The organism is Marinobacter sp. (genome assembly GCF_965229985.1).
In the GTDB taxonomy this organism is placed as follows: Bacteria; Pseudomonadota; Gammaproteobacteria; order Pseudomonadales; family Oleiphilaceae; genus Marinobacter.
In genome coordinates, this window is record NZ_OZ245935.1 from 1,891,234 (window position 1) to 2,005,482 (window position 114,249).

At 55.5% G+C, this 114,249-nt stretch carries 112 protein-coding genes (1 of these 112 only partly in view); 46 read left to right on the forward strand and 66 right to left on the reverse strand.

Annotated features, from left to right (window positions below):
* Positions 1-89 precede the first annotated feature (89 nt).
* On the reverse strand, positions 90-467 hold the full coding sequence (locus tag ACO06L_RS08670) for a nuclear transport factor 2 family protein (protein WP_064227762.1): 378 nt from the start codon (positions 465-467) through the stop codon (positions 90-92).
* A 159-nt stretch (positions 468-626) separates the two neighbouring features.
* On the opposite strand from ACO06L_RS08670, the gene ACO06L_RS08675 reads away from it, so the two are divergent.
* The gene (locus ACO06L_RS08675; RefSeq protein WP_202348289.1) at positions 627-911 is read left to right on the forward strand and encodes a DUF3175 domain-containing protein; all 285 of its coding nucleotides are present in this window, start codon (positions 627-629) and stop codon (positions 909-911) included.
* On the opposite strand, the gene ACO06L_RS08680 is transcribed toward ACO06L_RS08675, so the two are convergent.
* The 3 genes from ACO06L_RS08680 to ACO06L_RS08690 all read right to left on the reverse strand — a co-directional run bounded on the left by ACO06L_RS08680 (position 908) and on the right by ACO06L_RS08690 (position 3,158).
* Positions 908-1,210 carry a hypothetical protein gene (locus tag ACO06L_RS08680; protein ID WP_064227760.1) on the reverse strand — a complete coding sequence of 101 codons (303 nt, stop codon included), beginning with the start codon at positions 1,208-1,210 and terminating at the stop codon, positions 908-910. The two genes, ACO06L_RS08675 and ACO06L_RS08680, sit on opposite strands and share 4 nt — an antisense overlap.
* 48 nt (positions 1,211-1,258) lie before the next feature.
* Complete coding sequence (locus ACO06L_RS08685; RefSeq protein ID WP_064227759.1) at positions 1,259-1,723, reverse strand: AtaL-like protein; 465 nt, start codon at positions 1,721-1,723, stop codon at positions 1,259-1,261.
* Positions 1,724-1,853: 130 nt separating this feature from the next.
* On the reverse strand, positions 1,854-3,158 hold the full coding sequence (locus tag ACO06L_RS08690) for a ferric reductase-like transmembrane domain-containing protein (RefSeq protein WP_421845559.1): 1,305 nt from the start codon (positions 3,156-3,158) through the stop codon (positions 1,854-1,856).
* Between the two features lie 95 nt (positions 3,159-3,253).
* Between ACO06L_RS08690 and ACO06L_RS08695 the strand changes: the two genes are divergently transcribed.
* A complete protein-coding gene (locus ACO06L_RS08695) occupies positions 3,254-3,847 on the forward strand; it encodes an NUDIX hydrolase (RefSeq protein WP_421845561.1) in 594 nt (197 codons plus the stop codon).
* Here ACO06L_RS08695 and ACO06L_RS08700 read toward each other — a convergent pair.
* From ACO06L_RS08700 to ACO06L_RS08725, 6 genes are all read right to left on the reverse strand, one after another.
* Positions 3,830-4,315 (reverse strand): hypothetical protein, encoded by a 486-nt coding sequence (locus ACO06L_RS08700; protein ID WP_064227756.1) that lies wholly within the window; start codon positions 4,313-4,315, stop codon positions 3,830-3,832. The two genes, ACO06L_RS08695 and ACO06L_RS08700, sit on opposite strands and share 18 nt — an antisense overlap.
* Positions 4,316-4,323: 8 nt before the next feature.
* On the reverse strand, positions 4,324-4,704 hold the full coding sequence (locus tag ACO06L_RS08705; RefSeq protein ID WP_064227755.1) for a DUF6152 family protein: 381 nt from the start codon (positions 4,702-4,704) through the stop codon (positions 4,324-4,326).
* Between the two features lie 135 nt (positions 4,705-4,839).
* A complete protein-coding gene (locus ACO06L_RS08710; RefSeq protein ID WP_202348352.1) occupies positions 4,840-5,751 on the reverse strand; it encodes a DUF4124 domain-containing protein in 912 nt (303 codons plus the stop codon).
* Between the two features lie 196 nt (positions 5,752-5,947).
* Positions 5,948-6,937 carry an aldo/keto reductase gene (locus ACO06L_RS08715; protein ID WP_202348286.1) on the reverse strand — a complete coding sequence of 330 codons (990 nt, stop codon included), beginning with the start codon at positions 6,935-6,937 and terminating at the stop codon, positions 5,948-5,950.
* A 172-nt stretch (positions 6,938-7,109) separates the two neighbouring features.
* Entirely contained in the window at positions 7,110-7,592 is a 483-nt protein-coding gene (locus tag ACO06L_RS08720) for an FKBP-type peptidyl-prolyl cis-trans isomerase (protein ID WP_202348285.1), read from the reverse strand.
* Between the two features lie 73 nt (positions 7,593-7,665).
* The gene (locus ACO06L_RS08725) at positions 7,666-8,448 is read right to left on the reverse strand and encodes a helix-turn-helix domain-containing protein (RefSeq protein ID WP_202348284.1); all 783 of its coding nucleotides are present in this window, start codon (positions 8,446-8,448) and stop codon (positions 7,666-7,668) included.
* A 150-nt stretch (positions 8,449-8,598) separates the two neighbouring features.
* On the opposite strand from ACO06L_RS08725, the gene ACO06L_RS08730 reads away from it, so the two are divergent.
* On the forward strand, positions 8,599-9,006 hold the full coding sequence (locus tag ACO06L_RS08730; RefSeq protein ID WP_064227749.1) for a hypothetical protein: 408 nt from the start codon (positions 8,599-8,601) through the stop codon (positions 9,004-9,006).
* A 106-nt stretch (positions 9,007-9,112) separates the two neighbouring features.
* Here the strand turns inward: ACO06L_RS08730 and ACO06L_RS08735 are convergent, their stop codons facing one another.
* From ACO06L_RS08735 to ACO06L_RS08745, 3 genes are all read right to left on the reverse strand, one after another.
* Positions 9,113-10,876 carry a DEAD/DEAH box helicase family protein gene (locus tag ACO06L_RS08735; protein WP_421845564.1) on the reverse strand — a complete coding sequence of 588 codons (1,764 nt, stop codon included), beginning with the start codon at positions 10,874-10,876 and terminating at the stop codon, positions 9,113-9,115.
* A gap of 226 nt (positions 10,877-11,102) precedes the next feature.
* Positions 11,103-12,230: an HlyD family secretion protein gene (locus tag ACO06L_RS08740; protein WP_064227747.1), complete on the reverse strand. Its 1,128-nt coding sequence runs from the start codon at positions 12,228-12,230 to the stop codon at positions 11,103-11,105.
* 3 nt (positions 12,231-12,233) lie between these two features.
* Entirely contained in the window at positions 12,234-12,578 is a 345-nt protein-coding gene (locus tag ACO06L_RS08745; protein ID WP_064227746.1) for a DUF3302 domain-containing protein, read from the reverse strand.
* A gap of 280 nt (positions 12,579-12,858) precedes the next feature.
* Between ACO06L_RS08745 and ltaE the strand changes: the two genes are divergently transcribed.
* From ltaE to ACO06L_RS08760, 3 genes are all read left to right on the forward strand, one after another.
* The gene (gene ltaE, locus ACO06L_RS08750; protein WP_202348351.1) at positions 12,859-13,869 is read left to right on the forward strand and encodes a low-specificity L-threonine aldolase; all 1,011 of its coding nucleotides are present in this window, start codon (positions 12,859-12,861) and stop codon (positions 13,867-13,869) included.
* Positions 13,870-13,878: 9 nt separating this feature from the next.
* Positions 13,879-14,424: a nucleoside 2-deoxyribosyltransferase gene (locus ACO06L_RS08755; RefSeq protein WP_202348282.1), complete on the forward strand. Its 546-nt coding sequence runs from the start codon at positions 13,879-13,881 to the stop codon at positions 14,422-14,424.
* A 288-nt stretch (positions 14,425-14,712) separates the two neighbouring features.
* Positions 14,713-14,919 carry a cold-shock protein gene (locus tag ACO06L_RS08760; RefSeq protein WP_008172483.1) on the forward strand — a complete coding sequence of 69 codons (207 nt, stop codon included), beginning with the start codon at positions 14,713-14,715 and terminating at the stop codon, positions 14,917-14,919.
* A 194-nt stretch (positions 14,920-15,113) separates the two neighbouring features.
* Here the strand turns inward: ACO06L_RS08760 and ACO06L_RS08765 are convergent, their stop codons facing one another.
* On the reverse strand, positions 15,114-15,413 hold the full coding sequence (locus tag ACO06L_RS08765; RefSeq protein ID WP_202348281.1) for a hypothetical protein: 300 nt from the start codon (positions 15,411-15,413) through the stop codon (positions 15,114-15,116).
* Positions 15,414-15,682: 269 nt separating this feature from the next.
* Here ACO06L_RS08765 and ACO06L_RS08770 point away from each other — a divergent pair, with 269 nt between their 5' ends.
* From ACO06L_RS08770 to ACO06L_RS08790, 5 genes are all read left to right on the forward strand, one after another.
* Positions 15,683-16,126 (forward strand): YHS domain-containing (seleno)protein, encoded by a 444-nt coding sequence (locus tag ACO06L_RS08770; protein WP_202348280.1) that lies wholly within the window; start codon positions 15,683-15,685, stop codon positions 16,124-16,126.
* 27 nt (positions 16,127-16,153) lie between these two features.
* The gene (locus tag ACO06L_RS08775) at positions 16,154-16,321 is read left to right on the forward strand and encodes a hypothetical protein (protein ID WP_162841248.1); all 168 of its coding nucleotides are present in this window, start codon (positions 16,154-16,156) and stop codon (positions 16,319-16,321) included.
* A gap of 331 nt (positions 16,322-16,652) precedes the next feature.
* A complete protein-coding gene (locus ACO06L_RS08780) occupies positions 16,653-17,204 on the forward strand; it encodes a hypothetical protein (RefSeq protein WP_320407648.1) in 552 nt (183 codons plus the stop codon).
* A 36-nt stretch (positions 17,205-17,240) separates the two neighbouring features.
* Positions 17,241-17,855, forward strand: a complete 615-nt coding sequence (locus ACO06L_RS08785; protein ID WP_202348279.1) for a PEGA domain-containing protein — start codon at positions 17,241-17,243, stop codon at positions 17,853-17,855.
* A 145-nt stretch (positions 17,856-18,000) separates the two neighbouring features.
* A complete protein-coding gene (locus ACO06L_RS08790; protein WP_202348278.1) occupies positions 18,001-18,747 on the forward strand; it encodes an NYN domain-containing protein in 747 nt (248 codons plus the stop codon).
* 31 nt (positions 18,748-18,778) lie between these two features.
* On the opposite strand, the gene ACO06L_RS08795 is transcribed toward ACO06L_RS08790, so the two are convergent.
* Both ACO06L_RS08795 and ACO06L_RS08800 read right to left on the reverse strand, forming a co-directional pair.
* The gene (locus tag ACO06L_RS08795) at positions 18,779-19,108 is read right to left on the reverse strand and encodes a rhodanese-like domain-containing protein (protein WP_202348277.1); all 330 of its coding nucleotides are present in this window, start codon (positions 19,106-19,108) and stop codon (positions 18,779-18,781) included.
* Positions 19,109-19,234: 126 nt separating this feature from the next.
* Entirely contained in the window at positions 19,235-19,669 is a 435-nt protein-coding gene (locus ACO06L_RS08800) for an SRPBCC family protein (protein ID WP_202348276.1), read from the reverse strand.
* A 139-nt stretch (positions 19,670-19,808) separates the two neighbouring features.
* Here ACO06L_RS08800 and ACO06L_RS08805 point away from each other — a divergent pair, with 139 nt between their 5' ends.
* On the forward strand, positions 19,809-20,300 hold the full coding sequence (locus ACO06L_RS08805; RefSeq protein ID WP_202348275.1) for an MOSC domain-containing protein: 492 nt from the start codon (positions 19,809-19,811) through the stop codon (positions 20,298-20,300).
* A gap of 492 nt (positions 20,301-20,792) precedes the next feature.
* Here the strand turns inward: ACO06L_RS08805 and ACO06L_RS08810 are convergent, their stop codons facing one another.
* From ACO06L_RS08810 to pqqA, 3 genes are all read right to left on the reverse strand, one after another.
* The gene (locus ACO06L_RS08810; protein WP_202348274.1) at positions 20,793-22,925 is read right to left on the reverse strand and encodes a PQQ-dependent dehydrogenase, methanol/ethanol family; all 2,133 of its coding nucleotides are present in this window, start codon (positions 22,923-22,925) and stop codon (positions 20,793-20,795) included.
* A gap of 456 nt (positions 22,926-23,381) precedes the next feature.
* Positions 23,382-24,158, reverse strand: a complete 777-nt coding sequence (locus ACO06L_RS08815) for a response regulator (protein WP_413816181.1) — start codon at positions 24,156-24,158, stop codon at positions 23,382-23,384.
* A gap of 317 nt (positions 24,159-24,475) precedes the next feature.
* On the reverse strand, positions 24,476-24,550 hold the full coding sequence (pqqA, locus tag ACO06L_RS08820) for a pyrroloquinoline quinone precursor peptide PqqA (protein ID WP_202348348.1): 75 nt from the start codon (positions 24,548-24,550) through the stop codon (positions 24,476-24,478).
* A gap of 703 nt (positions 24,551-25,253) precedes the next feature.
* Here pqqA and ACO06L_RS08825 point away from each other — a divergent pair.
* Positions 25,254-27,197, forward strand: a complete 1,944-nt coding sequence (locus ACO06L_RS08825; RefSeq protein ID WP_202348273.1) for a sigma-54-dependent Fis family transcriptional regulator — start codon at positions 25,254-25,256, stop codon at positions 27,195-27,197.
* Positions 27,198-27,281: 84 nt separating this feature from the next.
* On the opposite strand, the gene ACO06L_RS08830 is transcribed toward ACO06L_RS08825, so the two are convergent.
* From ACO06L_RS08830 to ACO06L_RS08880, 11 genes are all read right to left on the reverse strand, one after another.
* Positions 27,282-28,535 carry a hypothetical protein gene (locus ACO06L_RS08830; protein WP_202348272.1) on the reverse strand — a complete coding sequence of 418 codons (1,254 nt, stop codon included), beginning with the start codon at positions 28,533-28,535 and terminating at the stop codon, positions 27,282-27,284.
* Positions 28,536-28,807: 272 nt separating this feature from the next.
* On the reverse strand, positions 28,808-30,385 hold the full coding sequence (locus ACO06L_RS08835; protein WP_202348271.1) for a GMC family oxidoreductase: 1,578 nt from the start codon (positions 30,383-30,385) through the stop codon (positions 28,808-28,810).
* Positions 30,386-30,396: 11 nt separating this feature from the next.
* Complete coding sequence (locus ACO06L_RS08840) at positions 30,397-30,957, reverse strand: gluconate 2-dehydrogenase subunit 3 family protein (protein WP_202348270.1); 561 nt, start codon at positions 30,955-30,957, stop codon at positions 30,397-30,399.
* Between the two features lie 39 nt (positions 30,958-30,996).
* Positions 30,997-31,764, reverse strand: coding sequence for a lipoate--protein ligase family protein (locus ACO06L_RS08845; RefSeq protein WP_413816198.1), 768 nt, complete (start codon positions 31,762-31,764; stop codon positions 30,997-30,999).
* Positions 31,765-31,777: 13 nt separating this feature from the next.
* Complete coding sequence (locus ACO06L_RS08850; RefSeq protein ID WP_202348268.1) at positions 31,778-32,464, reverse strand: 2-oxo acid dehydrogenase subunit E2; 687 nt, start codon at positions 32,462-32,464, stop codon at positions 31,778-31,780.
* Between the two features lie 18 nt (positions 32,465-32,482).
* Positions 32,483-32,716, reverse strand: a complete 234-nt coding sequence (locus tag ACO06L_RS08855; RefSeq protein ID WP_202348267.1) for a lipoyl domain-containing protein — start codon at positions 32,714-32,716, stop codon at positions 32,483-32,485.
* On the reverse strand, positions 32,713-33,741 hold the full coding sequence (locus ACO06L_RS08860; RefSeq protein WP_202348266.1) for an alpha-ketoacid dehydrogenase subunit beta: 1,029 nt from the start codon (positions 33,739-33,741) through the stop codon (positions 32,713-32,715). The genes ACO06L_RS08855 and ACO06L_RS08860 overlap by 4 nt, the downstream gene beginning before the upstream one ends.
* 30 nt (positions 33,742-33,771) lie before the next feature.
* Positions 33,772-34,758: a thiamine pyrophosphate-dependent dehydrogenase E1 component subunit alpha gene (locus ACO06L_RS08865; RefSeq protein WP_202348265.1), complete on the reverse strand. Its 987-nt coding sequence runs from the start codon at positions 34,756-34,758 to the stop codon at positions 33,772-33,774.
* Positions 34,759-35,174: 416 nt separating this feature from the next.
* Positions 35,175-35,564 carry a c-type cytochrome gene (locus ACO06L_RS08870; protein WP_202348264.1) on the reverse strand — a complete coding sequence of 130 codons (390 nt, stop codon included), beginning with the start codon at positions 35,562-35,564 and terminating at the stop codon, positions 35,175-35,177.
* Positions 35,565-35,627: 63 nt separating this feature from the next.
* A complete protein-coding gene (locus ACO06L_RS08875) occupies positions 35,628-37,610 on the reverse strand; it encodes a pyrroloquinoline quinone-dependent dehydrogenase (protein ID WP_202348263.1) in 1,983 nt (660 codons plus the stop codon).
* Positions 37,611-38,019: 409 nt separating this feature from the next.
* Entirely contained in the window at positions 38,020-38,451 is a 432-nt protein-coding gene (locus tag ACO06L_RS08880) for a GFA family protein (RefSeq protein WP_202348262.1), read from the reverse strand.
* Positions 38,452-38,711: 260 nt separating this feature from the next.
* On the opposite strand from ACO06L_RS08880, the gene ACO06L_RS08885 reads away from it, so the two are divergent.
* Complete coding sequence (locus tag ACO06L_RS08885; protein ID WP_202348261.1) at positions 38,712-39,056, forward strand: PBPRA1643 family SWIM/SEC-C metal-binding motif protein; 345 nt, start codon at positions 38,712-38,714, stop codon at positions 39,054-39,056.
* Positions 39,057-39,085: 29 nt separating this feature from the next.
* Positions 39,086-39,520, forward strand: coding sequence for a DUF3010 family protein (locus ACO06L_RS08890; RefSeq protein WP_202348347.1), 435 nt, complete (start codon positions 39,086-39,088; stop codon positions 39,518-39,520).
* Between the two features lie 57 nt (positions 39,521-39,577).
* Here the strand turns inward: ACO06L_RS08890 and ACO06L_RS08895 are convergent, their stop codons facing one another.
* The 6 genes from ACO06L_RS08895 to ACO06L_RS08920 form a co-directional block, all read right to left on the reverse strand.
* Positions 39,578-40,228 carry an ankyrin repeat domain-containing protein gene (locus ACO06L_RS08895; protein WP_202348260.1) on the reverse strand — a complete coding sequence of 217 codons (651 nt, stop codon included), beginning with the start codon at positions 40,226-40,228 and terminating at the stop codon, positions 39,578-39,580.
* A gap of 45 nt (positions 40,229-40,273) precedes the next feature.
* Complete coding sequence (locus ACO06L_RS08900; RefSeq protein ID WP_202348259.1) at positions 40,274-40,684, reverse strand: hypothetical protein; 411 nt, start codon at positions 40,682-40,684, stop codon at positions 40,274-40,276.
* Positions 40,681-41,079 (reverse strand): hypothetical protein, encoded by a 399-nt coding sequence (locus ACO06L_RS08905; RefSeq protein ID WP_202348258.1) that lies wholly within the window; start codon positions 41,077-41,079, stop codon positions 40,681-40,683. The genes ACO06L_RS08900 and ACO06L_RS08905 overlap by 4 nt, the downstream gene beginning before the upstream one ends.
* Positions 41,072-42,556, reverse strand: a complete 1,485-nt coding sequence (locus ACO06L_RS08910) for a type VI secretion system PAAR protein (RefSeq protein ID WP_202348257.1) — start codon at positions 42,554-42,556, stop codon at positions 41,072-41,074. Before ACO06L_RS08910 ends, ACO06L_RS08905 begins: the two co-directional genes overlap by 8 nt.
* A gap of 105 nt (positions 42,557-42,661) precedes the next feature.
* A complete protein-coding gene (locus ACO06L_RS08915) occupies positions 42,662-42,859 on the reverse strand; it encodes a 5'-nucleotidase (protein ID WP_413816197.1) in 198 nt (65 codons plus the stop codon).
* Positions 42,816-43,271 (reverse strand): metallophosphoesterase family protein, encoded by a 456-nt coding sequence (locus tag ACO06L_RS08920; protein WP_202348256.1) that lies wholly within the window; start codon positions 43,269-43,271, stop codon positions 42,816-42,818. The genes ACO06L_RS08915 and ACO06L_RS08920 overlap by 44 nt, the downstream gene beginning before the upstream one ends.
* A 160-nt stretch (positions 43,272-43,431) precedes the next feature.
* Here ACO06L_RS08920 and ACO06L_RS08925 point away from each other — a divergent pair, with 160 nt between their 5' ends.
* Entirely contained in the window at positions 43,432-43,863 is a 432-nt protein-coding gene (locus ACO06L_RS08925) for a tautomerase family protein (RefSeq protein WP_202348255.1), read from the forward strand.
* A gap of 85 nt (positions 43,864-43,948) precedes the next feature.
* On the opposite strand, the gene ACO06L_RS08930 is transcribed toward ACO06L_RS08925, so the two are convergent.
* Together ACO06L_RS08930 and ACO06L_RS08935 are read right to left on the reverse strand one after the other, a co-directional pair.
* The gene (locus ACO06L_RS08930) at positions 43,949-44,557 is read right to left on the reverse strand and encodes a DUF3592 domain-containing protein (protein WP_202348254.1); all 609 of its coding nucleotides are present in this window, start codon (positions 44,555-44,557) and stop codon (positions 43,949-43,951) included.
* 174 nt (positions 44,558-44,731) lie between these two features.
* Complete coding sequence (locus tag ACO06L_RS08935; protein ID WP_202348253.1) at positions 44,732-45,526, reverse strand: substrate-binding periplasmic protein; 795 nt, start codon at positions 45,524-45,526, stop codon at positions 44,732-44,734.
* 314 nt (positions 45,527-45,840) lie between these two features.
* Between ACO06L_RS08935 and ACO06L_RS08940 the strand changes: the two genes are divergently transcribed.
* Positions 45,841-46,416, forward strand: a complete 576-nt coding sequence (locus tag ACO06L_RS08940) for a hypothetical protein (RefSeq protein ID WP_138103063.1) — start codon at positions 45,841-45,843, stop codon at positions 46,414-46,416.
* A gap of 31 nt (positions 46,417-46,447) precedes the next feature.
* Positions 46,448-46,753 carry a hypothetical protein gene (locus ACO06L_RS08945; protein WP_202348252.1) on the forward strand — a complete coding sequence of 102 codons (306 nt, stop codon included), beginning with the start codon at positions 46,448-46,450 and terminating at the stop codon, positions 46,751-46,753.
* An 89-nt stretch (positions 46,754-46,842) separates the two neighbouring features.
* Here the strand turns inward: ACO06L_RS08945 and ACO06L_RS08950 are convergent, their stop codons facing one another.
* The 3 genes from ACO06L_RS08950 to ACO06L_RS08960 form a co-directional block, all read right to left on the reverse strand.
* Positions 46,843-48,189 (reverse strand): S41 family peptidase, encoded by a 1,347-nt coding sequence (locus ACO06L_RS08950; protein WP_202348251.1) that lies wholly within the window; start codon positions 48,187-48,189, stop codon positions 46,843-46,845.
* 471 nt (positions 48,190-48,660) lie between these two features.
* The gene (locus ACO06L_RS08955) at positions 48,661-49,290 is read right to left on the reverse strand and encodes an alpha/beta hydrolase (RefSeq protein ID WP_202348250.1); all 630 of its coding nucleotides are present in this window, start codon (positions 49,288-49,290) and stop codon (positions 48,661-48,663) included.
* Positions 49,291-49,470: 180 nt separating this feature from the next.
* Complete coding sequence (locus ACO06L_RS08960) at positions 49,471-49,929, reverse strand: thiol-disulfide oxidoreductase DCC family protein (RefSeq protein WP_227716105.1); 459 nt, start codon at positions 49,927-49,929, stop codon at positions 49,471-49,473.
* 415 nt (positions 49,930-50,344) lie between these two features.
* On the opposite strand from ACO06L_RS08960, the gene ACO06L_RS08965 reads away from it, so the two are divergent.
* Entirely contained in the window at positions 50,345-50,632 is a 288-nt protein-coding gene (locus ACO06L_RS08965; RefSeq protein WP_202348249.1) for a type II toxin-antitoxin system ParD family antitoxin, read from the forward strand.
* Positions 50,633-50,637: 5 nt separating this feature from the next.
* Entirely contained in the window at positions 50,638-50,973 is a 336-nt protein-coding gene (locus tag ACO06L_RS08970; RefSeq protein ID WP_202348248.1) for a type II toxin-antitoxin system RelE/ParE family toxin, read from the forward strand.
* 67 nt (positions 50,974-51,040) lie between these two features.
* On the opposite strand, the gene ACO06L_RS08975 is transcribed toward ACO06L_RS08970, so the two are convergent.
* The 7 genes from ACO06L_RS08975 to urtA form a co-directional block, all read right to left on the reverse strand.
* A complete protein-coding gene (locus tag ACO06L_RS08975; protein WP_336144590.1) occupies positions 51,041-54,058 on the reverse strand; it encodes a metallophosphoesterase in 3,018 nt (1,005 codons plus the stop codon).
* Between the two features lie 148 nt (positions 54,059-54,206).
* Positions 54,207-54,833 carry a hypothetical protein gene (locus tag ACO06L_RS08980; protein WP_202347806.1) on the reverse strand — a complete coding sequence of 209 codons (627 nt, stop codon included), beginning with the start codon at positions 54,831-54,833 and terminating at the stop codon, positions 54,207-54,209.
* Between the two features lie 1,106 nt (positions 54,834-55,939).
* The gene (gene urtE / locus ACO06L_RS08985; RefSeq protein WP_202347807.1) at positions 55,940-56,638 is read right to left on the reverse strand and encodes an urea ABC transporter ATP-binding subunit UrtE; all 699 of its coding nucleotides are present in this window, start codon (positions 56,636-56,638) and stop codon (positions 55,940-55,942) included.
* Positions 56,638-57,462, reverse strand: coding sequence for an urea ABC transporter ATP-binding protein UrtD (gene urtD, locus ACO06L_RS08990; RefSeq protein ID WP_336144589.1), 825 nt, complete (start codon positions 57,460-57,462; stop codon positions 56,638-56,640). Before urtD ends, urtE begins: the two co-directional genes overlap by 1 nt.
* Positions 57,459-58,583 (reverse strand): urea ABC transporter permease subunit UrtC, encoded by a 1,125-nt coding sequence (urtC, locus tag ACO06L_RS08995; protein WP_202347809.1) that lies wholly within the window; start codon positions 58,581-58,583, stop codon positions 57,459-57,461. The genes urtD and urtC overlap by 4 nt, the downstream gene beginning before the upstream one ends.
* A gap of 3 nt (positions 58,584-58,586) precedes the next feature.
* On the reverse strand, positions 58,587-60,185 hold the full coding sequence (gene urtB, locus ACO06L_RS09000) for an urea ABC transporter permease subunit UrtB (protein WP_202347810.1): 1,599 nt from the start codon (positions 60,183-60,185) through the stop codon (positions 58,587-58,589).
* Between the two features lie 98 nt (positions 60,186-60,283).
* Complete coding sequence (gene urtA / locus ACO06L_RS09005) at positions 60,284-61,591, reverse strand: urea ABC transporter substrate-binding protein (RefSeq protein ID WP_202347811.1); 1,308 nt, start codon at positions 61,589-61,591, stop codon at positions 60,284-60,286.
* Between the two features lie 359 nt (positions 61,592-61,950).
* On the opposite strand from urtA, the gene atzF reads away from it, so the two are divergent.
* The 4 genes from atzF (at position 61,951) to ACO06L_RS09025 (ending at position 69,104) form a co-directional block, all read left to right on the forward strand.
* Positions 61,951-63,786: an allophanate hydrolase gene (gene atzF / locus ACO06L_RS09010; RefSeq protein ID WP_202347812.1), complete on the forward strand. Its 1,836-nt coding sequence runs from the start codon at positions 61,951-61,953 to the stop codon at positions 63,784-63,786.
* A gap of 14 nt (positions 63,787-63,800) precedes the next feature.
* Positions 63,801-67,433, forward strand: a complete 3,633-nt coding sequence (uca, locus tag ACO06L_RS09015; RefSeq protein WP_202347813.1) for an urea carboxylase — start codon at positions 63,801-63,803, stop codon at positions 67,431-67,433.
* A gap of 276 nt (positions 67,434-67,709) precedes the next feature.
* Entirely contained in the window at positions 67,710-68,372 is a 663-nt protein-coding gene (locus ACO06L_RS09020; RefSeq protein WP_227716029.1) for a GntR family transcriptional regulator, read from the forward strand.
* Positions 68,373-68,834: 462 nt separating this feature from the next.
* Entirely contained in the window at positions 68,835-69,104 is a 270-nt protein-coding gene (locus tag ACO06L_RS09025; protein ID WP_202347815.1) for a ComEA family DNA-binding protein, read from the forward strand.
* A 41-nt stretch (positions 69,105-69,145) separates the two neighbouring features.
* Here ACO06L_RS09025 and ACO06L_RS09030 read toward each other — a convergent pair whose 3' ends face one another.
* Positions 69,146-69,961: a helix-turn-helix domain-containing protein gene (locus ACO06L_RS09030; protein WP_202347816.1), complete on the reverse strand. Its 816-nt coding sequence runs from the start codon at positions 69,959-69,961 to the stop codon at positions 69,146-69,148.
* A 177-nt stretch (positions 69,962-70,138) separates the two neighbouring features.
* Between ACO06L_RS09030 and ACO06L_RS09035 the strand changes: the two genes are divergently transcribed.
* The 7 genes from ACO06L_RS09035 (at position 70,139) to ACO06L_RS09065 (ending at position 78,029) form a co-directional block, all read left to right on the forward strand.
* The gene (locus ACO06L_RS09035; RefSeq protein WP_202347817.1) at positions 70,139-71,614 is read left to right on the forward strand and encodes an alanine/glycine:cation symporter family protein; all 1,476 of its coding nucleotides are present in this window, start codon (positions 70,139-70,141) and stop codon (positions 71,612-71,614) included.
* A gap of 76 nt (positions 71,615-71,690) precedes the next feature.
* On the forward strand, positions 71,691-73,094 hold the full coding sequence (locus ACO06L_RS09040; RefSeq protein WP_202347818.1) for an aspartate ammonia-lyase: 1,404 nt from the start codon (positions 71,691-71,693) through the stop codon (positions 73,092-73,094).
* Positions 73,091-74,110, forward strand: coding sequence for a type I asparaginase (locus tag ACO06L_RS09045; protein WP_202347819.1), 1,020 nt, complete (start codon positions 73,091-73,093; stop codon positions 74,108-74,110). The genes ACO06L_RS09040 and ACO06L_RS09045 overlap by 4 nt, the downstream gene beginning before the upstream one ends.
* Before the next feature lie 103 nt (positions 74,111-74,213).
* Positions 74,214-74,987, forward strand: a complete 774-nt coding sequence (locus ACO06L_RS09050; RefSeq protein WP_202347820.1) for a (Fe-S)-binding protein — start codon at positions 74,214-74,216, stop codon at positions 74,985-74,987.
* Positions 74,988-74,989: 2 nt separating this feature from the next.
* Positions 74,990-76,429, forward strand: coding sequence for a LutB/LldF family L-lactate oxidation iron-sulfur protein (locus ACO06L_RS09055; RefSeq protein ID WP_202347821.1), 1,440 nt, complete (start codon positions 74,990-74,992; stop codon positions 76,427-76,429).
* Complete coding sequence (locus ACO06L_RS09060; protein ID WP_202347822.1) at positions 76,426-77,079, forward strand: LutC/YkgG family protein; 654 nt, start codon at positions 76,426-76,428, stop codon at positions 77,077-77,079. Before ACO06L_RS09055 ends, ACO06L_RS09060 begins: the two co-directional genes overlap by 4 nt.
* Positions 77,076-78,029, forward strand: a complete 954-nt coding sequence (locus tag ACO06L_RS09065) for a DMT family transporter (protein WP_202347823.1) — start codon at positions 77,076-77,078, stop codon at positions 78,027-78,029. The genes ACO06L_RS09060 and ACO06L_RS09065 overlap by 4 nt, the downstream gene beginning before the upstream one ends.
* A gap of 6 nt (positions 78,030-78,035) precedes the next feature.
* Here ACO06L_RS09065 and gloA read toward each other — a convergent pair whose 3' ends face one another.
* Both gloA and ACO06L_RS09075 read right to left on the reverse strand, forming a co-directional pair.
* Positions 78,036-78,584: a lactoylglutathione lyase gene (gene gloA, locus ACO06L_RS09070; protein WP_064227686.1), complete on the reverse strand. Its 549-nt coding sequence runs from the start codon at positions 78,582-78,584 to the stop codon at positions 78,036-78,038.
* A 331-nt stretch (positions 78,585-78,915) separates the two neighbouring features.
* A complete protein-coding gene (locus tag ACO06L_RS09075) occupies positions 78,916-80,052 on the reverse strand; it encodes an alkane 1-monooxygenase (RefSeq protein ID WP_202347824.1) in 1,137 nt (378 codons plus the stop codon).
* 251 nt (positions 80,053-80,303) lie between these two features.
* Here ACO06L_RS09075 and ACO06L_RS09080 point away from each other — a divergent pair, with 251 nt between their 5' ends.
* The 5 genes from ACO06L_RS09080 (at position 80,304) to ACO06L_RS09100 (ending at position 86,805) form a co-directional block, all read left to right on the forward strand.
* A complete protein-coding gene (locus ACO06L_RS09080) occupies positions 80,304-80,963 on the forward strand; it encodes a GntR family transcriptional regulator (RefSeq protein ID WP_064227684.1) in 660 nt (219 codons plus the stop codon).
* A gap of 404 nt (positions 80,964-81,367) precedes the next feature.
* On the forward strand, positions 81,368-82,390 hold the full coding sequence (locus tag ACO06L_RS09085; RefSeq protein ID WP_202347825.1) for a DUF6160 family protein: 1,023 nt from the start codon (positions 81,368-81,370) through the stop codon (positions 82,388-82,390).
* Between the two features lie 65 nt (positions 82,391-82,455).
* On the forward strand, positions 82,456-83,514 hold the full coding sequence (locus tag ACO06L_RS09090) for a lysylphosphatidylglycerol synthase transmembrane domain-containing protein (protein WP_202347826.1): 1,059 nt from the start codon (positions 82,456-82,458) through the stop codon (positions 83,512-83,514).
* Complete coding sequence (locus tag ACO06L_RS09095; protein WP_202347827.1) at positions 83,511-85,754, forward strand: glycosyltransferase; 2,244 nt, start codon at positions 83,511-83,513, stop codon at positions 85,752-85,754. The genes ACO06L_RS09090 and ACO06L_RS09095 overlap by 4 nt, the downstream gene beginning before the upstream one ends.
* Before the next feature lie 103 nt (positions 85,755-85,857).
* The gene (locus ACO06L_RS09100) at positions 85,858-86,805 is read left to right on the forward strand and encodes a YbgA family protein (protein WP_202347828.1); all 948 of its coding nucleotides are present in this window, start codon (positions 85,858-85,860) and stop codon (positions 86,803-86,805) included.
* A gap of 81 nt (positions 86,806-86,886) precedes the next feature.
* Here the strand turns inward: ACO06L_RS09100 and ACO06L_RS09105 are convergent, their stop codons facing one another.
* The 3 genes from ACO06L_RS09105 to ACO06L_RS09115 all read right to left on the reverse strand — a co-directional run bounded on the left by ACO06L_RS09105 (position 86,887) and on the right by ACO06L_RS09115 (position 89,526).
* Positions 86,887-87,618, reverse strand: coding sequence for a DUF481 domain-containing protein (locus tag ACO06L_RS09105; protein ID WP_064227679.1), 732 nt, complete (start codon positions 87,616-87,618; stop codon positions 86,887-86,889).
* Between the two features lie 21 nt (positions 87,619-87,639).
* The gene (locus tag ACO06L_RS09110) at positions 87,640-88,659 is read right to left on the reverse strand and encodes a rhodanese-related sulfurtransferase (RefSeq protein ID WP_202347914.1); all 1,020 of its coding nucleotides are present in this window, start codon (positions 88,657-88,659) and stop codon (positions 87,640-87,642) included.
* A 135-nt stretch (positions 88,660-88,794) separates the two neighbouring features.
* Positions 88,795-89,526, reverse strand: coding sequence for a DsbA family protein (locus ACO06L_RS09115; protein ID WP_202347829.1), 732 nt, complete (start codon positions 89,524-89,526; stop codon positions 88,795-88,797).
* Between the two features lie 126 nt (positions 89,527-89,652).
* On the opposite strand from ACO06L_RS09115, the gene ACO06L_RS09120 reads away from it, so the two are divergent.
* Positions 89,653-90,627: an NAD(P)H-dependent flavin oxidoreductase gene (locus tag ACO06L_RS09120; protein WP_202347830.1), complete on the forward strand. Its 975-nt coding sequence runs from the start codon at positions 89,653-89,655 to the stop codon at positions 90,625-90,627.
* On the opposite strand, the gene ACO06L_RS09125 is transcribed toward ACO06L_RS09120, so the two are convergent.
* The 5 genes from ACO06L_RS09125 to ACO06L_RS09145 all read right to left on the reverse strand — a co-directional run bounded on the left by ACO06L_RS09125 (position 90,624) and on the right by ACO06L_RS09145 (position 97,036).
* Positions 90,624-92,564 carry a methyl-accepting chemotaxis protein gene (locus ACO06L_RS09125; protein WP_202347831.1) on the reverse strand — a complete coding sequence of 647 codons (1,941 nt, stop codon included), beginning with the start codon at positions 92,562-92,564 and terminating at the stop codon, positions 90,624-90,626. The two genes, ACO06L_RS09120 and ACO06L_RS09125, sit on opposite strands and share 4 nt — an antisense overlap.
* A gap of 127 nt (positions 92,565-92,691) precedes the next feature.
* A complete protein-coding gene (locus tag ACO06L_RS09130; RefSeq protein ID WP_421845582.1) occupies positions 92,692-94,257 on the reverse strand; it encodes a DUF5666 domain-containing protein in 1,566 nt (521 codons plus the stop codon).
* Complete coding sequence (locus tag ACO06L_RS09135) at positions 94,214-94,615, reverse strand: hypothetical protein (RefSeq protein WP_064227674.1); 402 nt, start codon at positions 94,613-94,615, stop codon at positions 94,214-94,216. The genes ACO06L_RS09130 and ACO06L_RS09135 overlap by 44 nt, the downstream gene beginning before the upstream one ends.
* A gap of 5 nt (positions 94,616-94,620) precedes the next feature.
* On the reverse strand, positions 94,621-95,469 hold the full coding sequence (locus tag ACO06L_RS09140; protein ID WP_202347832.1) for a DUF6502 family protein: 849 nt from the start codon (positions 95,467-95,469) through the stop codon (positions 94,621-94,623).
* 82 nt (positions 95,470-95,551) lie between these two features.
* On the reverse strand, positions 95,552-97,036 hold the full coding sequence (locus ACO06L_RS09145) for a DUF5666 domain-containing protein (RefSeq protein ID WP_202347833.1): 1,485 nt from the start codon (positions 97,034-97,036) through the stop codon (positions 95,552-95,554).
* 205 nt (positions 97,037-97,241) lie between these two features.
* On the opposite strand from ACO06L_RS09145, the gene ACO06L_RS09150 reads away from it, so the two are divergent.
* A complete protein-coding gene (locus tag ACO06L_RS09150) occupies positions 97,242-97,415 on the forward strand; it encodes a DUF6435 family protein (RefSeq protein WP_202347834.1) in 174 nt (57 codons plus the stop codon).
* A 12-nt stretch (positions 97,416-97,427) separates the two neighbouring features.
* On the opposite strand, the gene ACO06L_RS09155 is transcribed toward ACO06L_RS09150, so the two are convergent.
* A complete protein-coding gene (locus tag ACO06L_RS09155) occupies positions 97,428-97,772 on the reverse strand; it encodes a chaperone modulator CbpM (protein ID WP_064227671.1) in 345 nt (114 codons plus the stop codon).
* Between the two features lie 13 nt (positions 97,773-97,785).
* Positions 97,786-98,757, reverse strand: coding sequence for a DnaJ C-terminal domain-containing protein (locus tag ACO06L_RS09160; RefSeq protein WP_202347835.1), 972 nt, complete (start codon positions 98,755-98,757; stop codon positions 97,786-97,788).
* A 225-nt stretch (positions 98,758-98,982) separates the two neighbouring features.
* Here ACO06L_RS09160 and ACO06L_RS09165 point away from each other — a divergent pair, with 225 nt between their 5' ends.
* Entirely contained in the window at positions 98,983-100,191 is a 1,209-nt protein-coding gene (locus ACO06L_RS09165) for an MFS transporter (protein ID WP_227716027.1), read from the forward strand.
* A 2-nt stretch (positions 100,192-100,193) separates the two neighbouring features.
* Here the strand turns inward: ACO06L_RS09165 and fba are convergent, their stop codons facing one another.
* The 4 genes from fba to tkt form a co-directional block, all read right to left on the reverse strand.
* The gene (gene fba, locus ACO06L_RS09170) at positions 100,194-101,258 is read right to left on the reverse strand and encodes a class II fructose-bisphosphate aldolase (protein ID WP_048496096.1); all 1,065 of its coding nucleotides are present in this window, start codon (positions 101,256-101,258) and stop codon (positions 100,194-100,196) included.
* A gap of 240 nt (positions 101,259-101,498) precedes the next feature.
* Positions 101,499-102,659, reverse strand: coding sequence for a phosphoglycerate kinase (locus tag ACO06L_RS09175; protein ID WP_202347836.1), 1,161 nt, complete (start codon positions 102,657-102,659; stop codon positions 101,499-101,501).
* Positions 102,660-102,688: 29 nt separating this feature from the next.
* Positions 102,689-103,720, reverse strand: coding sequence for a type I glyceraldehyde-3-phosphate dehydrogenase (gap, locus tag ACO06L_RS09180; RefSeq protein WP_202347837.1), 1,032 nt, complete (start codon positions 103,718-103,720; stop codon positions 102,689-102,691).
* Positions 103,720-105,720 carry a transketolase gene (gene tkt / locus ACO06L_RS09185; protein WP_202347838.1) on the reverse strand — a complete coding sequence of 667 codons (2,001 nt, stop codon included), beginning with the start codon at positions 105,718-105,720 and terminating at the stop codon, positions 103,720-103,722. Before tkt ends, gap begins: the two co-directional genes overlap by 1 nt.
* 237 nt (positions 105,721-105,957) lie before the next feature.
* On the opposite strand from tkt, the gene ACO06L_RS09190 reads away from it, so the two are divergent.
* From ACO06L_RS09190 to ACO06L_RS09220, 7 genes are all read left to right on the forward strand, one after another.
* Positions 105,958-106,959, forward strand: coding sequence for an ArsR/SmtB family transcription factor (locus ACO06L_RS09190; protein WP_064227664.1), 1,002 nt, complete (start codon positions 105,958-105,960; stop codon positions 106,957-106,959).
* Positions 106,960-107,108: 149 nt separating this feature from the next.
* Positions 107,109-108,299: a methionine adenosyltransferase gene (metK, locus tag ACO06L_RS09195; protein WP_053112926.1), complete on the forward strand. Its 1,191-nt coding sequence runs from the start codon at positions 107,109-107,111 to the stop codon at positions 108,297-108,299.
* 68 nt (positions 108,300-108,367) lie between these two features.
* Positions 108,368-109,762, forward strand: a complete 1,395-nt coding sequence (gene ahcY, locus ACO06L_RS09200) for an adenosylhomocysteinase (protein ID WP_064227663.1) — start codon at positions 108,368-108,370, stop codon at positions 109,760-109,762.
* Between the two features lie 12 nt (positions 109,763-109,774).
* Complete coding sequence (gene metF, locus ACO06L_RS09205) at positions 109,775-110,644, forward strand: methylenetetrahydrofolate reductase [NAD(P)H] (RefSeq protein WP_053112927.1); 870 nt, start codon at positions 109,775-109,777, stop codon at positions 110,642-110,644.
* Positions 110,645-110,939: 295 nt separating this feature from the next.
* Complete coding sequence (locus ACO06L_RS09210; RefSeq protein ID WP_053112929.1) at positions 110,940-111,698, forward strand: transporter substrate-binding domain-containing protein; 759 nt, start codon at positions 110,940-110,942, stop codon at positions 111,696-111,698.
* A 91-nt stretch (positions 111,699-111,789) separates the two neighbouring features.
* Positions 111,790-112,461, forward strand: a complete 672-nt coding sequence (locus tag ACO06L_RS09215) for an amino acid ABC transporter permease (protein WP_014578168.1) — start codon at positions 111,790-111,792, stop codon at positions 112,459-112,461.
* Positions 112,462-112,474: 13 nt separating this feature from the next.
* Positions 112,475-113,221, forward strand: coding sequence for an amino acid ABC transporter ATP-binding protein (locus ACO06L_RS09220; RefSeq protein WP_053112931.1), 747 nt, complete (start codon positions 112,475-112,477; stop codon positions 113,219-113,221).
* A gap of 241 nt (positions 113,222-113,462) precedes the next feature.
* Here ACO06L_RS09220 and ACO06L_RS09225 read toward each other — a convergent pair whose 3' ends face one another.
* A protein-coding gene (locus ACO06L_RS09225) for a DUF3037 domain-containing protein (protein WP_075267582.1) crosses the window boundary here: on the reverse strand, positions 113,463-114,249 show its 3' portion. Its footprint extends 68 nt past the window's final position; only the last 787 of its 855 coding nucleotides appear in the window; the start codon falls outside the window, past its right edge — the gene reads right to left on this strand; its stop codon occupies positions 113,463-113,465.

A 114,249-nucleotide genomic window follows, 5' to 3' on the forward strand; every position in this document is an offset into this window, starting at 1 on the left:
CGTCCGCCTGCTGATGGCCGCGGGTTTGGCCTTGCTTCTGGGGCTTGAACGGGACGTCATTGAGGAATGAGCCCGGAGCTTTGAAACGCTTAATCAGCGGCGGGCAGACTCCCGCCCAACATGTTTTCGATTACCGCCGCGTTGTAGAAAGTTTCAACGCACTGGATTTTTTCCTCTCCCACACGAAACCAGATTGCCAGGCGCACATCTCCGATTGGCTCGAAGTAGGTCCGGTAATCCAGGATCGCAAACACGTGCTCACCCTCGGCACTCAGTTGTCGTAGAACAAGGTCTTTCTGAATGGCAAACATACCGAACTGATAGGCCAACATGTCATCCCGGCTGAGGAAACGCATATTTGGTCCCACATATTCAAAGCCCTCGTCGGCAAGCAGGTCCTTGGCTTCATCCAACCGCTGGGCGCGGATGTTTTCGATGAACTGAGCCACAATTTCCTTTGGCTGCATGAACACACTCCAGAATCAGGCAATGACAATGTTGATTGCTCCTACTACCATAAACAGTAGCCTATTCGGCCCCGGCAGCAACAAAGCCTCTAACTAGCCTTGAGCAGAGGGCTGAAGGCTTTTAGAAAACCGCACTCGGGCAACTGGCGGAGGTGGAGCATGGCTAAGGCCGAAAACTGGTCGCAGAAAGTAACTGAATCCAGCGATGCCTTGAAGCTTGAGCAGTGCGTATTCTCCCTAAAAGATCCCAGGGAAATCGCCCTGTCACTTAAAAAGTCTGCTGAAGAGAGCACCCGGCGCAAATCGGACCCTTACCGGTCCGCGATGTCTATGCTGACGTTCTACATCAATCGTGCGGGCAAACAACTGCCAGCAGAACAAAAAGACCGGCTGGAGGCCGCCAAGGATGAGCTACGAGCCCTGTTCGGCAAGCACCACCGCTAGGAAACCCGTGAATACGCAGCCCTAACCCTCTCCATGGCAATCCGTGCATCATCCGGCTCAAGGCCCTGCTTTGCCAACTGCGGCATCACCATTCGACCGATACTCTTGCAGCGGGATCGGGGGATGTTGTGCTTCTCGAAAACGTTGGCGATGAACTGCGGTTCGGCATTCGGATTCGATTTAAGCAACTGACCAATTTCCCTGGCACAGGCCTGTTCTTTCGGATCAATGTTCTTTTTGGCTCGCCAGATCAGAAATCCAACGACAATAACGAAAATGCCGACGATCAGAAATTTCATGGACTTCTCACTTCCTATCTGGGTGATGAAAACCGGATTGACTAGATCTCAGAAAACACCCGTCTCCGCCAATTGCCGTATGATCTGAATGGTTTCTACATCTGTGGCCACATACGCCTCGTGGAGATACTGATCATAGGGCATTGAATCACCGCGATTCTCGATGCTCGCCGTGTGATACCGGAACCGAACAAAAAGCGATTCGGGTTCCGGCTCCTCAATATCCATGACAAGGGTTGCTGCCGGAACGGTCTGAGTTGGCTGGGTTCGATATTCGATCCTCGCCTCATGCCAAAACGTAACTTCGTCAATCACCTGTAGCCCCGGGAGCTGCAGGCAACGCTTCATGTAGGCCGGCTCCTGTTCGAGAATCTCGTAATCGTCAACACCTACCAGGAATTTGTCCGGGCGCCGGGCTCGGAGCACGAGGCCTTCCCATACCTGGAATCGGGTCAGCATCGGTATCTCTGGCTTGGTCACGTCGTTTATCTGAACGATGTGTTCAAAGGTCACTTGGCCTCCTCAAGACTCAATCGACATGAATTAGCGCAATACGAAAACGAGAAGCGTCACGCCTATCGTGATGTTCACAACCCAGATGGTCAAAGAAACCTGCTGTCGCTGGCTCAAGCGTCTGATTGGATTAGTCATACTGGAACCGCTCCGACAGGATGCGATGACCGGGTGTGCCCCGCTTGACCAGCTGATCTTCAACGACATCCATCATGATCGCCGGACCACACATCACGAAAATCCATTCGCGGAACTCTTCCTCCGAAAAAACCCGATTGATCAGCCCTCCATCGATAACGCCCGTCTCTCCTCGCCAGGTTTCTGGTGGTTCTGAGAGCACATAGACGACATCTTCTTCATCCAATTCATCACGACAGGCAATCTGGTCGATCACCCGATTTCCATAGATCACCTTTACCTTGCGCGAATCGCCGGTCAGACGCATTTGTCGGAGGATGCCCAGCAACGGAGAGAGGCCGACACCACCTGCAATGAGAGCGACTCCCGGTTCCGTGCGACCCTCCACCGAAAGATTGCCATAGGGCCCGTCGAGATAGGCCACAGTGCCAGCTTTTATCTGACCTATGGTTCGCGTGAAGTCGCCGAGCTCTTTGATCATGAAGGATAGCTTTGGCCTGGCTGCAGGCGCTGAGGAAATCGAGAATGGGTTTTCTTTCATCGAAAAAGGGCTGTGTCCTACATTCAGCCACACAAACTGGCCGGCTTTGTAATCCAGGCCCCGATGACCTTCTGGCGTCACGGTCAATTCCCATTGCTTTTGCGTTAACTGAACTACCGAATTCACACGCCACGGGTGCGCCTTTTGACGAAGAGGAACCAGCAGGTAAACCATCAGTAGTGATCCGACAGCGATTACCGTCATAACCAGCCACACCCAGCTCATCACAGGCTCCGCCCCGTAGCGCCCGCCAAAGACCGTGTGGTGCAACAGAAGCAGTGCAATCAGGAACGCGCCAACTCCATGCATAAGGCGCCAAGTTTCGTATTTATAGTCGAGCTGGGTACGCCCTATGGCCAGCAGCACAAGGCTTGGGAGAAGCACGAAGGCGCCGATGCCGGATAATAACGCCGAAACATCCGTCGAAAGCGTCAATTGACGGGTAGGATCCCACGGGCGTGGGCCCCCTGAGGGCGTCCCCTGATAGAGAAAGGGATGGACAAGCGCAAAGACCAGCGCGGTGCGGGCCATGATCTGGTGAAACCGCATGGTCACATCCATGCCCACGCCGTTGGAAATGACCTTAAAACGGCCGGACAGAATGAATTCCATGAGGATCATCGAAAAGGCGAGAATGCCAAGTCCGGATGCAAGTTCCTGGTGCCATTCGCGCGGCGGCCCTCCAACCACGGCGGACAAGATCAATGGCAAGGTAACAGCACCGAGGTAAATAATGATCAATAAAAACGGTTTCATTTCCAGAACCTATGGCAGCGAGGTCGCAATGCATACACCCGGCGAATACAGGATGTGTTTAACTATAGTCATCAATCAGCAGAGGACAGTTTTTCGTGCGTCCTAAGTCCTGGGTAAGCCATTTGCGCCCTCACAAAATACCGTTTCGACGCCGATTCGCTCGAGCATCCGTCGCGCTGATCGTCAGAACAACGGAAAGCGGGGGAAAGGAGTTGCTCTTCATTCAGCGGGCCCGACGGGAGGGTGATCCCTGGTCCGGCGACATGGCCTTCCCCGGCGGCCGGCTGCAACCCGAAGATAGGTCTGCCCGGGCTGCCGCCGAGCGGGAAACACTGGAAGAAACCGGCATTGAACTCAACCGCCATGGCCGCTATCTAGCGCGGCTATCCGACCTGATAACCCGCCATCACAGCCGTTGGCGCCCGATGGTTGTCACCCCTTATGTGTTTGAATGGCAGGGGCCCAAGGCCGTGTTGCTCAACCATGAAGTCGAGCGGGTGGTCTGGGTCCCTCTGGACTACCTCGCCGCCGGCGAGAACCAGAGCCAGCTTCCCTGGCCTACGCCCATCGGCACGCTGAACATGCCCTGTTGCCGCTATCAAGGTGCCTGTATCTGGGGGCTGAGCTACAGCATGTTGCAGGAGTTGCTGGCGACGGGCATCAACGCAAGGTCAGAAATACCCCAGTAACCTGCCGAGAATCAGTACGCTGATCCAGACTACCAACGAAAGCAAGCCCCCTGCCCTGAGGTCCAAAGGCATGGGTGACTCCATCGGCAGGCTCCGTATGTCCCGGCGTGTCATTACCCGCCCCAGAGTCAACGCGTTCAACACGCCCAGCAAGACAAGCGCAATTTTAGCCTGGAACAGCGGGGATCTGGCGTAATCCGGGGCCGCGGTGGCGAACAAGAGCGCTCCGCAGATAACCGCCAGCGCCAGACCAACTGCTGCCGTTATGCGCAGCACATCGACAAACACCATCACGGGGTATGTGCGCCAGAAACCAATCAACCGCAAATCCAGAGGCACAATGCCACCAACCAGCAACGAAACCCCGAGAATATGCCCGGCGTTTACCACCGGGTACATCAATGTAGAGTTGCGCAGGGCTGAGACAAAGGCCAGATTTTCGACTGAAACCAGTGCTTGCTCAAACATCCCCGGAATCAGGACTTACGGCCCGGATACAGATCGTAGTCCTTGCCGTCGATCACAACCCGCTCAGCCTTGACCAGGCGCTCGCCTTCTCGGGCAGAGCGATGACCATGCACGGTGATTTCCCTGCCCTGGCTCAACATCTCTTTTGTGAGCCCAACGCGGTCGTTACGCCAGGGCTGGCCGACTTCCACAACCCAATCCTCTCCATCCACGCTGATGGTGACCTCGCCATGGGGATTACCAAGACGCACAGACTGAATGACACCGGTGATTTCAAACTCCTCGTCGGTTGCCCACGCCCAACCGTGATGGGCCTGCGCAGCAGAGGCGGCGAGAAAAGCAGCAAGAACAGCGAAACAAACGAGATAGGCAAAACGAAGCTGAGGCATATCCAATCCTCTTATCGCGATTTATCAGGGCAATTACTCACGCACAATTCAATGTCCAGGAAAATGTACGAGATTGCCATTACACCAGACTAGGACAGGTAAGCCTGCAATTCGTGCCCGAACTGCGGCAGACCGCTACAACCGAACGACACCATCCCCCTGATCATGCAACCACCGCCGCCAGTCCAGAGCCAGCATGGTTACACCACCGATGTAATTATCATCCACCAGATAATACGAGAGGGTGCGATCTCCCCGGTTAAAGTTGTGCATCAGCCGCACCACAAAGTTACGGCTGGTCGGTTTGGAAAGCAGGAAATAAACGAACTGTCCAGACTGGGCCCGCAGGCTGCTTCGCCCCGAAAAGTCGGAGTGTCGCCAGTTATTGCTGGACAGTTTCAACAACTGGTCGATGGCCGTGAGACGACCCTGCTCACGGGCTTGATCAACAACCCACCGGTTCTCGTGGTGGCGTTCAAAGTACAAACCCGATTCATCCCGCTGCAGCATTTCCATCTGCTCGGCCAGCCCCTCATTCAACCAGGCAGGCGAATACGGAACGATGGAATCAACAACCGCATGACTCACTTCGTGCTTGATTGTTTTGAAGGTGAGGCTTCTGTTTTTGCGCACATAGACGACGATCTGGTGTTCGGAGGGTATGTAAACCCCATAGGAAGCAACAGCCATGCCCCCGTCCCGACGAACGAGGTAGTTCCGGTATGTCGCGCTGTCCTTGAGGATCAGAATGTTGACCGGCACCGTCCTGTGCATATCAAAGGACATCACCCGATCAAAAAACTCATAGACGTTGTTAACGCCTTCAACGATTTGCTGGTGTTCCTCGTCACTCAGCTCAACATCAACCGTTTTGATATCGATTTCAAAACGTGACCATTCTGAGGCACCCGGCTTAACGTTGACCACTTCCTGCTCAACCCTGTGGTCCTGTCGGTCACTGAAGTGAACCTTTCCGTCCTCATCCACCCATTTATAGATCTTTGCGTGGCCAGAGCTTGCAACCGTCAGAAGCCACGCAAACAACATAAAGGGATACACGGCTTTCCTTGACCTTTTAAACACTGCGCTTTACCCGACAGATGAAAAAGTGATTGCGGCAGCTAAAAAGGTACAGCGAAAGTCAGGATGTGCCAACACGAATGCTGGCTAAGCGCGAAGTAGCCACCGGGCTCCCAGCAGTCAGTGCACTCACCGCTGCAAAGAACCCGGCCATGGCGGAAGTTTACCGAGTCGGCGGCGCCATGAACTCGGGCCCAACGGGATCAGTTATGCACCGTTCCAGAATGCCATCGATTTCGGCCATCGCATCCTTGTCGAGAGACCAGCCGTCGATCTCGTCCACCGGATCCAGCTGGTCAGGCCGTCTGGCGCCCCAAAGTGCGGTTGTGACGCCTGGCTGGTCCACCAGCCAGCGAAGTGCCAAGGCCAGTACATTTTTCTGATAGCGCTCTTTGGCGAACGCATCCAGCTCAGCCACCGCGTTCAGGTATTGGCGATAGCGCTCACCCTGAAACTTCGGGTCATTCTTGCGCAGATCATCACCGGTGAACTGGGTGTCTTCCCGCATTTTGCCGGTCAGCAAACCGCGACAAAGCCCGCCGTAGGTGATGGTGGCAATACCGTTTTCCCGGCAATACGGAAGAATTTCCTGCTCGATATCGCGCTCAAACAGGTTATACGGGGGCTGCAAACTGTGAAGAGGCACATTTTTTTGCAGCTCATCCATCTGGGACGGCGCAAAATTACTGACGCCAATGGCGCGAATTTTCCCCGCCTGGTACAGCTTTTCCAGCGCCCGGGCAGTTTCCTCCATGGGCGTCTTCGGATCGGGCCAGTGAACCTGATAAATATCGATCCGGTCGGTCTGAAGGCGTTTCAGAGAATCCTCGACCTCCCGCTCGATGCGTGAGGCAGTAGAATCCCGCCAGACTTTGTCGTGATCACCGTTCCAGTTCAGAGCTACTTTGGTGGCCAGGGCAACCTGATCTCGCCGGCCATCGGCTAGGGCCTTGCCCACTATTTCCTCGGAGCGCCCGAAACCGTAAACCGGTGCCGTATCGATCAGACCGATACCTTTATCAATAGCTCGGTGAATAGTCTCAATGGACTGGGCTTCGTCCGTTCCGCCCCACATCCAGCCGCCGATGGCCCAGGTACCAAGCCCGACCGGTGTTACCTGAATGTCGGTGTTTCCGAATCTTCGCGTCTCCATGCCTCCCCCCGTTGCCGTGAAAATCATCTGGAGAAAATGCGGCACTATGAATGCTTCATACCACAGACATGCGTGGGAAGGCGCATGAATTCAACCCCGACAACAACATCGATTCAAGTTCGCTCTGCACCATCAGGCGAAACTGGCGGACTGAATCGATCAAACCGAACGCTTAGTGATGGTGCCCACCGGGGCCATGGGCGTGGCCGTGGGACAGCTCTTCCGAGGTGGCCGCGCGTACGTCAATAATTTCAATATCGAACGTCAGGGTTCTTCCGGCCATCGGATGGTTGGTGTCTACATCGGCAAACTTGTGGCCTACCTTGGCAACAACCACGTGGCGAGGGCCCTGCTCGGTCTGAACCTGGGCGACCATGCCCGCCTTCCAGCGTTTGGCACCCATCAAATGCTTGATCGGAACCCGCTGGATGGCATCTGCCTTGCGCGGCCCGTAGGCCTTATCCGGAGTGACGGTAACACTGAATGTATCGCCAGCATCGCAACCTTCCAGGGCTTCTTCCAGGCCCTTGATAATGCCGCCATGACCATGCAGATAGGCGTTCGGCTCGCCGCCATGGGAGTTTTCAACAACGTTGTCTTGTTCATCGCGTACGCTGTAATGAAACAGGACGACTTGGTTCTTTTCGATTGGCATAAGGCTCTCTTCTAAGTATAAAGATACGCCATTGTAACCGGTAGCGGCTGTGACTTCAGAGCAGAAATTGGCTTCATCCCTTCCAATACGCCTTGCTGGCCTCATCCATCGGAAAGAAATGCTCAATCCGCAAATTCTGAGCAGTCACATCCAGCGGCGTGCCGATAGTTGCGATGGTGGAAAAGATCCTGAGCTGCTGATCCCCCAGATTCAGCGTGAAAGGAATCGCCGGGTAGTCCAGGTGTTCCAGCACGTGGCTTTTCCAGTTCTCAGGAACACCGGGTACGGTCAGAGCCTGCTCCAGCAATCGGTTGGGCTGATCCCGGAAGGGACCGGCAAGATGCTCATGGTAGACGCGTTGCAGCATGTGGCAGGCAATATTCTCCCAATCACCCACGAAGGGTTTCATGCCGTGTTCATCCAGCAGCGACAGCAAGAAGTTCGGCCGGGCCGGAAACTGGGCCCCCAGCTCGATCATCCTCGCCATCATCGCCTGCATGGCCTGGTTGGCCATCACCAGATAATACTCGTGGTCGAACACCACCGCCGGGTAAGGCAGGTGTCCCTGCAACAGGTGCCCAAGCGCCTCCCTGATCATGGCCATGCCAGGCGCGTTCAGATCCTGGTCGGAATAGACCTGGCTGTATCCCGCCGCCGACAAGAGCCGATTGGTGCCGGCCAGGTCTGCCTGTAGCATCTGCGCTAAATGCAGAACCATGCCTTTGCTGGGCTTGCTGCGGCCGGTTTCCATAAAGCTGATGTGTTTCGGCGACACCTCACACGCCAGGGCAAAATCCATCTGGCTCAGGCGCTTGCCCTGCCGCATTTCTCTGAACAGCGTTCCGAAGGCGCTCATTGGGTTTCCCGTAAATTCCGAGTGTTCAGCCATTATCGTAGCTGAGGGTAGGCGGAACCATTACCTCACAGGTAATTGAGACTATCACCGCCCGGGTAGAAGCTTTGCAGTGTAGTTCAACACATTGCGAAACCCGATTGAGGTGATCCCATGAAAAACTTAATCCGTCGATTCAGCGTGAAGCAAATCCTTCTGAGCGATGTCTTCGTCTCCACACCCCTGGCGTTGGCTCTCATTCTGGCCGCTGAGCCGATTGCCCAATGGGCCGGTGGCCCCAGTGCAACTTTCTACCTGGTGGTCGGCATCGTGATGCTACTTTGGTGCGTGGATATGGCCGCCATGGCCATCAATGAACGGTGGCAGGAGAGGTACCTGAACGTGATGATTGCTGCCGATGTTGCCTGGAGCCTGCTGGCCGCCGCCCTGATGGTCTGGTTTGCAGAGAGCTTGCAGCCCCTGGGCTGGGTGCTGTTCGCCCTGAACGTTTTGGTGCCACTGGACATGGCGTGGATGAAGCGGGTTGCTGGCAGTAAGCCTCAGCAGCCTGCGTTCGGATGATGGCCCATCACTCCGGACGCTACCCATATTGGGTGATTTTTTACCCAATATGGGTTTTCACGATATTACTGGCGCACCTCTTGGCGAGTTCCATGAAGCCCTACACTTAATACGCCTTACGGAAACTCCCCTGATAATCAAAAACCCGCTCCTGCACCTGCCAATAATGCTTCTGCTTTCGAGCAATCACGAAATCCGGTGCCGGCAACAGGGTCTGCAATTCAAACACCTCATCCGCTGAGCTGAACACTCTCGGAGCCTGGCTATTGGCAAAACGACGCCCGAACAGCTTGTTAAACACAGTGCGCTGGCCCGGTTTGCTGAAATCAAACGACTCGCTGAGTTCCTCCCCATCCTCACCGTGATAGGTGATCCTCAGTTTGCTTCCATCAGCAACCAGCGATATCCCGGCGCAGCGGATTACCATGGCATCCTTGAGTTTCAACGCATCCCGGAGTTGATCATCCGGGTCGATAATGGCTTTCTGGCACTGATGGCAGTTGCGGGCTGCGATATCATTCTCGGCTCCGCAGTGCGGGCACTCCTTGAAACGGAAACGGTAATCACACTGTTGCGGGCGCCCTTGAAGCTTTGCAGAGTCATCCCCTATCGCTGGCTCCAGCAGCCCCTGACACCGTCGGCCGTAGTGCTCAATCACACGGCCGTCACCATCGGCTTTGCCCCAGAAGATATTGGCAAACCCACAGCCCGGGCAAAACACCTGCACCGGCTCACTGTCGGGATTCGGTTTTGGCTCCCCCACTTCCGGATGATGCAGATTCACATGGTTGCCGGCGTAATCGATCACCAGGCAATCCTGCTTGCCCTCGTTCAAACGAAGCCCGCGCCCCACAATCTGCTGATACAGGCTCACCGACTGGGTGGGCCGAAGAATGGCGATGAAGTCCACATGGGGCGCATCAAAGCCCGTGGTCAACACGGACACATTCACCAGATATTTCAGCTCGCGCTGCTTGAAGCGCTCAATCAACAAGTCCCGATCCTTCAGATCGGTCGCGCCGGTTATCAGGGCGGTCTGGTGATCCGGCAGATATCCGGTGATCTCCCTCGCATGGTCTACCGTCGCCGCAAAGATCATCACGCCCTGACGTTCGGCAGCCAGCTCCATCACCTGCTCAACGATGGCGCGGGTCACACGCTTGTGTTTGCTCAGCAGCTCGTTTACGTCCTTCTCGGCGTATTCGCCAAAGCGGTCCTGGGGCAGCGCTGAGAAATCGTATTGCGCCACCGCCGCGTTCACCAGCTCCGGCCGGGTGAGATACCCCCGGTTGATCATGTAACTCAGCGGCAGCTCGTAAATGCAGTGCTGAAAGGGCTTGTCATCCTCACCCCGGACAAAGCCCCGGTAGTGATAGCGATAGATCCAGCCCATGGCCAAACGGTAGGGGGTGGCGGTTAGCCCGAGCACCTTGAGGGCGTCGTTCTGCTGCCGCAGCAACTCAATGATCCGCTGGTATTGACTGGTTTCCTCTCCGCTCACCCGATGACACTCATCAATAATGACCAGCGAATATTCATCCCGGAACTGGTCCAGATTCGCCGACACCGACTGCACACTGGCAAAGGTTACCTGGTGGCGGCTTTCCTTCCGCTTCAGCCCGGCGGAGAAGATTCCGCCGGTTAACCCGTAACTCTGGTACTTGGCGTGATTCTGCTCCACCAGCTCCTTTACGTGGGTCAGCACCAGGATTTTCCGCTTGGCAAGGCGCGCCAACTCGGCAATAACCAGACTTTTGCCAGCACCGGTTGGCAGCACGATAACAGCGGACTCATCGGACTTTCTGAAATGATTCAGCGTGGCATCAACCGCTTCTTGCTGGTATGGCCGGAGTTTGAAAGGAGCATTCATTCTGGCGGGCTTGGTCGTTCTCAGGATAATAGTGCAGCCATACTAACAAATAACGGTGCTATTACCTGCTGGCGCAGAAAGCGAGAACGGCGCTCGCGTAAGCGCCTCGCCTAACCCTCCAGCACAAGGGCGCCCCTACTTCCCGTACCCGGCACTCCCTATCCTCCATGACCCCATAAACTGCATAAGATACTGATCAGAAGGCGGCGCGTTGAAGGCGTAAGGATCAATGGTCCAGGTAAAGGTAGTGCTGCCAGCTCAACATCCTGAGAAGGATCTTGCGCATGATCGCCACATGGTGCATGTGATCGGAATACACCGCCACTTGGGCGCTGACGCCAAGAGGTAGATCCTCGATCGCGCTGGCATCCTCCATTTCCAGGACAACCAGCGTCTCATTGTCCATTCTCCGGAACGCTTCGCCACCGATTAACTGTTGCCCCGCAGCAAGCTGTGCTTCCGCGACGGCAGGAAGTACCTCAACCACCCGCGCTGGAAAAACCTCGCCGGGCAACGCGGTGAAGGTCAGCTCTGCCTCGTACCCCGGCTTCAGGCGCAACAGTGATTGCTGGCGAAAAGCAGCCACGAAACGGCGCTCCTCTTCATTTACAAAGTTGGCCACTGGCCTGAGCGGGAACGGCACCGCCATCATTCCCGGCCTAACCGCCAACTGAGTCACGAAGCCATCCGTTGGTGCCCGCAGAATGGTGTTCTCGAGATCAAAACGAGCTTCCTCTAGCTGAGCCTCAATGGCCGCCACTGCCGGATCCTGGCCATCCACCGAGCCACTCAGCTGCGCCTCCGCTCTTTCCAATGCCGCCCTGGCCGCATCGAGATCTGCATTGCTGGCCGCCACCCTTTGACGCTGGGTGTCGATCTGCTGTTGACTGAAAGCGGAGGCCGCCCCTTCGTAACGGCGCAGGGTTTGCAACGCCTGGTCCCTTATCGCTGTCACCTGAGCCACTCTGGCACGGGCCTCGGAGACACTGGCAACATTAGAGGCCACACCCTGGCCTGTATCTGCCAGTTGGGCTTCCAGCTGGCGGATACGGGCCATGACCCGAGTGTCGTCCAGGACGATCATGGGCTCCCCCTGCTGAAGGGGTGTGTTTGGCGATACCGGAACATCAACCACCCTGGCTTTAATCTCCGGCACGATAGGAGTCACCACAAAAACCTGCCTTGCCTTGTGGGTAAACGGGTGGTTGTAGTTCATTAACAGCACCAGTGTGCCGACCAGAACCACGCCACCGAGCACGGCGGTAGGCACCGTCCATTTATTGAGAGGAACTCGAAAAACCTTGAAGATAGCGATGCAGATAGCGGCATAGGTCAGAAGTAGAAGGAGGTCCATAAGTTACTCCCCTCCCTGCTTCTGCTCGAGGATTTCCAAACGCCGGGCTTGCTCCGCCAGTTTTTCATTCAGCTCGTTCAACAGGGTTTCATCCGCCCGTTGCGCCTCCTCTGGCCGTCTAATTCCCCACCCACGATCAGGCCGATAAATCGTTGCCCAGATCCACAGGAACGGCCATATAGCATGCAGGGTGAACAAGCTGACCCAGCCTGCCACATGAATAGCATCCTGATGGGGATGATCACGGTGTTTGGCAATTTCGTAGGGAATGTCGTGGATGGCAATGACGCCATAAAACAGCACTAAAACCACGAAAATCAACAGGAACAGAGCGACGTAGCTGAGCATTAGCGAATCCTTTTCACCAATCACAAATCTCTAACATGAGCAGCAGTCATTGTCAGGCCCACGTTCAGATTAGTACATGCTAACCAGTGCTGCATGCCAGATCCGTCCAAAATGAGCCGAGACCGAACAGAAAATAAACCTGTCCCGGTTTTGCACTAAACCCGCACTAAAAAATTGATCTGCTCCGATTTCCCGATAAGCTGGAACCAGATTTTCTCCAGGGCTATAAAAGATGATTGATTCCAAAGCAGCCATCGATGCAGGTGAGCACGATGTAAACATGATCGACTTCCGCAGCGACACAGTAACCCGCCCTACCCCTGAAATGCGTGAAGCCATGGCCAGCGCCGAGGTGGGAGACGACGTATACGGTGATGACCCTACCATTAACAGCCTGCAGGCGTACGCCGCCGAACGGCTGGGCTTCGAATCCGCGCTGTTTACCGCCACTGGCACCCAGGCCAACCTGCTGGCGATCATGAGCCACTGTGGCCGGGGCGAGGAATACCTCTGTGGCCAGTCGGCACATAACTATCGTTACGAAGGTGGTGGTGCCGCTGTGCTTGGCAGCGTTCAACCGCAACCCATCGAGAACGAGCCGGACGGCAGCATCAATCTTGAGAATGCCAAAGCCGCCATAAAACCCGACGATTTCCATTTCGCCCCTACTCGCCTACTCTCCCTGGAAAACACCATCGGTGGCAAAGTGTTGTCGCTGGACTACCAGCGCCAGGCCCGGGCTTTTTGCGACAACCACGGCCTGCTGCTGCATCTGGATGGCGCCCGTGTGTTCAATGCCGCAGTGAAATCCAACTGCGACGTTACCGAAATCACCAGACACTATGATTCGGTCAGCGTGTGCCTCTCAAAAGGGCTGGGCGCGCCTGTCGGTTCGCTTCTGCTGGGTTCCAAAGCCTTTATCGAGCGGGCAACACGGCTTCGTAAAATGGTGGGTGGTGGCATGCGCCAGGCCGGCATACTGGCCGCTGCCGGGCGAATCGCGCTGGAAAAAGGGCCGCAGCGCCTGATTGAAGATCACGAGAACGCCGAGTACCTGAGCGCCGGCCTGGCCGACATCCCGCAGCTGGAGATAAACCCCGCCAGCACCCAGACCAACATCGTCTACGCACGCTGCCGGTCAGACAAAGCGGCGCAACTGCGGGACTACCTGGCTGGCCAGGGCATCCAGATCACAGCGGGAGACCCCATTCGCTTCGTGACGCATCTGGATGTAAACCGCCAGGATGTCGACCGGTTGCTGGATGCTATCCGGCGGTTCTATCAGTTGTAAGTGGTCCCCATGGAAAAGCCAAAACGAATCTATCTCGCCGGCCCGGAAGTCTTCTTCCCGGCTGAAGAACACCAGGCCATCGTGGCCGAGAAAAAGCGTCTGCTACTGGGACATGGTTTGATAGGCATAGACCCGCTGGACACCGAGCTGAGTTCGTCCGACAACGAGTCGAAATTCAGGCGCGGCCATCGGATCTACAGGGCCAATCGCAAACTTATGGACAGCTGCGATGCCATCATCGCCAACCTGACGCCCTTTCGTGGCATCAGTGCCGACCCTGGTACGGTCTTCGAAGTCGGCTATATGATCGGACAGGGCAAGCCCGCCTTCGGGTTTACCCTGAATAACCGGTACTACCGGGAACGGGCAGGCGGCACCGACATGGACAAGCTCGGCCATACCATTGAGGATTTCGAAATGAGCGACAACCTTATGATTGAGGGCGGCATCTACGGTTCTGGTGGCCAGCTCTTCGTCGCGGACCAGCCAGGCGAGCATCACTTCTTCTCAACAGAGCTCTTTCGCCGCTGCGTGCAGGCAGTGGCCCATGCCTGAAAACCCCCACTTCAAATCCCGCGGTATACAAAGGCACGCAGATTAAAGAAAACCTATGGTCTTTTATTAATATTTAAAAACTTTGCTATGCAGGGCCCTTTAATTAGCGTACTGTCTTTCTCGTTGGAAAGATTTAGCAAAGCATTTCACGAATAAGACCTCTTGTGTTGCCACACCTTTTGTCCTGTTTTTGATCCTGCACGTTTTTTTGTTTCCCGCATATCGCTGATTAAAGATCACAACGATCCTTTAGCGGCACCTTATTGATTAATTTCAGGATAATTCTTTATGTCTACAATTACCGGCAACGTTAAGTTCTTCAACGAAGCAAAAGGTTTTGGTTTTATCACTCGTGAAGGCGGCGCAGACGTCTTTGTTCATTACAGCAATATTCAGGGTGGCGGTTTCAAAACTCTGGCCGAAGGCCAGGAAGTTGAGTTCACCGTGACCCAGGGCCAGAAAGGCCCGCAGGCAGAGAACGTTATTGGCCTGTAAATAACAGCCAATACGTGATCAAAAAAGGCAGCCCTCGGGCTGCCTTTTTTATTGGAACAGGGAAGTCATCATCGAGCGAAAGACCAAGACCCAGTCAAGGCGATGGAGGCGCAACCTGCACTAAGATGGCATCCTTGATAGGATTTGCGACATCCTCAGTCTCATAACGTGCTGATTCTATGGAATCGCGTCTACTACATTGACGTTTGATCCCCGTCGGACATTCCATCCTTTTTCATGGTGTCTTTGTCCATATCTTCCTTCTTCATCCCCTCATCCATCATGCTTTCGGTCTTCATGCTTTCGGTCTTCATCCCGTCATCCATGGTGTCGGCCTTCATGGAATCTTTTGCCATGCCGTCATCTTTCATATCGTCATGCATCATCGTCTCGTCCATCCCCTTTTTGTCTTTATCCATGTCGTCCGCATGGGCCGGGGACATCAAGGCCAGGGTGGTGCCAAGAGCCAGAATAGTGGCTGTCAGGGTTTTCATTGTGCATTCTCCTTTGTGGAATATTTTCTATTCGACACTGCCCGGCCCCTGCCTGAAGGCCGTCAGTGTGAGAATGCAGAATAAACAGTACCGCTTACGTGGACGTCACGGCCCGATCAAGAGTCGGTAAAGGAGAGGTCACAAAACCTTCACGGCCGAACGAGCCCTACCGGTTTCAATGCCTTGCCCTGGTCACCACCTCCGGCTTTACCGGTGGCGCTTGAAACAAATCCACCTCGCCCGTGTCTATAGACAAAGGAGAAACCGACATGAAAAGACAACTGCTATTCATCATCTTCGCCCTATTCTTCACTGCCGGCGCCTGGGCTTCCGAGCCTGCCGTGTACACGGGTCTGCTAAGCAATACCGGAGCCGGCGGCTACGACACAGTCAGTTATTTTGAGACCGGAAAACCAACCAAAGGCTTGCGCGACTACACTGCAGACTATCAGGGCGTGACCTGGCGATTTGCGAACGCAGAAAACCAGGCACGTTTTGAAGCCAGCCCTGAACGCTTTGTACCCGCTTATGGCGGCTACTGCGCCTGGGCCGTCGCCCAGGGCTATCTTGCGAAGGGAGATCCACAACACTGGGCCATTCGGGACGGCCGACTGTATTTAAACTACAACCAGTCTGTTCAGGACCGATGGCTGAAGGACACTGACGGTTTCATTCGGCAAGCCAACGCAAACTGGCCGAAAGTTCTGGAATGACGAGAAAAGCCCAGACCGGAGTTTTTTATGAACTACGAACACGCAGTTGTAGAAGTAAAAGGAGACGTTGCCGTACTGCTCTGCAACGGGTGCGGCATCACGATCGCAGAGGGCACGAAACACGAGGACCGTGAGCACTACTGCACCATGTGCATGAGCGGCAATTGCAAAGCAAAATTCAAAAAGGGAGATTAAAGAAATACTACGAAGTCTTCCGGGGAAATAAACCTTCCCGCTCACTTCTCACCCACGGCGCTTTCATCAACGCCCCACGAGTGCTACTTCGAGCAGATTTTTTGTTCCGTTGAATCCTGATTAGCATGCCCGGTTTAATCTCCAACGCCTGCCGCCCAAATTTCGCATCCTGCCAGTCCCCTCAATGCGATTTCACGAGATTTTACTTCGGTTACCCACTCAGTTCATAGCAAGCTCACCAACGCTCAGCTACCATAGCGCGCCGCCGTAGGCTCCGGCTTAACGGCGGGAAATAAACCAAAATAATCAATTAAGTAAGAAGGAATCTACTGTGCGAAATGCAAGGATCCTGGCAGTGCTGGCTGCTCTACTGTACCTCACCGGCTGCGCTTCCGGCGCCAAAATGGGCAACATGGTGTATGAAGGGCCAATGAAGGCCTATGACACAGCCCTGCAGGACAATGTGGATGTCACCGACGTATCAGGCGGTGAAGAAACGAACCCCGCATGGACCTCCGAAATCGACAACGACGCCTTCGCAGGCGCCCTGAAACAAACCCTTCAGAAACAAGGTCTGCTCGCAGGCTCCGGCCGCTATCAGCTCGAAGCGCTCCTGCTGGAAGTTGACCAACCCATGTTCGGGCTGGACTTCGAGGTAACCACCCACGTGAGGTACATCCTCACCGACCGTGAAAACAACGGCACTGTAATCCTGAACGAAACGGTTGTCGCCCCCTACACCGCCACCATCGGCGATGCCTTCGCTGCCATCAAGCGCCTGAGGCTGGCCAACGAAGGCTCCGGAAAAGCCAACATCCAGGGTCTGCTCGACAAACTTTCCGAACTGCAGATCCAACCCGGTGATGTGTCCCTCACGCAATAACCCTGCTGGAACTCAGCTCCATTGAAAGGAAGCACCATGAAATACCCGCTACTAATTATTCTGGCCGCCACCGCGTTTCTGTCTACCGGTTGCGCATCGGTGGTCTCCGGAACCGACCAGAAACTCACATTCAACAGCGAACCTGAAGAAGCCACCGTTACAGTTTCCGGCCGCGTGCTGGGTAAAACGCCGCTGACAGTTCCGGTGGACCGCGGCTCTAACCAGTCTATTACCTTTGAAAAGGAAGGCTACGAGACCTACACCGCTCAGCTTTCCACTACAACCAACCCATGGTTCTTCGGGAACATCGTGATTGGCGGCCTGCTGGGTTCCACCACCGATGGCGTTTCCGGCGCCATTCACGAGTTCTCCCCTGACCAGTACTTCGTCACTCTGAAGCCTGACACCCCGACGGGAATCTCAACCTCCAAACCGCGACAGATCAAGGAAATCATCATCGCGTTCAGCGGAGAGTTTCGCCACCAACTGGCGAGCGGCGGTGGTGAAAAGGTCGACACCATCGTGCAACTACTGGGTGTCGATGCCTCGGAGAAAGCAACAACCGTCCGGGCACTAAACCAGCTTGCTCTGGCCAATGAGAACGACCTGGAGCTGGCCAAGACCATTATTGAGGTTTACGACGTTCAGTAACGGTCCATTGTCGAAACCGGGACGGACCAATTGTTCGATCCGTTCCGGTTCTCCCGGGAATGTCATAAGGTGGAATTCAAATCTGTCCAGCTTTTTACTGCTAACATAGGAACCCGCCATCTGAGACAGGGACAGCTCAAAGACAATGAACAGCAACTACAAAATTGCTCTACTCATCGACTGTGACAACGTCAGCCATCAATCCATCGAGGGCGTACTTCAGGAGCTTGCCAAGTATGGTGCAGTGAACGTGCGCCATGCCCACGGAAACTGGAACGGTCCGCAACTGGGTGGCTGGATTGAAAAGCTCCACGCCAACGCCATCAGGCCCGTTCAGCAGTTTGCCTATACAACCGGCAAGAACGCTACCGATGCCTCAATGATCATTGACGCCATGGATCTGCTCTACAGCGGAAACGTCGATGCCTTTGCCCTCATGACCAGTGATTCCGACTTTACCCCCTTGGTCATGCGAATTCTTGAGGCTGGCCTACCAGTCTTTGGCTTCGGCGAGCGCAAAACTCCCATGCCCTTCGTCAATGCCTGTTCTCAGTTTATCTACACGGAGAACCTGCGAGAAGACACCGAGGAACCCGACAGCGTCAACAACGGCGGCACACCCAAACCAGCTGTGGAAACCAAGTGGGGGCGGAACAAACTGAGGGGCGACACCGTGCTGGTGAGGACTCTGCGCACTGCGGTGGAACAAACGGCTGACGACGACGGTTGGGCCCATCTGGGCAAGGTTGGCCAGTACATTTCCAATAACAGCTCCTTCTCCCCTGTGAACTACGGGTATAAGAAACTGAGCGATCTCATCCGGGCCAGTGAACTCTTCGAGATAAGCGTACGGGATAAAAACGTTTTCTATATCAAGAGCCCCGAAAAATAGACCTGTTCCGAGTTTCGCGGTTTCCCATCAATTAGAGATTACGCGCCTCACGTGCCTCGGCAACGCTGCCAATGTTGTTCACATTGGTGTAGCCCGCACTTTCCAGAGCAGACTTCGCTTTGCCAGCTCTGTTTCCACTTCGGCAGTAAAGGTTAATCTCCATATCTTTGTCCGGAAACCGTTCGCTAACCCGCGCGACAATGTTCTGGTGGGGAATGAGAGGGTCTCCATCAATGTGATTCTGCCTGTGCTCCGCTTCCGTACGAACATCAATCCAAACCGGCTTCGCCTGGGCGAGCATCGGTGTAAGCACCAGTGATAGAAAAAGCAGTACAGCCCTTACCGAAACAAACCTACGCATAAGAAGCTCCTCGCAATGTGCGATTACAACTGATCTTACGATTAAAACTCATAGATAAGTTCACTGCGAGTTTAGTTCCGGACGATTGGCTACATAGACAGCCACCAGCCCCCCATGAAGGGTGATCTAAATCTTCTCAATCGACTTTAGGAGGGAGCTAAAGGCTTTCGAAAAGCTGCGTTCAGCCATCCTATCCATAATCCGACCAAGCAAGGGCACCTGCACAGCTCCCTCAGAAATCCAGGTCACACGCGTCTGTTCACCCTCGGGCGTTAAAACAATCTCCCCCTTCGTGTGCTGAACGGAGAACGGGCTCGATTTTTCAATGTGATAGTGCATCCGGTTTGGCCTCTCAAACCGGGTAATACGTTCAGTCAGCTCAAGCCGGCCGGCTCCGATAACCCGGAGCGCACCGGTCCCATTTTTCTCGTCGTTTCCCTCTTCAATCAGCACAGACCTGCTAACCCCTGGGAACCGATCATAGCTGGCATGGTCTGCGATGGCCTCAAAGACCGTGTCGATATCCTTTCCAACAACTCTCTCGACGTGAATGCGAAACATACCTACTCCTCAAATAAACGCGCTGACCAAAACGATACGCTTACGCCTCATCAAAAGAATGGGTTTTCTTCTATTTTTTGATACCTTCCTGAAAATGGAAAGGCGGAGCTGTTTCGCCTCTGTGCACGAGCGAGCGCCGATGTCTGAACCAACCCCACTTCAAACCCTGCTAAACACCCTCCCGCAATGCGGTCGCGTGGAATGGATTGGAATCCGCCCGGCACGCGGTGAGCCAATGCAGGCACTCGACAGCGTGGCGATAACCCCTGGCAAGGGCCTGGAGGGCGACCGATTCAAGGGTCGCGAAACCAGCAAACGGCAGGTAACCCTGATCCAGCAGGAACACCTGCACGCCATTGCGTCCTGCCTTCAACGTAAGGCCATCGCACCCGAGGTTTTCCGGCGCAACATTGTGGTATCCGGCCTGAACCTGCTGGCCCTGAAGGGTAAGCAATTCCGAATCGGCAATGTGGTGCTGGAATACACTGGCCTTTGCCACCCCTGCAGCAAAATGGAAACGTCACTGGGGCCCGGCGGTTACAACGCCATGCGAGGGCACGGAGGAATCACGACACGGGTGGTTCAAGCGGGTGACATTGCCCTTGGAGACGACGTCCGGGCCTGTCTGTAATCACGTTTCACTGAGAATGGAAATACCGCTGACCTCAGTCACCGTTTTGGCATCCGCCCGCTCAATGATTTTAAGGAGGGTGGACTGAATGGTTTCGTCTTCCCGGGCGTCACCCCCATTCACATGGCCCCAGAGACAAAGTTCGAATAGGCATTTACGCCAACAGACCTGTCCCCCTCGGATCACGCCAGAAAACATGCGGTTTCTCGGCGAAAAAAACACCAACAGGAGCCGGATTTTTCCAACTCTGAGTGGACCAATGCCGGGTCAGGGTCATCCTGCTTAAATGATGCTACTGCTGGTTTTGAGCAGATATGAGTGAATTCAGTTTTTACGAGATCCAAGAAAGCCTGAATCCAAAGTGATTAAAACATTGTTTAGAACATTTGTTTTATTCACTTGGACTCAGGCTTTTTTATTTATCCTAAGCTATTTTGCTTTTCAGTATTATCAATTCGAGTAATTAGTTTGACGTCCTGATGATTTGTTAGCTCAATGCCCGCCTCCAGGCTTCACGCCATCGTGTGCTTGCCGACGTATGTAATGACGAATGCTCTCTAGCTCTTCATCTGTCAAATCAGGGTACTCAGGCATACCGTTGGCCAGCAACGCGCCACCACGCACAATACTGTCGAATGCTTGCTCATTACCTTCGAACAGTATCGGCGATTCTCTCAGATCCGGTGCTTTGATGCCTGCAACCGCTCCAACGCCATGACAAGCGATGCACGCGTTTCCGGCAAAGACACCAGCGCCTGCCTCCGCTTTCTTGGGATCAATCTCAAACGCCTCATCGAAAACCGGCTTGGCGAGCTGGGGTTCCGGCTGTTCGGGGACAACTGCAGTACCGTCAAGAGAAAACGTCATGATACGGCGCTCATGCTCACCATATTTCCACCCATGTCCCTCAAAACCGAGCTCACCTGGTCCACCGAAGTTGGATGCCAATGCACCACCTGGACCAACCAGGAGGGAAATCATCTGCTTACCATCTAACTCGTACGTAATTGGGGGCGCAGAGATTCCAAGACCTACGTCATAAGTCCACAGAACATCGCCAGTGCGAGCATCATAAGCTTTAAACGTGCCGTCAGGCAGACCTTGGAAAACCAAATTACCCGCCGTAGTCAAGGTTCCGCCGCCCCAGGGACTCTTCTGGTTCACTTGCCATACGCGCTTATTTGCAACAGGATCCCAAGCCTGCAGAGAGCCACGGGACTCATGTGGATCTTTGGTTAATTCCCAACCGGTAAGGCCCATATACAGTTTGTGGCTTTCCATTTTATGACCCGGCCTAGTGTTTTTGCCGTCATCCTTAAAAGTGTTGCCTAAATGGTTCGTTGGGATGAAGGCAAGATTAAGGTTGGGGTTATAAGACATCGCATGCCAAGAGTGGGCACCGAATGCTGAGGGATAGATATTCTTCTCACCATCAGGGTACCTCGCACCGTCAGCAACAATATGACGCTGCTCTTCCAGGTCGAACTTGGTTGACCAGTTGGCGTCAGCGAATTTTTCAGCAGACAGGACCCTGCCGTCTGATCGATCAATCGTATAGAAAAAGCCGTTCTTCGGGGCATGCAGTACAGCATCGACATCCCTGCCATCGATCTCCAGGTTGGCCAGTACAAGATCCATGTTCGAGTTATAGTCCCAAGTGTCGCCTGGCGCGGTTTGGACGTGCCATCTATATTCGCCCGTATCCGCATCAACAGCTACGACAGAGGATAGGAACAAATTACTACCACCCTCTGGACTTCGAACTTTAATATTCCATGGCCCACCATTACCTGTACCGAAGATTAGCTGGTTATATTTCGCATCGTAAGTCCAGCCATGCCAAGCGTTACCGCCACCGCCATTCTCCCACCAACGGCCGCTCCAGGTTTTCGCGGCCATTTCCTGAGTTGCATCCTCAAATCCATCAGCGGGATTGCCGGGAACGATGTAAAAACGCCATACCTGTTCACCAGTCTCTGTATCATATGCGGTCACATAGCCACGAGTCGGACCAAGTTCTGTGCCCCCATTCCCGACAAACACTTTGCCATCAAACGCTTTAGGGTGACCTGTAATATTCAGCGGCTGACCATGTTCAAACGTTCTGGTTTGCCAAACCTCCTTGCCATCCTTTCTGGTAATCGCAATTAGACGCCCGTCCCATGTAGCAAGAAACAACTTGTCTCCATATGTCGAAAGGCCACGATTATGCTTCCAAAACACCTTCTTCATATCATTCTCGGCGATCTCTTTGGCAACCTCCGGATCATATTCCCAAAGCATCTTTCCGGTACGAGCATCGAACGCACGCACCCTGTTCATTTCCCCGACATAATACATAACACCATCCACAACCAATGGTGTCCCAACGATGTCGGATTTGTCCGGTAAAGGCGCATACCACTCAGGCTTGAGCTGGCTAACATTGCTTACATTGATATCCGCAAGCGGGCTGAACCTCTGTTCGGAATGCGTTCGCCCATAGGCTAGCCAATCAGATGTGTTTGACTCATCGGACAATTCCTTATCCGTAATATTCCTATCTGAAGCATGCAATGGCGTAATTGAAAGAAACGTAGCTGCCATGAACGCCGTTAGGCTTAGGCTGGACCGTATGAATTTCATTTGTTATCTCCTCAACTTAAGCTCTTTCTCGCTTCAGGCACGCCTCAAGCGAACTCCCACTGGAGAAACTTGTCCGACATATCTCTTGTTTTTGAATCGATTTCCAGTGTTACGCTCGATCAACGCAAGCAACATGCCACACCAACAACTGCATGTTTTTATTGGATTTAAAATTGATTTCTTTCTGCTCTAACCGTTATTTCAGGCCATATCGACGCAGCTGATGCGACAGTCTGTTTCAAGGAAGAGAATGAGGAGAACGACCACAAACCCGTGACCGAGGGAAAACGTAAAGTGGAGCTTAAATCGACTAGGTTTCGACGATACTGCCGAGCGTGATTGATACTTCTCTGGGGCGAATAGCCGCGAACCGATTGCAGGCTCACAAGGCAACCCGAGCTGACACCTTGTGGCGCTTGCCTTAACCTCTCACCTACTGAATTATCAAGAGCTTTACTAATTGCGCATTTGAGAAACGAGGTCCAAACAACTCGCTGCGAGAATCGCTTGCACTCGGTTCTGAACGTTAAGCTTACGCAGGATAGCCGAAACATGAGCCTTAACTGTCGTTTCGGCTATATGCAGGTTGTACGCAATCTGTTTGTTGGATTCGCCATAAGTCATTCGCTCCAAAACCAACAGTTGCCGCCTCGTCAAAGATTGAAACTGGTCTGGATCGACCGCTGCCTCTGGCCCCGAACGATCAGGTGCACGACCTCTTCCACGTTCGATAACGCCAGAACCTACACAGATACAAATCTTGCCAACCAAAACCTGTCGGATGGCGTCGACAATCTCATCTCGTGATGCAGATTTTGCTATGAACCCCATAGCTCCGCGACTGATCGCCTGCGCTGCTATGTGCCTACTTACTCTGACTGACATAACTATAATAGGCATAGAGGGAGCTATCTCATTCAAGCTGACCAGCCCTCCCAACCCTTGCATTTCCGGCATGTCAAGATCGAGGAACGCAAGGTTGAGGCCATCATTTTTTTTCACGATTTCCATGGCATCTTTCAAACTGGATGCCTCGACGACCTGCTGGCAACCCGGAAATTCAAAAATAACATCCCGAATGGCGTCACGAAAAAGCGGCTGATCATCAGCAATCATCGCCCTGGACAGTCTCACCATTTCGATTTCTGCCTGGCCGGTGCCACGAACTGAGAACTCTTGCAGCGTACCCTGACACCTATCCAAACGTCTGAGATTATTGGCTTCTTTTAGCATTAGTCATTCCTCGAACAGCTGCACTGCAGGCGGGTTTCGAACCTTAGCTCATTCACGCTCCAAACAAGCTCTTTCAAAGAGCATTTTAAAACGCGTCGCGTTATGGGAAGCATCAAGATTCATGCCAGTATGAATCACCCTTTGATCCTTTTGGGGCCTTGGGAAGAGCGAAGCTCAAGCACGATTACAGCAAAGGCGATGGTTGCAGGAACTCGCGCGAAATGAAGGAGAAGTGACAACTCAAATGTTTGAGCAATGGCGGTCAGTTTCAGACTTCACGAAAAACGACCAGCCGCAAAACGGCTGGTCGCGCTACTTCAACGGTTTGCGAAGTACATTGTCACTTCAAAACCAACTCGTAAATCAGTATAGGTAGGTGTTTCCCATTTCATCGATAGCGCTCCTGTTGATTGCGTTAATGATCTTACGCCAACTGCCAATAGCAGAGTACGCAAGGTGTCATGAAGCAAAAGTCAGACCACACGTATGCAGCGGTTTTTGCATCGCCATAACATGGCCTTGAAACATAATGGCGCCCTGAAAAGAACATTGTGTCGCAATCTTCACCAAATTCAGCAACAAGAATGGGCTGAGGGGGCAACTGTAGACTGTCTGCATGAAAATTTTTGTGGCACGAGAAATGCTTTGGAAGCTATCGCAACGATGAAGAGTCTTGTCTCCAGTTGGAACGTTGCATCTTCCTGAGGTTTGGTTTGTCGCTGCCCCTCGGGACTTTCGGGCGCGAAGCATCGCGCCCCTTTTTTTGGAGCATCATTAAGATCTCATGCTTCCCGAAAAAATGTGTATATCACTGATCACGTAACGCGCTAGTCAGAGGTGAGCCACGATAGTTGTTTTTTACATCTACTATTCGGTGTGCTCTAATGAATATTGCATTTCCATGGCAAATGGCATTTTGATCCGAGAGGCTAGGCCACGGGAAGCGAACTCCGGTCGGAATGTACGAGGTTAATGTGCATTTTGGTTAGCTGTTTCTGGCATTCGATCGCCCCGGACGACTAGCCAGATTATGAAAATAATAAAGAAAACCATGCTTGAGACTCTCAAGGCCATGGTTCTGATGAGGAAGAGAATATGCATCACTCTCATTTCCCTGATAATTCAAAAAGTCATAACCCTGCCGAAAGCCAATTCTGCGATACAAGTTATATCAAAACGTCGTGGGAACGCTGCAAACACAGATATAAGCTCTCACAAGCAAGCAAGACGGAAATCTTAACTCTTACGGAAAGCGAAATCCGCGAAAAGTGCGAACCCTTGGAACAGTTGATGCACGACTCATCGTCGATAATCGAAAGGGTTCGCCAAGTTGCACGGCAAAGCGGATACAGCGTCCTGATTAGCAATGAAGAAGGCGCCGCGGTCAAGGCATTCACAGATTCAGATCTTTCCGTTGAATTAGAGAACGGAGGCATCCGATTAGGAACGCTGTGGCAGGAGTCAATGGTTGGCACGAACGGATTGGGCACTTGCCTCGAAGAAAATCGCCCTGTCACTGTAAACGCCAAAGAACATTTCGGTAAAAATCTCCAAGCGTTTAGCTGTTCAGCTGCCCCCCTTATTGGTGCAGACGGGAGTATTCTTGGCGCTCTGAATTTGTCGACGTTTGCTAGTGGTAATCTTATTAATCAAGCGCTGGCGTTGAACTTCGTTACTGAAACTGCGGACGAAATCGAAGCCCTCATTTTTCTAAAAGCTTACGCCGGACGTTATATAGTTAGCCTAAGCTCCGAAATGCTCTCAACACACAATACCAATGCATTGATAGCATTCAATGACGACTGCACGATAATCTCGGCTACGACTCCGGCGCTTCGCCAACTGAATTGTCGCAATCGCTACGACCTCGTCGGAAGGAACTTTCAAGATACTTTCGAGCTCAAAGCAGAGGATCTGGCTCAGAGCTCGGCTTTGAACCACCAGTTCCATTTAAATGGGCAAGTATATCGATTTTACCTGGCGCTACTTTCAGCTCAGAACCAAGCCAGCAAACTCAGTCTGCATCGGACAGATTCACCAACAAGGAGCTGGCAATCCACAAACAATACCCAACCATTGCTTGAAACAGCCGGAAGAGATCCCGAATTACTCCAACAGGCGAAGCGATGCATGCGTGTTATTGATAAGGGGCTAAGCATTCTCCTGCAGGGGGAGACAGGTACAGGCAAAGAAGTCTGGGCCAAAGCACTTCACGACTGCAGCGCACGGAAAAACAAACCCTTTGTGGCTGTAAATTGTGCAGCAATCCCAGAATCGCTTATTGAGAGCGAGCTTTTCGGCTACGGCGCGGGCACTTTCACCGGCGGACTTAAATCAGGCAAAGTCGGCAAGATTGAGGCAAGCAATGGAGGCACTCTGTTTCTGGACGAAATCGGAGACATGCCTGCCGAAATGCAGGCCCGACTACTGCGCGTTCTAGCCGAGGGCGAAATAGTTCCGCTCGGCGAGGTAAAACCTGTGGCAGTAGACATAAACGTGATCTGCGCTAGTCACCGAGATTTGGAATATTATGTTAGCCAGGGCGATTTCCGCGAAGACCTTTATTATCGGATAAGCGTATTCAAGGTAAGCTTGCCCGCCTTAAGGGAACGTCAGGATAAAAAACATATAATCCAAAAAGTATTAAACAGCCTGAAAATAGAGGGCGCCGACAGCATTTCTTTGTCCCCGAAAGCGGAGGAGGCTCTGCTCAATTACCACTGGCCAGGCAACATCCGTCAATTAAAGAACGTGCTTCAATACGCGGTCTGCATTTCTGATGGTATCCAGATAAAGACCGACGACCTTCCAAGAGAAGTTTTCAAACCGCAAGTTGAGACTGCTGCACGGAGAGTGCCAAATGCGCAGCTTGCCCATAATGAAGTACACAACCACGCCGAGAAAGAACAATTAATTGCAACTTTGGAGCAAAACCGGTGGATTGTCACTCGTGCCGCGAAGGCTTTAGGAGTCAGCCGATCGACTCTTCACCGAAAAATAAAAATGCATGGTCTCCTGCTGGACGGTCAAGAGCATTAGGCCACAGCGCCTGTCAGACACTTTGTGGGTCATCAAGCAGAGTACCCCGACATCAATTAGCTCCGGGTACTCCACTAGATAAGGTCAGAAAACGAGCGACATCTCAACCGAAACACCGTCCCACTCAGCGCTTCCAGTTCCATCCACGTTCTGGCCTCCAGATAGGGCTTCCTCTTTTTGGTTCGCGTACTCTACCTTCAACAAAGCACTATCAGTGAAATGGTAACCGCCCGCCAGCTGCCACCGATACAGTGAGTTGTCAGTAGAGATGTCACCTGTCTCATTTTCAGAGGCTGTATAACGGGCAGCGAGATACAGGTTGTCCGCTACATCAAACTTGGTTTCCAAACCATAAAAATCCATTTCAGCATCAACTTTTTCAAAGCTGCCACTGATGGGTCGATATTCACCCCCTGCATCCTGCCAGGCATAGTTGTCTTTCGCCTGACCATAAAACCCGTGAATCAGCAGTGGTCCTTTACGATATTGCGCATTCAGTTGCCAGATAAATGCTTCAATACCGGGGATAATCGCGACATGGTTAACCTGACTCGGGCCTCGCGTGGCAAATGCATAATTATCACCATCGCCCAGACCAATCAGAGAATTAACAACGGCACCATCGACTCGACTGCACACGCCACTGCTGCAAACAACATCGCCATTGGTTTTGAAAAGACCAGTTCCAAGGGACAAGCCATTATCGAAATTCACTGTGCCGCGTGCTTGCAAATTAAAGCCGGCGCTCTCGGTGTGATCCCTCAGGAAGCTGGGGCTGGACACACCCAGATCCCAGGTAACGTCAGTGCCTGAACCAATTTCTTCTGCTCCCAGAAGCCACAGGCCTTCCTCGGCGGTGATCATATCTACTGGAGTATTCCCAATAAAAGGATTGCTCTGTACAACCGGTCCATCTGAATAACGCAGGAATGTTTGTGTGGTAGACATGATCGTACCGAGGCGGGCCTTCACCCCATTATTGAAATCCGCCTGGATCCACCCTAGATCCATATGTATACCAAATGGATCAAACCCCGCATCCGTGCTCAGATCGTTCGGTTCTTCTGACAGTTCCGCAAAAGCCGACCACATCTCATCAATTTCAGCGTTAATATGAAGGGCGTACCGAAAGCGCTGAAATCCCGCACTTGCTTCATCATCAGCAGTAGTAACTCGCCCCGCCCCTTCCAACTCAATTGGCGACTGAAATGCCTGCATCACGGCGCCATTTATAGAGAGCTTCCCATCCATGAATTGAGCGGCGTTCGCACTACCAAAAGAAAGCATCGGAACCCCAAAAAACATAACCGTATTAATAAAAACAATTTTTTTATTCATGCTAACCTCTTTAAGAATCGTTGGACACCAAGCGTCAGATATTGGCCAGGCGCTCAACACTAGGTTAGCAATTTAAATGCCACCAAATTTAAGTTATAAGACACTGTTTTTTAAAGCATAAAACAAAACGCAAAAACAATAAAAACAGACTGTCGCAAACATAAGACAGTATGAACGATCCAAACTTAATTCTTATTTAAAAAAAAGCCCTTGAATATAATCAAGGGCAAAAATTCAACAACCTAAATTTGAATAATGAAACCTAAAACACACTATATATTTCTTTTACTCATCTGATCAGCAATATAGTCTGCTTGTCGAATAGCTAAAGCAACAATCGTCAATGTTGGATTCTCAGTTCCACTACTGGTGAACTGGCTACCATCAGAAACAAACAAATTATCAATATCGTGGCTTTGTCCCCAACGATTTACCACACCATCACGTGCATGCTCACTCATTCGGTTCGTGCCCATATTATGACTGGCGGGGTAAGGGGGGAGATCCGTTACCTTTAACGCACCCACTGACTCAAACAGCTCCTTCGAACGCGCATACGCGTGGTTGCGCATCCGGGTATCGTTTATGTGGTCGGTCTTGTAGACCACCGGAACTGGTAGTCCATACTGGTCTTTTTCCGTAGGGTGCAGAGTAATATTGTTAGACTCGACTGCCATGTCTTCACCACAAATCCAGAACCCTGCCATATGGTCATAGTTCTCAAGCGATTCAGCAAGTTCACGCCCCCAACCACTCTTACCTGGATTCATAAAGGCGGACATAAACGGCAGCCCCAAATGCAGGATCTCAAGCTCATAGCCCCCCAAATACCCGCGCGAGGGATCGTTGTTCTGATACTCGGTGACAATCCCGGGCACTACCGTACTTTTATACATATGCACCGGTTTTTCGAACTCAGCGTACACTCCACCCGTGGTGTGGGTCATATAGTTCTGACCAACCTGACCGGAGGAGTTGGCCAGGCCATTGGGAAACATATTTGACGCAGAGTTGAGCAGCATCCTTGGCGATTCGATCGAATTACCCGCGACAGCCACAACCCTAGCCTTCTGCAGGTGTTGATTACCATTCCCATCCGCGTAGAGGACCCCACTCACTCTTCCGCTGGCGTCATGTTCAATTCGCAACACCATAGACTCTGGCCGAACATCCACGTTTCCAGTCGCTTCAGCTTTTGGGATCTCGGTGTACATGGTCGACCACTTGGCGCCAATGCGACAGCCCTGCATGCAGAAACCTGCCACCTGACAAGCTGGACGGCCATCGCGAGGCTGAGTGTTTATTGCCAGGTGTGCCTGCTCACATTGCGCACCTATCCGTTTGGCGCCCTCCGCAACCACCTTATAGTGGCTGCTCTTGCCATGGAACGGCATGCCGGTCGCTTCAGTGCCGCAAACCCCCATCTTCTTCTCGGCTTTTTCGTAGTAGGGTTCCAGCTCCTGGAGGGTAATTGGCCAGTCCAGTACATTCGCTCCGGGAACGGTACCGTTGGTGGTTCTCATTTTGAATTCATGCTCCTGGAACCGCATTGCGACACCAGCCCAGTGCATTGTGGCACCACCGACACCCTTAACGATCCACGCTGGTAGATTCGGGAAATCTTTAGCCAGTCGAGCTGGGCCCTCGACATAGCGTTTATCCAGCCAGGAAATCTTGCCGAACATCTTCCATTCGTCATTCTCGATATCAGACATCTTGAATCGTTTGCCGGCTTCGAGAACAACCGAACGGATTCCCTTCTGGGCCAGTTCGTTGGCCAGGGTGCCACCGCCGGCCCCTGAACCAATAATCACAACCAAACTATCATCATTCAAATCAAACTTAGCCATTGCCTTTCCCCTTAAATCCAATCGATTTCGTCATAGCCGCGATTGATGTAACCGCCGTGCTGCCATGACGAACCACCAAAGCCGAACTTTTCCCAGATTTCGGGATTGTTGTAGATCCCCATCATGAGATCGCCTTTGATTTTTTGGAAAAAGGCGGAGGCCTCTATGGCCTTCAACACCGCCACTCGCTCTTCTTCTGTCTCGATATTGAGATAGGTGGTGCCGTATCTGGCCCTGGATTCCTGATTCAGGGCGTGGATTCCAACGGTGAGCTGATCCATCAGTTTCGGGTCGGTCTCTGCCTGTTTGGCAAGGGGAACCATCACCTGCCGATAGTATTTATCTTCGAGGGTATCGTGAGGGTAGACATCTCGGGCCATCCGAAGAAGCGTCCGGTTGCTTTCCTCGCCAATCTGCTTTGCAGCCTGGCTATCCGCTGCAAACAACCCCGTAGCAGACAAGATCGCCACACTGCCCACCAGAGTGGCTCCTGAACCAGCGAGAAACCCCCGCCGACTCATCCGATGACCTGAAGCTTTGAGGTGTTGACTTAATTTTTTGTCATTGTTCATATTCCCTCCTCGTATCGTTACCTTGCTCAATTCTTTCGATCAAAAGCTCGACGGAACTGGACTTTGATCGACTCTGGAAAACATAGAAATGTGTTGCTGTACGACCCTATCCAGGTCTTTCATTGCTCTTCTTATGAAGGCCTCTCCACGCTGCTGCATGATCTCCGACATACAGATGTGGCGATCACCAATGATGAAAGGAGGGAGTTGACAGGCTTTATAAAATTCGTTGGAAACTTTCCAAATCCGCTCGAGGCCCTCATCACAGAGAATAACGGCATGAAGCAGGATTGCGGTGTCCTCCCCTTGTCCGGTCGACATCGGACTCTTGATGCGTTTGCGCCGCTGAGCAGTCCCTGCGATCTTTTTTCCATTAACCACCAGGTTGAAATCACCATTGCAAAACGCACCATCAACGCTGGAGCAGTACGCATGTATGCCCATAGCTTCAAGCCAATGGAGAAGGGGCTGGCAGATCAGAGAGTAACTTTCACGGATGCCGATTTTCTCTCCTTTCCTGGACACCACCATTGAGAGATTTATGAATCCTGTTGTCTGAGGTGTCATCTCACCACCAGTGCTACGAACAACCACTGGCCACCCTTTCGACTCACAATATTTCGAAGCGAGATCAAATCCCTGTCTATGAGTTGCACTACGAGGTACTACGAGTGCCTGACGACTTCTCCAGATGGAATAACCGAAACGACTCTGGCCCGACGCCACTTGCTCAAGCAGTCGTTGCTCGATTGCCAGCCCCTCTTGAACGGGCATGGGCGTGATGCAACAAAGGGCATTTTGCGACATTACTCCTATTTCTTTAGCGGCCAGCACTTTCGACCTCCTCGCACAAATCGCTGAGAAACTCCGCCGCCGGCCCACCGTCCACTGCTCGATGATCGAAGGTCAGTGACAGCCCCATAAAACGACGACTTGTCCACTGTCCTGCAGAACTCTCTACTGGCCTGGTATAAGTTTCACCGATGCCCAGAATCGCGAGTTGCGGCAAATTGATGATGGGCGTGAAAAAACGGACACGAGATCGCCCAAGATTGCTGAGCGTGAACGTGCCTGCGGTCATTTCAGGCACCGATAAATCCCCGTTCCTTGCCCGCTCAAGCATGCCTTTACGGGCTTCAGCCCTCTCAATCAGGCTTTTTTCGTTTGCATCGAACACCACTGGCGCAATCAGCTTGTTGCCCGGCAAAGCGATAGCGAAACCCAGGTGTACATTCCGGTAATATCGAATTTCTTTATCTTCGATGCGGCCGTTAAGTCCTGGATGTCTGACCAGAGTTTTGACTACGCAGTCTGCCAAGAGGTCTTCAATTGAAACCTTGGTTCCGCTCTCGGCCAGCGCATCCTTGAAACTGAGCAGAGCGTCAATTTCGCATTCCGCGTGATGGGTCAGCTGAGCAGCCTCATCGAGGCTGCGTCTCATGTTGCTGGCGATCATGCCCCGCAATCCCTTCAAAGGGATTGCGTTAGTAATATCGTTGTCTGACATGTCTTGAGCTCCAGGCATCTATGCGATCTCGGCCACGCAATCACCCTTGGCGACCACGTCATCGATCTCTTTCAAAATCGACAAAGAGCCTGAGGCTGGCGCCAGTAATTCGTACTGGATCTTTGCCACCATCAGTTCAGCGATCATGTCGCCCTCGGACACACTGGCACCATCGCTTACCAGCCATGAGGTTATGACTGCTTCGTCGTCTTCTTCCCAAAGGTCGTGCGGAACTAATACCTCGGTGCTCATTTTTCAGCCTCCTTCATTTTGGCGAACGCTTTTACAATCTTGTCTGCGCTTGGCAGGGCCCACTGCTCCATTACAGGGGTGAACGGAATAGGAATATCCGGGTAGGCAACTCGCTGAGGCGCGGATTTCATGGGAACACCGACCTCGGAAACAGATGCGATGATTTCGGCAGTCATGCCATAGCTGTGGTAATCCTCATCCACAACAATCAGCCGACCGGTTTTTTTCACCGATTCAATAACTGTTTCTCTGTCCAGGGGCACCAGCGAACGCAGATCCACGACTTCAGCACTAACGCCCTGCTCTTCGAGTTCGCGGGCAGCTTTCAGGCCATGGTGCACCCCCGAGGTGATGCCGACGATCGTGACATCGGCACCTTCCTTGGTGATCGCGGCTTTACCCAGCGGCACTTCATAAGCCTCCTCAGGCACATCGACAATGGCTTCCTTCTCGGTGCCAAGCCATCCCATCCCCTGCAGAGCCTTGTGGAACATGAAGATCACCGGATTCGGATCGCGAATGGCGGCTGTCATCAGGCCCTTGGCATCATAGGCATTCGATGGCGCCACGACTTTCATGCCAGGGAGGTGCGCAAAGGTAGCGTGCAGGCATTGAGAGTGCTGGCCACCATCGCTGTAGCCGCCGCCAGTGGACGTCATCAGCACCATGGGCACATTGATCTCACCGCCGGCAAAGTAGGTGTTCTTCGCCATCATGTTGTAGATAGCATCGAAACAGACTCCGAAGAAATCCACGAACATCAGCTCCACTACCGGTTTCATGCCGTCTGAGGCAGCGCCAACCGCAGCACCGATAAAGGCGGTTTCGGAGATTGGAGTGTCCTTCACACGCTCTGACCCAAACTCCGTGTATAGCCCGCGGGTATTCCCAAATACACCACCGAGCTCACCAATATCCTCACCCATCAAAAAAACTTTCTCGTCTTCACGCATCTCCATGGCTATGGACTCAGCCATGGCACGAGCAATCGTTAGTTTTCGGTTTTTTCCATTCACCTGCGTCATGCTTCTTCTCCTGTTTACTTGGCCCGAATCTCAAACAAACACTTTTTCCAGCGCCTCTTCAGGCGCGGGGTACTCACTGTCGCGGGCAAACTGGATTGCTGCGTCGACTGTTTCTCGTGCCTGTGATCTCAATGCTTCATCCTGTTCTTCGGTCCACTGATAACGCTCGTTCAGGCGTTTCTTGAACGCGGGGATGGGATCGATCGTTGCAAGATGCTCCTTTTCGCCAGCGGGACGGTATGCCTCGGCGTCGCCCATGAAATGGCCTGCCAGTCGAGATGTCTCGATCTCAATGAGAGTCGGCCCCTCACCGCGACGGGCTCGCTCTATGGCCTCGCCGGCCTTCTCGAAAATCTGAATCGGGTCGTTATTGGGAATGTGAACACCGGGCATCGAATAGGCCACGGCTCGATCAGAGTTGTGCTTCACCGCGGTACTGGCCTGTTTCGAAACCGAGATACCCCAAGCGTTGTCCTCAATCACGAAAACAACGGGCAGTTTCCAGACCGAGGCAAGGTTCAGCGCCTCGTGGAACGCGCCCTGATTGGCCGCACCTTCCCCGAGATAAGCGATCGCCACACCCGACTTGCCCTGCATCTTCCGAGATAGCGCGGCACCAGCGGCAACGCCGACGCTCTCGCCAATGATTCCGGAGCAGGAGAAATTCACATTGGCATCGAAGATGTGCATATGGCCGCCACGACCACCACTCAAACCCGTCTTCTTCCCAAAGATCTCTGCGGTCATCTTCATGAGATCCACACCTTTGGCGATAGCTATATGGTGAGGGCGATGAGTGGAAACGACGATGTCTTCCTTGTTCAGATGTGCACAAACACCCACAGCACAGGGCTCCTGCCCATTGGAGAGATGCATCTCGCCAGGAATAGGCCCTTTAGCCATATTGAAAGCAGGGGTCTTGCCCTCCATGTAAATCTTCTCTATTGACTCCTCAAAGAATCGACTGATCACCATATGTTGGTACATCCAGATTTCTTGTTCTTGGCTTGGCGTCATTTGTATCTCCCGTCTCAAGTAGTCCAATTTCTGCATAATCAATTGACGACAGCGATCGCTGCGCCCTTGTCTTGAGCACAAAAAAGCAATCCTCTTGCCAATTAACAAGCAATTGTTTTAATTAGAATTTTTTTGCCTATCGAGGGCATTCACGTCAGTCTGTTGCAAGCAAAAGGCACACTGTGTAGCACCGCACGAAAACGATGTGACCGTGAGTTGAGATCTCTGGTGCTCAATAAAGCCTGGGATATGGGAAGTGACTTCAAGACACTCAATCAGAGCAAACGATTGGGCTGAGGACTGCGGCAAGACGCCCCCCAGAACAAGTGAGAGCGCGTCTTACCGACAAAGAGCGTGGATTAGAGGTTTGCTTTGTTGTAAGTCAACGAATAGGGGCTCAGATGGTTGCCTAAATATTATTCGGTGGTTCCGAGATACTTAATGTAAGCGACAAGTTCCCAGATTTCGTCATTAGTAAGAATCCCTCCCCAAGGCGGCATGGGAGTGGCTCCTTTTCCGCCTTCATAAATAGTTTTAAAAGCTTGCACCGGGTCAAGATCATCCCTATTGATGAATAAGGCAGGTTCTCTGCCGTGGCAATAGTCTGCACAGGTGGATTGGAAAGTCATCTCCCCAGCGGAAATCCTGTCAGGGTCTTTCAAATCGACGTCCACGCCTTTCTCCCAAGGCGGAGAAGCATCCGTACCCGAAGCACTCTGGGAATCAGGCACGCCACCCGCCCAAACCAATCCTGCCCCCGACAACATCAGCGTAAAAAGCAATACTATCGTTGAACTCTTTTTCATGATCACCTCGTCTGATGAACCGGGCTTACTCAACCGTGAGCAAGCCCGATTGCTTTAAACGAATCAATCGCCGACTTTTACGGCAACCAGTTTCGCGTCTTGTCCTGCACCGCCCACCGGCAGAACCACGTAATGTTTGTCATTGACGCTATAAGACATCGGGGCTCCGAAAACACCGCCAGGAAGTTCAACCTCGCTGATCAATTCTCCGGTGTCCGCGTCATGGGCATAGAGGAAAGGCTCCTCCTCTTTCTCACTCGCATTGGCCACAAGCGCGTTACCCCGAGTGGACAGCCCTACCATGCCGTATGTGCCTTCTGGCGCGACAAAAAGAACCTCGTCGGTCAAAGTAAAATGACTTTGCCTGGGTACACCCAACCGATCTAAATTCAGATGCTTGATTGCCGGGTGGTCCACCGGGCCCTTCCCAGCAGGAATCCGCCAGAGATGCTCTCCGGTGTCCATATCAATAGCGACAATGCTCGAGAAAGGAGGCTTCAACAGTGGCAACCCCATAGGACCGCCTACGCCAGCCCAAGTACCTGTGTACTCGTAAGCTGCAAGTTTTTCCTTCTTAAGCCTGATAGCAAAAGGAATCTTGAAAGGGTTCACGTACATGACGTTCGTGTCCGGATTATGAGCGGCGCCTGTCCAACTTGACCCGCCCAATACGCCAGGAACCTGCAATGTTCCGCCTTTGGTCAGTGATGGAGGGGTGTACAACTCCCCATAGTTGTATCGATTGAGAATTTTTTGTGCGCCAGCCTTCAGCTCAGGCGTCAAGTCGATCAGATCGTCCTCAGACACGCCTTGCTGGGCATACGCGGCTGGCTTGGTTGGGAATGGCTGTGTTGGCGAAAGTTTTTCGCCAGGTACGTCTGATTTAGGTACGGGTCTCTCTTCGATTGGCCAGATGGGCTCTCCAGTCAACCGATCGAAAGCAAACAGAAACCCTTGCTTGGTCGGTAAAACTACGGCTTTAATGCGTTCTCCATCTACATTCAAATCCATGAGATTGGGAGCTGTTGGAGGGTCGTAATCCCAAACACCATGATGGGTGATCTGAAAATGCCAAGCCACTTTTCCGGTATTCACATCAAGAGCCACCAGGGAGTCGCCAAACAGGCCATCCCCAGGGCGCTCACCACCGTAGAAATCGTTGGTTGGCGTCGAAACCGGCAAAAATACCAAACCATTTTCGTCATCACAGGAAGGGCGGGCCCAAACATTCATACCCCCAGTTCGCTTCCAGGCGTCAGTCTCCCAGGAATCATTGCCGAGTTCGCCAGCTTGTGGTGGATTTCGAAACACCCAACTACGCTCGCCAGTCTCAACATCGAATGCTTGCACGTCCCCGGGAGGATGATACTTCATTGGAGCACGGCCAATCGCAAAGGAGTCCAGCACCGCTAAACTGGGAATGACTTTGCCTCCACAAATAATGGGGGGAGATGTCGGTGAGATTAGCGAACGATCAACATCGCGCAGATAGCCTTTCGTCAGGTCGACTTTCCCGTTTTCCCCCCACGAATCAATCGGCTTCCCCGTTTCGGCGTTCAAAGCAATTAGGTAACCGTCGCTCGTGCCAGCAATGATTCGTTTATCTTCGCCCTCTTCCCAATAGCTCAAACCACGGCTGATAAACCCCAGGTTAGGCGGGGTTCCAAGCGTGTAGGCCTTTGGATCATAGGTCCATAGCGTTTCGCCTGTTTCACCATCAATGGCAGAAACAAAGCTCATCGGCGAGCTGGAATAGAGAACGCCATCAATTGCCAAGGGCGTAGACTGGTTCATCCAAGTAATTAGATCAGGGTTATCTTTCCATACCTGATTGTCTGGCATGGACCACTCCCATACCACCTCCATATTTTCGACACTGTCTTTGGTAACCAGCGGCGCTTTAGAGAATTTCGATCCAGTTTTATCGCCGTCATACGCTACCCAGTTCGCCCCCGAACTTGCAGTCGCGCAGCCGGCAAGCCCCAAGCTGGCCAAAGCAACCGCCGACACTAACGCCCTACAACTTGGAATTGGTTTTATGCTCATCGTTTGATCCTTTATTGTTCCGGTTAAAGAGGCTGCTAATGTTATTTTTGGCTCAGCGCCTACATGCCTCTCTCGACTAAAGGCAAAGCCTGTGCCCCGAAGGCAAAGTTGTTAAAATTCATTACGTTGAAGAATTTAGAAGACACTTGAGCTGGCTAAGGGACAACACAATGTCGCAGGCATTCAGAAATGTGCGACAGCATGTCTCAACGGACAGGCCATCAATCGGACCCTTATAGCCGCCTTTTAAGTAACGTCATCCAAAAGAGTGGCTGTAGGAAGCAACAAATAGCATTGGTGGTGGGGTTCTCTGCGGCAGGCTGGGCTCAGCCAACTAAATTGACGGCGGGGCCTGACGGGATATCACACCCGTCAAAAATAGATCTGCCCCGGTTTTCAGACAAACGTTTCACTCCGGCAGCGTCTTACCCGACCCCCCCATCTCAGCGGGGACATCATTCATCTTGGGCAGGCCATCCCGTACCGGCAGCACCGATTCCTGGTAGTGCACATGCAACGCAGGCTCGAACTTGAGGTCCGGAAGATTAGCCACGTAAACATCCACGAGCCCCCAAGCCGGGTGGTTTGTAAACACATGGCCTCCACACTGCTTGCACCATTTCCGGTAGCTCTGCTTCGTGAGATGAAACTCTCCTACCTGGTCGGCGCCAGATAAGATCTCAAGACTAGCGGTTGGCCAGAGTGAAAACGCATTGACCGGGCCCGCAGACCAACGGCGGCAGGAATCGCAATGGCAATAACCCATTGCCTCTGGCGCTCCGTTGACCTGAAATTTTACGGCCCCGCAAAAACATCTACCCTGATATTGGCCCATGGTCATCTCCTCGTTTGTTATTGTTCACCGACTACTGTTTCAGAGCCACTACCCCGCTGCATATCCTACGGAATGAGAGAACGGACATAACTTTGGTAGGAGACAGGAGGCCATCACATCCCGCGGCAGGCAGCCAGAATCGAGACCAGCCGGTCCCGGCTTTCTCGATTCAGGAAATTATATCTCCCTATATCCCCGCTCCCACAACCATGCTAAAAGACTCCACCCGGCAGTAGCCCGGGCATTCTTCCCATCAGGATCTCAGCATGTCAGACAAATTTTTCTTCAAGGGCCGGCAGGACGCACGCCAGCACCACACCGCTTACGGCGGCTTTCAGACCAACGCCAGCCAGAAGAGCGGCAGCAAGAAGTACCCGCTCACGCTGGTGGTTACCAGTGAGGCGCGCAAGCAGGAGGTTGAGGCACAGGTGGCCGGGGCGAAGCTGCATGCGACTATTTCGGTTGATACCCGCGAGGGCGCCGTTGAATCCATCAACGAGCTCACCGCTATCCTGAATAAAGGAGGAACGGTCACCACGGTAAAACCGCCCTCCCGAAACGACGTCTGCAACTGCGGTAGTGGACTCAAATTCAAGAAGTGCTGCGGCTAACGACAGCCGGGGCATAGAGGGCAATGGCTATGATTATTTGCGGGGTTGAGCTGACTGGCAGTGATGCGGTGGTGTGTTTGCTGAATATGGACAGGGGCCAGTTCAACCTGCCGGAGTGCAAGGTGCGCAAACTATCACTGCCGAAAAATCATAGCCGTGAAGATCTGCAGCAGTTCCAGGCGGCCTTTGCAACGTTAATGGCCGAGTACGGGGTCAGCAGTGTGGCGATCAAAGAACGGATGCCCAAAGGCAAATTTGCCGGCGGTGCCATCAGCTTCAAAATGGAAGCGGCCATTCAACTGATCACAGGTGTTGAATTGAATGTGACCCTGCTGCCCCCGGCACTGATCAAGTCCACCCTGTCAGCCAACCCGCTGCCCATTGCGTTTGCCGAGACGGGTTTGAAGGCCTTTCAGGAAACTGCTTTTATCGCTGCTTATGTGGGGCAGCTGCAAGGTCGTTGAAGCTGTCAGCGTAGACGGCTTAGATTTTTCTCCGACAACTGTAACAACTGAGTTTGATCAGTTCGGGACCCCGGATGAGAAATGTGTTTGATGAGCATAGGCTTCAAGCTCTCTCCGGACGTCTCGATAAGCCTCTTGATTCCGCGACTCCAAGAACGCAGCAAACTCGAAAGCGTTAAAACCGTGGAAAGCCTTTTCGGGGCTATCAATCGGTAGTTCCGGATCCGCTCCCAGGCGTAGCAATGCATGTAGGTAGTCATTATTGGCGTACAGTACCGCCTCATGCACCGGTGCAAGCCCTTGGTAATAGCCGTTAACGGGCTCTCCCCTTGCCGCAAAATGTCGAAGCAACGCGTAACCACGTCTCCTCATGATCGAATCAGCATCGTGTGTATCTAACGATGCGCCCACGAAATTGATCAGGGGTTGCGAACAGCCGCTCATCGCTTTTCCACATCGCTCATATGGCCAGTCGGAATGCATTAAAAGCCAATACGCTACTGCAGGCCTGATCGCCAGGCTATCGGAGTCGAAAGGACTCCACGGCATTTCTTCAGGATCAAGAAGCGCGATAACTGTGAGCCCCCAAGCATCCGAGCCGAAAGCCGAGGTGCGATAGATCATCGGAAATAATGTCAGGACAATGGCCAGGATCACTCCGCTAACAGCGAGCGCCTTTTTGTGGCCCCGTACGTATTTGACAGGCATATCGCTCCTCCTTGAGCTTCATGAACGCGACTCCGGACGCCTCCGCTAGTCGTACGCCTCCAAGTACCAACCGGTGAAAAAAAACAAAACCACTGAGACCGCATACACGGAGAAAGGCACAATCACCCACAATTTCAGCGAAAGCGGAAGCGGTTCATTCTCGTCACCCATTCTGGCTTCGATCCGCGGCCCGATTCGCGGCAGGTGCCTGAATAGAAAGAACACGTAAACATGCGAAATTCTCATCCATCGACCAATTGGGCCGTTTCCCCAGATAATGCGAATGCTATCCAGTTGTTTGCCCGGCGTTGCAATTCTCCGTTCAACTTCCTCGGTTTTTCGGAAAAAAAACGTAACCATCAGGAACATCAGAATGATGGCAAGAACGAGCGAAGCAGCGCCGGTGATCGCAAATACCTCCTCCATTTGCGCTAATCGCTGCTCGTATTCATTCATGAGTCAAGCAGCCCGAGGTAACAACCAGACAAGAAAAACGCGAGTACAACAAGTGCATAAGCCGTGAAAGGCAAAATTGCCCAGAGCTTTAGAGAAAGGGGTAAAGGTTCGAGCTCGTCCCCCATGCGCGCCTCTATGCGCTTACCGACACGGGGAATATTCCGATAAACGAAAAACGCGTATATATGAAGCACCCTCATCCAGCGCCCAATCGGACCATTACCCCAGATCTTACGAACACCATCTAATTGTTTACCAGGAGTTGCAATTCTTTGCTCCACCTGCTCAATCTTTCGAAAAAACAGCGTTATCATCAGAAAGAGTAAAACCAAGCTAACCCCGAGAGAGACAACCAAAGTAACCTCAGCCAGAATGATCAATTGTTCATCACTCATGGATCGCCTTCCTCAAAACTTCACCCGCGCCTTCGCCAATCTCACCAACCAATGCGCCGCCTCCAGCTGCACCGAGTCCGCCAACAATCACTGCACAGGCCACACCTCCTACTCCAGCAGAGGTGACCGCGAAAGCTAAGCATCCGATCCCGGCACCCGCACCAAGGGTACCGCCAATCATTGAACCTGTCAGTTTACCCCCCTCCCGATAGGACACCACTTGGCAAGCCTTCTGATCTCCCGCCGTGCAAGCCTCATGAATCTTCAAAGCAGACAGAGCAACGTCCAGTGTGATGCCAAGATAACCGACGTTCCGGGCATATTTTGCACCAATTGCCAGCCGCTCATAATGAGTGGCGTAACCAGGGATCCCATCGACTCCAGCCTTCCTCCAATGATTAACAATGCTTTTCGATGACAGTCCCAACGCCCGTTTCAACTTCGGATCATCATCCAGTGACATGCCTTTGCGTGCCAGGCTCCCGAGAGCAAAGTCCAGTTTTTTGAAAGAAGCTTGCCTCCTCTCAAAAAAATCGGAATGGTTAAGATGACCATGTTTCAGGTAACTTTCTTCATAAAGCTGCTCGATTTCCTTCAAAGTCGTCTCAATCACCCTGATCTGCTTCGAGACCATCACTGCGCCAGCTCCCAAACCCGCCGACCCTGTCGAAGTGACCGCTTCCAGCAGATCGTAGTAATCGACGATAAACTGCGCCTCGCCTGGATCGAGCGCCCGAACCTGAGCATTTACTTGTGCCGCCACCTCCATCAGATCAGCTTCTTCCGTGGTACACGCCTTTCCTTCCGGGTCACCCAGGACAATCATCTCTCCCGGCAGAACCCTGTCGCCGAGGCCCGGGTTCAACCGATCAAAGTGATCCGGCTTTGCGGATGCGTCTCCGTACAATGCAGTCAACAACTGCGTTCTGCTCATAGGGCTCCGGACCACATGGTAGCCAGGTTCGACGATACTTTCCCGTTCAGAAGTAATTGGGAGTGGACCGGACACACTGGGTGCTGCCGCCACGCCAGCCGTCGCGCCATCTGCAATATTCGCTGGACCGTTGGCGGCCGATGATAAGGTGGCGTCCGTGCTGTCACCAGAATGACGAACATAAGATGACTCCTTCCCTGAAGCACGCTTCAACGGCGCCGGCGAGACACCAGAGAAAGGCGCCGGTTTATGCATATCCCCAATCACAACGCTGCCACTGCCGATGGTCACACCCCCGCATGAAATGGAACCGCCAGTCACCGCTGCGGGAATGCCATTGATCAGCACCGTTGCCGATCCTGCGACAATCGCTCTCGGGTGGGGAGGGTGTTTGGGCTTGGAGTGTGGCGCGAGAGGATCGCCAACGCGGGCAACGGGTTTGCCGTCAATCAACACATTGGGGGAGCCGGCGATAACGGGTGTGGGAGGGAAACCCTCATGATCGGTGCCCATATCACCCAACAATACGACTTTCTTGCTCATTCCTTTATTCCTTCCATCCTTGAAGGTTTATCCATTTTATATGGCTGCCGTCACTGGCAACCTGGTCCGCAATAGTAAACAAAGAATCTACAATGCCCAAGTTCTCTATTGTTTCTCAGAATCCTTCAAAGGCGATCCGGACCTGTAAGGCACCTTCCCCGCAGGGCTATATTTTGCAGCAGGCTCCAGATGCACATCCTGATCATCGAAGAAGATGTGCGCCTCGAACGCCTTGATCATTTTCGATTTATCCAACCGATCAAACCGGCAGTTCAATAATCTCACCCACCACACCGTCTTCACTCACCTGCAGCCGCCCCACCGTGATCGGCAGGGTAAATCGCCGGGGCCCGGCGCCACCTGGATTGAAGTAAAGCACATCGCCAACCCACTCGTTACGGGGCTTGTGGGAATGGCCGGCGATGACCGCGCGGTAACGGCCCTGCGGATCCATGTCGAGGGTTTTGACGTCGTGGAGCATGTAGAAGGCGTGGCCGAGGAATTCCAGATCCTCAATATCGGGAAGCGTCGCGGCGCGGCCTGCTTTGTCGATATTGCCACGGATCGCAACCACCGGCGCGATCGCCTCCAGCGCATCCAGAACCTCGTCTCGCCCAACATCACCGGCATGAAGGATCAGGTCCGAGCCTTTCAAAACCTCCAGGGCTTCGGGACGCATTTTGCTGTGGGTGTCTGCGATCACTCCGATTTGCATGCTTACGCCCTCCAGATTCCCCAATTGCGCCCACCCGGCCCGTGCCCATGGCCATGGCCATAGCCATGCCGGTAAGCGTTGCTATAGTGAAACAAGACCACCTGATTCTCAATGTCGGCCAGAACAGGTAAAACCATGTCACTCCCGGTAGGACTTCCCCATGCCCACTTATACCGTCACGGTCGCGAACCTTTCCCTGTCGCAGCAGCAGAAATCACAGATAGCGGAGGCCATAACAACGGCCCATAACACGCAAACCGGCGCGCCCCGTTTCTTTGCCCAGGTTCTGTTTTTTGCTACAAATGAGGGTGAGCACTTTGTGGGTGGCACCGTGAACCAGGAGCCCCAGGTGTATGTTCATGGCCTGGTGCGGCAAGGCCGCAGTACCGAGGTCAAGCAGGCCCTGATGAGCCAGATGCTGGACGAGATAGTGCGAATTGCGGGCATAACGGCTGAGGAGATCTGGATCTATCTGCAGGACATTCCCGCCACTCAGATGATCGAATTTGGCCGGTTTCTGCCAGCGCCGGGAGAGGAAGCCGAGTGGGAACGAGAAATGACGCCAGAAAAGCGGGCCAGGCTACCCAAATAATAGATTTGTACCGACTTTCCAGAATATCGGGACAGGAAATAAACCTGTCCCAGCTTCCCTGTTGCTGCTGCATTTGAAGATTCACTCACGCCAATTGGGTAATCTCGGCGCCAGAGGGAATTTGAGAAGGTTGCTCGGGTTCACGCCCCTTGAGCATGTTGGCGAGCCGCCGCTCCCGGACCTTGTGAACCGAAGGGTCCAGCCGCAACACCTTTAACGGCAATCGATCCCCTTCGCGAAGTTTATCGAACAGATCAGCCTTGTTCAGATAAAAAGCCCCACTGTGGTTGCGTCCGTTGAACTGGAAATCAAATTCAACAAGCAGATTGCAGCTGTAATACTCACCGTTCACCCTGTTGTTATTGTCGAGAACCTGGTGCAACTGGCAATCCGCCTCTTTCCGGGTCAGAACGCCATCCACGTCCCTGCCGTACTGTCTCAGCAGTGCCTGACCGTAGTAGTAACCTATGCTTGAGTGGGCGCTCACAAAGGCATAGACAAACAGAGCCAAACCGATCAGCGCAAAGAATCCACCGAAAACCATGGCCCCTGCTTCACCAAAGCCAAGAAAGAAAATTCCGCCCCCGACAAATCCGAATATCAGCCCTATGATCAGGAGGGTGAAAAAAGCGCCAGCATGATCTTTCACGGCTGACCAGAGCAGCGGCCAGTCTGTTGTGCGTTTCCTTCGCATTGTAGATTCCTTGTCGTTTCCCTACTTTACTTTTTAACCACAGAACCCGCCCTGTGGACTGGCGAATGATACTAACTGAATTGCAGAGCGGCTTGGTAGTGACCCAGATTAGCTCCGAGTCTTCAAAGAAACCCAGAAACTTAATCCGTCGCGGTTTTAACGGTTCTAACCGCGTTACCGATAACTTTCGATCAAAGCGTTCAGTTGTGACTGGAAGTCAGGATCCTGCATGACCGCATCAACCTGATTGATCACGTCCATAGCGGACGGAAGCTGCCTCGAAACGCCAATGTGGAAAGGGATCTGGGAATTTGGAATAAAATCAACCTCTCGAACCTTCAGCTTCTCCGAATAGCCAAGTTGTCGAGCGATGAATCGGGCGTCTTCAGCGGGCTGCACCATAAAATCGCCGGCCTTCCGCAGCATCAGAAGATGCATCATCGCTTTCATGTCCCGGCCCGGCTCGCGCTCCAGATAGCCGGGAATATTGTCCTCTTCCCATTGGGAGCCCCTTTCAACGATCACCGTCAGACTGGACAAGTCAGCAAAGCTGGTAGCCGATTCGATCAGGTCTATGTTGGGGTTGTCAGCCGAGTAAACCAGATGACCAAAGTTCTGCGTGAAGAGCGGCCTGGCTGAAAAGACGGCGTATTCCTCTCGCGCCTCCGAGGGATAAGTGAGAAGGCCATCGGTGAGGCCGAGCCTTACGTTGTACTGCGCCCTGGCCCAGGGCACCACCACATGTTCCGTGCTATAGGCGGGGATGAAACTGAACGTCAGCTGCACCAAATCCGGAAACAACCCGACAACCCTCTCGTCGAGCGAGGAACTATAAGGCGGTGACTTTTCGCCGAACGCGAATTTCAAACTGTTGCTTCCCATCGAGACACCAGGCAAAGCAAGGAATACAACCAGAAGCGCGTGGCAAAATGACGCCGAAAATCCTTCCAAAAGATGCTTATTCGCCAAGTTTACCTCTGAGGAGCTGTGAGCTTGTTACCTGGGTGCCACCTAAACACACAGTCGATATCATTCGCCAATTCTATGTCGTTATATCCTCCGAGAAATAGATGTGTAGCGGTTTCCCTAGTCGGAATCCGCCCCACACGCGGTGAGCTTATGGGCGGGCACGGAGGAATCACAGCGCGGGTGGTTGCAGCGGAAGAAATTGCTCTTGGGGACGACTTCCCCACAAATATGACGCCAGACCAAACCTTTCCATCACACCATCCAAACAGTAACCTTGCATCCAACGGACTGAAAACCTCCAAAGGAACCGGAAAATGAAACGTTTTAGTGCAACCGCTCTCGCGTTGCTGCTCTGTCTTTCAGCAGCGGCCTGCGCATCCTCTTCGAATCTCATTAAGCTCGAAACTCCTGAGCCGCGAACCGAGACACCCGTAGTCACCATCGGCCGAGCAGGCCACCCCGTCAGGCTCCCGTTGGAGACCCTTGCGAACGCATCATTTATTGGCAGCGACGGAGAAATGATCTTCTACGCCGGCCAGAAAAGTCTCTTTGCCACAGTGGTCACACCGGAGGACTGGGGCAATCCATCCATTCAGATGAACCAGGCACCGGGCTTTATCTTCCGGCGCGACCTGAGTTCCATTCAGGACCCTGAATTCCGGAGGGAGCTTGAAGGCATAATCAGAATGACGCTGGAGCCTGCGGAAGAGAAGGAAAACAGCATGGTAACCGTTGGCGACCTCACCGCCTACATTGCCTTCAGCCCCACAAAAACCACCATTATGCTCACCTCACCGGGAAAGCCGGACCTGTTTACTCAGCTGGTACTGGACAACTTCAGCTGGCAAGACATCGAGAACGAAATCCTGAAAGGAATCGAGGGACATTAATATGCTTACGAGGCAGGAAAAGGATGACCTCATGACGGTCATCAACATACTCTTCGACGATAACCAATTGCGGGGCTTAAAGCCGAACCTGAACGAACGTACCGCAGAGGTTGTCGAGCAAGCCATGGAAGAACTGATCAAATGCAACAACAGGATGAAGGAACTGGTGACCGGATTAACAATGGGGATTTCAGTCTTTACCCGAGGCTGGCTGAAGCACTCGTTGGATAAGATCGCTCAGGCACTTCGCGACAAACAGCTGCAGTTCGATGGGATGGCTTGCCGGCATCAGGTTGCGGCCAATTTCGGGACGGAGATTTATCGCTCTACTTTTTAGGCTCGCGTGATCCGCATACTCCTTGCCGGTCGCACCGGCAAGACAGGGGAAATAGATCTGTCCCGGTTTTCTGATTAATACTTCAACCATCACCCGCCGACCAGCTTAATTACCCGCTCCAGCATCGGGTCTTTGCCTTCCTCGCGCCCTTTTCGGCCAAGGTACTTGAGACGGATGTGTGGCGGGATGCCGACATCTTCGTATATCTCACCATCGTAGGCCCGGTAGATTTCATTGGACAAGGTCAGGTGCCAGCCATTTGGCAGATGGCGCTCGAGCGTGTCGGAAAGGATGCCCTGGGTAGGCTCGCCAATAAGAGTAAGACGGGGATGCTGCAGCAATGAGAGCACGAAGATTTCTGCGGCACTGGCCGTTAGCTCGCTGGTCAGCACAAACAGGTTGCCCTGGTAAGTCTCATTGACAGGCGTGATATGGACAGACTGCTTTCCGGTGAATCCATTGCCATGACGGGCTGACTTGGTGAAAGCCAGCCGTTTGCGATCCATCAGGTACGCTGAAAAGCGCAGTGCGACACCATCGTACCCCCCACCATTATTGCGAAGATCGACCACCAGATTGGGGAGTTCGCCAACATCTGCCAGCACCCTCTTCATCACACTATCGACCGCACTGAGATCCGCAGCCGGTTTGCCTGACTTGCCGCTTTGCCCGGCCATGGCACGGATATTCAGGTAACCGATGAGGTCATTAAGGCGCCCCCACTCCACCAGCCGGTTGCCGCCATGGCTAACGGAGCTTGCGAGATAATTCTCATGGATCACGTCACGCGCCAACTCTTTGAGATCGCCCAGGTAGCTGGTGAGCTCCCGGTCATCATTGGCGTCTTCAAGTTCCTGTGTCAGCCGCCTGAAGAGCGCCGGCTGGGCACCGGCGCTGTAATGACCCCAGGGTGAATGCAGACGAATATGGCCATCCTTCAGGGGCCGTAGCATCGCAACCATGATGGCAAAGAGCGTTTCCTGTGATGTGTTCGCGTTAATCTGGGGATTATAGTCATGATGCGCCCGGTCCCAGGCCACACCCTTGAGTTCAAACAGAGCGTATTGCTCGTGAAAGGTTCGCCAGAAAACGTCAAAGTTGTATTGCGGATCCTTTGCCCTGTGCCTGTGACTTTCAGTGACACTGGCGGGCAATCCTTTCAGGCGACGGAATCTGATACGTGCTACGCCAGTTACCCGATGGGCACTGAACGCCTGGCCACCAGGGGATACCGCCAAATCTTCGTAATAGTGGCCAAGTTCTTCAATACTGCCCGCATGAATCTTCAGGCAGCTGATGCTGGTTTCTTCAAAAAGGGTGTACCAATCTTCCTCGATCAGCAACACAGTGCCGTAACCCTGGGAACGCCAGACACCCTGCAGGCGCGCAAAATCAGGGCTGGGAAGAGAACTGCCGCGGCGTTGGGCGGTTTTCATAGAGGACTCCAGGTCCACTTCTGTTGTTTTCAGACGTCAGGCCCCAGTAATAGAGTTCGTAGTCCTGCATTGTGACTCTCCCACTCTGACAGTTGAGAAGATAACTGTTGTCTGGAAGTGTAGGGCTGAAAATAGATCTGTCCCGGTTTTCACTTCACCAGTCAGTCAAAAGCCATAACAACAAACCAGCAACCCCGAAAAGAAGCACTGCAAAATGGACAGCCAGGTTCTTTCGGATAGTTGGGGCGGGCTTGGCGTTGAAACTGAAATAATCCTCACCAAACAGACCAACACCGCAGCGTTCACAGTAGTTTTTCGAGTAAGAGACCCGGAGCTCAGACGGCTCAAATCTTTTTCGGCAACTGTAACAACTGGGCTTAATCACTTCGGGCTCCGATTTGTTTGAAAAACCGGGACAGGAAATCCAGCTGATCTTCGATGGACCGATCCAGAGCTTCGCCCCGATAGACATCAAAATGACCCACCGGATAGTGCTTCACTTCCGCGTTCGGCATTCTCTGGGCCGCTTTGACCGCAGAACTCGCCGGGGCGGCCGGCCGACGCAATATATCGGGGAGACATCCCCAGCCCACGACGAAGCCAGTCAACCGTTCCGTGCCAGGTCAGTCGCATCGCCTGCATGAGGCCGGCATAACCGACAACCCCCAGCAAAGACGCCAAACCATCCATCATCGGGCATTGAGAGATGGTGCATTGCACGTTTCCATCCTTTGCCGCGGCCGCAATCACGAGCCCGCCAGAAAACGACGTTCCCCACAGGCAAATGCGGCTGCCATCGACACGATCCAGCTGCCGCGCAAAACCCAGTGCCGCCAGCCAATCTGCCACTTCCTTCCGGGGGCTCAGCGTCTGCCGTGGCTGGCCATCACTGTCACCGAAATGGCGGTAGTCAAAGGCAAAGACCGCGTATCCCGCATTGCAGAAAGCTTCTTTGAACGGTGCCAGACCACTGGCATGAGTCAGCCCAAAACCATGGGCCATGACGACACACGGTAACCCTTTACTGTCGGCATCCGGCGTATAGAGAACACCGCGACAGGTTGTACCGTCGCTCTGAAATTCCAGGGGCGTTTCGATCATTGTTTGGCTCGCATGCTTGAAGGTCGAGAGTCTCAGGATAGCTCATTGCTTCAATATCAAATTTGCCAGCGCCAAGCGATGAGGCTGAGTGGGAAAAGAGAATGTCTCCGGAAAAACGGGCCAGTTTACCCAAATAACCGCAATAAGGGATCTGTCCCGGTTTTCCGGTTTCCGAGCCCCCTACCACGTCTCTCTGTCCTCCGCGCTTTCCTCAGCTTCAACCTCGGCCTTGCGCGCTTCGATGCTTCTCTGCGTTTCCTTTGAATCCGGCATGCGCCCGGTTCTCTCCAGCCGCACGCTCACCCATTTGTGGTAAAGCTTCGCCAGCGCTGGCCGAATCACCGGCAAACCAATCAGCCAGGCAAACGGTTTCAGCAGCCAGACCCGCGACATCAACAGGATATAGGCATCCAGTTCGCGGTGGATGTTGCCCTGGCCATCCTCCACATGGAGCTCCTGAAGCGCTGCTTGCGGGTCTATACCACATTCCTTCAACTCCTCATCACGGCCGGTGATATCCACCCACTCCACCGATTCGCCGGTCCTGCCCGCGAGTCGCTCATAGAGCCTGCGATCCTTGACACAGCTCGGGCAGGCGCCATCGTAGAACACGCGAAGCTGATCACCTGGTGCCATCATCGCCCTCTCCCTTGTTTGCATCGCATTCATCTAACTACACGGTAAACCAATGTGTGGCTCCCGTTAACCGTTCGGATCTCGCGGCATGACCCGCGAGAGGAATTACAAGATATAGTGCGGCCAGAGAAAGCCCGGAAGGAAAAGCCCAAACACAACCGACCACGCGTGTATTTCGAAGAATGGGGTGACCCCATGATCACCGGCATTGGCTGAGTGTCCGAGCTGACCGGTATTGCCGGCGGCGAGGATATCTTTCCGGAAAAGGCCGCGGAACCTGTCTCCAGGGAGGGAAAATAAATCGGGAAAATAAATCTGTCCCGGTTATGGTTATTGGTCCCTGTTATTGGTTTCCTCCTAGACAGGAAACCGATGCATTGGCATATTATGCCAATGTAATGCTGACAGGATCACCCTCATGGCGACGAGAAACATAGTACTGACGGACCATCAATCCCAGGTAGTCGATCACCTGGTTGCCTCGGGCCGTTATCAAAATGCGAGCGAGGTACTTAGAGCCGGTCTGAGAATGGTCGAGGAAGCCGAGTCCCGATATGTCACCAAAATGAACGACCTGAGAGCCGCCATCGATGCGGGCCAGGAAGACCTGGAGGCTGGCAGAACCAGAACATTTACGGGTGACGAGTTCGCTACCTACTTTTCTGAGCGTGCGGAGCAAGCCATCAGGAAGAAACGGGATACCTGATTACGATGAAACCATGGAAGGTTATTCTCACAGATGCTGCTCTAGTCGATCTCGACGATATTCTCGAAACCACCCTTGAAGAATTCGGCACACTGCAACTGAATAGATATATCGAGCAAATCGAAAGGGCGATTAGGGAGCTTGAAGAAGCCGGAAACCTGGCGCCACTTCTGAAACACAGGTCTGACATCCGGTCCGGAATCGCTACCTATCCGCTTGCAAGGGAAGGTAAATCTTCACCCCATCAGTTTTATCTCAGAATGGAAAAGGATACGCACAATCAGTCCGTTATCATTCTTCGGGTCTTGCACCAAAGGATGGATCCTGAGGCGCACCTATGACTTCCAAACTATCTGATTACTGGTTTCCAGCAGAATAAATAAATCTGTCCCGGTTTCATGTCCCCGACTAAGAATTCTTTTCCAAACCCTTTCCATAACCTATTGAGCGTGCGGCACTTAACTTAATTTTTGCGATCTGACAAAGCTGTTGCTTTTCCTTTTCAGAGGTATGAAACATATGAAGATAATAAACAATCAGTGATTGAAAAACCGTAAATGCAAAATTATTCTTCTCCAAACTTTTTGAAAGCTTGGTCAATTTCGGTACTTGCAGCGCGCCCGGTCGAGAAAGTCTCGAAGCGGCTTCAATCAAATCGAAAGAATTAGAGGGATTTTCTAGAACAAGTTCAGAGATTTCTTCATTTAATTTATCCGAGGCGACGAACTGCCCTGTCTTTAAAACAACTCCAGTACAAATCATGCCGATAATATTAAAAGCAACTTTTCTAGCTATGGCTTCCCTGTCGGCGGAACTTTTTCCCTCTCCCCGTTCTTCCAACGTTGTCTCTAACTCTTTAACAAAAAGCTGCGGATCTCTTAGCAGCTTATCAAAAATAAATCTAAGCATCCTCAGAGGGCCTTCAAAAACTTCCTTTAGACAGTCTTTCTTCTTCTCACGTTCAAGCGAACCATAGTAATTCTTGATTATCTGTCCAAGTATTTCAGAGGTTTTAAGAAGATGCTGAAGTTCCGCAACTATTTCTTTCACTTCCTCTGGGCCGTCCTCCGTGCCATCTTGCTCATTATCCTCAACATGATCTGCAACCTGACGTTGCTGCTCTTGCGCCTCAGGTACATTTATATCCGAAATAATCAACTCAATTGACGAATCAACCAAACTATTCAGAGACTCCACATCCTTTCCAAGCATAATAGGAGTGGAGTCTCCAAAGGACTGGTTAAGAGAGGTCATTATCTGGTCTACCAACCAAGTATCACTAACATGATGTGACAAAAACAAAATGGTACTAGCGCACTCCCTAGAATTAAGGGTACGACAACAACTTAAGACCAAATCCCTTACTTCAGAGTCGGAAATGTTTACTGCCAAATAATTACCCAGAAAGAAATAATAAATATAAGGATATTGAAAGAAATATGATTTACCAAAATTACTCAGAATCTTAGAGTGGACCAATAGCTTTATTCTTGAATCAAAATCGACAGTCGTATACTTTTTACAAAAAGCTTGGTTAAACAACCTCAACTTATCGACATCTACCTCATCAACCCCCTCGTTTTTGAAAAACCATGCCAGCTGCGAAAGGTAATTGAAAATTTCGTTTAACTCAGTATTGCGAACGCCATGCTCTTTCAAGCTCTTTGTTATTAAATACTGATAATAATATGCAAACCCAGAACTTTCTAAATCACCTTCGTTATTACTATCACAACTCTGCAATAGTATTAGTAGGTATAGCGGTCGCGGCGGAACCAAATTCTTTCCGATTACTGTATTTAACAGCGTCTCTATGCCATGAACCCTTTGATCAAGTTGTTTGTTCGTCTCGATCGAGCCACATAAACACCAATTCTTTATTAGCTTGTGACGCATGCGGTGCCCGAAACTTTTAATAGAATAACTGTCGAAGTCTTCAAGCGCTTTCGCCGCATCCATGTCTACCAACTCAGATAACTCGATGTCTTCGCTTCCGCTCAAGTATATACTCCCAAACTGCCTATCGAGAAAAGAAAGAAGTTTATACTTATTTTTAGCACCGCCTCTTAACCCATCAATATCATCTAGGAATAAAACCCGATCCTCTAAACTGCTCCCTTCAAATTCACCAACATCTATATACTGGCGAGCAGCCGCAGACGATATTGCCTTTTTGAAACCTGCTTCATTTTGACTCTTTATATCACCTGAACGAACGAAGAGTGGAGCCAGACCATTTTCATGCGCATAAATAAAGTATTTCTGAAAGAGAAAGGTTTTCCCAGACTTTTCTTCGCCAAGAATCAATATCTTTTTTTCAACGCCCTTTACTGGGACAAGTTTCGATGAATCCATCGTTTCCTTCGGCCCATCAATTTTTCTTTCTAGCTCTGGAAATATAAAAATATCATTCGCGAAAATTTCACTTTTATCTGGATGGGTGAATGGACCGCCGGCGTCGGTAATAGTCTCTATAAAGCTAGCTTTTAACTTTTTATTTTCATTTCTGCCAGAAATATCATCGAAATCAAATTCATTCTCATCTACAACTTTAATCTCCAAGCCATTTAGCAAGAATTTTCTTTCAAATATTTTTCTAGCTTTGGCACTAATATGAATCGAGGAGTATCCAGAATCAACGTCCTCATGGGGATTTAGAGCCGCAGCTTCAAAAACCAAAGACCGGTTACTACTCGAAACAACATCGCTTGAAGTGGGAATATGCTCATGCCCGGAAATCAATACATCGAATTTTTCACGTAACATTTTTCGAAACGGATGATAAGTCTCTTGTGTGTACCAATTGAGGGGATGATGGATTATTGCAACTTTAATTCCGTCATATTCATCAAGCACTTCAGGGTATGTTTCAGTAGGGAATACAAGATCACCTTGAACTTCAGATATTCGTGACATCCAGGCAACATTGATCACGGAAAAAATGTAATTGTCATCCCCGATCTCGTGCACGTAGCTCGTCCATAGACTACTATCAAAAACAGGTTTTTTATCCGTCAACTTTTCTCTGAAATCAAAAAAGTTTCGTTGTACGGAAGTACACTTCTCAATAACAGAATAATCTCTGGCTTTATTAGGATCCGATATTACTGAGTCAATTATTATATCTCTTATTGAGTCTGAGTCATCAAAGTTGCAATCATGATTCCCAGGCGCAATAATAAAATCAACATCCACGTCACAGTCTTTCTGTATATTTTCTTTTATACAAGTTAAATAGGAATCCGAATAATCGTACTCATTTTTCTTACCACTGAATGCCACATCGCCCGAAACCACAATAAGGACCAAGTCACTTTCTCGTGAGATGTCGTAAATAGATTTAGCAACTAAATCAGGTCTATTTAAAATCAACTCATCGCCATTCTTAATGTGAATATCGCTTAGATGCAGAATACTGAGGGTCACGAGATATCCTTATTTATGCTTTTAGAATAAAATATATACAGCAATTACCTAAATATATATGGCCTGAATACAATTTGTGCACAAGCCTAAAATAAGCCAACGGGAAATCGCGCAGCTTTTTTAGTCGGTCGAGTTTTGTTGTTTGGCCTTATGGCCTTTCTAACCGGTTTTTGCATGCTCTCTCTTCACTTGTCTTTTTCAACATCATTCTCACGGTATGGAATGTTGGCCAGTTGCTCAACACTTTCAACGTTAGAATACGTTCCGCACATTTGGCATGAGCGACCGCTGTTACGAACCCTTTTTGGATGGCTCGACAATCGGCCTTTAACACTTCCGGATCTCTCGTTGCCTGCTCCACTGCGTCGAATGCGGCAAAGTCATTCGTCAACATATCTAGCTTGGCCTCAATGTCTGTAAAAATCATCTGGAACAACTCGAGGTGTGCAGCCAAGCGAACATCAACAGGCATCAGCCTGATACGCGAAGCCTCAAACATTGGCGACAACGCTATACGTCGCCTCACCAGCTTTTCACTCAACCAATAAGGTAGGTTTTCGTTAGAGATGCTTTCTTCTTTCGCCAAATCTTCTAGCGCTCGACTTGCTGTTCTTACTGCGACGAGATTGCCGACCAAAAGCATTGCCGCAGAAAGGTCCTCCTGGCGCCGAGCTTTATAGGCAACAAGCAATGCCACCAATAGCGCAATGATGCCGCTTATTGTGGCGCCAGCCAGCGTCTGCCATTTATCCAAAAATCCCACGATTTCTTCCATGCACTTTCCGTCAAACACCAAGCCCGCCAAAGCCGAAGGCTTTCGATGCTGCGCCTTAAGTCTATCGGCCATTGTCTTTTACAATCAGCGCTTCCATAGCACTTAGCTACCTAAGCTAGACCATCCCGGCGCCTCCTGCCTGCTCTCGTTACAAAATTCCGTAAAGTCTAAGCGCGGAAAAGTTGCGAAGCCGTGCCACGCAGCCTCATGTTTTGCCGATGATTTTTCCCAGTTATTCCAAGGAATGGCGACCTGATTTCCATCGATAAAAGCGTCAGTCCTGCCCATCCCGCGTATGTCCTATCAACGCATAAATGCCGACGGCCACAGCCGCACCGGTCGCCAAGAATTACTCAATATGCACACCATCAGCCAGATTGTCATGGCCGGGATGACTAGAAGGCAGTGTCTGCGGTCGGCAGCAGGCCGACAGTTAGAGCCACTCAGTTTCATGGTTTTGCCTCCAAAGTTCGCTTCGATCGCAAAATCCAATCCGGTTACGCACTCTCGGCAATCCTCTCAGGCCGACGCTCTGGCAGCATGCCCGCTCCAAAATGAAGCTGAAATAAGTCTCTAGCCGTTCTCCAGTGTCCAGGTTCTCGAAAACAAAGGGGTGTTCGCCGCGTATTTTCTTAATCTCTCGCTCCATCCCGTCCAGGGAAGCTTACATCTGTTCAGAGATTTTGAGATTTTTGATGATCAGCAGGTCGGATTTGGTGATTCCGGGCCCGGCTTTCAGGGGGATCCTGTCGCCGGCGGAAGCCGTCGATTATGCACAGGGAGAGGTCAAACAGTTTCTGTCTGAAGGCAGAAGCTTTGCAGGTCGCCGATTGACGCCGCGTTCAGGGAGACTTTTTGCGGACGGTGTGTACTGGAAGCGACCGGTTTCCACGCCGAGTGCGATCTGCGACCAGGGTTTCGTGACGCAGGAGGAAGTCGGCGCTTTCCTGAGTGTCGGGGGCGTCGAAAACAACGCAGATGACACAGTAATCAAATGGGACGTTGCGCAATTTACATTCCGATGTTCTTGAACGGAATCAAACCTTAACCATCCGATACGAAAAAGTAGCCCACTTCCCAGACAGAGCTGACTCTCATGGAAGCGGTTAGACCGTGAGATGCTTTTTAATCAACTCATCCGTCAACCCAGCAATCTCATCCTCAGCAACCCTCCTCCCCCGATCCAAAATCGCAAACCGATCCGCATACTTCCGCGCAAACGGCAACTTCTGCTCAACCAGCAGCACCGTCAGCCCGTCCTCCTCAATCAGCCGCCGAATAACCTCCCCAATCTGCGCCACAATATTAGGCTGAATCCCCTCCCCCGGCTCATCCAGAATCAGCAGCCTGGGCTCAATCACCAGCGCCCGGCCAATGGCAAGCTGCTGTTGCTGCCCGCCAGAAAGGTCACCGCCTCTGCGGTGCCGCATTTCCTTCAGCACCGGGAACAGCTCATACACCCTCTCGGGGATTTTCTTGCTGCCGTCCTTGCGCACGGCCAGGCCGGTGCGCAGGTTTTCTTCCACGGTCAGCAGCGGGAAGATCTGCCGGCCCTGGGGCACGTAACCAATGCCCAGGCGTGATCGGTCCTCAATCTTCTTTTTGGTCAGTTCCACGTCGCCGGCAAATTCAATGCTGCCGTTCTTGGTGGTTTCCTCGCCCATGATGCATTTCATCAGGGTGGTTTTGCCCACGCCGTTGCGGCCCATTACGCAGGTGCACTGGCCCTGGGGTACGTCCAGGTCCAGATCCCAGAGGGTGTGGCTTTCGCCGTAAAACTGGTTGAGCTTTGCAATCTTCAGCATTACGACTCCTCCCCCAGGTAAACCTTGATTACTTCCGGGTCGTTGGAGACCTGGTTCATGGTGCCTTCGGCCAGCACGCTGCCCTGGTGCAGCACGGTCACCTTGCGAGCGATGGAGCGCACGAAGCCCATGTCGTGTTCCACCACCACAACCGACTGTTTGCCCGCCAGGCTGGTGAGCAGTTCGGCGGTGCGTTCCATTTCCTGTTCGGTCATGCCCGCTACGGGCTCGTCCACCAGTAGCAGTCGGGGTTTCTGCATCAGCAGCATGCCGATTTCCAGCCACTGTTTCTGGCCATGGGAGAGGATGCCGGCGAGGCGGTCCCGCAGGTCTTTCAGGCCGATCATTTCCAGCACTTCGTCGATGCGGTCCCGGTATTCGGGTTTCATGATGGCGGTGAGCGTGGGGAATACCCGCTTGTCTGCCGCCATGGCCAGTTCCAGGTTTTCGAACACGGTGAGGGCTTCAAACACCGTGGGTTTCTGGAACTTGCGGCCGATGCCCAGGGAGGCGATATCCGGCTCATTCATGGTAAGCAGGTTGTGGCGGCTGCCGAACCACACGGAGCCGGAGTCCGGCCGGGTTTTACCGGTGATGATGTCCATCATGGTGGTTTTACCCGCACCGTTGGGGCCGATGATGCAGCGCAGCTCGCCGTCGTCGATGGTGAGGTTGAGGTTGTTGATGGCCTTGAAGCCGTCAAAGCTTACGTTCACGTCTTCCAGGTACAGAATGGGGCCGTGGCGCACGTCCACCGGCGATTGCACCTGGGTCAGAAACTCGAATACATGCTCGCGGTCGGCCAGTTCCTGAAAAATGCTCATGCGGTGGCCTCCTGCCCGGTGGGTGTGTCGTCATCGGTTTTGGCTTTGCGGCGTTTCTGCAGCAGCCCGGCAATGCCCTTGGGCAGGAACACGGTTACCAGCACAAACAGGCCGCCGAGGGCGAACAGCCAGGCGTCTGGCATGATGCCGGTGAACACGGTTTTGGCGTAGTTCACCAGGATGGCACCGATCACCGCCCCATAGAGCGTTGCCCGGCCACCCAGGGCCACCCACACAACGATCTCGATGGAGAACAGCGGTGAGAACTCACTGGGGTTGATGATTCCTACCTGAGGCACGTACAGCGCCCCGGCCACACCCGCCAGCATGGCGGAGACCACAAACACGAACAGCTGCACCCGCTCCACCCGGTAACCCAGGAAGCGGGTACGGGCCTCGGCATCCCGGCAAGCCACGCTCACCCGGCCCAGTTTGCTGGTTACGATGCCCCGGCAAATCACGTAGCCAATGGCCAGGGCGATGCCGGTGGCGATGAACAGCCCGAGGCGGGTGGCGTCGGTGCGCAGGTTGAAACCGAGAATGTCCTTGAAGTCGGTGAGGCCGTTGTTGCCGCCAAAGCCCATCTCGTTGCGGAAGAAAGCCAGCATCAGGGCGAAGGTGAGCGCCTGGGTGATGATGGAGAGGTATACCCCGGTTACCCGTGAGCGGAAAGCCAGGAAGCCGAACACCAGCGCCAGCAGGCCCGGGGCCAGCAGCACCATGATGAAGGCAAACCAGGCCATGTCGAAGCCGTGCCAGAACCAGGGCAGCTCCTGCCAGTTCAGGAATACCATGAAGTCTGGCAGCACCGGGTCGCCATACACGCCCCGGTCGCCGATCTGGCGCATCAGGTACATGCCCATGGCATAGCCACCGAGGGCAAAGAAGGCGCCGTGGCCCAGGCTGAGGATACCGAGGTAGCCCCACACCAGGTCCACTGCCACTGCCAGCAGGGCGTAACACAGGTATTTGCCCAGCAGGGTGACGGTAAAGGCACTCACGTGCAGGGCGCTGTCCTGGGGCATGAACAGGTGAAGGAAAGTCACCACCAACAGGGCCGCGAACAGTACACCCAAAAAGATTTGCGTGGATCGCTCACGCAGGGGTCTTGTTAGCCACATAACTTAGCCTTCTGCTGCGCGGCCCTTTTGAGGGAACAATCCCTTCGGCCGTTTCTGGATAAACAGGATGATGAACACCAGCACGATGATCTTGGCGAGTACGGCACCGGCCCAAGGTTCGAGCAGTTGGTTGATGGTACCCAGGGAGAGCCCGGCAATGAGGGTGCCCCAGAGGTTACCCACGCCACCGAACACCACCACCATGAACGAGTCGATGATGTAGTTCTGGCCCAGGTTCGGGCCCACGTTGGTGAGCTGGGACAGCGCCACCCCGGCCAGGCCGGCGACGCCGGAGCCCAGGGCGAAGGTCATGATGTCCACCCGGGTGGCCCGGATGCCCATGGAACGGGCCATGGCGCGGTTCTGGGTGACGGCGCGCACTTCCAGACCCAGGCGGGTCTTGCGCATGATCAGCATCAGCCCGGCGAACACAATCAGCGCGAAGGCCAGTACGTAGAGGCGGTTCAACGTGAGCGAAAGCGCGTCGTTGATCACCAGGGAGCCGCTCATCCAGTCCGGGGTTACCACGGTGCGGTTCTGGGGGGAGATCACGGTGCGCACCAGCTGCTGCAGGATCAGGCTGATGCCGAAGGTGGCCAGCAGGGTTTCAAGAGGGCGGCCTTTGAGGTACTGGATCACGCTGCGCTCGATGATGATGCCAGCGGTGGCCGCCACCATAAAGCCGGCGGGAATTGAGAGAATCAAAGCCAGGCCGGGCTGGCCGGGGAAGAGTTGCTGCATGCCCCAGGTGGTGTAGGCACCCAGCATAATCAGCTCGCCGTGGGCCATGTTGATCACGCCCATCACACCAAAGGTGATGGCCAGGCCAATGGCGGCAAGCACCAGAACCGATCCCAGGGAGAGCCCGAAATACAGGGTCTCGGCGGCGCGGTTCAGTTTCAGTTTCTGTTCGATGCTGTCCAGGGCTTTGGTGGCCCTCGCAGCCAGCGCCTCGTTATCGCTGCGGGCCGCTTCGTTCAGGGCGGCACGAGCGCGCGGGTGCAGACTGCCGGCAAGCACGTCCACGGCCTCCAGGTTGCCCTCGCCCACCCGGTAAATGGCCACGGCCTCTTCAATGCGGTTGCGTACGCCAGCGTCTTCTTCCAGCGCCAGCCGCGCTTCCAGTGGCTCCACCAGCGAGGCATCAACTTTGCCCATCATGTCCTGTGCGGAGGCTTCACGCACATCGGGGTCTTTGGCGTTCAGGTCCAGCATGGCCAATATGCCTTCAAGCTGGCCCCGTATGCGGTTATTGATGGCGACTCTGTCCAGCTCGCGGCGGGACATTTCACCCATGTTCTCTCTGGTCAGCGGATCGGCGATTTCCCAGTCCCTGCCCCGGTTATTCAGTACCAGTACCACCTGCCCGGTGTCTTTTACCCGGCTCAGGCGGTTGTTTCCGTAGGCTTCGAGCCAGCCCCTGGCTCTTTCATCACCGCTGCTGACGATGGCGTTCACCGCCTCTTCCACTTTGCTCGCTGGCGCGTCTGCCAGGTTGATCAGCAGGGCCTTGCCAGGGTCGTCTTCCTGCGCCGTTGCGGGCAGCGACAACAGGCAAACCAGGGCGATAAGCAGCAATGTGAGCGATCGGCAGATGCTCATGAGTGTGTCCTGTCTGTTGAAAGCGTGGTGCGGGGTGGCAACCGGAGGCAGCATCGCTACCCCCGGGTTGCCTGTATTGCGATGTCGGTTGCTGTGCCTTATTCGTCAGCAGCCGCCATTTCGCCGGCAGACGCACCACAGGTGCCGGTTGCCGTGTTGAAGGTTCCGCAGAACATGGGCTTGCGCCAGTCGGCGATCATGTCCCGTGAGCCCGGCAGGTAGTCAGACCAGGCATCGCCAGCAACCAGAGACGGAGTCTCCCAGACCACGGAGAACTGGCCGTTGTCCTGGATCTCGCCAATCAATACCGGCTTGGTGATGTGGTGGTTGGGCATCATGGCGGCGTAGCCACCGGTGAGGTTGGGTACGGTTACGCCGATGATGGCGTCTTTCACTGCGTCCACGTCGGTGGTGCCGGCTTTCTTGACCGCTTCCACGTACATGTTGAAGCCGATGTAGTGGGCTTCCATCGGATCGTTGGTTACCGCTTGCTCGTTGCCAGTGTGCTCGATCCACTGGTCGATGAAGTCGTAGTTGGCGTCGTTGTCCACGCTCATGAAGTAGTTCCAGGCGGCCAGGTGGCCAACCAGCGGGCCGGTGTCGATACCGGAGAGTTCCTGCTCACCCACGGAGAAAGCAACCACCGGGATGTCGGAGGCCGCGATGCCCTGGTTACCCAGTTCCCGGTAGAAGGGCACGTTGGCGTCGCCGTTGATGGTGGAAACCACGGCGGTCTTCTTGCCGGCAGAACCGAAGCGCTTGATGTCAGACACGATGTTCTGCCAGTCGGAGTGACCAAACGGCGTGTAGTTGATCATGATGTCTTCCTTGGCCACACCCATGTCCATCAGGTAGGTCTCAAGGATCTTGTTGGTGGTACGCGGGTAGACGTAATCGGTGCCCGCCAGTACCCAGCGCTCCACGCCGATTTCATTCATCAGGTAGTTCACCGCAGGAATCGCCTGCTGGTTGGGCGCAGCGCCGGTGTAGAAGACGTTTTCGGAGGATTCCTCACCCTCGTACTGAACCGGGTAAAACAGAAGGCCGTTCAGCTCTTCCACCACCGGCAGCACGGATTTACGGGAAACCGAGGTCCAGTTACCGAAGATCACGTCGACTTTTTCCTGGGCCAGAAGCTCCCGGGCTTTCTCGGCGAACAGCGGCCAGTTGGAGGCCGGGTCCACAACAACCGCTTCCATCTGGCGACCCAGTACACCGCCCTTGGCGTTCTGTTGCTCGATCAGCATTTCAACGGTGTCTTTCAGAACGGTTTCACTGATGGCCATGGTGCCGGAGAGGCTGTGCAGGATGCCCACCTTGATGGGGTCTTCAGCGGCCACGGAATTGAAAGAGATGGAAAGTGCGAGTGCAGAGAGGCCCAGTTTCACGTGTTTTTTGAGGCTCATGTTGTGCGTCCTTTTCTTTGGTTGGGTCTTGGGTTCGAGGTTGCAGTTCGTCTTGAAACGCACAGGAGCCACTGCATCTGCTGTTCCACATTCCATGTATATCCAGCCAAAACAACCAGTTATCTAGTATACAAGCCAAACCAAAGCTGCCAGGGGACCATCAACACCCCGCCAAACCCCTGTTTTACCGTTCAGTTTTGGTGCGCCCGCACCGGCCTTGGGCGCGCTGCGCCGGAGCACTTCTGGAGCGGAAATCATTAACCATCTGTTTTTAATGAATTATTCAGAATTTTTCGCAAATGGCACAGGCATTGCCATTCCACATGTATACAAGTTGATAACGCACATGAGGACGACCAATGCCTTCAACACTCGGATGGACCATAAAGGACTGGCAGAACGCCTATAGAGAAGGCGCTTCGCCGGCGTCATTGCTGGGTGAGTTACTGACGGGGCTGGATACCACAGATGTGGCCTGGATTTCCCTGCTGGATGGCGACGGCCTAGCCGCCGCCCTGGTTGAACTGGACCAGACCCTGGAAGCCGCCGGCGGCGACAAGGCCGCGCTGTCGCTCTATGGCGTTCCGTTCGCGGCGAAAGACAACATTGATGCGAAAGGCCTCGAAACCACCGCTGCCTGCCCGGCTTTCGCCTATACCCCTGAACAAGACGCCACCACCATTGCCCGCCTGAAGGCCGCCGGCGCGGTGGTGATTGGCAAGACCAACCTGGACCAGTTTGCCACCGGCCTGGTGGGTACCCGCTCGCCCTACGGCGCCGTGCCCAACAGCTTCAAGCCGGATGTGGTCAGCGGCGGCTCCAGTTCCGGCTCGGCTTCCGTGGTAGCCCGGGGCCTGGTGCCGTTTGCCTTGGGCACCGATACCGCAGGCTCCGGCCGGGTTCCTGCCGGGCTGAATAACCTGGTGGGGCTGAAGCCCACCAAAGGCCAGTTCAGTATTCGTGGCGTGGTGCCGGCCTGTCGTTCCCTGGATTGCGTCTCCATCTTTGCACTTACGGTTAATGATGCCGGGCTGGTGTCTGATGTGATGACCGGTTTCGACGCCGGTGATGCCTTCTCCCGCAAGGCACCTTACGCCCTGCCCCTGGACGGCCCCGCCCTTCGTCGACCCGGCCCGATCAGGCGGCTCGCCATTCCGGAACATCCGCAGTGGTTCGGTGACCAGCAGGCTGAAGCGGCCTGGAACACCGCCATCAGCCAATGGCGCGGGCTGGATGTTGAGCTGGTTCCCATGGATTTCAGCCCCATGCTGGAACTGGCGGCGCTGCTCTACGAGGGCCCCTGGGTGGCCGAGCGCCACGCCGCCGTGGAAGCGTTCATGGCCAGCCACGCCGATGATATGAACCCGGTGGTCAAAGGCATTATCAGCAACGCCGGCAAGTTCAGCGCCACGGACACCTTCAAGGCCCAGTACCGCAAGGAAGAGCTGCAGCGCCAGATTGATGAGCTGCTGGCCGATGTGGATGCCCTGCTGGTGCCCACTGCGCCTACCGCACCCACCATTGAAGCGGTCAACGCCGACCCGGTTACCCTTAACAGCCAGTTGGGCACCTACACCAATTTCGTAAACCTGGCAGACATGAGCGCCCTGGCGATCCCCGCCGGCTTCCGGGACGACGGCCTGCCCTTCGGCGTGACCCTGATCAGCGGCGCCTGGAAAGACACCGAGCTGCAGCACCTGGCCTGCCAGTGGCTGAACGCCCACCCGACGCCCCTGGGCGCCACCGATAAAGACCGCCCAGAAGAAACCCCGGGCGCGGCCATTTCAACCCCCACGGTTCAGGTGGCGGTGGTTGGCGCTCACCTCAGCGGCATGCCCCTGAACACCCAGCTCACCGAGCGCTTCTCGGTACTGCTGGAGCAAACCACCACCTCCGCCAATTACCGGCTCTACGCCCTGCCCAACACCACACCACCCAAACCCGGCCTGAAACGGGTAGCCGCAGGAGAAGGTGAGCAAATCATCGTGGAAGTCTGGGAAATGCCCGCCTCGGCTTTCGGCTCCTTTGTGGATCTGATTCCCGCGCCCCTGGGCATCGGCAATGTGGAACTGGCCGATGGCCGCTGGGTAAACGGTTTTATCTGTGAAGGCTACGGCTTCGAAGGCGCCCGGGATGTCACCGAATTCGGCGGCTGGCGCTCTTACATCACCGCTCTTAAATCCGGCACGGCATAAGGAGAACCGCCATCATGTTTACCAAAGTACTGATCGCCAACCGAGGCGAAATCGCGGTCCGCACCATTCGCACCCTCAAGGCCATGGGCGTTGGCAGTGTTGCTGTCTATTCCCACCAGGATCGCCATAGCCTGCATGTAACCCTGGCCGATGAATCGGTAGCCCTGACCGGTAACGGCGCCAGCGAAACCTACCTCGACAAGGCCCAGATCCTGTCGGCCGCCAAGCACACCGGCGCCGAGGCGATTATTCCGGGGTATGGCTTTCTCTCCGAAAACGCCGACTTCGCAGAAGCCTGCGAGGCCGATGGCATTGCCTTTATCGGCCCCACGCCCGACCAGATGCGCGAGTTTGGCCTGAAGCACCGGGCCCGGGAACTGGCGGAAGCCGCCGGTGTGCCCCTGGCTCCGGGCAGCGGCCTGCTGGAAAGCCTGGACGAAGCCCTGCAAACCGCCGACCGGCTGGGCTACCCGGTGATGCTGAAAAGCACCGCCGGCGGTGGTGGCATCGGCCTGACCCGCTGCAACAGCGAGAGCGAACTGCGGGACGCCTTTGAAACCGTGCGCCGCCAGGGTCAGAGCTTCTTTAACGACAGCGGTGTGTTCCTGGAGCGTTTTATCGCCCGGGCCCGCCATGTGGAAGTGCAGATGTTCGGTGACGGCGCAGGCAATGTGGTTGCCCTGGGCGAGCGGGATTGTTCCCTGCAGCGCCGGAACCAGAAAGTGGTGGAGGAAACCCCGGCGCCGAACCTGCCGGCCACCACTCGCCAGAAGATGCTGGATGCCGCTGTCTCCCTCGGGCAGTCGGTGAATTACCGCTCCGCCGGCACCGTGGAATACATCTACGACGCCGACCGGGACGAGTTCTACTTCCTGGAAGTGAATACCCGCTTACAGGTTGAGCACCCGGTGACCGAGTCTGTCACCGGTCTGGACCTGATCGAATGGATGCTGAAGATCGCCGCTGGCGAAAGCCCGGACCTGGCCGGTTTCGAGCCGCAACTGAACGGCGCCTCCATGGAAGTGCGCATTTATGCCGAGGATCCCCTGAAGGATTTCCAGCCCTCCCCCGGTGAGCTGACCGACGTGCACTGGCCGGAAGACGATGTGCGGGTGGATACCTGGGTGGAAAACGGCAGCGAAGTGTCCGCTCACTACGACCCCATGATTGCCAAGCTGATTGTGCACGGCAAAGACCGGCACGAGGCCCTGGCCAAACTGAAAGCCGCCCTGGCGGAAACCCGGCTGATGGGCATTGCCACCAACCTGGATTACCTGCGCCAGGTGGTGGCCCAGCAGAGCTTTGCCGATGGCCTTGTCTCCACCCGGGCACTGGAGAGCTTCGAGTTCAAACCCTCGGTCGCCGAAGTGGTCAAGCCCGGCACCTACACCACAGTGCAGGATTACCCTGGCCGCGTGGGCTACTGGAACATCGGCGTGCCGCCCAGCGGCCCCATGGACGACTACGCCTTCCGGATTGCCAACCGAATCGTCGGCAACCACAGCGAAGCCGCGGGCCTGGAAGCCACCCTGATCGGCCCCAGCCTGAAGTTCCACAAGGACTCGGTCGTCGCTCTCACCGGTGCCCTTACCGAAGCCACCCTGGACGACAAGCCGGTGGAATTCTGGAAACCCATCACCGTGAAAGCCGGCCAGGTTCTGGCGGTGGGCAAGGCCATCAAGGGCTGTCGCACCTACCTCGCCGTGCGCGGTGGCTTTGATGTGCCGGTCTACCTGGGTAGCCGCTCCACCTTCGCCCTCGGCCAGTTCGGCGGCCACGGTGGCCGGCCCTTGCGCCCCGGCGACATGCTCGGCATCAGCCAGATCAACCTGCCGGCCTGCACCACCACGGCACCGACACACGATCCCGCCCCGGCGGACCCGGACCTGATCCCCGACTACCCCGATCATTGGGAAATCGGCGTGCTCTATGGCCCCCACGGGGCACCGGATTTCTTCACCGAAAAGTCCATCGAGAAGTTCTTCGAGCAGGACTGGGAAGTGCACTACAACTCCAACCGCCTGGGCATCCGCCTGAACGGCCCCAAGCCGGAGTTTACCCGGGCCGACGGCGGCGAAGCGGGCCTGCACCCGTCCAACATCCACGACTGCGAATACGCCATCGGCTCCATCAACTTCACCGGCGACATGCCCGTAATCCTCACCAAGGATGGCCCCAGCCTGGGCGGTTTTGTCTGCCCGGTAACCATCGCCAAGGCGGAACTGTGGAAAGTCGGCCAGGTGAAACCCGGCGATACCATCCGCTTCGTGGCCATTGATAACGACACCGCCGTGGAACTGTCCGAACGCCAGGAACTGGCCATCAAGAGCCTGATGGCACCGCCGATGGTGGATCTGGTGAAGCCAGACCTGGCACCGGAGAACGGGCTTTCGGCAACCATCCTCGCCCACCTGGAAGAAACCGACGGCCGCCCGGAGGTTACCTACCGACAGGCCGGCGACCAGTACATCCTGCTGGAATACGGCCCCAACGTAATGGACCTGGGCTTCCGCCTGCGCATCCACGCCCTGATGGAAGCCATCGCCGACGTGCAACCCAACGGCCTGCTGGAACTCTCGCCCGGCGTGCGCTCCCTGCAGTTGCGGTACGATGCCCGCATCCTGCCCCAGGCGGCGCTGATGGAGTACCTGCTGGACCTGGAAGCCACCCTGCCGCCCACGGATGAACTGAAAGTCCGCAGCCGGGTGATTCACCTGCCCATGGCCTTCGAAGACAGCGCCACCCTCGAAGCGGTGGATAAATACCGCCAGTCCGTGCGCGACACCGCCCCCTGGCTGCCCAACAACGTCGACTTCATGCAACGCATCAACGGCCTGCCCAGCCGCGAGGCCGTCCGCGACATCCTGTTCTCGGCGAGATACCTGGTGCTCGGCCTGGGCGACGTCTACCTCGGCGCCCCCTGCGCCGTGCCCCTGGACCCCAGGCACCGGATGCTCACCTCCAAGTACAACCCGGCCCGCACCTACACGGCGGAAGGCACCGTGGGCATCGGCGGCGTGTACATGTGCATCTACGGCATGGACTCCCCCGGCGGCTACCAACTTGTCGGCCGCACCCTGCCGATCTGGAACAAGTACCTGAAGAACCCTCAGTTCGCTGAAGGCGCCCCGTGGCTGCTACGGTTCTTCGACCAGGTGTGCTACTACCCGGTGACCGAAGCTGAACTGGACGAAATGCGCGACCAATTCCGCGCCGGCCAGCTGACCGTGAAAATCGAGGAAGAAACCTTCGACCTGAAATCCCACCAGGCCTTCCTCGACGCCAACGCCGACTCCATCGCCGAATTCCGCGAACTGCAGCAGGCGGCCTATGCTAAAGAGGTGGCCCTGTGGAAAGACAGCGAAGCCGAGGAACTGGATAAACTGGCCAAGGCCCCACCGAAAGCGGACGTATCCGACCTGGCTAAATTCGGCGAGCTGGTGAGTGCGGAGATTGCCGGCAACATCTGGAAGTGCCTGGTGAAGCCCGGCGATACCGTAGCCGAAGGTGATCCGCTGGTGATCGTGGAGGCCATGAAAATGGAATTCGAGATAAACGCAACCCAGGCCGGGGAGATCAGTGCCATGCATGTTGAGCCTGGTAAGGCCGTGACTCCCGGGGAGCCTCTGTTGAGCATCAAGATCTAGGGTTTGGTCAGGCTTTGGAGATTGTTCTCCTCTGGCCGCATGCTTTGGAGTTGCGCCGATGGGGGCAGGCAAAGGGAGTCGGGGCGGCTGGTGGGGTGCGGGTTTCAAAAGTGTGAGCAGCATGGATGCTGCGATCAAGCCCCCAGGGATGGGTTCACGGCGTCTTTTGAAACCCGCACCCCACCAGCCGGACCAGCGGCCATACTCCGCTTAAAAGACGACCCGAAAAAGAGGGCGAACAAAAGAATGGCAACAAACACCAAAAGAAAAGAGTCCATGGCAGACAGGGTTTACGAAGCCCTTAAGGACGACATCTTTGAGTTCCGCCTGATCCCTGGTGACAAATTCAGCGAGGGCGATGTAGGCACACGCCTGAAAGCCAGCCGCACGCCGGTTCGGGAGGCCCTGTACCGATTGCAGCGGGAAGGCTACGTGGAGGTGTTGTTCCGCAGTGGCTGGCAGGTGAAGCCGTTTGATTTCCGGCAGGTGGAAGAGCTGTACGACCTGCGTATTACCCTGGAACGGGCGGCGATGCACAAGATCTGTGGCCTGGATGAGGAACCCTCGGCAATCCGCATGCTGACCGCCATCTGGAACCCGGATCACCCCTCTGAGCGGGCCGTGGGCAGCACGGTTCGGGCGTTGGATGAGAGCTTCCATTGTGACCTGGTGGCGGCGGCAGGCAACCGGGAGATGACGCGGATTCACCGGGAGATCACCGACCGGCTCCGGATTATCCGTCGCCTGGACTTCACTCGCGATGACCGGGTGGACGCCACCTACGTGGAACACGCCGCGATTCTGGACGCGCTTCGCAACGGCATGGCCAGTGAGGCGGCGGATCGATTGACCCACCATATCCGGGCCAGCCAGAAGGCGGTTCGCGAGATCACCATGGAACGGATTCGCGAGGCCGCTGAAGCCCATCGCAGCGGGTAACAAATTGCCTCCCAGGGCGCGTAAATACTGAACTCGCGTTCATTTGCGCTGGCGCCGAAATGCTTACAAATCTGTAAGACATATCGCACAAACCCCGGAGCGATTTTCCGATAGGTAGGAATTCGATCCCCAGTAGAATGGTCAGTGTCAGGGATGACAAGCCAGCAAGGAACGTTGGCTCAAGGATGAGAACTCCAGGGAAGAGTCCTCCACGGCTCAGGAGTTGCCCAAAGGATCAGGGCTTACAGGGATGACCACAGGGAAGACGCGCTCAGGATGAGTCGCACGCCTGAAGGATCAGGCAGGGGTCAGCCACGGAATCGGGGATCACAAGGAGTGTGGTCCCGTCCGTGCACTCCCCACTCCCACAGACATTTCTGCTCTCTTCTTACATTTCGCTTCTGCTGCTTTGCGCCCTGGCACCACACCAATAACGCAAATTAGCCTCAGGAGCTTACACCCATGAAGCGCACACCGCTTTTCGCAACCCTCGTTCTGCTGTTCAGCCTGGTTACCGGTTTTGCTTACGCCCAGGAAGCCGCTATCAATATCAACACCGCCGATGTGGCTACCCTCGCCAGCCTTAACGGCATTGGCCAGAGCAAGGCGGAAGCCATCGTTGCCTATCGCGAAGCCAACGGTCCGTTTGCGGTTACCGCAGACCTGGCGAACGTGAAAGGAATCGGCGAGCGCACCATTGAGAAGAACGCCGCGCGCCTGGCCGTCAAGTAATACCCCGGGCAGTGGCGCGCTGCCGCTGCCCTTCCCTGCCTTTAGTGACGGGCCCGGAACAGATATTCCTCGGGCGCCATATCATTGCAAACTGCCTCGCGGATAGACCGCTCAATCTGATCACTTTCCAAGTCATACAAACCGCAATTTGCGAGCGCCCTTCGCACCATCACGCTTTGCCCAAGGTATTCGTAAAGCACTCGGGCGCAACAGGGCATTCGTTCGCTGTTGTCTGAAACCCCTATCTTCAACCCGGTTAATCGGGAAACCCTGTTCCGGAAACTGGGAAAGAGAATGGTCTGGGTTATCTCATGGCGGTTGAGAGTCTCGTAGTCCACAAGGAACAGCCGGTCGGTAAGCAGATAGGCAATACCCTGGTAGCGGTTATGGCACGGCGGCTCATTCACAGTTGCCCGCATTCTTTCCGTTCGTTGAAATACCACGTGATCGCCCTGCCGCTCCAGGCACACCAGATTCCGAAGCACCTTACCGGGCGCCGACATGGACTGGTAATACTCATAGTAGTAACCCAGATAGTGATCCACGTCGGTCCGGGCTTCTTGATCCAGCCGGTCAAGGTGCGCTCTCAGGATGTCCTCTTCTTCCGCTGGCTGGGCCTTGATCTTCGGCCGCACATCCACCACACGCCGGAACTGGCCGTGGGGCAATAGAATCTCCTGCTCGTCTACACCGAAAAACTCGCAGATTCGCCGCAACGTGTTCGCAGAGGGTTTGTGCTGGCCACCAAGGTACCGGTTGAACTGCGGGCGATTGATGCCAAGCCGGCGGCAAACCTCCGCGATGGATTTGTAGTAACTGCACAACAGCCGGAGGTTTTGAGCCAGATCCTGATGCATAGGGAGCAACCCTGTTGTTTCGTCTATGGGCCATGTGCGCCAAACCGCGTTAGCGCTACCTGACGCTGTTATCGCAACATATCGCGCCATATTGGCAACGATGCGCAAATTCTAGCAAGAGCACCCGGTTGGTTAAATAAGAGCTTCGCACAACAACAATCATCTTCGGAGTTGCTTATGTTGGAGTTCCTCAACGAATTGCTGTGGGGCAAGGTTCTGATTGCCCTTTTGGTCACCGTCGGCATCGGATTCACCCTTGCTTCCCGCTTCGTGCAGTTTCGGTATTTTGGGCGCATGTTCCGTATTCTCAGCGCCAGCCAGGCCTTTCAGAGAGATAAGCACGGTCACTTGAGCTCTTTCCAGGCCTTGCTGCTTTCTGTGGCCGGTCGTGTTGGTGGGGGCAATATCGCTGGGGTAGCCGTCGCCATTACCCTGGGAGGCCCCGGCGCGGTCTTCTGGATGTGGGTCGTGGGACTGATGGGTATGGCCACCAGCTTCCTGGAATGTTCTCTGGCACAAACCTACAAGGTCGCAGAGCCAGACGGCACCTATCGTGGCGGCCCCGCCCATTATATTGCCCGCGGACTTGGCGCGCGCTGGAAATGGATGGCCGGCCTCTATTCCGTTTTGCTTCTGCTCACGTTCGGCTTTGGATTTACCGCTCTCCAGTCCTATGCGGTTGCAACCTCTGTTGACGATGCGTTTGGCATTCCCGTTTTTTACACCGGCATTGCACTGGCGATGGTTGTAGGCCTGATCATCTTCGGGGGCGTGCGACGCATTGCCCGGGTTGCCGAGTTCCTTGTGCCAATCATGGCTGGCAGCTATCTGCTAATCACGGCCGCCGTTCTTACCCTGAACATTGAGCGTATTCCGGACGTCTTCATGCTGATCATCAACAGCGCTTTCGGTCTGGAGCCGGTGGTCGGCGGGGGCATTGGCGCGGCCATCCTGATGGGGGTCAAGCGTGGCCTGTTCTCCAACGAGGCTGGGCTGGGCAGTGCGCCCAATGTCGCGGCCGTGGCCTACGTGCCCCATCCAGCCAACCAGGGTGTGGTGCAGTCGTTTTCGGTGTTCATCGATACACTGATCATCTGTTCGTCGACCGCCTTTATCATTCTGCTGAGCGGCATTTATGACCCGGCCGCCCTGAGCGACGTCGGTGGTGTTGCACTGACTCAGTCAGCGCTGGCCGATCACGTGGGCGACTGGGGACGAAGCTTTGTCAGCGTGGCGTTGATGCTGTTTGGCTTCAGCACCATCCTTTACAACTACTACCTGGGTGAAAACAGCATCAATTTTTTCAGCACTCAGAACCAGAACTTCTTCAACACCTTCCGCGTTGCGATCATCGGTCTGGTCTGCTGGGGAGCAACCACAGATCTGGGCACCGTATTCGGCTTTGCTGACGTCACCATGGGCCTCCTGGCCCTGGTCAATCTGATTGCCTTGATCGCTCTGTTCAAACCAGGCCTTCGCATTCTCAAAGACTTTGACGACCAGCTAGCTGAAGGGATCGAACAACCCGTTTTTGATGCCGCCCGTTTCAAAGACATGAATGTGGACGCAGCAGCCTGGGAAATTGAACCAGAAGACATCGAGCGTGTTCGTGCGTACCGGAGTAACAGCCAACCCGCGACCGAACAGCCCTGATCACAGGTATGCGCGGTCCCGGCTCGGGGCCGCGTTAATCAGTCTTGATACCTCATTCCAAGAGAACACCCCGAAAATGAACAGCCGCATTGAACACGATCTGCTGGGTGAACGTCCTGTTCCTGCCGATGCCTGGTATGGCATTCAGACCCAGAGAGCTCTGGATAACTTTTCGATCACCGGAGTGCCCATCAGCCACTTTCCGGATTTTGTACGGGCACTGGCGATGGTCAAAAAGGCAGCCGCCATGGCCAACCGCGATCTTCGCGCACTGCCGCCCCACAAAGCCGAAGCCATCATCGCCGCATGCGATGACATTATCGCTGGCCATCTGCACGACCAGTTCGTGGTAGATCTTATTCAGGGTGGGGCTGGGACCTCCACCAACATGAACGCGAATGAGGTGATTGCCAACCTGGCGCTTGAAAAACTGGGTTACGGCCGAGGCGAGTATGCGCACCTTCATCCCAATGACGACGTCAACCGATCCCAATCGACCAATGACGCCTACCCGACAGCCGTGTGCCTGGCCGTGCAATTTGCCTCTGAACCCCTGGAGCTGGCGATCAGGGATCTGAAGGACAGCCTGGCGCAAAAAGGGCGACAGTTTGCCGATGTGGTCAAGATGGGGCGCACCCAGTTGCAGGATGCCGTGCCCATGACCCTCGGACAAGAGTTCGAGGCGTTTTCCGTTAATCTGGGCGAGGATATTGACCGCCTGCACGAAGCCAACCGTCTGCTCTGCGAAGTAAACCTCGGGGGCACTGCCATCGGAACAGGCATCAACACCCATCCGCGCTATCAGGCGCTGGCGGTCAATTATCTGGCCAGCATTTCCGGAAAGCCGCTGGTCTCCGCAAGCAACCTGGTGGAGGCCTCGTCCGACATGGGCGCCTTTGTGCTTTTTTCTGGCATATTGAAGCGATTCGCCGTGAAACTGGGCAAGATGTGCAACGACCTCCGCCTTTTGTCCTCCGGGCCGCGAACAGGCCTCGGCGAAATCATGCTGCCACCCATGCAACCGGGCTCTTCCATCATGCCCGGCAAGGTCAACCCGGTTATTCCCGAGGCCGTCAACCAGACAGCCTATCAGGTCATTGCCAGCGACCTCGCTGTCACCCTCGCCGCAGAAGCCGGGCAGCTCCAGCTCAACGCCATGGAGCCCCTGATTGTTTACAACCTGCTCAATTCAATGAAAATGCTCGGTGCTGCCTGCAAGATGCTCGACGAAAAGTGCATCAAGGGCATTCTCGCCAATACCGACCAGTGCGCAAAGCACCTGGATAACAGCATAGGCATTATCACCGCCCTCGTTCCCAGACTCGGGTATTCCAATGCGACGCGAATTGCCTCAATGGCACTGAACTCCGGCTCCACGGTCAGGGAGCTCGTGCTTGAGGAGGGCTTGCTGGAGGCCAGCGAGCTGGACCGTCTTCTGAGCCCCCGGGCGATGCTTGCGCCGGTTGGAGACGACGCATGAACGGTCGGGTGCTGATACTCTATAGCGGGGGGACCATCGGCATGGTCTCTGCCAATGGTGTTTATGTACCCGGGCCGGATTTCAAAGCGCGCCTGACCCGTCGTCTGGAAGAGCACCAACGTGAGCTGCCACAGTTCGACGTCGTCGAACTCGACCGGCTCATCGACAGCGCAAACCTGACCCCCGAAAACTGGACGACCATGGCCCGGGTACTCGCTGAGCACTGGGACCGATACGACGGATTCGTTGTGATCCACGGCACGGACACCATGGCGTTCACGGCATCGGCGCTCTCCTACATGCTTCAGGGATGCGACAAGCCGGTTATCCTGACCGGCTCGCAGATTCCGTTGGAACAGTCCCGCACGGATGCCCTGCAGAATGTGATCAACGCACTGGTCCTGGCGAGCACCCCGGGGATCTCCGAAGTGTGCCTGTATTTTTGCGGCAATCTGCTCAGGGGAAACCGGGCACGAAAGCTGAAAACCAATGATCTGGAAGCCTTCGATTCTCCGAATGCGCCCAGGCTTGGCCGAAGCGGAATCGACCTCGAGTTACGTCATGACCTGCTTCTTCCCCCGGGTAAGCCGAATTTTCAGATTCCTGCGTTCAACTCCCGATCTGTAGCGACCCTGACATTCTACCCAGGTATACCAGCCATTCTTGTTGAGTCGATCCTCGCGCTGCCGGACTTGAAAGGACTCATCATTCATACCTACGGTTCCGGCAATGCTCCTGATGAGGACAAGCACCTCGTTCAGGCGCTCGCGGATGGGGTCAGGCGTGGCGTCTCAGTCCTGAACATAAGTCAGTGCCTGGAGGGCAGGGTTGCGCAGAAGGCCTATGCGTCCGGCGCGGCGCTTGACAGGGTCGGCGTCATCGCTGGTGGCAACCTTACTCCCGAGGCCGCTTTCGCCAAACTTCACTTTCTACTGGCCACAGGGCATTCCCCTGACTCTCTGCACGCGGCATTGCAAACTCCTTTGTGCGGTGACTCTGACCCGGCGGCGTCTTAAGGAAACCGCCGCGCGCCCTCTTCCCGTAAAGTCGTCTGGCAACACCGCGCCCGCCACCCTATTATTGCTGGATAACAATTCAAAAACCGTTGAGCGTCCGCACATGGTTGATCCGATCAAGGTTTATCCGTCCAAACCTTCGAAAGTCTATTTCTACGGCACCTGTCTGGTGGATATGTTCTACCCGGATGCGGGCATCGCCGGCGTTGAGCTGCTGGAGCGTGAAGGCATTGAGGTGCTGTTCCCGCAAGACCAGACCTGCTGTGGCCAACCGGCCTACACCTCCGGCTACCATGACCAGGCCCGCTCGGTGGCCAAAGCCCAGCTCGATCTTTTCCCCGGCGACTGGCCGATTGTGGTGCCTTCCGGCTCCTGCGGGGGGATGATGCGCAAGCACTACCCGGACCTGTTCAAAGACACGCCGGACGAAGTGAAAGCCGCGGAGGTGGCCGGCCGGGTCTGGGAGCTGACGGATTTTCTGCTTAACGTCTGCCATATCAAGCTGGAAGACCTGGGCGAGCCCACCACGGTGGCCATGCACACCTCCTGCTCCGCCCGCCGTGAAATGGGCGTGGCCGAGGTGGGGCCGAAGCTCCTGGGCCAGTTGAAGAATGTGAATCTGGTGGAGCAGATCCGGCCGGAGGAATGTTGCGGCTTTGGCGGTACCTTTGCGGTTCGCCACCCGGAGATTTCCGGAGCCATGGTGAGTGAGAAGGTGGACACCCTTGTGGACACCGGCGCCAAAGAATTTGTCACCACCGATTGCGGTTGCCTGATGAACATTGCCGGCTACGCCGAGAAGAACCAGAAGCCGGTTTCAGGCCAGCACATTCTCAGTTTCCTGTGGGCGCGAACCCAGGGCAAAGGGGGGCAGTAGTCATGAGCGAGACAGCCGAGCACACTGGCCATCATATCGATGTAAAACAGTTTCACCCAAGGGCTCAGGCGGCCATTCACAACCCCAAGATCCGCAAGAACTTCCGTAGCGCCATGGACGGGCTGATGTCCAAGCGCAAGACGGCGTTCGAGGGCTGGGACCTGGAAACCCTGCGGGATCTGGGCGCCAACGTTCGCCTGCGGGCCCTCGCCAACTTGCCGGACTTGCTGGAGCAGCTCGAGAAGAAGCTGACCGAGAACGGCATCAAGGTGCACTGGGCGGTGGACGGCGACGAGGCCTGCCGGATCGTACGGGATATCTGCAAGGCCCGGGATGCCAAGACGGTGATCAAGGGCAAGTCCATGGTCTCCGAGGAAATGGAGCTGAACCATTACCTGGAGGAACAGGGCATCGAAGCCCTGGAATCGGACCTGGGCGAGTACATTGTGCAGCTGGCGGATGAAACGCCATCGCACATCATCATGCCCGCGATTCACAAGAACACCGGCGAGATCTCCCAGTTATTGCATGACAAAACCGGCACCGATCTCTCCAACGATGTGGAATACCTCACCGCCAGTGCCCGCCAGCAACTGCGGGAAAAGTTCATGAATGCCGATGTGGGCGTTTCCGGGGTTAACTTTGCGGTGGCGGAGACCGGCACGCTGTGCCTGGTGGAGAACGAAGGCAACGGCCGGATGACCACTACGGTGCCCAAGTGCCACATCGCCGTTACCGGCATCGAGAAGGTAGTACCGAGCATGGAGGACGTCTCTGCCCTGCTCGCGCTACTGACCCGCTCTGCCACCGGTCAGCACATCACCACCTACTTCAACATGATCTCCGGCCCGCGCAAAGCCGAGGAGCTGGACGGGCCGGAAGAGGTTCACCTGGTGCTGGTAGATAATGGCCGCTCATCCATCTACCAGGATGACGAACTGCTGGACACCCTGCGCTGCATCCGCTGCGGCGCCTGTATGAACCACTGTCCGGTGTACACACGGGTGGGCGGCCATGCCTACGGCACCACCTATCCGGGCCCGATCGGCAAGATCCTGATGCCGCATCTGATTGGCCTGGACGAGGGCCGGCATCTGCCCAGTGCCTCCAGCCTCTGTGGCGCCTGTGGCGAGGTCTGTCCGGTGAAGATTCCCATACCCGATCTGTTGGTGCGGTTGCGCCAGGAATCGGTGGATGGTGACAAACTGCACCCGGCCAAGGTCCGTGGCCATGGCGCCAAACGCAGTTCCATGGAAGCGATGATCTGGAAGGGCTGGGCCTGGATGCATGCCAGCCCCGGCATTTACCGTTTCGGCACCGGTGCCGCCAGCAAATTCAGGGCGTTACAACTCTCGAAAGCCGGCGCCTGGACCGATTACCGCACGGCCCCCAAACTGGCCGCCAAAACCCTGCACCAGCGGATGAAGGAGCGTGGCCAATGAGTTCCCGGGAAACGATTCTTCAGCGTCTGCGCAATCGGACCGGCGGCGAACTGACGGTGCCGGAATGCGATTTCTCGGTTCTGGTTCGCGATGACTGGTCGACAAAGGAGCGTATCGAGCGGTTCGAGAAGATGATCGAATCGGTTCACGGCGAGGTACACCACTGCACCGAAGACATGTGGATGGATCGTCTGGCCGAGGTGCTGAACACCCGCGGTGCCAGGAATCTGCTGATTCCCAAACAGCACGAGATCGGCCAGGCGCTTCGCGATGCCGGCCGTGACGATCTGCCGGAGCTGCTGATTTACGACGAGCCGATCGAGAGCTGGCAGGGCCACCTGTTCAACGAGGTGGACGCGAGCATTACCTCCACACGTGGCGGTATTGCCGAAACCGGCTCGCTAATCCTGTGGCCGAACAATGATGAACCCCGGCTCATGAGTCTGGTGCCGCCGGTACACATTGCTGTGCTCAAGGCCTCGGAACTCTACACAACCTTCCATGAAGCCATGAAGGCCCAGAACTGGGCCGCTGGCATGCCGACCAATGCCCTGCTAATCTCAGGCCCTTCCAAAACCGCCGACATCGAGCAAACTCTGGCTTACGGTGTTCACGGTCCCAAAGAGCTGATTGTGTTGATGATTGAATGATCCAAGGCGCCCTGTTGATCGCCCTGGCTGCCCTGCTATGGGCGACCACGGGCATCGTTGCAAAGTTTCTGTTTACCGGTACCGAGCTTCAGGCCATTACCCTTGGCTTTCTGAGGCTGGCGGTGGCCCTGCCGTTTTTCTGGCTGTTGATGCGGCGGGAGCAGGCACGCCTTGAGCGCGCCAATCCGGGCGCCAGTGTACCCGGCAGCTCGCTACGGAGTCTCACCCGCAAGACCCTGATTCCGCTGGCAGCGCTTGGGCTGTTCCAGGCGTTTTACCAGGGCAGCTACCTTCTGGCCGTGGATCTGACCGGGGCCGGCATTGCCACCCTGATCGCGCTCTGTCTGCCCCCGGTGCTGGTGGCCATTCTTGCTGCGCCCTTGCTGGGAGAGAAACCCGGCCTGCTGACGGTTCTGTCCCTGTTTGCTGCCATTGCCGGCACGGCCATGCTGGTACTCAGTGATATGGACACCAGCGGCACCTTGCGGCTGGCCGGCATTCTGGTGGCGTTACTGGCCGCCTGTGTGTATACCGGTTTCACGCTCACCAGCCGCTACAGCTCCGCCGGCACGCCGGTGTTTACCACGGCGTTTATCTGTTTCTTTACGGCGGCGCTGATTCTGTTGCCGGTAGTGGCCGTGAGTGGCGGATTCGAGGGGCTGGAAAGCCTGGAGTTCGGGCACTGGCTGATGGTGGTCTATGTGGGCGTGGTGCCAACCTGCATCGGGTATGTGTGCTTCTTCACTGGCATGAAAACAACACCGGCAACGCTTTCCAGCATCATAGTGACCCTGGAACCGCTGTTTGTGGCTCTGCTGGCCTGGGTGTTCCTGGAGGAGATTCTGGGGCCGATTGGTATTGCCGGGGCCTTGATTCTGACCGCAGCGGTGATTGTGGCTTCCCGCTACGGCCGTAAACCCGCAGCCGGCCAGGAGGCCGCTGCGGAGTAAGGAGGATCAGTCTTCCTTACGCTGCTTCTCGAGCATGTCCGGCTGCAGGATTTCAATCCAGTAGCCGTCCGGGTCTTTGATAAAGGCCAGGCCTTTCATCTTGCCGTCGTCCGGCTTTTTCACGAAATCCACACCAAGCTTTTCAAAGCGGTCGCAGGCGGCATAGACGTCTGGCACGGCTACGCCAATGTGGCCAAAGCCCTGGGGCTCGTCGTTGCCATTGTGGTAGCCAAAGTCGTTGTCGTCTTCGGTGCCCCAGTTATGGGTCAGCTCAAGCATGGCTTCGCGGCCGAAGGTAAAGGTGGTGCGGTGGGCGTCGTCGTGGGGCACGAGGCCGGCCTGACGATCATCCAGGTAACCCAGGAAATACAGGGTGAACTTCATTTCGGGGAAGTCCAGTTTGCGCACCAGGCGCATGCCCATCACTCGGGTATAGAAGTCCATGGAGCGCTCGGGTTCCTTGATGCGCATCATGGTCTGGTTGAATACGTAGCCTTCGGTTTCGGGAACGGGGTCTTCGTGTAGGCCGGGGGCCTGTTCGAAATGCTTGGGCATTTTGGTTTTCCCTTTTTTCCGTGGAGTTCAAACAGTATACCTGTGTGCGTTTCAGGGGGATTTCAAGGGCATAAAAAAGACCCCGGGGCCAGAGACGAACCGCCGGGGTCTTGAGGGCCGGTTTTTTACGCCGGCTTTTCTTCAGAGACGCTCTGAAGTCTGGGGGCCGTTGGAGTTAGGCCGATATGAAGTTGGGGGGCTGGCGGGGGTGTGAGGGTGCTATTTCTTTCGGGAAGCCGAACTCGCTTTGCTCAGACAGTCGTTTCCCTACAGAAATAGCACCCTCACACCCCCGCCGATCGAACTTTTGAGGCAGCCTGCTTTTTTGGCGCTAAGCCAACTGGTGTTCTTCGCCTTTGTAATAAGCCTCTACCCTTGGGTTCATTACCCGCCGCCAGAGTGGGGGGACCATTGCCAGTACGATCATTGCGGAGTAGCCAGCCGGTAGTTGGGGAGCCACTTCGTGGTGGCGGAGGATCTGGAAGCGGCGCTTGGCCCAGGCGTGGTGATCGCTGTGGCGTTGGAGGTGGAACAGGAAGACGTTGGTGAGGAAGTAGTTGCTGTTCCAGCTGTGTTCGGGGCCGGTGCGTTCGTAGCGGCCGTTTTCGAGTTTGCGGCGGTGCAGGCCGTAGTGTTCGAGGTAGTTGACGATTTCCAGCAGGGTGAAGGCGATGAAGCTCTGGCCCAGGAAGAAGACGGCGCCGAGCCAGCCGAAGGCGATGGTGAAGCCCGCCAGTGCCAGGGCGCTGATGCTGTACCACCAGATCAGTTCGTTGCGCCAGCTGAGGGCTTTATGGCCTTTGCGCTGCAGGCGTTCGGCTTCCAGTTTCCAGGCGTTGAGGAAGTTGCGCATGTAGGCCTGGGGCAGGAAGTTGTAGAGGGACTGGTTGTAGCGGGATGAGGAGGCGTCTTCGGGGGTGGAGACGTGTACGTGGTGGCCGCGCAGGTGTTCGACTTTGAAGCCGGCGTAGCAGACCAGTGACAGCAGGAAGCCGCCTGCCCGGGTTTCGAGTTTCTCGTCTTTGTGGATGAGTTCGTGGGCAACGTTGATGCCGAGGCCGCCGACGATGCCGATGGAGACGATCCAGCCAATACTTCCCATCAGGCTGAATGTGCCGGAAGCCAGTTCCAGTATGCTCCAGACCAGCAAGGCCGCGAAGCCGGCGACCCAGCCAAGCGTGATGGCTTTATAAAACTGCTCGCCGACCATTCGTGGCACGTCGGCTTCTTCGTCCGGGTTCAGGGAATCCTTGCCCAGCAGCATGTCCAGCACCGGGATGATCCCGAAGACAACGACGGGGACGCCCCAGGAAAACAGGTTTACCAGATCGGTTGCGTGGCCGGCGGCCAGCAGCAGGGGCGGTAACGCCAAGGGGACCATGGCTATCAGGTAGCTGTACTTCTTCAGGGTCAGCAGTATCCGCCGGCGGGTGGACTCGCGGTTTACCGATAACTGCGTTGTGCTCATCGGGCTCTCTCCATCGAATGCGTGTTGGTGAAACTCTGATCACCTGTTGTTTTGTGCATTATTGTCCTACAATGCATCAGTCGTCAACCGCTCGAGAGGAGTTTTTTGACAATTGTCAGGAATCCCCGGCGGATCAAGGCGTTGTGACTGTCAGACTCAGAGGCTGTGATAAACTCATGCGCACACACTCCCATGCCGGCCGGATAACCGCAGCAGCCGACCGGTTTTTACGACCTGTTCAGAGAGCCTTTATGGATTTTCAGGTGCCCAACACTCTGGCCGAGCAGATTGCCAATTACCTGGCAGAGCGGATCATGACCGGGCAGATTCGCCCCGGTGAGCGGATTCAGGAGGCGACCCTGGCCGGTGAATTGAAGGTCAGTCGTGCTTCAGTGAAGGAAGCGCTGTATACCCTGGAGCGTTGGCATCTGGTGGAGATCACGCCCCGCAAAGGTGCTTCGGCAACCCGGCTGGACGCGGCCCATGCTTCCGAGCTTTACGATGTGTATATGCATTTGCTGATGATGATGGCGGTGCGGCTCTGTGAGCGCTGGCAGGAGAGCGATAAGCCGCGGATGCTGGGTGCGGTCAGTAATGTTGTTGAACAGATAAAGGATTCGTCCAGCGACATTTCCGGGGTGGTTGAGGCGAGTTTCAATGTGATGGATGCCTGCTGTGAGGTGGTGGGGAATCCTTATCTCACGGAGGCTTTGTCGAATTTCAAGCCGGCGGTCAGTCGGGCCTATTACCTGAGCGCTGATCGGTATCGGCGGGGTCTGGCGCAGACCAGTGAGTTTTTTGCCAATCTGCCGCAGGCGGTTCTGGCGAGGGATTCGGATAAGGCGCAGGCGTTGATTCGGGAGTTTGCGGAGCACCAGAAGTCTCTCATTCAGCAAGCTTTGGCTTCCTAGTCCAAGTTTCGCCCTTCAACTTTTGGTGCATGCAAATCGGGCGGGAGGTCCTCCCAAAACACGCTGTGAATACATCCTTGTACGCTTGGCTCCGCCCTTTGGCGCTTATTGCTCCTGCGTCGCGCCAAAGGTCCAGGGCAAGCCTTCCCTGGCATGCCCGTGAAGTGCTTCGCACTCCACCCATGGCTCCGCACAGTTTTGGGAGGACCTCCCGCCCGCTTTGCCTCATCCTCTTCAGTGGCCTCCCTGTGACAGGCCTCACAGATCTTTCTCCCTCTCCCGCTTATCGTAACAGTCTGTAACAAACCAAAGTTTTTGCTGCATTGGTTGTGCTGTCCCCCTGCGGCCCGGGGAGTGTTTAACACTCCCCGCTAAAAACAATAAACCAGACTTTTGGGGCCACCATGACTCAGTCACTTGCCTGTCGTCGAAACACCACATCTTCCAAGCTCTCGCTTTGGGTGCTCGCCCTCTCGCTTCCGCTGCCAGCTATGGCGGAGTTCAGGCCGTTGGATGATGGGGCGATGTCCGGTGTAACCGGGCAGGCGGGGGTAACGATTGAGCTGGAGACTAAGCTCAGCATTGATCGGTTCAGCTGGATTGATGAAGGGTCGTTGAATGTGAATGGGCTGAGGTTGTCCGGGCACAACGATACGGTGCTGGATAACATGAAGCTGACGATCGATATTGCCGGCGATGGGGAGGTGCTGGAGCATGGGTTTTCGGAGATTGCCCGGCGGGCACAGGCGGGGTTGTTGGACCAGAATGACCCGGATGTGGCCGATGCTCTGGCGAAGTATTCCGTCGCGGGCTCTTTTGGCAAGCAGTTCAATAGCGGTGATCTGGTGATGCACCTGGGTGCGACGGATTATGGCGATCCGACCAGTCTGGATGAATACCTGCAGGCGGTGGATTTTGAGCTGGCGGTAGACAGTGTGACCACCTCAGGCAGCGAGGGCTCGGCGACGCTGTTCTCGGATATCCTGCTGCAAGGGCACATCGGGCCGACGGATCTGGTGATTCGTAACGGGGGTAGTTCTACTCGTACTCTGGCGAACGGCAACGAGGTGTCTGGCTCTGAACTGCAGCTGGATACCCATTTCGAGATTACCAACGGTAGCCTCAACTGGGATGCAGCGGATGTGATTCTGCTGTTCAACTTTGCCGCAGTCGGTATTGAGGGCCTGCAGATTCACAACCGGCGGGGCGATGACACGGTGGGGTATTTCGGTATGGCAAGTGCCACGGCGAAGCTGTCACGGGGCACCAGTTCTGCCTCAGGCAACGAAGGGCTTTCGGTGCATGATGTTGAGTTCCGGGCGGATATCGATATGCCGGTCTTCAAGATGGGCGGCACCAGCATTGGTAGCGTTCAGTTCACGGACTTTGCCATTACCAATACCACCATGATGGTGTATGGCCACTAGCCGGACACTGGACACCAACCACACCCTACCCTGTAAACTGCCCGTCTCAATCTGACGGGCAGCCCATGACTCACTCCACGGACATCAACTATTCGAAGCGCGCCTCGGGGAAAAGGCTGGTGATGTTCAGTCTGTTATTCGTGGCGCTTACCGCTGCCGGGCTGTATGCTGTTTACGATCTGTTTGCCGAGCGTACCCTTACCTTCGACGCCAGGCTGATCGCTCCGGAAACCCTGTTATCGGTGGCTGGCCTGTTGCTGGTCTATTTCACCTCGGATGGCCTTCGGCTCTATTTTACCTTGCGGGCGCTGGGGCACCGGCTGCCATTGCCGGCGATGTTCCGGCTGGTATTTATCAATCTGTTTTTCTCCAACATCACGCCCATGGCAACCGGGGGCGGCTTCGCCCAGATCTGGTTCCTTAGCCAGCATGGCGTTCCGGTTGGCAGGGCCACGGCAGCCACAACGATTCGAACGGTACTGGCGGTGCTGTTCATTTTCTCGCTCACGCCGGTATTCCTGCTCACGCTCAAATCCCTGGACGGCAACTCGATTGTCGGCGATATCGGCACCGCGCTGGCGTTTCTGATTGTTCTATACCTCGGGTTTTTCCTGGTGCTGCTGTTCCGGACCCGCTGGCTGATCGGCCCGTTGACCCGATTGCTAACAGCCGCACGCCGGCTTCACCTGATCAGCGAACGCCGCCATCAACGCTGGCAGTTCAAGGCGCGCCGGGAGATGCTGCGGCTTTCCCGAAGTTTTGGCGATTACCTGCGCGGCGCCCCCATGTTCGTGTGGCTGTCTGTTCTGTTCACTGCGGTATTTCTGCTCAGCCTGTTCAGCTTCCCCGCGCTGCTGATGCACAGCCTGGACTACAGTGTGGACTATGTGGTTTCGGTGGGGTTGCTGGTTGTCACCACCTTCGTTATGTATTTCTCGCCCACACCAGGTGCCTCTGGCATTTCCGAGGGTGTTTTCGGGAGTTTTTTCCGGGATATCCTCTCCGGTAACCACCTGATACTGGTCATTGTCTGCTGGCGGCTGCTGACCATTTACCTGGGCATGATTGTCGGGCTGGTGGTGCTGCAGAAGGAACTCGTTGCCAATCGCAGGAGAGCAGGATGATTTTCCGCAACCCACTCAAGCTTCTGTTCTACCTCTGTCTTCTGGTGGTGGTTCTGCTGGTTGGCTACAAGACCTACCTGAACCTGTTCACGGAAGATTTCGAGGGCGTTCATACCGAACAGGTAGAGCAGATCCATCGAAAGCTTGACCCCGGAGAGCCGTTCAGCTTTGCGGTGGTGGGCAACATCAACAACTCGGTGGGGATTTTCGAAGACCGCATTATTCCGGAACTGAACCGGTCCGGGCTCGATTTTCTGGTCTCGGCCGGTAACGCGGTCAGTGGCGGCGGCGAGGACAAGTACCGGGCCCTTTACGGCACTCTGAGCCATCTGGAGATTCCATACCTGCTGACCTTCGGCGCCCACGAGTTCGAGGATTTTGGCAGTTTCCGTTTCTACGATCACTTCGGCCCGCATTTCTTCAGTATTGAGGCTGGCAACAGCCGGCTGATTTTCCTGGACAGCACCGGCAAAACTCCCTGGCGCTGGCAGATCCGCTGGCTGAAGGATTTGCTGGCCCAGGACTCTTCGAAGGCGAGAATCCTGTTTATCGGTCACCCTCCCCTTCATCCGGACGAGAATGCCCCGTTCGATCAGAAAGACGATTACCTGGCACCGCCCGAGTTCCGGGACGCACTCCTGGAGGCAATTGAGGAGCATGACGTTCGACGGGTGTTTTCCTCCAATCTTTCACTCTATGCAGAGGAGCAGGTAGGAGATACCACCTTTGTCACTACCGGCGGCGCCGGTGGCCTGGTCATGAACAACGACACCAGTTTCTACCACTACGTGCAGGTAAATGTAGACGCCGATGGCGAGGTAACACATAGCCTGCAGCGCCTGGAAGTCGGCCAGCACCCGATTCTGAAGCGGCTGGAAAGTCTCTGGTTCTTTATCTACTCACTGTTCTACACCGGTTATCTGAACTTCATTCTGATCGTCGCCGTGTTTGCGGCCATTGCCATCAAACTGTACGGCGCCATTTTCATCGGCAAGGATTATTATCCGGACTACGATCTGGACCCGGCCCCCTGGCTCGAGAAACCGATACGGGTGGCGATGTTCACCAACAACTATCTGCCCTTTATCGGCGGCGTGCCGATTTCGATCGAACGCCTGAGGCGCGGCCTGGAAGCGCTGGGCGACAAACTGCTTGTGGTGGCGCCCCGTTACAAGGGCCAGCCCGAGGCAGAGCCCCACGTTCTGCGGGTACCCTCACTTCTGGCCATGGGAGAGAAGCGGGAATTCCGGCTGGCCAATATTTTCCTGGGTCGGATCCGCAAGAGGGTTCGGGCGTTCAAGCCGGATATTATCCACCTGCATCATCCGTTCTGGCTGGGGTCGCTAGGACTGTTTGTGGCGCGCACCCTCAGGATACCGGCCATCTACACCTACCATACCCGTCTGGAGCATTACGCCCACTTTGTGCCACTGCCGGGCATGCTGTTCCGGAACCTGATTTCCCACGCCCTGATCAAGCGCTTTGCCAACAAGTGCGACGGGGTGATTGTGCCGACCTACTCCACCGAGGAATACCTGCGGATGATCGGGGTAAAAACACCGACTTTCGTGCAGCCCACGGGCATCGAATACCACAAATTCCAGGAGGTTCAGGAGAAGGACGTTGAGGAGCTGCGGGAGAAGCTGCAGCTGAAGAATGAGAAAGTATTCGTCAGCGTTTCCCGGCTCTCCAACGAGAAGAATATCGACTTCATGATCGAGGCCATTGATGCCCTGAGACAGGAAACCGATGTGCCGTTCCGGTTCCTGATGATCGGCGATGGCCACCAGAAAGACCGGCTGCAGAAGAAGATTGAAGACCTTGGGCTTCAACAACACTTCACCCTGGTCGGCGCCGTTCCGCCGGACGAAATGGCCATCTGGTACCGGCTGGGTGATGCCTTCCTGTTTGCCTCGATATCTGAAACCCAGGGCATGGTAATCCTGGAGGCCATGGCGGCCGGCTTGCCGGTGGTGGCGGTTCGTTCCAGCGGTATTGAGGACGTGGTCCGGCACGGGTTCAACGGCTTCAAGACGCCGGAGAAACAGGACCAGTGGCAGGCGCAGGTTAAAAAACTGCTGGAAGACGACGAACTGCGTGACAAACTTTCCTCACAGGCCCTGGAGTTTGCCAGGGACTATTCCGTGGAGCAGTTTGCCAGTGATGTTCGCACCATTTACGCCACCACCCTGGCCATGTTTGCCAAGAAACGGAAAGGCTCGGCAAGCCAATCCGAATAGGTAGGGTTACGGTTTTTCGCGGCGGCCTGATCGGGCTAGACTGAATTCACGTATTAAAAAGACAGTTTTAGGCATCGGACCGACTGAATTATCGGAGACTAACGTGAGCGGCATCCCCGTCGGAATCAGCACCTGCCTGCTAGGCAAAGAAGTTCGCCATGATGGCGGCCATAAACATTCCCGCTATTGCACCCAGGTGCTCTCAAAGCACTTTGATTTCCGTTCCATCTGCCCGGAGCTGGAAGCCGGCCTGGGCGTGCCCCGCCCCGCCATCCACCTGCGCGAGTACAGCGATGGCCTGCGCCTGATTGAAACCAAAGGGGCAGCGGATCATACCGACGCCATGAAGGGCTTTATCGAGCAGATCATGCCTACCCTGGCGAACCTCCGCGGTTATATCCTGATGGCCAAGTCACCCAGCTGTGGCATGGAGCGCATCAAGGTTCATAACGAGGAGGGCAACGTGACCCGCCGCGATGGCCGGGGCATGTTTGCCGAGGCGTTGCTGAAAGCCTACCCGCTGATGCCGGTGGAGGAGGAAGGACGCCTCAATGACGACATGATCCGGGAAAACTTCATTGAACGGGTTTTCGCCTACGACGACTGGATGCAGAACGTGGCCGGCGACCAGCTCTCAGCCAAGGCGCTTATCGAGTTCCACACCCGGCACAAATTCCAGCTTCTGGCGCACTCGGAAAGGATTTACCGCCAGCTCGGCCCAATGCTTGGGGATCTGAAATCCGAACCGCTTGAAGACATTGCGGAACGCTACATTCACCTGTTCATGGAGGCCATGAGCAAGAAGGTGAGCCGGGGTTCACACATGAACGCCATGCAGCATCTCATGGGCTACCTGAGGGACTCAATGGGTGATGAAGATCGCAAGGTACTGATGGAGCAGATGGAGGCTTATCGCCGGGGCGAGGTGCCTCTGGTGGTGCCGATGACCCTGCTGCGCATGGCTCAGCGGAGGGAGCCGGTGGACTACCTGCAGGCCCAGCAATACCTCACGCCTTACCCGGATGATCTCGGCCTCAGAAACAACGTTTGAAATCGGGGTCAGATGAAAAAGGGGTCAGATCACATTTTCATCTAACCGCTTTTTCATTTCATCCCAGGTTCGACAGTTCCATCAGAATCCGTAGATTAGCGAGAGCGACGTTTCAGTGTCGGTGTCTTCAGAGCCTGAGGGCGGATCCGACAGATGCTTGACCCGGAACGCCGCCTTCATGGAGAGATTCCCCACCACGTTCGCCTGCAGTGACGTTTCCGATTCAGTCACCATGTTGTTCTCATCCAGGCCTATTTCCGTGCTCAGCTTCTGGCGGAACAGGGAGTTTTCCGAGAGCGCGTAATCAAACTGGCCGGCCAGGCGGGCGATCGCCTCTTCTTCGGCATCCTCGCCCTGGGCATTCACCATTTCCAGTTTGTTGTAGCGGTAACCGCCACCGACTGAAAGATCCAGGAAGGAACGCTCGCCGGACGTCCACACCCGATTTCCATAACCGGTGGTTGCTGAGGATTCGAAATCGTAGCCGGAGAAGCGGTCGTCCTCGTAGGAGCCCCGGAGAAACCAGTACTGGTTCTTTGAAAACTTGTAGTTGGTTTCCAGGGCGGCAAGATATTTCTCGGCGGTGGTTTCGTCGTCGGTCTCTGAATAATTGGTGCGGAATTCGCCGGTGTTGCGCCAGGTTTCGACTTCATGGACCAGCCCCAGGCGGCCCTTGATGTTGGTCTCTTCGGTATTGCCCGAGGTGATCAGCACACCCAGCTCGGTTTCGCCCTTCCAGTTGTCGGCCTCCTGCGCACTGGCAAAGGGCGCGATAGCAACTGCGGTAATGGCTACAGCCTGTCGTAAATCCATGAAGTCTCCTTTCTGGGTTGGTCAGGCCCCGTCGGTGCTTCTCGCCCTCTCGCCATCCAGGCTTTTCCGGGCCTGACGTTCTCTTTCAGCCTTTTTCCGGGCCTTGCGCTCGGCAATGATGCGCGCGGCTTCTCCGCCCACATGGGCTTCGCCCCGCTCCGCCGCCAGACGCATCTGGCGTTCCCGCTCGGCAAACCGGGCTTTCTGCTCTTCGGTCAGCGAATCGATGCACTGATGACAGCTCACACCCTGCTCATACTCGGGGCGCTGCTTGTCTTCTTCGGTAATCGGCCGGCGGCAGGCATGGCACTGGTCGTAATCACCACGCTCCAGGCGATGGTTGACCGTTACCCGATCATCAAACACGAAGCACTCTCCGTGCCACAGGCTCTGCTCCTCTGGCACCTCTTCCAGGTATTTCAGAATGCCGCCCTTGAGGTGATAGACCTCCTCGAAACCCTGCTCCTTGAGATACGCAGTGGACTTCTCACAACGGATACCGCCAGTACAGAACATAGCCACCTTCTTGTGCTTCGAAGGATCCAGGTTCTGCTTCACGTATTCCGGGAACTCCCGGAAGGTATCGGTCGCCGGGTTGACGGCATTCTTGAAGGTGCCAATTTCCACTTCGTACTGGTTGCGGGTATCCACCAGCACCACATCCGGATCGGAAATCAGATCGTTCCACTCTTTAGGATCCACATACGTGCCAACAATCCGCTTCGGATCGATACCGTCCACACCCATGGTGACGATCTCTTTCTTGAGCTTCACTTTGGTGCGTTTGAACGGCTGGATGTCCACAAAGGACTCTTTGTAATCGATGCCGTTGAACCGCTCGTCGCTGGCGATCCAGGCTTTTACGGCATCAATGCCTTCACGGCTGCCGGCGATGGTGCCGTTGATGCCTTCACGCGCCAGCAAAAGAGTACCGTGCACGTCCTTCTCAAGCATCAGATCCAGCAAGGGCTGGCGGAGGGATTTGTAATCATTCAGGACTGCGAACTTGTACAGTGCGCAGACGACAACGTTGTTGCTCATCATGTTCTCCTGCGGGCCGGACCGTAAATCCGGAGCATGGTTTCAGGTTTGTTCAGAGGCCAGAGCCTGAGAGGGCGCAAATTTTAACCAACTCAGGCTCTCGATCAAGTGCGGGGTTACCCGGGGATCAAATCGTCATTCCGCCTCATTAGCCAGTTCACGCTCAACTACGGCGGAAAGTTGACCCCAGCCCGGCCGTGTCAGGCGAATGTTATCCACCAGAACTGTGGGTGTACTGGTTACCCGCAGCTGCATGGCAACCTGGCGGCTCTGCTCGACAGCTTCACGGTGCAACTCAGTGGTCATGCACCGGCGGAAGCGCCGTTCTTCAAGGCCAAGATCACCGGCGTAGCGGGTAAAGGTGGCAACCGGATCGTTCGAGCCGCTCCACTCGGTCTGGGAATCGTACAGGCGATCGTGCATGGCCCAGTAGGCGTCCTGGTCGCCGGCACAGCGTGCTGCCTGGGCGGCCGGCATGGCATTCTGGTGCTGCTGCAACGGCAGATCAAAATAGACGAAGCGAACCTTGCCGGCGTCCACGTATTCCTGTTTCAGCTGCTTGCTGGCAGAGGAAAAGTTGCCACAGGCGGGGCACTGGTAATCAGCAAATTCACGCACCACCACCGGGGCATCTTCGGGCCCGACAGAGACGCCGTATTGGTCCAGTTGGGCTGGGAAATCGTCGGCATTGGGCGCCGCGACTGGCAGTTCGTCAGAGGTCGGCTCGGGTGCGGCGGTCAGGAAAAAGACACCGAGAAGCACGGCGGCCAGAACCAGCAGACCAATGCCTGCATACAGCGGCTTGTTGGTTTTTGCTTTTTTGGGAGGCGGTGCACCGGTTTCCTTGCGACGTTTTGCTTCACCCATGGAGGGACTCCTTATTGTGTTTCTGGTTTCCGGAATTAATTAGCTCGCGACCGTTTTCAGATCGGGCGTGGCACGCTAAGATCCTTTATATCCTACAAAAGTTCCAACAAAAATTAAGGAATCCTCATGCCGTTGCCCGCTTCCCTGAAAGACGCTCTCTCACTGCCTCTGGTAGCCGCTCCCATGTTCCTGATCTCTGGACCGGAACTGGCGCTTGCCTGCTGCAAGCAAGGCATCGTTGGCAGTTTCCCGGCTTTGAACCAACGCACCAGCGAAGGCTTTGAAGACTGGCTGATCCAGATGAACGAAGAGCTGGCCGCTTTCCGAAGCGCCAATCCGGAAGCAAAAACGGCGCCCTACGCCGTTAACCTGATCGTGCACCGGACCAATCCTCGCTGGCAGGCGGACCTGGAACTGTGCGTAAAGCACAAGGTACCCATCATCATTACCTCACTGGGTGCCGCCAGCCAGGTGGTGGAGGCGGTGCACAGCTACGGCGGTGTAGTGTTCCATGACGTGACCAACCAGAAGCATGCCCGCAAGGCAGCGGAGGCGGGGGTTGACGGTATCATCGCCGTGGCGGCGGGTGCCGGTGGCCATGCGGGCACCACCAACCCGTTCGTTCTGGTGCACGAAATCCGGGAAGTCTTTGATGGCACGATTCTGCTCGCCGGTGGGCTTTCCCATGGTGAGGACCTGCTGGCCGCCCAGGCCCTGGGCGCGGACCTGGCCTACCTGGGCACCCGTTTTATCAACACGTTCGAGTCCCAGGCCGACGAAGCCTACCGGAACATGATCATTGAGGCGGTGTCTGGCGACATTATTCACACACCCGCGGTATCCGGTGTACCCGCCAGTTTTATGCGCCAGAGTCTGGAAGCGGCCGGCTTCCCCATGGACAAACTGAACCAGGCCGGCGAGATCAACTACGGGGAAAAGCTGAAGCCCATTGATGATGAAGCCAAGGCCTGGAAAACCGTGTGGTCGGCCGGCCAGGGCGTCAGCCAGATCCACGACGTGCTCACCGTCCCGGACCTGGTGAGCCGTCTGACCGAGGAGTACAGAAACGCCCGGGAGCGCCTGTTATCGACAGGTTCCTAAACCTGGAACTGTGAGGCTTTATCCTTCAACGAGGTCAGTGTCCGGGCAATCTGGCCGCTGGCCTTGTCGGAGCGCTCAATGGCTTCAACCGTCTGGCGGGAAGAGCCAGCAATATCGCTAACGCTCACACTGACCTCACTGGCATGCCGGCCCTGCTCTTCTGCCACGGATGAAATCGCCAGGGCCCGATCCTGAAGGCTGCTGAGCAGCTGGTTGATCCGGTCGAAATGCTCGTCAGCCCGACGGAATTCCGACGACGACTCTGCAACCTGGCCTGACACTTCACCGATAGCGCTGACCGCCTGTTGGCTGCCCTTCTGCAAACGCTCAATGATGGACTGGATCTCCGTGGTGGACTCCTGAGTCCGGCTTGCCAGGGTGCGGACCTCATCGGCCACCACGGCGAAGCCCCGGCCGGATTCTCCTGCGCGGGCCGCCTCAATAGCGGCGTTGAGAGCCAGCAGGTTGGTTTGCTCTGCGATGGCACCGATCACCGACAGCACCGAACCGATTTCCTTGCTCTGGTGGTCCAGCTGATTAACCGCATCTACTGCCTGCTCAACGTTACGGACCACCTGATCCAGCCGGTTTCGCACATCCCGGGAAATACCGGCGGTGGCCTCGCTCTCGGAACTGACATTACTCACCGATCCGGCGATATCCTGAATGTTTTCCGCCACCTCAGAGATACTACGGGACATGGCATCCATGGTGCCGGACACCTCCGCCACTTCCTGTTCCTGACGGTTCACGGCCGCCACCGCACTGCGGCTGATGTCACCCTGAGCCTGGGCCTGGCCGGCGGCCGATTCGGCAGACTCTTTCACGTCGGAGACCAGCTCCTGGATACGGGCAATGAACCGGTTCACGCCCTCGGCCATCTCCGTAAGCTCATCCTTGCCTTTCATGGAAACCCGGCGGGTAAGATCGGCCTCGCCATCGGCGATACCCCAGATCGCCGAGCTCAAACGGAAAACTCTGGGCAGCAAGCCTCCGCCGAGCACCAGTGCCACCAGCAGGATCAGAACCACCACGGAACCGATTGCCAGCATACTGAGGTTGGCAGAGAGGCTCGAAGCCTCGGCATTCAGCGCTTCAACCGTGCTCTGGATTCTGGAGCGGGTGTCTGAATCCATGCCTGCCAGCTGCTGCTGAAGGCGCTGGTTCACCTGTTCGGTTTCCGCCTCCAGGGTGTCGCGGAGGGCATCAATGCTGCCGGTGATGGTAGCGCTGAATTCCTGCTCCAGAGCCGCCAGGTCCTGATTGATGCCTTCGAGCGACAGTCCCAGCTTCAGCTGACCAATGGCGGAACCCTGGGGAGCGATATCGGCAGTGATGATGACCACGTTGGGGTCGCGACGTGCCGCATCCAGGACCCGATTTGCCGCACCACGGCCTTCCCCCTGCTCCATTAAGGTGCGCACGCGGTCATCGGTGCGATCCACATAACGGGTCAGGCGATCACCGTACTGGTCGTAATACACCGCGAACAGCACCGATTCCCGGGCGTCGGCCAGTTCCACCAGATCGGTCAGGCGGGGTACATCCCGATCCCAGATCAGCGGAGCAGCGACGGCAGCCAGCACATCGGCCAGCCCCTGGGCTTCGGCCATGACAGCGGTTCGAACGTTGCCGGCAACACGTTCCTGTTGGGCAGTCTGCTGGCGGGTAAGTTCGGCGGAGAGTTCCTCGGTGGTCTTCTGCCGCATGGTCTCCAGACGGGTGCGGACATCCTCGCGGGTATCCCCGAAGGAGGCACTGACTTGCTGACTGCTGGCCTCAAGGGCAGACCCTGCGGTGTTGACCAGGCTTTCCACCTGACTGGAAATCAACCACTGGCTGACCAGAACCTGAACCAGGCCGGCCACCACCAGAACAATGAAAACCGGTCGGAGAAGGCGGCTTGAGATCAGCCGCCTGATAAAACTGAGTGACATACGGACTCCGCTAGCATGTGTGCTTCATGCATCCTGCACAGTCGGTAACAGCGTCCCTGCGAAGCGTGTCCGTATGTATAGCAAAACCCGGGCCGGCGTGGGCCGCATTTATGTACGGGTTTTGTAGTTAATCGTCATCGTCTTCTTCGAGTTCGATTTCGTCGATCACATAACGTGTGCCGATAAACTCGTATTCAACCTCCACTTCAGGCCTTTGGCCAGAATCAACAAGTCCTTGTAGCTCACTTCGCGGAGTGTCGAACTCGGTATTCGGATTGATGAACAGGTCTACTCCCAACACCTGAATCCGGTCATTCACCATTTCCGAGATTCGACCGGTTAGCTCGAAACCTCCATCAGGCGAATCATCCTCGCGTTCAATTTTTAGAGCCTCTAGATAAACGCTGCCGTCACTACCGGAACGCTCGAATCCCTCAATTTCCAGCTCACGTGGCAACGCCAGATCGCTAAGCGAAAGGCGGGATTCGTCATCATCATCGGTGATGATCGTCAGTGGAGTGACCTGAACAAGAACACCACCGACTCTGAACTGACCCGCCGATAAATCGATTTCCTCTGCGGGGCCACCATCAAGTTCCGAATCCGCCTCGCGTAGCTCGATTTCTTCAGCAGTCACCGAACCGTCGGACTCGAACTCGCCTTCGACCTGAATGAGCAGTCTCTGAACCAAATCATCGGGACCAGAGAGTCCATCAAACTCGGTGTCATCTGTCACACGCACCGTGATGCCATTGACCGTTAAGGTGCCTGTTGACTGACTGAAGGCGGCGGAAACAGGGCCCACGAACTCGATATCTTCATCCGTACCCTGAAGGTAACGCCGAGAATCATCTGGCCTGATTTCCTGCGCCATCAGGGTGTTACCAGAAAGCAATCCTTCTACTTCCACCGCATCACCATCTGCCAGATCGACCAGACTCAGGCCATCAGGCGTCGCGCCGGAGTAATTAACCAACTGGGATCCAATCATGAAATCTGTTCCTGTGAGGCCGGAGACAATTCCCTCCAACTCCACTTCATTCATGGAATCAAAATCGTCGCTATTGCTCGGCGTCCGAAGACCCAGATAGCTTGCTCGAAATTCTCCGTTCGGCAGGCGCCATCCCGACATCCGCACAAAGTCGTCATCAGCAAGGTTTTCTACCAGCGTGCCTTTCACCACGGTTTGAGAATCAATTCTTACAGTCTGACCGAGAATCTGAACCGTCGCCGTTTTGCTGACAACGTCCCAGGGAGTCAGGATCTGCACCCTGCCACGCAGCGTATCGTCATACTCGACAGTATCCGCATCACCAAGTCCGGTCTCTCGCCATTCGCCATCAACCCGCAGGATCATACCGACGACGAGGCGGGATTCCTGATTGATCCCATCATCACCGACGACAGTCCGATCCGTACTGAACTCCACACCATTTACAAACACACTGCCAAACCCGGAAACCGGACCAACACTTGAGCCGGTGCCCCGTATACCACCATCGGCAATATCCAGGCCTCCGCCTCCCGAGCCACCGCAGGCGGAAATAGCACCAAAGGCCACCGTACCGGCTGCCAGCCCGAAAACACGATTGCGGAGTTGCCGTTTCATAGCTTTCTTCTCCCTGTCCGGCGTTCCCGGCCGGTGCTCTTCAGTAAACATCGTTATAACGCCTGCGAGGAATTTCGTCTTCATGCCTGAACACTTTGTTGATCCGTGACTCACCATGCAGGCGGGGCTGCGACGGCGCGTAAACGCTGCGTCTAAGCAAGAGGTAACCGTTATCCAGGGACTCAACTACGCCCTTACGAAGCAGTTCATTCAGCACCACTGTCGGTGCAAAATCCGGGTTGGTCGCCCGCACCAGATAGCTGAAAGAGTTCGATGAACGATTGTCGGTCATAAGCATGACAGGGTGGTGATGCTCATCGAGAAACTCGCTGGAGCTGATCCAGGAGCGAATCACCTGCCGGGACGATGCGGAAAGTATTGTGCTTGCAAGCTCCGTTGGCTCCCAGCGACAAATGATGTTCGGCTGCCTCGTGAGACTCATAGCACTCAATCTCCTTTCGGCTCTTTCCCGGCAGGCTCTTCAAAGAAGAAGATGCTCACGCCGGTGCGGACCGGGTCCCCGGAGTCACTGCCAGACTTCTGCCCCGCTATATCGCGATCATGGGGACCAAGCCACTTGTCCAGTTGTTCCAGCAATGCCTGGGACTGGGCAGCAGCATGCTTGCGCCAGTTCTCCATCACTTCCGGAGGAATGTTGTTGTAGGTCAGGGTTCTCTGGAACAGTGGTGGCTGCCCGGACTCGCCACTGACCAGATTATGATCAATGGTCGCTATGAGATCTGATACGTCCTCGCCGAAAATCTGGAGCATTTCCTCGCTGTCTCCGGCCGGTACATAAGCCCTTTGCTGCAGTATCAGTCGGCCCGATTCACCGTCTACCGACACCACGCCTACCCGAAGCAATTCATCCAGCACGGCGCGGGGCGGCATGTCACCGCTGTAGCGCTTGACCAGTTCGCTGAAACTCCCCGGGCCGTCGAAAGACAGCATGGCTGGCTCGCCGTCTTTGGCCTGAAAGACCGCATCGTGAACCCAACCTGATACCACCCGGGACGCCCGGTTGGCATGAATTACATCGCGGCTCCCAGCATCTTCCCCTGCCAGGATCTCCCGTTGGCGCTTCACTTCCTTGCGGGTCAGCCCGGTCATAACCGCGGCGCGTGAGTCCGTGGGCTTTCGCCGGCCGTCGGTAAAGTCCTCCAGGGCGGCTTCCACGTAGGCACGTTTCACCAGCTCGGAGAACTCCCCGAAGGGAATGCCGTTTCGCAAGAGCAACCTCGCCAGAGGGCGCAGAATGCGAAACAGCGCTTGATGCAGGGGGTTGGACTTTTTCATGTTTGGGATTGTATTCCCATAGCCACGTCGAAAGCCAGGAGGCGGGCCGACAACAGTCCGGCCCGCGCCTTCGGCTCACTGATCAATCATCACCACTGTCATCATCACTGTCGTCGTCACTGTCGTCGTCACTATCGTCGTCGACTTCGACATTGTCGGTCAGCTCATACTGGCCGCCGTCGGTCTGGCGATACTCGATTTCCACTTCATCGCCAACCTGGGCACCGGATAGGCTATAGCCATTGCGGAGCACCTCAAGATTCATGATGGTGATCGAGTCGGCTCCGATCGCAGTCACCCGTGCTTCGAGTTCGAAATCGTCATCGTCGTCATCATCCTCGCGCTCAATGCTGAGGGCTTCGAGGAATCCGCCCTCACTGCTGCGCTGGCGGCCTTCAATTTCGAGATAGTCACCCACCTGCAGGCTCTGGACATCCTGAACGCGACTGCGCCGTTCATCGTCATCATCGTCGTCGTCATCAATCAGGGTATTGCTGGTGAGCTGAACCCGAACGCCACTGACGAGCATGGATTCATTGGCCAGATCAATGGATTCGATAAGGCCATCCAGTTCGGCGTCGGACTCCCGGCCCTCGATCTCCTCAGCCACAAGGACACCATTGCGGAAATCCCCTTCCACTTTCACAAACAGGCCATCGGCCAGGCTGCTTTCGCGGAGATCGTCGAACTCGGTACCCCCGTTAATCTGGACTCGCACCCCATTTACCGAGAACTGACGGCTGGCAGAGTCATAGTCGTATATGCTTCCGGAGATTTCGACGTCGTCATCATCGTCGAAGAGGTCATCCTCGTCGTCGATTTCTTCGGCCATGATGGTGTTGCCGTTCAGAGTCCCTTCCACTTCCACCACGATTCCGTCTGCCAGATCATCCAGGGAGAAGTCGTCATCGCCGACAGCACTGGTGTAATCGATCAGAAAACCATTGATGGTGAAGGTCTCGGCGCTTGTATCCAGGTTGGCGACAACGCCTTCAATTTCCACCTCGTTGTCGTCATCGAAATCGAGGCCGATGGCACGGGCGCCGACAAAGCTGGCCCGGAAGCTGCCATCTTCAAGGCGCCAGGCGCTGACCCTTACCCGATATCCCTGGGGGTTGCCGGCAAGGGCAGCAGGCGTCGCGCCGCGGAAGACGGTTTTGCCGTCCAGCGAGATGCTCTGACCGAGCATTGTCAGGCTACCGGTACGGGTAACCTCGTCCCAACTCAAGGCCGAAATCGGCCCGCGCAGGGTATCGTCATAACTGACCCTGTCGGCCCGGCCCTGGCCACGGTCATCCCAGTCGCCCTCAACTTTGAGGATCATGCCCTTTTCGAGCTGATCCTCGCGCTCCAGGCCATCGTCGCTGCTAACGCTGCCATCGGTCTCAAAGCGAGTACCGTTAACGTAAACACTGCCGAAGCCCGATACCGCCCCAACACTGGTACCCGATGAGGTGCCACTGGTGGAGGTGTCTCCGGAGCCACCGCCACCACAAGCGACAAGGGCACCGGCCAGAGCCCCGGTCATGGCCAACTTCACTGCGATTGCTAAAGGTTTGCGATTCATCGTTCTTCTCCAGGCTTGTTATTGCGTCCGCGGGCGACCACGCTTAACCACCCAACCGTAAATTGGGATATTTTTCCCAATCCATTATTTGGGAATTTAATCCCATTTTTTGAGGCTGTCCAGTTTTTGATCATGAAAATTTTGTGAACTTTATGGAGTGGAAAACGTAAATCTTTGAACAGTCAGTCAAAACAGGGTCAAAACCATGCTGGGATTCTTGAAAGGCGATCCGAAGAAAAAACTGCAGAAGGAATACGAGGCTAAGCTCGCCAAGGCACTGGATGCCCAGCGCAATGGCGATCTGAGAACTCATGGAACGCTAATGGAGGAGGCGGAAAAGATCTACGCCGAGATTCAGGCGTTGGAAGAAAACAAATAGGCGGGGGAGCGTTTACTCCCCCATCAATTGCCGGATGCGGTGATTGAGACGACCGACTTCCCGACGCATTTCCTCCACCTCGTCGAGCAACTCGAGTGACATGGCAAGGCCGGGCAGATTCATTTTCAGGTCCCTTTGTAATCTCTGAGCCTTGCGCAATCGGCTCAGGGCAGCGATATCGAACTCCCATTGCCGGGCCTCTGGAGAGTCCTCAAGCGGGGCAATAATCCCGTAGTCCACCAGTTTGATGACAAACTCGGCATGGCACTCGCCACGCTCGCAGATTTCACGCAGGGTGAAGGTGCTGCCATCCTGGTCGAGCACCTCTACCGTCAGAATATGATCTTGCTTGCTCATACCTTACTCCCGCTTAAACGTGAAGCTTGCTGCGTGGATTGAAGTTCTTCTCTGCCTCTGCCAGTTGCTCGTAGAGCTTCTCGGCTTCCGGGCTGTGTTTCTCGGGCATGGCGATTTGCAGAATGACAATCTGATCACCCGGATGTTTGCCCGGGAAGCCCTTGCCCTTGAGCCGAAGCTTCCGGCCACTGGTGGAGCCCTTGGATACTTTCACATTCACCTTTGAGCCTACGGTCGGTACGGTCACCGTTGCACCCAGGGCCGCCTCCCAGGGCGCTATCGGCACAGTTACCAGGACATCCCGGCCCTCCACGGAAAAATGTGGATGTGGCGCAAGCTCCACCTCGATGAACAGATCTCCCGGCTCACTACCGCCTGCACCTGGCGCGCCCTGGCCTTTGAGGCGGATGTGCTGGCCTTCGCGCATGCCGGCCGGGATCTTCACTTTCAGGGTCTTTTGCCGTGGAATCACCCGGCCATGCTCATCGGCCTCGTGGACCGCGAAAGACACCTGTTTTTCACAGCCGTGAAACGCCTCTTCCAGGAACAGCGCAATCCCGGCGTGCACGTCCTCACCGCGCATTTTCATGTTCTGGCGGAAACCGCCCCCACCAAAGCCACCGGAAAAACCGCCCCGGCGGCCACCACCGAAAATCTCTTCGAAGAATTCGCTGAACTGGCGGGCGTCGGCTTCGGTATAACCACCACCACCGAAGCCAGCCCCACTCTGCCAGCCCGGAGGTGGCTCGAAGGAACCATCCGCACGGGCGCCGTATTTACGCAGCTGGTCATATTCCGCCCGTTTTTCGGGATCTTTCAGTACTTCGTAGGCTTCACCAACCTCTTTGAACCGGGTGTCGGCATCCTCTTCCTTGCTGACATCCGGATGGTATTTCCGTGCCAGCTTTCGGTAGGCCTTTTTAATCTCCTCGGCGGAGGCAGACTCACTGACACCGAGTACGGCGTAATAGTCTTTGAAGTCCATGGCACTCCTCGTTACTGATCATCATGCATGATCAATTATTGATCTCTGATACCTATATTTGACGCTGGCAGCGAAAATACAAGCACCCAGTGATGCCCAGTTGCGATAGATCAAACGCGGCGGAACTTGTGGCCATGCCCACTGTGGTAATTCGTATAGCATCTTGTTTCGGGAAAGGTGACAATTGCCGGTTTTACTCTTTCCACCGGCTTCAGGGAGTGCTTTTTGAGCAGCGAACCAGCCACACGACTCCGGATTTTCCTGATCGAATTCGCATTGGCCCTGGGTGGCTTTGCCATCGGTACCGGGGAGTTCGCCATCATGGGCCTGATGCCCAATGTGTCGCAGGATCTCGGTGTCACCGAACCGCAGGTGGGACACCTGATCAGCGCCTATGCGTTGGGGGTTGTGGTGGGGGCTCCGCTCCTGGCAGTGATCGGCGCCCGCTTTTTCCGGCGCCAGTTGCTGATCTGGCTGATGGGCTTTTATGCGGTTGGGAATCTGGCGAGTGCCCTGGCGGCGGACTATACCGGGGTCATGGTTGCGCGCTTTGTGGCAGGCCTCCCTCACGGGGCGTATTTCGGCGTAGCCTGCCTGGTGGCGGCTTCCCTGGTACCGGTCCATCAACGAGCGAAAGCGGTCAGCCGCGTCATGATGGGCCTGACTCTGGCGCTGCTGCTGGGAAACCCCATGGCGGCCTGGATGGGGCAGTCGCTGGACTGGCGTTACGTGTATATGTTCGTGGGCCTGATTTCCGTGATCACACTGACCATGGTGATCTCGGTGCTGCCGGTGGATCCGCAGGAACAACGGAAGGGGTCGTTCAGCGAAATCCGGGCTTTCAACCGGGCCGGTATCTGGTTCGCCCTGGCCATCGGCGCTATCGGCTTCTCCGGTATGTTTGCCGTGTTCAGCTACCTGGCGCCCACGCTGCTGGAAGTAACAAAGGTTGAGGAGTACTGGATTCCCCTGGCCCTGGCAGTGTTCGGGCTGGGCGGCTTTACCGGCAATCTGCTCGGCGGCTGGTTGTTCGATCGGTTGGGATTTCGGGCGGTCGGCGTCATTCTGTTGCTGAGCGCCTGCATTCTCCTGGTATTTCCATCCACCACCGGCACGCTTCCAATATTGCTGGTTGCCTGTTTCCTGGTAGCTATGATGGGTGCTCTGGGACCGGCACTGCAGACCCATCTGATGGATGTAGCCCATGGCGCCCAGAACCTGGCGGCCGCCTCACATCATGCCGCCTTCAACGTTGCCAACGCCCTCGGGCCCTGGCTCGCGGGTATGGCAATCACAGCGGGGTTCGGCTGGTCATCGACGGGATACGTCGGGGCTACTACGGCAACCCTGGGGCTGCTCATTTTCCTTGCGGCCTGGCGCCACAAACAAAAAGGCCCCCGCAATGCGGAGGCCAATCAGGTTCCGATCTCTTAAGCTTACTTGACCTTGGGGTCCAGCTCGCCAGAGGCGTAGCGCTCGAACATGCGCTCAAGGTTAACCGGCTTGATCTTGCTGGCATTGCCGGCACAACCGAAGGCTTCGTAGCGTGCGATGCACACTTCGGTCATGGCCTTCATGGTTTCCTTCAGGAATTTGCGCGGGTCGAACTCGGCCGGGTTTTCGGCGAGGAAGCGACGGACCGCGCCGGTGCTGGCCAGGCGCAGGTCGGTGTCGATGTTGACCTTGCGCACGCCGTGCTTGATGCCCTCTACGATTTCTTCAACCGGTACGCCGTAGGTTTCCGGGATCTCACCACCGTATTCGTTGATGATCTTCAGCCACTCCTGGGGTACGGAGCTGGAGCCGTGCATAACCAGGTGGGTGTCCGGGATGCGGGCATGGATGGCTTTGATCTGGTCGATGGCCAGGATGTCGCCTGTGGGCGGACGGGTAAACTTGTAGGCGCCGTGGCTGGTGCCGATGGCGATGGCCAGGGCATCAACGTGGGTTTTCTTGACGAAGTCCGCCGCTTCTTCCGGGTCGGTCAGCATCTGGCTGTGGTCCAGGGTGCCTTCGGCACCGATGCCGTCTTCTTCACCGGCCTGACCGGTTTCCAGGGAACCCAGGCAGCCCAGCTCGCCTTCTACGGAGACACCACAAGCGTGGGCCATTTCAACGGTGCGACGGGTTACGTCGACGTTGTATTCATAATCGGTGGGGGTTTTACCATCTTCACCGAGGGAGCCGTCCATCATCACTGAGCTGAAGCCCAGCTGGATGGAGCGCTGGCACACGGAGGGGCTGGTGCCATGGTCCTGGTGCATGACCACCGGGATGTGCGGGAATTCTTCGATGGCCGCCAGGATCAGATGGCGCAGGAAGGGAGCGCCGGCGTATTTGCGGGCGCCGGCGGAGGCCTGGACAATCACCGGGGAGTCGGTTTTGTCGGCGGCTTCCATGATGGCGCGCATCTGTTCCAGGTTGTTGACGTTAAAGGCTGGCACACCGTAACCATGCTCGGCGGCGTGATCCAGCATTTGCCGCATCGAAATCAGGGCCATGGGTCGTCTCCTTCATTTGGACTATGGGTAGTTGAATTCTGTTTCTGTGCAGGACTCCTCTGGTCTGGCCTGGAAGTCTGCTGCGGCAGGTGGGGGAACCCTTCCCGGGACACGCTGTTAATACGTCCCTGTACGCTTGACTGCAGCATCCTTGCTGCAGACAGTCCCGAGAAGGGTTCCCCCACCTGCCTTGCGATTCTGGTCTTGTTGTTGGACCCGATCAGAACCGCTTTTGTTTGTTTACTCGCCGCGTTCTTCCAATACCGCTACTGCCGGGAGTGTTTTCCCCTCTACGAATTCCAGGAAGGCGCCGCCACCGGTGGAGATATACGAGATTTTGTCAGCAACGCCGTACTTGTCAACGGCGGCGACGGTATCACCGCCGCCGGCGAGGGAGAAGGCGTCACTTTCGGCGATGGCTTCGGCCAGTGCCTTGGTGCCGTTGCCGAACTGGTCGAATTCGAAAACGCCAACCGGGCCGTTCCAGAGGATGGTTTTGGCGTTCTTCAGTACGTCGGCGAACTTGCCGGCGGTTTCCGGGCCTACGTCGAGGATCATGTCGTCGTCGCTGACGTCGGCGATGTTCTTGGTCGTTGCGGTGGCGGTTTCTGCAAATTCACTGGCAACAACCACGTCGACCGGCAGCGGGATTTCAACGCGGCTGGCGATTTCTTTGGCGGTGTCGATCAGGTCGTGTTCGCACAGGGATTTGCCAACCGGGTGACCAGCCGCTGCCAGGAAGGTGTTGGCGATGCCGCCGCCCACGATGATCGAATCGCAGACCTTCTCCAAAGCGTTGAGGACGTCCAGTTTGGTGGAGACTTTGGAGCCACCAACAATGGCCACCACGGGCTTGGCCGGGTTATCCAGGGCTTTGCCCAGGGCTTCCAGTTCGGCCGCCAGCAGAGGGCCGGCGCAGGCTTCGGGGGCGAATTTGGCTACGCCGTGGGTGGAGGCCTGGGCGCGGTGGGCGGTGCCGAAGGCGTCCATTACGTAGACGTCGCACAATGCCGCGTACTTCTTCGCGAGGTCTTCGTTGTCTTTCTTTTCGCCTTTGTTGAAGCGTACGTTTTCGAACAGGACGACTTCGCCATCGGCCACTTCAACGCCATCCAGATAGTCCTTGATCAGACGAACTTCCTGGCCCAGAACCTTGGTCAGGTGGTCGGCGACGGGCTTCATGGAGGAAGCTTCGTCGTACACGCCTTCTTCCGGGCGGCCCAGATGGGACATCAGCATGACTTTGGCGCCGGCGTCTTTCGCGGCCTTGATAGTCGGCAGTGACGCGCGAATGCGGGCGTCGCTGGAGACTTTGCCGTCCTTGACCGGCACGTTCAGGTCTTCACGGATCAGCACTCGCTTACCGGCGAGGTTAAGGTCGGTCATTCTCTTGATGGCCATAACGTTCGTCCCTTCAACAAAATTTCAGATTAAGAATGTTTGGTTAACCAGCTTTTGCTGACATCGAGCATCCGGTTCGCGAACCCCCACTCATTATCGAACCAGCACAGCACTTTCACCATGGTGCCCCCGGTTACCCGGGTCTGGCCGCCGTCTACAACGCCGGAGTGAGCGTCATGGTTGAAATCGGAGCTGGCCAGCAGTTCGTCGGTATAGCCGAGTATGCTCTTCAATGGGCCGTTGGCGGCCTCTTTTAACAGTTTGTTCACCGCTGCCACGTCGGTGGCTTTGGCCACGTTCACTACCATGTCGATGGCGGAAACGTTCATGGTCGGTACCCGCATGGCCACCGAACTGAACTTGCCTTCCATGCTCGGAAGTAACCGCTCAATACCTTTTGCAAGACCGGTTTCCACCGGAACGATGTTGTGCAGGGCGCTGCGGGTTCGTCGCAAATCCTGGTGGTGGTAGGCGTCGATGACCGGTTGGTCGTTCATTGCAGCGTGGATCGTGGTGGTACTCCCCTGCTGCACGCCAAAGGCGTCGTCCAGTACCTTGATCACAGGCACCAGACAGTTGGTGGTGCACGAAGCAGCGGCAACGATGACATCATCAGCCGTGAGATCGGCGTGGTTAACACCATAGACCACGGTGCGATCGACGTCCGACTCGGCCGGCTGCGAGAACAGCAGCTGTTTGGCGCCGGAATCGATGTGTTTCTGGGCCGTGGCACGATCAGAGAAGGCGCCGGAGCATTCCAGCACCAGATCGACATCCAGCAGACGCCAGGGCAGTTCTGCCGGATCAGCATGACTCAACACACGGATGGCATCTCCATTGACCATGAGATCCTGGCCCGATACCGAAATGTCACCCTGGAAACGGCCATGGGTGGAATCGTATCGGGTCAGGTGGGCAATGGTGTCGATATCCGACAGCTCATTAATAGCGACCACCTGCAGGTGGTCGCGGAAGCCATTTTCATAAAGCGCCCGCAACACGCACTGGCCGATTCGGCCGTACCCGTTGATGGCGACACGAAAAGGCGCAGAATCTGTCATCAGGCGTCCAGCAGCTCAGCAGCCACTTCCAGAACGTTGTCGACGGTGAAGCCGAATTCCTTGAACAGCTCGCCAGCAGGGGCAGACTCACCGAAGGTGGTCATGCCGATGATGCGGCCGTCCAGGCCAACGTACTTGTACCAGTAGTCGGCAATACCGGCTTCGATGGCGATGCGGTTGGTCACGTCCAGCGGCAGAACCTGCTGCTTGTACTCGGCGCTCTGGGCATCGAATACATCGGTGGACGGCATGGAGACCACGCGAACCTTGTTGCCCTGCTCCCGCAGTTTGGCGGCAGCGTCCTGGGCCAGGCCGACTTCGGAGCCAGTGGCAATCAGGATCAGGTCCGGTGTGCCTTCGCTGTCTGACAGAATGTAAGCGCCCTTGGCCACATCCGCGAGCTGCTGTGCATCGCGCGGCTGTGCCGGCAGACCCTGACGGGAGAACACCATGGCTGTCGGGCCATCGGTGCGCTCGAGAGCTGTTTTCCAGGCCACTGCAGATTCAACGGTGTCAGCGGGGCGCCACATGCTCATGTTGGGCGTGGTGCGCAGGCTGGCCATTTGCTCGATCGGCTGGTGTGTCGGGCCGTCTTCGCCCAGGCCGATGGAATCGTGGGTGAACACGAAGATGGAACGCTGCTTCATTAGTGCGGCCATGCGCACGGCATTGCGGCAGTATTCCATGAAGATCAGGAAGGTAGCGCCGTAGGGTACGAAACCGCCGTGCAGGGCGATACCGTTCATGATGGCGGCCATGCCGAACTCGCGAACACCATAGTAGATGTAGTTGCCGCTGGCGTCTTCTTTGGTCAGACCCTTGGTGTCGGACCAGATGGTCAGGTTGGAACCGGCCAAATCGGCAGAGCCACCCATCAGTTCCGGCAGCAGCGGGCCGTAGGCGTTCAGGGTGTTCTGGGAAGCCTTGCGAGACGCCATGGTCTCGGCCTTGTCCTGGCACTCCTGGATGTAGGCCTGGGCCTTCTCGGCGAAATCAGCAGGCAGTTCGCCGGCCATGCGACGCTTGAACTCAGCCGCCAGTTCCGGCTCGGCCTTCTCGTAGGCGGCAAACTTCTGCTCCCACTCGGACTGGGCAGCGGCACCTTTTTCACGGGCATTCCAGGCACTGGCAATGTCGGCCGGGATTTCGAACGGTCCGTGCTGCCAGCCCAATTGCTCGCGGGTCAAGGTGATTTCGTCGTCACCCAGGGGGGCGCCGTGACAGCTTTCCTTGCCCTGCTTGTTCGGGGAGCCAAAGCCGATGATGGTCTTGCAGCAGATCAGAGTGGGCTGATCGGTGTTGGCACGGGCCGCTTCGATGGCCGCGCGAATAGCGTCGGCGTCGTGGCCGTCGACGGCGGGAATCACTTGCCAGCCATAGGATTCGAAACGCTGCGGCGTGTTGTCGGTAAACCAGCCTTCGACCTCGCCATCAATGGAGATACCGTTGTCGTCATAGAAGAACACAAGCTTGCCGAGACCCAGAGTGCCGGCCAGGGACGCCACTTCGTGGGAGATGCCTTCCATGAGGCAGCCGTCGCCGAGGAAAGCGTAGGTGTAATGGTCAACAATCTCGTGGCCCGGACGGTTGAACTGCGCTGCCAGGGACTTTTCGGCAATGGCGAAACCAACGGCGTTGGCAATACCCTGGCCCAGGGGTCCGGTGGTGGTTTCAATGCCCGGGGTGTAGCCGTACTCGGGATGGCCCGGAGTCTTGGAGTGCAGCTGACGGAAGTTCTTGATGTCGTCGATGGAAACGTCGTAACCGCTCAGGTGCAGCAGGGAATACTGCAGCATGGAGCCATGACCGTTAGAGAGCACGAAGCGGTCCCGGTTGGCCCACTGAGGGTTGGCCGGGTTGTGGCTCAGGTAATCGTTCCACAGAACCTCGGCGATATCCGCCATACCCATGGGCGCACCCGGGTGGCCGGACTTGGCTTTCTGAACCGCATCCATGCTCAGCGCGCGAATGGCGTTGGCGAGATCTTTACGAGACGGCATTGACGTTTCTCCAGTGTTTTGCAGGAAAAGAATTCGTAGTGATTAAAGGGCGATCAAAAATGAGGCGCGTATTTTCGCCGATTAGTGTGTGCCGGGGCAAATCGGCATGCGCCTGTTTCACGATTGTTTGCCTGCGGATTTCCGAAAGGGCCTGATTTCAAAGAACGATAAATCTATATCAAAATTTTTTGATATGCCTATTGATTGACCACCCGAAGCACCCTACACTTCGTTCCCATGACATCCATGACCACGCATGCCGACAACCTGTCCTCCGTGGACGCACTGGCCCCGATCTTCAAAGCAAGCGGGGATCCCTTGCGTCTGGAGATTTTGCGTGTGTTGAGAAGGGATACCTTCGGGGTTCTGGAGCTCAGCCAGCTGTTTGATATGCGCCAGTCAGGTATGAGCCACCACCTGAAAGTGATGAACAAGGCCGGCCTGCTGGAGCCCCAGCGCGAGGGCAACGCGATTTTCTATCGCCGCCCGTTGCACCTGGACAGCGACAAGCCGACGGACCAGACGATACGCCAGATATTCGAAGCGGTAGACCGGGTGCCACTGCCGCCGCATCTCCAGGAACGAATTGAAGCCATCCGCAACCAGCGTGCGGATCAGTCCCAAGCCTTCTTTGCTCGCCACGCGGAGCAGTTCCGGGAGCAACAGGAGCTCATTGCCGCCTTTGATCTTTATGCAGAGCCGGTGGCGGAAATGATCCGGAAGCGGTCCCGCAAACACCAGTGGCAGGCGGCGCTGGAAATCGGCCCCGGCGAGGGCGCCTTCCTGCCAGTGCTGGCCGAGCTTTGCGGGCATGTGGTCGCCCTGGATAACAGCCGTGACATGCTGGCAAAAGCAACCCGTACCTGCATTGATGAACGGCTGAACAACATCGACCTGATTGAGGGCGTTACCGACACCCTGCTGGCCAGGGGCGATGCTTTTGACCTGGTGGTTGCCAACATGGTGCTGCACCACGTACCCAGCCCCGCCGACATCTTCCTGGATTCCGCGGCGCTGATGAATAACGGCGGCTGCTTCGTCATCAGCGACCTGTGCAGTCACGACCAGGACTGGGCAAAAGCAAACTGCGGTGATCTCTGGCTGGGTTTTGAACCGGAAGAGCTCACCACCTGGGCAGCGGACGCCGGCCTGGTTGCCGGAGAACAGCTGTTTATCGGCTTGCGCAACGGTTTTCAGATTCAGGTTCGGGAATTCTGGAAACACGGCGGCCAGATTTGACGACCTGAATCGCAATATCAACAAATTTTGATATACGGATACGTAGTTTTACGTATCCTTACACAGATCACCAAACCGGATACCGGAAAGCGCTTTAAGAAAGTCGCTTACCGGACTGAATTTGAATCGCTCACAGAGGAGCATGTGTTATGGCTGACTACAACATCTTCACTTCCGAATCGGTCTCTGAAGGCCATCCGGACAAACTGGCAGACCAGATCTCTGATGCCGTGCTGGATGCCATCCTGACCGACGATCCGCATGCCCGCGTTGCCTGCGAAACCATGGTAAAAACCGGTGTCGCCATCGTTGGCGGTGAGATCACCACCAGTGCCTGGGTCGATCTGGAAGACCTGGTGCGCGGCGTGATCAAGGACATCGGCTACACCTCCTCAAAAGTGGGTTACGACGGCGACACCTGCGGCATCATCAACATCATCGGCAAGCAGTCCGTCGATATTGCCCAGGGCGTCGACCGCCAGAAGCCGGAAGACCAGGGCGCCGGCGACCAGGGCCTGATGTTCGGCTATGCCAGCAACGAAACCGATGTACTGATGCCGGCGCCGATCACCTTCTCCCACCGTCTGGTTCAGCGCCAGGCCGAGGCCCGCAAGAGCGGCCTGCTGCCGTGGCTGCGCCCGGACGCCAAGAGTCAGGTTACCTGCCGCTATGAAAACGGCCGGGTTGCCGGTATTGATGCGGTGGTTCTTTCCACACAGCACGATGAAGACGTGACCCAGGAAGACCTTAAAGAAGCGGTGATGGAACTGATCGTCAAGCACGCGCTGCCAGCTGAACTGCTGCACAAGGACACCCAGTTCCACATCAACCCGACCGGCAAGTTCGTAATCGGTGGCCCCGTTGGCGACTGTGGCCTGACGGGCCGCAAGATCATCGTAGACACATACGGCGGCATGGCACGCCACGGTGGCGGTGCTTTCTCCGGAAAGGATCCGTCCAAAGTTGACCGCTCCGCCGCCTACGCAGGCCGCTACGTTGCCAAGAACATCGTCGCCGCCGGACTGGCTGACAAGTGTGAGATCCAGGTGTCCTACGCCATTGGTGTGGCGCAGCCGACGTCGATCTCCCTGAACACTTTCGGTACCGGCAAGATCAGCGACGACAAGATCATTGAACTGGTGCGCGACAACTTCGACCTGCGGCCCTACGCAATTACCAACATGCTCGATCTGCTACACCCGATGTACCGGGCGACCGCAGCCTACGGACACTTCGGCCGCGATCCCTATGAAATGACGGTCGGCGGCAAGACCTTTACCGCCTTCCCGTGGGAGAAGACCGATCGCGCCGCGGCCCTGAAGGATGCTGCTGGTATCTAAACCGATTTCGGGCGTATGTCATCAGGCATACGCCCAAGCCAAACTGATTGAACTGACAGGAGAACACCATGAGCACTCCCGCAGAAAAGCTGAACAGCTTTGACGACTACAAAGTTCGCGATATTTCCCTGGCCGGCTGGGGTCGGAAGGAAATCAACATCGCTGAAGGCGAAATGCCTGCCCTGATAAAGCTCCGCGAGAAGTACAAAGCCGAGCAGCCGCTGAAAGGCGCCAACATCATGGGCTGTATCCACATGACCATCCAGACTGCCGTGCTGATCGAGACCCTGATTGAGCTTGGCGCCAATGTACGCTGGTCATCGTGCAACATCTTCTCTACCCAGGACCAGGCCGCTGCTGCCATCGCGGCGCAAGGCATTCCCGTGTTTGCCTGGAAAGGCGAAACCGACGAGGAGTACGACTGGTGCCTCGACCGCACCGTCGGTGCCGACGTGGATGGCTGGGAACCAAACATGATCCTGGATGACGGCGGCGACCTGACCGCCCTGCTCCATGAAAAATATCCGGAAATTCTGGCTAACTGCCACGGTGTGACCGAAGAGACAACCACGGGTGTGCACCGCCTGCAGGAAATGTTGCGCGAAGGCACCCTGAAGGTTCCGGCGATCAACGTAAACGACGCAGTCACCAAGTCCAAGAACGACAACAAGTACGGTTGTCGCCACAGCCTGAACGACGCTATCAAGCGCGCTACCGACCACCTGCTTTCCGGCAAGAAAGCGCTGGTGATTGGTTACGGCGACGTGGGCAAGGGCTCTGCCGCCTCACTGCGTCAGGAAGGCATGATTGTAAAAGTGACCGAGGCCGATCCGATCTGTGCGATGCAGGCTTGCATGGACGGCTTCGAGGTTGTCTCTCCCTACATTGATGGCGTGAACACCGGTACCGAGGCTGCCGTGAACCGCGATCTTCTCCAGAACACCGATCTGCTGGTCACCACCACCGGCAACATGAACGTGTGCGACGCGCACATGCTCAAGGCGCTGAAGAGCGGTGCCGTGGTGTGCAACATCGGCCACTTCGACAACGAGATCGATACCGCCTACATGCGCAAGAACTGGGAATGGGACGAGGTGAAGCCGCAGGTGCACGTGGTTTACCGCGACAAGGCCACCAACGATCACCTGATCCTGCTTTCCGAAGGCCGCCTGGTGAACCTGGGCAACGCCACCGGTCACCCGTCACGGATCATGGATGGTTCCTTTGCCAACCAGGTTCTGGCCCAGATGTACCTGTTCGAGCGCAAGTTCGCCGACCTGCCGGAAGATGCCCGTGAGAAAGGCGTTTACGTTCAGGTTCTGCCCAAGCACCTGGACGAAGAAGTGGCCCGCGCCATGGTGGAAGGCTTTGGTGGCGTGATCACCAAGATGACGCCGGAGCAGGCGAAATACATCGGTGTACCGGTCGAAGGCCCGTACAAGCCAGAAAGCTACAAGTACTGATCGGGTAAACAGATGCAATCCCAGAAACAGTTCAAGCGCCGTTTCAGCTTTGAGTTTTTCCCGCCCAAGACCGACCAGGGCAAGGAAAAGCTGCAGAACGTGCGCAACCAGCTGGCCGAGGTGAACCCGGACTTTTTCTCCGTCACCTTCGGCGCCGGTGGTTCCACCCGGGACCGCACCATCGAGACCGTGCTCAACCTGCATAGCCAGGGCATTTCCACGGCACCTCATCTTTCCTGCGTCGGGGGCACCCGCCAGGAAATCGGGGAGCTGCTGGATCTGTACAGAGAGCACGGAATCAACCGGATTGTCGCCCTGCGGGGCGACATGCCTTCCGGGATGGGTGCCGCCGGTGAGCTGCGCTACGCCAACGAGCTGGTGGAATTTATCCGCGAGCACAGCGGCGACACCTTCAACCTGGAAGTGGCGGCGTACCCTGAGTTTCATCCTCAGGCCCGCAATGCCGAAGAAGATCTGAAGAACTTTGCCCGAAAAGTTCAGGCTGGCGCCAACAGCGCCATTACCCAGTACTTCTTCAATGCGGACAGCTACTTCTACTTCATCGACCGGCTGGAGAAAATGGGCGTTACCATTCCGGTGGTACCGGGCATCATGCCCATCGTCAATTTCTCCAACCTGGTTCGTTTCTCGGACATGTGCGGCGCGGAAATTCCCCGCTGGATTCGCAAACAGCTCGAAGCCTACGGCGACGACAGCGATTCCATCCGCAAGTTCGGTGAGGAAGTGGTCACCGAGATGTGCGAGAAGCTGTTGAAGGCCGGCGCGCCGGGCTTGCATTTCTATACCCTGAACCAGGTGGAGCCCAGTATCAGCATCTGGAAGAACCTGGGCATCAGCGAGCGGGAGAAGATTGCTTTCTGATGTAATTTGCTGGTGTCGGATTACGGCCCTTTGGGCCTAATCCGACCTACCATACCAATCTGCCGGTGCCTCAATCCGTAGGTTGGATTAGGTCCGCAGGACCGTAATCCAACAGCCCTCCCGGCCGCCGCCTCCCCGCCAAGCATTTGATTTCCTGTGCTCATCTGCGTAATAGTCTAAAGTGTATGTGATGCAGTTCCATCAACGCTCCCCGGAGATCGCAGTCAACAGCAGTGATTGGTCCGGCTTGCCTTACCGGGCAAATGGAGCCTCATAAGAAAGAAAAGGAGAATGTATGAGCACGAAGTGGCTGAAGACCGTAAGCGCCAGTCTGGCACTGACCGTTGCCGCAGGAACCGTCAGCGCAGAAACCCTGCGCGTCGTCACTGACCCCAGTTTCGTTCCGTTTGAAATGATGGACCAGGAGACCGGTGAGATGATCGGTTTCGACATGGAAATCATCCGCGAGGTGGCCGACCGTGCCGGTTTCGAGATTGACCTCAATACCATGGATTTCAACGGCATCATACCGGCCCTGCAAACCGGTAATGTAGACATTGCCATTGCCGGCATCACCATTACCGAAGAGCGTGAAGAGATCGTCGATTTCTCAGACCCGTACTACGATTCGGGTCTCCGTATTCTGGTTCGCGAGAGTAACGGCGATGTCAGCGAATTCGACGACCTCGAAGGCAAGAAAATCGGCACCAAGATCGGCAGCACCAGTTACGATTACCTGGTCAAGAACCTGGAAGCCGATGACGGCGTAACCCCCTACCCGGGCAGCTCCGATATGTACATGGCGCTGATGTCACGCTCCATCGATGCTGTTTTCTACGATGCCCCGAACGTGGGCTACTTTGCCCGCACCAAGGGTGAAGGCAAGGTAAAAACCGTTGGCCCGCTGTATGAAGGCCAGCAATACGGCATCGCCCTGAAAAATGGCAGTGAGTGGGTTGATGACGTTAACGACGCCCTCGCCGCAATGAAGGAAGATGGTACCTACAAAACCATCTACGAGAAGTGGTTTGGCCCAATGCCCGAGGGCATGTAAGGGCTCCCGGACCCCAGTGGTCTGATTCCCTGTGCCGGGGCACCATTGCCCCGGCAATTCGTGACTCCAAAACTCTGCGGAGACTTTCACTGTGGAATTCCAGTTTCAGTTCGACTGGCAGGCAGCCATCGACTCTATCCCTTTTCTGATAAAAGGGATCCCCTACACCCTGCTGATTTCCTTCGGCGGTCTTCTGATCGGTTTTGCTCTGGGCATTTTCTTTGGCCTGCTGAGCATCAACAAGAAGTGGTTCCTGCGGTGGCCGGCAACCGCCTACATCGAAATCTTTCGTGGCACTCCGATCCTGGTTCAGGTCCTCTTTATCTTCTACGGCCTGCCCGACCTGATTGGCGGTCCCATTGATCCCTTGACGGCCGGCATCGCGGCCATCGCCCTGAACTCCGGCGCCTATATATCCGAGGTGGTCCGAGGTGGCGTGCAGTCCATCGACAAGGGCCAGACCGAAGCCGGGCTATCCCTTGGCCTTTCCCGCACCCAGACGTTCTGGTCTGTGGTCTGGCCACAGGCGTTCCGCCGCATGATTCCGCCACTGGGCAACCAGGCCATTGTCAGCATCAAGGACACCTCTCTGTTCTCAGTGATCGGCGTGGGTGAACTGGTCCGTCAAGGTCAGATTTACATCGCCAACACCTTTACGGCATTTGAGGTGTACTTTGTGGTGGCGATCCTCTACCTGGCCATCACCCTGTCCCTGTCCATCATTCTCCGCTTCGTTGAGCGGCGCGGACTGGCTTCTGTCTGAAGGAACGTTACCCATGACTCAGATTGTAAAAATGAAGGGCATGAACAAGTACTTCGGGAAACTGCATGTCCTTAAAGATATTGATCTTACCGTTGAACAGGGCGAAGTGGTGGTTATTATCGGCGCCAGCGGCTCCGGCAAATCCACCCTGATTCGCTGTGTGAACGGCCTTGAAGAATATGAATCCGGAACACTGGAAGTGGACGGCCAGCAGCTCGCGCCCAAGAGCGGCAACCCGAAAGCTCTGGCTGAAATCCGCAAGGAAGTCGGGATGGTATTCCAGCAGTTCAACCTGTTCCCTCACCTCACCGTGAAGAGGAACATCATGCTGGCGCCCAAGAAGGTCAAGGATGCTCCGGAAACCGTTGCCAACGCCACCGCAGAGCGTTTGCTGAACCGGGTAGGCATCGGCAACCAGGCCGACAAGTACCCCAGCCAACTGTCCGGCGGCCAGCAACAGCGGGTCGCGATCGCCCGGGCGCTGGCCATGGAACCGCGCCTGATGCTGTTCGACGAGCCAACCTCAGCCCTGGACCCGGAAATGATCGGTGAAGTGCTGGACGTTATGCGGGAACTGGCCAAGGAAGGCATGACCATGATGGTCGTCACCCACGAGATGGGCTTCGCCCGGGAAGTGGCCGACCGCGTGATCTACATCCACGAGGGCCAGATTGTGGAACAGGGTAAACCGGACGATGTGTTCGACAACCCTCAGAACGAGCGCACCCAGGCGTTTCTTTCGCGGGTGTTGGCGCACTGAGCCAAACCCAGCTTTGAAAGCCTCCGCTTGCGGAGGCTTTTTCCTGAATGCCCGCCGGCGAACTGCAAGTTCCGGAGGAGGGAGAGCGAGTGGAGGAAGTAACCTAGCCTGTCTGCATACTGATCGCCTGCAGTACCGATAATTGCAACCCGCTCGGGGTGCAACCTGTAAGGATTAATTACAAGCTCCTCGGGAGGGCAATCGGCAGGCGCAATCATACCCGCCGACGAGCCCGAGATCGCTAATGGGCGTGCATTCCGGCAAACTCGAGAATCCTGTCTTTTTCAGTGTGCAGAGTTATCTCGATACCGTCGCCCTCCAGGTTGGCAAGGGTTTCCTCGAAAGCCTCTACACGAAGGTCATTAACCTGTCCAGGCTCCGGGCCTTTAACCGGAAATAACACGGGGCCTTTCAGCAGATGCCGCTTGCGGAGCTGATCCACTTTCAGCTTCCACTTGCCACCATGTTCGATAATGGCCGTGGAATCGGTCTGCCCCAGGAACAGGGGCTTGATTACCCGAATGGCCTCGTTGTCCTTTTGCTCAACGAAGGGGAAGGTGACTCCGTATAGCTGATCTTCGATCCGACGCTTGGTAAAACGCTTTGCCAGATCCCGCTGTTCCAGGAGTTGCTTGATGCCCTTCTCGAGAATGGTCTCCTGATATTCCCTGGTGACGAAGTTCCGGCCAACGTAATATTCGTAGAGCTCAGCCAGTGTTTGCTCTGGATTCTCCGCCAGCACTGCCCGCTGCTCGCTGAAACGAACGATGGTTTCACGGGGTCGGATCAGTTCCTGAAACAGACCTTTGTGAAATCCATAATCCCGGTCGTTGTCACCAAACTCGCCGACCTGGTCTTTGAGCATGCCCTGTACTCTGCGCAGCTCAGCATCCAGATTCGCCATGGTTTTGAGGTACAGTCCCCGGTCCAGCTCCTCAAAGAACTGGGTGATACGGGCATGCTTTTTCCGAAGCAGTTTAAAGCCCAGGTAGCGGGTTTTCGGTGCCCACAGCAAAATACCGACGTTG

Coding starts and splice junctions, on each gene's coding strand:
- ACO06L_RS08670 (WP_064227762.1), bottom strand. CDS start 467: ATGCAGCCAAAGGAAATTGTGGCTCAGTTCATCGAAAACATCCGCGCC.
- ACO06L_RS08675 (WP_202348289.1), top strand. CDS start 627: ATGGCTAAGGCCGAAAACTGGTCGCAGAAAGTAACTGAATCCAGCGAT.
- ACO06L_RS08680 (WP_064227760.1), bottom strand. CDS start 1,210: ATGAAATTTCTGATCGTCGGCATTTTCGTTATTGTCGTTGGATTTCTG.
- ACO06L_RS08690 (WP_421845559.1), bottom strand. CDS start 3,158: ATGAAACCGTTTTTATTGATCATTATTTACCTCGGTGCTGTTACCTTG.
- ACO06L_RS08700 (WP_064227756.1), bottom strand. CDS start 4,315: ATGTTTGAGCAAGCACTGGTTTCAGTCGAAAATCTGGCCTTTGTCTCA.
- ACO06L_RS08705 (WP_064227755.1), bottom strand. CDS start 4,704: ATGCCTCAGCTTCGTTTTGCCTATCTCGTTTGTTTCGCTGTTCTTGCT.
- ACO06L_RS08710 (WP_202348352.1), bottom strand. CDS start 5,751: ATGTTGTTTGCGTGGCTTCTGACGGTTGCAAGCTCTGGCCACGCAAAG.
- ACO06L_RS08715 (WP_202348286.1), bottom strand. CDS start 6,937: ATGGAGACGCGAAGATTCGGAAACACCGACATTCAGGTAACACCGGTC.
- ACO06L_RS08720 (WP_202348285.1), bottom strand. CDS start 7,592: ATGCCAATCGAAAAGAACCAAGTCGTCCTGTTTCATTACAGCGTACGC.
- ACO06L_RS08725 (WP_202348284.1), bottom strand. CDS start 8,448: ATGAGCGCCTTCGGAACGCTGTTCAGAGAAATGCGGCAGGGCAAGCGC.
- ACO06L_RS08730 (WP_064227749.1), top strand. CDS start 8,599: ATGAAAAACTTAATCCGTCGATTCAGCGTGAAGCAAATCCTTCTGAGC.
- ACO06L_RS08735 (WP_421845564.1), bottom strand. CDS start 10,876: ATGAATGCTCCTTTCAAACTCCGGCCATACCAGCAAGAAGCGGTTGAT.
- ACO06L_RS08740 (WP_064227747.1), bottom strand. CDS start 12,230: ATGGACCTCCTTCTACTTCTGACCTATGCCGCTATCTGCATCGCTATC.
- ACO06L_RS08745 (WP_064227746.1), bottom strand. CDS start 12,578: ATGCTCAGCTACGTCGCTCTGTTCCTGTTGATTTTCGTGGTTTTAGTG.
- ltaE (WP_202348351.1), top strand. CDS start 12,859: ATGATCGACTTCCGCAGCGACACAGTAACCCGCCCTACCCCTGAAATG.
- ACO06L_RS08755 (WP_202348282.1), top strand. CDS start 13,879: ATGGAAAAGCCAAAACGAATCTATCTCGCCGGCCCGGAAGTCTTCTTC.
- ACO06L_RS08760 (WP_008172483.1), top strand. CDS start 14,713: ATGTCTACAATTACCGGCAACGTTAAGTTCTTCAACGAAGCAAAAGGT.
- ACO06L_RS08765 (WP_202348281.1), bottom strand. CDS start 15,413: ATGAAAACCCTGACAGCCACTATTCTGGCTCTTGGCACCACCCTGGCC.
- ACO06L_RS08770 (WP_202348280.1), top strand. CDS start 15,683: ATGAAAAGACAACTGCTATTCATCATCTTCGCCCTATTCTTCACTGCC.
- ACO06L_RS08775 (WP_162841248.1), top strand. CDS start 16,154: ATGAACTACGAACACGCAGTTGTAGAAGTAAAAGGAGACGTTGCCGTA.
- ACO06L_RS08785 (WP_202348279.1), top strand. CDS start 17,241: ATGAAATACCCGCTACTAATTATTCTGGCCGCCACCGCGTTTCTGTCT.
- ACO06L_RS08790 (WP_202348278.1), top strand. CDS start 18,001: ATGAACAGCAACTACAAAATTGCTCTACTCATCGACTGTGACAACGTC.
- ACO06L_RS08795 (WP_202348277.1), bottom strand. CDS start 19,108: ATGCGTAGGTTTGTTTCGGTAAGGGCTGTACTGCTTTTTCTATCACTG.
- ACO06L_RS08800 (WP_202348276.1), bottom strand. CDS start 19,669: ATGTTTCGCATTCACGTCGAGAGAGTTGTTGGAAAGGATATCGACACG.
- ACO06L_RS08805 (WP_202348275.1), top strand. CDS start 19,809: ATGTCTGAACCAACCCCACTTCAAACCCTGCTAAACACCCTCCCGCAA.
- ACO06L_RS08810 (WP_202348274.1), bottom strand. CDS start 22,925: ATGAAATTCATACGGTCCAGCCTAAGCCTAACGGCGTTCATGGCAGCT.
- ACO06L_RS08815 (WP_413816181.1), bottom strand. CDS start 24,158: ATGCTAAAAGAAGCCAATAATCTCAGACGTTTGGATAGGTGTCAGGGT.
- ACO06L_RS08825 (WP_202348273.1), top strand. CDS start 25,254: ATGCATCACTCTCATTTCCCTGATAATTCAAAAAGTCATAACCCTGCC.
- ACO06L_RS08830 (WP_202348272.1), bottom strand. CDS start 28,535: ATGAATAAAAAAATTGTTTTTATTAATACGGTTATGTTTTTTGGGGTT.
- ACO06L_RS08835 (WP_202348271.1), bottom strand. CDS start 30,385: ATGGCTAAGTTTGATTTGAATGATGATAGTTTGGTTGTGATTATTGGT.
- ACO06L_RS08840 (WP_202348270.1), bottom strand. CDS start 30,957: ATGAACAATGACAAAAAATTAAGTCAACACCTCAAAGCTTCAGGTCAT.
- ACO06L_RS08845 (WP_413816198.1), bottom strand. CDS start 31,764: ATGTCGCAAAATGCCCTTTGTTGCATCACGCCCATGCCCGTTCAAGAG.
- ACO06L_RS08850 (WP_202348268.1), bottom strand. CDS start 32,464: ATGTCAGACAACGATATTACTAACGCAATCCCTTTGAAGGGATTGCGG.
- ACO06L_RS08855 (WP_202348267.1), bottom strand. CDS start 32,716: ATGAGCACCGAGGTATTAGTTCCGCACGACCTTTGGGAAGAAGACGAC.
- ACO06L_RS08860 (WP_202348266.1), bottom strand. CDS start 33,741: ATGACGCAGGTGAATGGAAAAAACCGAAAACTAACGATTGCTCGTGCC.
- ACO06L_RS08865 (WP_202348265.1), bottom strand. CDS start 34,758: ATGACGCCAAGCCAAGAACAAGAAATCTGGATGTACCAACATATGGTG.
- ACO06L_RS08870 (WP_202348264.1), bottom strand. CDS start 35,564: ATGAAAAAGAGTTCAACGATAGTATTGCTTTTTACGCTGATGTTGTCG.
- ACO06L_RS08875 (WP_202348263.1), bottom strand. CDS start 37,610: ATGAGCATAAAACCAATTCCAAGTTGTAGGGCGTTAGTGTCGGCGGTT.
- ACO06L_RS08880 (WP_202348262.1), bottom strand. CDS start 38,451: ATGACCATGGGCCAATATCAGGGTAGATGTTTTTGCGGGGCCGTAAAA.
- ACO06L_RS08885 (WP_202348261.1), top strand. CDS start 38,712: ATGTCAGACAAATTTTTCTTCAAGGGCCGGCAGGACGCACGCCAGCAC.
- ACO06L_RS08890 (WP_202348347.1), top strand. CDS start 39,086: ATGATTATTTGCGGGGTTGAGCTGACTGGCAGTGATGCGGTGGTGTGT.
- ACO06L_RS08895 (WP_202348260.1), bottom strand. CDS start 40,228: ATGCCTGTCAAATACGTACGGGGCCACAAAAAGGCGCTCGCTGTTAGC.
- ACO06L_RS08900 (WP_202348259.1), bottom strand. CDS start 40,684: ATGAATGAATACGAGCAGCGATTAGCGCAAATGGAGGAGGTATTTGCG.
- ACO06L_RS08905 (WP_202348258.1), bottom strand. CDS start 41,079: ATGAGTGATGAACAATTGATCATTCTGGCTGAGGTTACTTTGGTTGTC.
- ACO06L_RS08910 (WP_202348257.1), bottom strand. CDS start 42,556: ATGAGCAAGAAAGTCGTATTGTTGGGTGATATGGGCACCGATCATGAG.
- ACO06L_RS08920 (WP_202348256.1), bottom strand. CDS start 43,271: ATGCAAATCGGAGTGATCGCAGACACCCACAGCAAAATGCGTCCCGAA.
- ACO06L_RS08925 (WP_202348255.1), top strand. CDS start 43,432: ATGCCCACTTATACCGTCACGGTCGCGAACCTTTCCCTGTCGCAGCAG.
- ACO06L_RS08930 (WP_202348254.1), bottom strand. CDS start 44,557: ATGCGAAGGAAACGCACAACAGACTGGCCGCTGCTCTGGTCAGCCGTG.
- ACO06L_RS08940 (WP_138103063.1), top strand. CDS start 45,841: ATGAAACGTTTTAGTGCAACCGCTCTCGCGTTGCTGCTCTGTCTTTCA.
- ACO06L_RS08945 (WP_202348252.1), top strand. CDS start 46,448: ATGACGGTCATCAACATACTCTTCGACGATAACCAATTGCGGGGCTTA.
- ACO06L_RS08950 (WP_202348251.1), bottom strand. CDS start 48,189: ATGAAAACCGCCCAACGCCGCGGCAGTTCTCTTCCCAGCCCTGATTTT.
- ACO06L_RS08955 (WP_202348250.1), bottom strand. CDS start 49,290: ATGATCGAAACGCCCCTGGAATTTCAGAGCGACGGTACAACCTGTCGC.
- ACO06L_RS08960 (WP_227716105.1), bottom strand. CDS start 49,929: ATGATGGCACCAGGTGATCAGCTTCGCGTGTTCTACGATGGCGCCTGC.
- ACO06L_RS08965 (WP_202348249.1), top strand. CDS start 50,345: ATGGCGACGAGAAACATAGTACTGACGGACCATCAATCCCAGGTAGTC.
- ACO06L_RS08970 (WP_202348248.1), top strand. CDS start 50,638: ATGAAACCATGGAAGGTTATTCTCACAGATGCTGCTCTAGTCGATCTC.
- ACO06L_RS08980 (WP_202347806.1), bottom strand. CDS start 54,833: ATGGAAGAAATCGTGGGATTTTTGGATAAATGGCAGACGCTGGCTGGC.
- urtE (WP_202347807.1), bottom strand. CDS start 56,638: ATGCTGAAGATTGCAAAGCTCAACCAGTTTTACGGCGAAAGCCACACC.
- urtD (WP_336144589.1), bottom strand. CDS start 57,462: ATGAGCATTTTTCAGGAACTGGCCGACCGCGAGCATGTATTCGAGTTT.
- urtC (WP_202347809.1), bottom strand. CDS start 58,583: ATGTGGCTAACAAGACCCCTGCGTGAGCGATCCACGCAAATCTTTTTG.
- urtB (WP_202347810.1), bottom strand. CDS start 60,185: ATGAGCATCTGCCGATCGCTCACATTGCTGCTTATCGCCCTGGTTTGC.
- urtA (WP_202347811.1), bottom strand. CDS start 61,591: ATGAGCCTCAAAAAACACGTGAAACTGGGCCTCTCTGCACTCGCACTT.
- atzF (WP_202347812.1), top strand. CDS start 61,951: ATGCCTTCAACACTCGGATGGACCATAAAGGACTGGCAGAACGCCTAT.
- uca (WP_202347813.1), top strand. CDS start 63,801: ATGTTTACCAAAGTACTGATCGCCAACCGAGGCGAAATCGCGGTCCGC.
- ACO06L_RS09020 (WP_227716029.1), top strand. CDS start 67,710: ATGGCAGACAGGGTTTACGAAGCCCTTAAGGACGACATCTTTGAGTTC.
- ACO06L_RS09025 (WP_202347815.1), top strand. CDS start 68,835: ATGAAGCGCACACCGCTTTTCGCAACCCTCGTTCTGCTGTTCAGCCTG.
- ACO06L_RS09030 (WP_202347816.1), bottom strand. CDS start 69,961: ATGCATCAGGATCTGGCTCAAAACCTCCGGCTGTTGTGCAGTTACTAC.
- ACO06L_RS09035 (WP_202347817.1), top strand. CDS start 70,139: ATGTTGGAGTTCCTCAACGAATTGCTGTGGGGCAAGGTTCTGATTGCC.
- ACO06L_RS09040 (WP_202347818.1), top strand. CDS start 71,691: ATGAACAGCCGCATTGAACACGATCTGCTGGGTGAACGTCCTGTTCCT.
- ACO06L_RS09045 (WP_202347819.1), top strand. CDS start 73,091: ATGAACGGTCGGGTGCTGATACTCTATAGCGGGGGGACCATCGGCATG.
- ACO06L_RS09050 (WP_202347820.1), top strand. CDS start 74,214: ATGGTTGATCCGATCAAGGTTTATCCGTCCAAACCTTCGAAAGTCTAT.
- ACO06L_RS09055 (WP_202347821.1), top strand. CDS start 74,990: ATGAGCGAGACAGCCGAGCACACTGGCCATCATATCGATGTAAAACAG.
- ACO06L_RS09060 (WP_202347822.1), top strand. CDS start 76,426: ATGAGTTCCCGGGAAACGATTCTTCAGCGTCTGCGCAATCGGACCGGC.
- ACO06L_RS09065 (WP_202347823.1), top strand. CDS start 77,076: ATGATCCAAGGCGCCCTGTTGATCGCCCTGGCTGCCCTGCTATGGGCG.
- gloA (WP_064227686.1), bottom strand. CDS start 78,584: ATGCCCAAGCATTTCGAACAGGCCCCCGGCCTACACGAAGACCCCGTT.
- ACO06L_RS09075 (WP_202347824.1), bottom strand. CDS start 80,052: ATGAGCACAACGCAGTTATCGGTAAACCGCGAGTCCACCCGCCGGCGG.
- ACO06L_RS09080 (WP_064227684.1), top strand. CDS start 80,304: ATGGATTTTCAGGTGCCCAACACTCTGGCCGAGCAGATTGCCAATTAC.
- ACO06L_RS09085 (WP_202347825.1), top strand. CDS start 81,368: ATGACTCAGTCACTTGCCTGTCGTCGAAACACCACATCTTCCAAGCTC.
- ACO06L_RS09090 (WP_202347826.1), top strand. CDS start 82,456: ATGACTCACTCCACGGACATCAACTATTCGAAGCGCGCCTCGGGGAAA.
- ACO06L_RS09095 (WP_202347827.1), top strand. CDS start 83,511: ATGATTTTCCGCAACCCACTCAAGCTTCTGTTCTACCTCTGTCTTCTG.
- ACO06L_RS09105 (WP_064227679.1), bottom strand. CDS start 87,618: ATGGATTTACGACAGGCTGTAGCCATTACCGCAGTTGCTATCGCGCCC.
- ACO06L_RS09110 (WP_202347914.1), bottom strand. CDS start 88,659: ATGAGCAACAACGTTGTCGTCTGCGCACTGTACAAGTTCGCAGTCCTG.
- ACO06L_RS09115 (WP_202347829.1), bottom strand. CDS start 89,526: ATGGGTGAAGCAAAACGTCGCAAGGAAACCGGTGCACCGCCTCCCAAA.
- ACO06L_RS09120 (WP_202347830.1), top strand. CDS start 89,653: ATGCCGTTGCCCGCTTCCCTGAAAGACGCTCTCTCACTGCCTCTGGTA.
- ACO06L_RS09125 (WP_202347831.1), bottom strand. CDS start 92,564: ATGTCACTCAGTTTTATCAGGCGGCTGATCTCAAGCCGCCTTCTCCGA.
- ACO06L_RS09130 (WP_421845582.1), bottom strand. CDS start 94,257: ATGAAGACGAAATTCCTCGCAGGCGTTATAACGATGTTTACTGAAGAG.
- ACO06L_RS09135 (WP_064227674.1), bottom strand. CDS start 94,615: ATGAGTCTCACGAGGCAGCCGAACATCATTTGTCGCTGGGAGCCAACG.
- ACO06L_RS09140 (WP_202347832.1), bottom strand. CDS start 95,469: ATGAAAAAGTCCAACCCCCTGCATCAAGCGCTGTTTCGCATTCTGCGC.
- ACO06L_RS09145 (WP_202347833.1), bottom strand. CDS start 97,036: ATGAATCGCAAACCTTTAGCAATCGCAGTGAAGTTGGCCATGACCGGG.
- ACO06L_RS09150 (WP_202347834.1), top strand. CDS start 97,242: ATGCTGGGATTCTTGAAAGGCGATCCGAAGAAAAAACTGCAGAAGGAA.
- ACO06L_RS09155 (WP_064227671.1), bottom strand. CDS start 97,772: ATGAGCAAGCAAGATCATATTCTGACGGTAGAGGTGCTCGACCAGGAT.
- ACO06L_RS09160 (WP_202347835.1), bottom strand. CDS start 98,757: ATGGACTTCAAAGACTATTACGCCGTACTCGGTGTCAGTGAGTCTGCC.
- fba (WP_048496096.1), bottom strand. CDS start 101,258: ATGGCCCTGATTTCGATGCGGCAAATGCTGGATCACGCCGCCGAGCAT.
- ACO06L_RS09175 (WP_202347836.1), bottom strand. CDS start 102,659: ATGGCCATCAAGAGAATGACCGACCTTAACCTCGCCGGTAAGCGAGTG.
- gap (WP_202347837.1), bottom strand. CDS start 103,720: ATGACAGATTCTGCGCCTTTTCGTGTCGCCATCAACGGGTACGGCCGA.
- tkt (WP_202347838.1), bottom strand. CDS start 105,720: ATGCCGTCTCGTAAAGATCTCGCCAACGCCATTCGCGCGCTGAGCATG.
- ACO06L_RS09190 (WP_064227664.1), top strand. CDS start 105,958: ATGACATCCATGACCACGCATGCCGACAACCTGTCCTCCGTGGACGCA.
- metK (WP_053112926.1), top strand. CDS start 107,109: ATGGCTGACTACAACATCTTCACTTCCGAATCGGTCTCTGAAGGCCAT.
- ahcY (WP_064227663.1), top strand. CDS start 108,368: ATGAGCACTCCCGCAGAAAAGCTGAACAGCTTTGACGACTACAAAGTT.
- metF (WP_053112927.1), top strand. CDS start 109,775: ATGCAATCCCAGAAACAGTTCAAGCGCCGTTTCAGCTTTGAGTTTTTC.
- ACO06L_RS09210 (WP_053112929.1), top strand. CDS start 110,940: ATGAGCACGAAGTGGCTGAAGACCGTAAGCGCCAGTCTGGCACTGACC.
- ACO06L_RS09220 (WP_053112931.1), top strand. CDS start 112,475: ATGACTCAGATTGTAAAAATGAAGGGCATGAACAAGTACTTCGGGAAA.